98 protein-coding genes, 1 pseudogene and 1 riboswitch (1 of these 100 cut by a window edge) are annotated in these 112,615 nt (G+C 67.2%); of the genes and pseudogenes, 58 read left to right on the top strand and 41 right to left on the bottom strand.

Going from position 1 to position 112,615, the window contains the following annotated elements; translation table 11 throughout:
- The 4 genes from ACYZGB_RS01990 to ACYZGB_RS01975 all read left to right on the top strand — a co-directional run.
- Positions 1–578, top strand: the 3' portion of a protein-coding gene (locus ACYZGB_RS01990; protein WP_462386533.1) for an AMP-dependent synthetase/ligase. It extends 1,222 nt beyond the left edge of the window; only the last 578 of its 1,800 coding nucleotides appear in the window; its start codon lies off the left edge, out of view; the stop codon is at positions 576–578.
- A gap of 108 nt (positions 579–686) precedes the next feature.
- On the top strand, positions 687–1,487 hold the full coding sequence (locus tag ACYZGB_RS01985; protein WP_462386532.1) for an enoyl-CoA hydratase/isomerase family protein: 801 nt from the start codon (positions 687–689) through the stop codon (positions 1,485–1,487).
- 166 nt (positions 1,488–1,653) lie between these two features.
- The gene (locus ACYZGB_RS01980; protein ID WP_462386531.1) at positions 1,654–2,403 is read left to right on the top strand and encodes a pirin family protein; all 750 of its coding nucleotides are present in this window, start codon (positions 1,654–1,656) and stop codon (positions 2,401–2,403) included.
- Positions 2,404–2,419: 16 nt separating this feature from the next.
- Positions 2,420–3,169 (top strand): gamma-glutamylcyclotransferase, encoded by a 750-nt coding sequence (locus ACYZGB_RS01975; protein WP_462386530.1) that lies wholly within the window; start codon positions 2,420–2,422, stop codon positions 3,167–3,169.
- Positions 3,170–3,220: 51 nt separating this feature from the next.
- On the opposite strand, the gene ACYZGB_RS01970 is transcribed toward ACYZGB_RS01975, so the two are convergent.
- A complete protein-coding gene (locus ACYZGB_RS01970; protein WP_462386529.1) occupies positions 3,221–4,282 on the bottom strand; it encodes a recombination-associated protein RdgC in 1,062 nt (353 codons plus the stop codon).
- Positions 4,283–4,630: 348 nt separating this feature from the next.
- On the opposite strand from ACYZGB_RS01970, the gene ACYZGB_RS01965 reads away from it, so the two are divergent.
- Positions 4,631–5,191: a Spy/CpxP family protein refolding chaperone gene (locus ACYZGB_RS01965; protein ID WP_462386528.1), complete on the top strand. Its 561-nt coding sequence runs from the start codon at positions 4,631–4,633 to the stop codon at positions 5,189–5,191.
- 1,049 nt (positions 5,192–6,240) lie between these two features.
- Here ACYZGB_RS01965 and ACYZGB_RS01960 read toward each other — a convergent pair.
- The 4 genes from ACYZGB_RS01960 to leuA form a co-directional block, all read right to left on the bottom strand.
- Entirely contained in the window at positions 6,241–11,136 is a 4,896-nt protein-coding gene (locus tag ACYZGB_RS01960) for an EAL domain-containing protein (RefSeq protein WP_462386527.1), read from the bottom strand.
- A 307-nt stretch (positions 11,137–11,443) separates the two neighbouring features.
- Positions 11,444–12,544, bottom strand: coding sequence for a 3-deoxy-7-phosphoheptulonate synthase (locus tag ACYZGB_RS01955; protein ID WP_462386526.1), 1,101 nt, complete (start codon positions 12,542–12,544; stop codon positions 11,444–11,446).
- Between the two features lie 167 nt (positions 12,545–12,711).
- Positions 12,712–13,215, bottom strand: a complete 504-nt coding sequence (locus ACYZGB_RS01950; protein WP_462386525.1) for a C40 family peptidase — start codon at positions 13,213–13,215, stop codon at positions 12,712–12,714.
- Positions 13,216–13,358: 143 nt separating this feature from the next.
- Complete coding sequence (gene leuA, locus ACYZGB_RS01945) at positions 13,359–15,059, bottom strand: 2-isopropylmalate synthase (RefSeq protein ID WP_462386524.1); 1,701 nt, start codon at positions 15,057–15,059, stop codon at positions 13,359–13,361.
- 416 nt (positions 15,060–15,475) lie between these two features.
- Between leuA and ACYZGB_RS01940 the strand changes: the two genes are divergently transcribed.
- Positions 15,476–15,841, top strand: coding sequence for a YciI family protein (locus ACYZGB_RS01940; protein WP_462386523.1), 366 nt, complete (start codon positions 15,476–15,478; stop codon positions 15,839–15,841).
- A gap of 20 nt (positions 15,842–15,861) precedes the next feature.
- On the opposite strand, the gene ACYZGB_RS01935 is transcribed toward ACYZGB_RS01940, so the two are convergent.
- From ACYZGB_RS01935 to ACYZGB_RS01920, 4 genes are all read right to left on the bottom strand, one after another.
- The gene (locus ACYZGB_RS01935) at positions 15,862–17,772 is read right to left on the bottom strand and encodes a putative bifunctional diguanylate cyclase/phosphodiesterase (protein ID WP_462386522.1); all 1,911 of its coding nucleotides are present in this window, start codon (positions 17,770–17,772) and stop codon (positions 15,862–15,864) included.
- Positions 17,769–18,320, bottom strand: coding sequence for a YfiR family protein (locus ACYZGB_RS01930; RefSeq protein ID WP_462386521.1), 552 nt, complete (start codon positions 18,318–18,320; stop codon positions 17,769–17,771). The genes ACYZGB_RS01935 and ACYZGB_RS01930 overlap by 4 nt, the downstream gene beginning before the upstream one ends.
- Positions 18,321–18,323: 3 nt before the next feature.
- Positions 18,324–20,372 carry a TonB-dependent receptor plug domain-containing protein gene (locus tag ACYZGB_RS01925; protein WP_462386520.1) on the bottom strand — a complete coding sequence of 683 codons (2,049 nt, stop codon included), beginning with the start codon at positions 20,370–20,372 and terminating at the stop codon, positions 18,324–18,326.
- A gap of 154 nt (positions 20,373–20,526) precedes the next feature.
- Positions 20,527–24,462, bottom strand: coding sequence for a WG repeat-containing protein (locus tag ACYZGB_RS01920; protein WP_462386519.1), 3,936 nt, complete (start codon positions 24,460–24,462; stop codon positions 20,527–20,529).
- 270 nt (positions 24,463–24,732) lie between these two features.
- Here ACYZGB_RS01920 and ACYZGB_RS01915 point away from each other — a divergent pair, with 270 nt between their 5' ends.
- The 4 genes and pseudogenes from ACYZGB_RS01915 (at position 24,733) to ACYZGB_RS01900 (ending at position 27,524) form a co-directional block, all read left to right on the top strand.
- Positions 24,733–25,149: a YciI family protein gene (locus ACYZGB_RS01915; RefSeq protein ID WP_462386518.1), complete on the top strand. Its 417-nt coding sequence runs from the start codon at positions 24,733–24,735 to the stop codon at positions 25,147–25,149.
- Between the two features lie 26 nt (positions 25,150–25,175).
- The gene (locus ACYZGB_RS01910) at positions 25,176–25,712 is read left to right on the top strand and encodes an SRPBCC family protein (protein WP_462386517.1); all 537 of its coding nucleotides are present in this window, start codon (positions 25,176–25,178) and stop codon (positions 25,710–25,712) included.
- Positions 25,713–25,775: 63 nt separating this feature from the next.
- On the top strand, positions 25,776–26,183 hold the full coding sequence (locus tag ACYZGB_RS01905) for a VOC family protein (RefSeq protein ID WP_462386516.1): 408 nt from the start codon (positions 25,776–25,778) through the stop codon (positions 26,181–26,183).
- A gap of 10 nt (positions 26,184–26,193) precedes the next feature.
- Positions 26,194–27,524, top strand: a pseudogene (locus tag ACYZGB_RS01900) (RNA polymerase sigma factor).
- Between the two features lie 10 nt (positions 27,525–27,534).
- Here the strand turns inward: ACYZGB_RS01900 and ACYZGB_RS01895 are convergent.
- The 4 genes from ACYZGB_RS01895 to ACYZGB_RS01880 all read right to left on the bottom strand — a co-directional run bounded on the left by ACYZGB_RS01895 (position 27,535) and on the right by ACYZGB_RS01880 (position 29,750).
- On the bottom strand, positions 27,535–28,032 hold the full coding sequence (locus tag ACYZGB_RS01895; RefSeq protein ID WP_462386515.1) for a ribonuclease HI family protein: 498 nt from the start codon (positions 28,030–28,032) through the stop codon (positions 27,535–27,537).
- Entirely contained in the window at positions 28,029–28,292 is a 264-nt protein-coding gene (locus tag ACYZGB_RS01890) for a DUF3297 family protein (RefSeq protein ID WP_462386514.1), read from the bottom strand. The genes ACYZGB_RS01895 and ACYZGB_RS01890 overlap by 4 nt, the downstream gene beginning before the upstream one ends.
- 87 nt (positions 28,293–28,379) lie before the next feature.
- Positions 28,380–28,961, bottom strand: a complete 582-nt coding sequence (locus tag ACYZGB_RS01885) for an NnrU family protein (RefSeq protein ID WP_462386513.1) — start codon at positions 28,959–28,961, stop codon at positions 28,380–28,382.
- A 177-nt stretch (positions 28,962–29,138) separates the two neighbouring features.
- Positions 29,139–29,750 (bottom strand): 3'-5' exonuclease, encoded by a 612-nt coding sequence (locus ACYZGB_RS01880; RefSeq protein ID WP_462386512.1) that lies wholly within the window; start codon positions 29,748–29,750, stop codon positions 29,139–29,141.
- 137 nt (positions 29,751–29,887) lie between these two features.
- On the opposite strand from ACYZGB_RS01880, the gene ACYZGB_RS01875 reads away from it, so the two are divergent.
- On the top strand, positions 29,888–31,309 hold the full coding sequence (locus tag ACYZGB_RS01875) for a serine hydrolase domain-containing protein (RefSeq protein ID WP_462386511.1): 1,422 nt from the start codon (positions 29,888–29,890) through the stop codon (positions 31,307–31,309).
- Positions 31,310–31,368: 59 nt separating this feature from the next.
- Positions 31,369–32,403 carry a M28 family peptidase gene (locus ACYZGB_RS01870; RefSeq protein WP_462386510.1) on the top strand — a complete coding sequence of 345 codons (1,035 nt, stop codon included), beginning with the start codon at positions 31,369–31,371 and terminating at the stop codon, positions 32,401–32,403.
- An 18-nt stretch (positions 32,404–32,421) separates the two neighbouring features.
- Here the strand turns inward: ACYZGB_RS01870 and ACYZGB_RS01865 are convergent, their stop codons facing one another.
- Together ACYZGB_RS01865 and dinG are read right to left on the bottom strand one after the other, a co-directional pair.
- Positions 32,422–32,778 (bottom strand): zinc ribbon domain-containing protein YjdM, encoded by a 357-nt coding sequence (locus tag ACYZGB_RS01865; protein WP_056743179.1) that lies wholly within the window; start codon positions 32,776–32,778, stop codon positions 32,422–32,424.
- A 62-nt stretch (positions 32,779–32,840) separates the two neighbouring features.
- Positions 32,841–35,003, bottom strand: coding sequence for an ATP-dependent DNA helicase DinG (gene dinG, locus ACYZGB_RS01860; protein WP_462386509.1), 2,163 nt, complete (start codon positions 35,001–35,003; stop codon positions 32,841–32,843).
- A 116-nt stretch (positions 35,004–35,119) separates the two neighbouring features.
- On the opposite strand from dinG, the gene ACYZGB_RS01855 reads away from it, so the two are divergent.
- Positions 35,120–36,547, top strand: coding sequence for a hypothetical protein (locus ACYZGB_RS01855; protein WP_462386508.1), 1,428 nt, complete (start codon positions 35,120–35,122; stop codon positions 36,545–36,547).
- Positions 36,548–36,652: 105 nt separating this feature from the next.
- Positions 36,653–36,967 (top strand): hypothetical protein, encoded by a 315-nt coding sequence (locus tag ACYZGB_RS01850; protein WP_462386507.1) that lies wholly within the window; start codon positions 36,653–36,655, stop codon positions 36,965–36,967.
- A gap of 128 nt (positions 36,968–37,095) precedes the next feature.
- Here ACYZGB_RS01850 and ACYZGB_RS01845 read toward each other — a convergent pair whose 3' ends face one another.
- The gene (locus ACYZGB_RS01845; RefSeq protein ID WP_462386506.1) at positions 37,096–38,964 is read right to left on the bottom strand and encodes a B12-binding domain-containing radical SAM protein; all 1,869 of its coding nucleotides are present in this window, start codon (positions 38,962–38,964) and stop codon (positions 37,096–37,098) included.
- A gap of 446 nt (positions 38,965–39,410) precedes the next feature.
- On the opposite strand from ACYZGB_RS01845, the gene ACYZGB_RS01840 reads away from it, so the two are divergent.
- Positions 39,411–39,812: a pilin gene (locus ACYZGB_RS01840; protein WP_462386505.1), complete on the top strand. Its 402-nt coding sequence runs from the start codon at positions 39,411–39,413 to the stop codon at positions 39,810–39,812.
- A 15-nt stretch (positions 39,813–39,827) separates the two neighbouring features.
- Here ACYZGB_RS01840 and ACYZGB_RS01835 read toward each other — a convergent pair whose 3' ends face one another.
- Together ACYZGB_RS01835 and ACYZGB_RS01830 are read right to left on the bottom strand one after the other, a co-directional pair.
- Entirely contained in the window at positions 39,828–40,376 is a 549-nt protein-coding gene (locus ACYZGB_RS01835) for a gamma carbonic anhydrase family protein (protein WP_462386504.1), read from the bottom strand.
- 97 nt (positions 40,377–40,473) lie between these two features.
- Positions 40,474–41,175: a TetR/AcrR family transcriptional regulator gene (locus ACYZGB_RS01830; RefSeq protein ID WP_462386503.1), complete on the bottom strand. Its 702-nt coding sequence runs from the start codon at positions 41,173–41,175 to the stop codon at positions 40,474–40,476.
- A 120-nt stretch (positions 41,176–41,295) separates the two neighbouring features.
- Between ACYZGB_RS01830 and ACYZGB_RS01825 the strand changes: the two genes are divergently transcribed.
- Positions 41,296–42,324, top strand: coding sequence for an MBL fold metallo-hydrolase (locus ACYZGB_RS01825; RefSeq protein WP_462386617.1), 1,029 nt, complete (start codon positions 41,296–41,298; stop codon positions 42,322–42,324).
- Between the two features lie 120 nt (positions 42,325–42,444).
- On the opposite strand, the gene pdxR is transcribed toward ACYZGB_RS01825, so the two are convergent.
- Positions 42,445–43,905: a MocR-like pyridoxine biosynthesis transcription factor PdxR gene (pdxR, locus tag ACYZGB_RS01820; RefSeq protein WP_462386502.1), complete on the bottom strand. Its 1,461-nt coding sequence runs from the start codon at positions 43,903–43,905 to the stop codon at positions 42,445–42,447.
- A gap of 67 nt (positions 43,906–43,972) precedes the next feature.
- Here pdxR and ACYZGB_RS01815 point away from each other — a divergent pair, with 67 nt between their 5' ends.
- Complete coding sequence (locus ACYZGB_RS01815) at positions 43,973–44,452, top strand: OsmC family protein (RefSeq protein ID WP_462386501.1); 480 nt, start codon at positions 43,973–43,975, stop codon at positions 44,450–44,452.
- A 2-nt stretch (positions 44,453–44,454) separates the two neighbouring features.
- The gene (locus tag ACYZGB_RS01810) at positions 44,455–45,090 is read left to right on the top strand and encodes an FMN-binding negative transcriptional regulator (protein WP_462386500.1); all 636 of its coding nucleotides are present in this window, start codon (positions 44,455–44,457) and stop codon (positions 45,088–45,090) included.
- 90 nt (positions 45,091–45,180) lie between these two features.
- Here ACYZGB_RS01810 and ACYZGB_RS01805 read toward each other — a convergent pair whose 3' ends face one another.
- Together ACYZGB_RS01805 and ACYZGB_RS01800 are read right to left on the bottom strand one after the other, a co-directional pair.
- The gene (locus ACYZGB_RS01805) at positions 45,181–46,572 is read right to left on the bottom strand and encodes a homoserine dehydrogenase (RefSeq protein ID WP_462386499.1); all 1,392 of its coding nucleotides are present in this window, start codon (positions 46,570–46,572) and stop codon (positions 45,181–45,183) included.
- Between the two features lie 301 nt (positions 46,573–46,873).
- The gene (locus ACYZGB_RS01800) at positions 46,874–47,626 is read right to left on the bottom strand and encodes a M48 family metallopeptidase (RefSeq protein WP_063461418.1); all 753 of its coding nucleotides are present in this window, start codon (positions 47,624–47,626) and stop codon (positions 46,874–46,876) included.
- Between the two features lie 384 nt (positions 47,627–48,010).
- On the opposite strand from ACYZGB_RS01800, the gene ACYZGB_RS01795 reads away from it, so the two are divergent.
- A complete protein-coding gene (locus ACYZGB_RS01795; protein ID WP_462386498.1) occupies positions 48,011–49,225 on the top strand; it encodes a M48 family metalloprotease in 1,215 nt (404 codons plus the stop codon).
- A 274-nt stretch (positions 49,226–49,499) separates the two neighbouring features.
- On the opposite strand, the gene ACYZGB_RS01790 is transcribed toward ACYZGB_RS01795, so the two are convergent.
- Positions 49,500–49,769, bottom strand: coding sequence for an ATP-binding protein (locus ACYZGB_RS01790; protein WP_462386497.1), 270 nt, complete (start codon positions 49,767–49,769; stop codon positions 49,500–49,502).
- A gap of 70 nt (positions 49,770–49,839) precedes the next feature.
- Between ACYZGB_RS01790 and ACYZGB_RS01785 the strand changes: the two genes are divergently transcribed.
- Positions 49,840–50,142, top strand: a complete 303-nt coding sequence (locus ACYZGB_RS01785; RefSeq protein WP_462386496.1) for an acylphosphatase — start codon at positions 49,840–49,842, stop codon at positions 50,140–50,142.
- A 20-nt stretch (positions 50,143–50,162) separates the two neighbouring features.
- Here the strand turns inward: ACYZGB_RS01785 and ACYZGB_RS01780 are convergent, their stop codons facing one another.
- From ACYZGB_RS01780 to ACYZGB_RS01770, 3 genes are read right to left on the bottom strand one after another with little or no spacing between them, the layout of a single operon-like run.
- Positions 50,163–50,957, bottom strand: coding sequence for a DUF72 domain-containing protein (locus ACYZGB_RS01780; protein ID WP_462386495.1), 795 nt, complete (start codon positions 50,955–50,957; stop codon positions 50,163–50,165).
- 30 nt (positions 50,958–50,987) lie between these two features.
- Positions 50,988–52,310, bottom strand: a complete 1,323-nt coding sequence (locus ACYZGB_RS01775; protein WP_462386494.1) for an ATP-binding protein — start codon at positions 52,308–52,310, stop codon at positions 50,988–50,990.
- The gene (locus ACYZGB_RS01770) at positions 52,307–53,065 is read right to left on the bottom strand and encodes a response regulator (protein ID WP_462386493.1); all 759 of its coding nucleotides are present in this window, start codon (positions 53,063–53,065) and stop codon (positions 52,307–52,309) included. Before ACYZGB_RS01770 ends, ACYZGB_RS01775 begins: the two co-directional genes overlap by 4 nt.
- A 178-nt stretch (positions 53,066–53,243) precedes the next feature.
- Between ACYZGB_RS01770 and ACYZGB_RS01765 the strand changes: the two genes are divergently transcribed.
- The 5 genes from ACYZGB_RS01765 to ACYZGB_RS01745 all read left to right on the top strand — a co-directional run bounded on the left by ACYZGB_RS01765 (position 53,244) and on the right by ACYZGB_RS01745 (position 58,250).
- Entirely contained in the window at positions 53,244–53,774 is a 531-nt protein-coding gene (locus tag ACYZGB_RS01765; RefSeq protein WP_462386492.1) for a DUF2147 domain-containing protein, read from the top strand.
- Positions 53,771–54,499 (top strand): cytochrome c biogenesis CcdA family protein, encoded by a 729-nt coding sequence (locus ACYZGB_RS01760; RefSeq protein WP_462386491.1) that lies wholly within the window; start codon positions 53,771–53,773, stop codon positions 54,497–54,499. Before ACYZGB_RS01765 ends, ACYZGB_RS01760 begins: the two co-directional genes overlap by 4 nt.
- A 46-nt stretch (positions 54,500–54,545) precedes the next feature.
- Entirely contained in the window at positions 54,546–55,118 is a 573-nt protein-coding gene (locus ACYZGB_RS01755; RefSeq protein WP_462386489.1) for a thioredoxin family protein, read from the top strand.
- A 73-nt stretch (positions 55,119–55,191) separates the two neighbouring features.
- Positions 55,192–56,514: a serine hydrolase domain-containing protein gene (locus ACYZGB_RS01750; RefSeq protein ID WP_462386488.1), complete on the top strand. Its 1,323-nt coding sequence runs from the start codon at positions 55,192–55,194 to the stop codon at positions 56,512–56,514.
- Positions 56,515–56,609: 95 nt separating this feature from the next.
- Positions 56,610–58,250, top strand: coding sequence for an AMP-binding protein (locus ACYZGB_RS01745; RefSeq protein ID WP_462386486.1), 1,641 nt, complete (start codon positions 56,610–56,612; stop codon positions 58,248–58,250).
- A 71-nt stretch (positions 58,251–58,321) separates the two neighbouring features.
- Here ACYZGB_RS01745 and ACYZGB_RS01740 read toward each other — a convergent pair whose 3' ends face one another.
- The 5 genes from ACYZGB_RS01740 to dnaA form a co-directional block, all read right to left on the bottom strand.
- The gene (locus ACYZGB_RS01740; protein ID WP_462386484.1) at positions 58,322–58,735 is read right to left on the bottom strand and encodes a YkgJ family cysteine cluster protein; all 414 of its coding nucleotides are present in this window, start codon (positions 58,733–58,735) and stop codon (positions 58,322–58,324) included.
- 36 nt (positions 58,736–58,771) lie between these two features.
- Complete coding sequence (locus tag ACYZGB_RS01735; protein WP_462386483.1) at positions 58,772–59,605, bottom strand: protein NO VEIN domain-containing protein; 834 nt, start codon at positions 59,603–59,605, stop codon at positions 58,772–58,774.
- A gap of 29 nt (positions 59,606–59,634) precedes the next feature.
- Entirely contained in the window at positions 59,635–62,241 is a 2,607-nt protein-coding gene (gene gyrB, locus ACYZGB_RS01730) for a DNA topoisomerase (ATP-hydrolyzing) subunit B (RefSeq protein WP_462386481.1), read from the bottom strand.
- A 178-nt stretch (positions 62,242–62,419) separates the two neighbouring features.
- Positions 62,420–63,538 (bottom strand): DNA polymerase III subunit beta, encoded by a 1,119-nt coding sequence (gene dnaN, locus ACYZGB_RS01725; RefSeq protein WP_063461436.1) that lies wholly within the window; start codon positions 63,536–63,538, stop codon positions 62,420–62,422.
- Between the two features lie 130 nt (positions 63,539–63,668).
- On the bottom strand, positions 63,669–65,093 hold the full coding sequence (gene dnaA, locus ACYZGB_RS01720; protein ID WP_462386479.1) for a chromosomal replication initiator protein DnaA: 1,425 nt from the start codon (positions 65,091–65,093) through the stop codon (positions 63,669–63,671).
- Between the two features lie 408 nt (positions 65,094–65,501).
- Here dnaA and rpmH point away from each other — a divergent pair, with 408 nt between their 5' ends.
- The 7 genes from rpmH (at position 65,502) to ACYZGB_RS01685 (ending at position 71,407) form a co-directional block, all read left to right on the top strand.
- On the top strand, positions 65,502–65,636 hold the full coding sequence (gene rpmH, locus ACYZGB_RS01715) for a 50S ribosomal protein L34 (RefSeq protein ID WP_005798102.1): 135 nt from the start codon (positions 65,502–65,504) through the stop codon (positions 65,634–65,636).
- 73 nt (positions 65,637–65,709) lie between these two features.
- The gene (locus ACYZGB_RS01710; protein ID WP_462386476.1) at positions 65,710–66,222 is read left to right on the top strand and encodes a ribonuclease P protein component; all 513 of its coding nucleotides are present in this window, start codon (positions 65,710–65,712) and stop codon (positions 66,220–66,222) included.
- Entirely contained in the window at positions 66,222–66,518 is a 297-nt protein-coding gene (yidD, locus tag ACYZGB_RS01705; protein WP_462386616.1) for a membrane protein insertion efficiency factor YidD, read from the top strand. Before ACYZGB_RS01710 ends, yidD begins: the two co-directional genes overlap by 1 nt.
- A complete protein-coding gene (yidC, locus tag ACYZGB_RS01700) occupies positions 66,515–68,227 on the top strand; it encodes a membrane protein insertase YidC (protein WP_462386474.1) in 1,713 nt (570 codons plus the stop codon). The genes yidD and yidC overlap by 4 nt, the downstream gene beginning before the upstream one ends.
- Positions 68,228–68,318: 91 nt before the next feature.
- Positions 68,319–69,758 carry a tRNA uridine-5-carboxymethylaminomethyl(34) synthesis GTPase MnmE gene (gene mnmE / locus ACYZGB_RS01695; protein WP_462386473.1) on the top strand — a complete coding sequence of 480 codons (1,440 nt, stop codon included), beginning with the start codon at positions 68,319–68,321 and terminating at the stop codon, positions 69,756–69,758.
- A gap of 107 nt (positions 69,759–69,865) precedes the next feature.
- Positions 69,866–70,357: a Crp/Fnr family transcriptional regulator gene (locus tag ACYZGB_RS01690; protein ID WP_108617371.1), complete on the top strand. Its 492-nt coding sequence runs from the start codon at positions 69,866–69,868 to the stop codon at positions 70,355–70,357.
- 111 nt (positions 70,358–70,468) lie between these two features.
- Complete coding sequence (locus ACYZGB_RS01685; protein ID WP_462386472.1) at positions 70,469–71,407, top strand: hypothetical protein; 939 nt, start codon at positions 70,469–70,471, stop codon at positions 71,405–71,407.
- Between the two features lie 100 nt (positions 71,408–71,507).
- Here ACYZGB_RS01685 and ACYZGB_RS01680 read toward each other — a convergent pair whose 3' ends face one another.
- The gene (locus ACYZGB_RS01680) at positions 71,508–72,062 is read right to left on the bottom strand and encodes an adenine phosphoribosyltransferase (protein ID WP_291467226.1); all 555 of its coding nucleotides are present in this window, start codon (positions 72,060–72,062) and stop codon (positions 71,508–71,510) included.
- Between the two features lie 226 nt (positions 72,063–72,288).
- On the opposite strand from ACYZGB_RS01680, the gene ACYZGB_RS01675 reads away from it, so the two are divergent.
- Positions 72,289–75,345, top strand: coding sequence for a bifunctional diguanylate cyclase/phosphodiesterase (locus tag ACYZGB_RS01675; protein ID WP_462386470.1), 3,057 nt, complete (start codon positions 72,289–72,291; stop codon positions 75,343–75,345).
- Positions 75,346–75,468: 123 nt separating this feature from the next.
- Here the strand turns inward: ACYZGB_RS01675 and ACYZGB_RS01670 are convergent, their stop codons facing one another.
- The gene (locus tag ACYZGB_RS01670) at positions 75,469–77,454 is read right to left on the bottom strand and encodes a monovalent cation:proton antiporter-2 (CPA2) family protein (protein WP_462386468.1); all 1,986 of its coding nucleotides are present in this window, start codon (positions 77,452–77,454) and stop codon (positions 75,469–75,471) included.
- 124 nt (positions 77,455–77,578) lie between these two features.
- Between ACYZGB_RS01670 and ACYZGB_RS01665 the strand changes: the two genes are divergently transcribed.
- The 4 genes from ACYZGB_RS01665 (at position 77,579) to ACYZGB_RS01650 (ending at position 80,811) form a co-directional block, all read left to right on the top strand.
- Positions 77,579–78,580 carry a KpsF/GutQ family sugar-phosphate isomerase gene (locus ACYZGB_RS01665; protein ID WP_462386467.1) on the top strand — a complete coding sequence of 334 codons (1,002 nt, stop codon included), beginning with the start codon at positions 77,579–77,581 and terminating at the stop codon, positions 78,578–78,580.
- A 111-nt stretch (positions 78,581–78,691) separates the two neighbouring features.
- A complete protein-coding gene (locus ACYZGB_RS01660) occupies positions 78,692–79,252 on the top strand; it encodes a KdsC family phosphatase (protein ID WP_462386465.1) in 561 nt (186 codons plus the stop codon).
- A complete protein-coding gene (gene lptC, locus ACYZGB_RS01655; RefSeq protein WP_462386464.1) occupies positions 79,249–79,866 on the top strand; it encodes an LPS export ABC transporter periplasmic protein LptC in 618 nt (205 codons plus the stop codon). Before ACYZGB_RS01660 ends, lptC begins: the two co-directional genes overlap by 4 nt.
- Positions 79,867–80,034: 168 nt before the next feature.
- The gene (locus tag ACYZGB_RS01650; RefSeq protein ID WP_462386462.1) at positions 80,035–80,811 is read left to right on the top strand and encodes an SDR family oxidoreductase; all 777 of its coding nucleotides are present in this window, start codon (positions 80,035–80,037) and stop codon (positions 80,809–80,811) included.
- 235 nt (positions 80,812–81,046) lie between these two features.
- On the opposite strand, the gene ACYZGB_RS01645 is transcribed toward ACYZGB_RS01650, so the two are convergent.
- Both ACYZGB_RS01645 and ACYZGB_RS01640 read right to left on the bottom strand, forming a co-directional pair.
- Positions 81,047–81,577: an RNA recognition motif domain-containing protein gene (locus ACYZGB_RS01645; protein ID WP_137745977.1), complete on the bottom strand. Its 531-nt coding sequence runs from the start codon at positions 81,575–81,577 to the stop codon at positions 81,047–81,049.
- Between the two features lie 351 nt (positions 81,578–81,928).
- The gene (locus ACYZGB_RS01640; protein ID WP_063461570.1) at positions 81,929–82,339 is read right to left on the bottom strand and encodes an RNA recognition motif domain-containing protein; all 411 of its coding nucleotides are present in this window, start codon (positions 82,337–82,339) and stop codon (positions 81,929–81,931) included.
- A 244-nt stretch (positions 82,340–82,583) separates the two neighbouring features.
- Positions 82,584–82,776: riboswitch (yybP-ykoY riboswitch) on the top strand.
- A 4-nt stretch (positions 82,777–82,780) separates the two neighbouring features.
- Between ACYZGB_RS01640 and ACYZGB_RS01635 the strand changes: the two genes are divergently transcribed.
- The 4 genes from ACYZGB_RS01635 to ACYZGB_RS01620 all read left to right on the top strand — a co-directional run bounded on the left by ACYZGB_RS01635 (position 82,781) and on the right by ACYZGB_RS01620 (position 86,553).
- Positions 82,781–83,350 (top strand): TMEM165/GDT1 family protein, encoded by a 570-nt coding sequence (locus ACYZGB_RS01635; RefSeq protein ID WP_462386460.1) that lies wholly within the window; start codon positions 82,781–82,783, stop codon positions 83,348–83,350.
- A gap of 137 nt (positions 83,351–83,487) precedes the next feature.
- Positions 83,488–84,618, top strand: coding sequence for a homoserine O-succinyltransferase MetX (gene metX / locus ACYZGB_RS01630; RefSeq protein ID WP_462386458.1), 1,131 nt, complete (start codon positions 83,488–83,490; stop codon positions 84,616–84,618).
- On the top strand, positions 84,615–85,199 hold the full coding sequence (metW, locus tag ACYZGB_RS01625; RefSeq protein WP_462386457.1) for a methionine biosynthesis protein MetW: 585 nt from the start codon (positions 84,615–84,617) through the stop codon (positions 85,197–85,199). Before metX ends, metW begins: the two co-directional genes overlap by 4 nt.
- 202 nt (positions 85,200–85,401) lie before the next feature.
- Entirely contained in the window at positions 85,402–86,553 is a 1,152-nt protein-coding gene (locus ACYZGB_RS01620) for a glycerophosphodiester phosphodiesterase (protein ID WP_462386455.1), read from the top strand.
- On the opposite strand, the gene ACYZGB_RS01615 is transcribed toward ACYZGB_RS01620, so the two are convergent.
- Complete coding sequence (locus tag ACYZGB_RS01615; RefSeq protein ID WP_462386454.1) at positions 86,513–87,181, bottom strand: NAD(P)H-dependent oxidoreductase; 669 nt, start codon at positions 87,179–87,181, stop codon at positions 86,513–86,515. The genes ACYZGB_RS01620 and ACYZGB_RS01615 overlap by 41 nt on opposite strands.
- Before the next feature lie 62 nt (positions 87,182–87,243).
- On the bottom strand, positions 87,244–87,687 hold the full coding sequence (locus tag ACYZGB_RS01610) for a MerR family transcriptional regulator (protein WP_462386452.1): 444 nt from the start codon (positions 87,685–87,687) through the stop codon (positions 87,244–87,246).
- Positions 87,688–87,879: 192 nt separating this feature from the next.
- On the opposite strand from ACYZGB_RS01610, the gene otnI reads away from it, so the two are divergent.
- From otnI to ACYZGB_RS01585, 5 genes are all read left to right on the top strand, one after another.
- Entirely contained in the window at positions 87,880–88,710 is an 831-nt protein-coding gene (otnI, locus tag ACYZGB_RS01605) for a 2-oxo-tetronate isomerase (RefSeq protein WP_462386450.1), read from the top strand.
- 142 nt (positions 88,711–88,852) lie between these two features.
- Complete coding sequence (locus ACYZGB_RS01600) at positions 88,853–90,916, top strand: methyl-accepting chemotaxis protein (protein WP_462386449.1); 2,064 nt, start codon at positions 88,853–88,855, stop codon at positions 90,914–90,916.
- A 153-nt stretch (positions 90,917–91,069) separates the two neighbouring features.
- A complete protein-coding gene (locus tag ACYZGB_RS01595; protein ID WP_462386448.1) occupies positions 91,070–92,326 on the top strand; it encodes a GGDEF domain-containing protein in 1,257 nt (418 codons plus the stop codon).
- A gap of 214 nt (positions 92,327–92,540) precedes the next feature.
- The gene (locus tag ACYZGB_RS01590) at positions 92,541–94,034 is read left to right on the top strand and encodes a M20 family metallopeptidase (protein WP_462386447.1); all 1,494 of its coding nucleotides are present in this window, start codon (positions 92,541–92,543) and stop codon (positions 94,032–94,034) included.
- 116 nt (positions 94,035–94,150) lie between these two features.
- Positions 94,151–95,020 (top strand): alpha/beta hydrolase, encoded by an 870-nt coding sequence (locus tag ACYZGB_RS01585; protein WP_462386445.1) that lies wholly within the window; start codon positions 94,151–94,153, stop codon positions 95,018–95,020.
- Positions 95,021–95,096: 76 nt separating this feature from the next.
- Here the strand turns inward: ACYZGB_RS01585 and ACYZGB_RS01580 are convergent, their stop codons facing one another.
- Complete coding sequence (locus tag ACYZGB_RS01580; RefSeq protein WP_462386444.1) at positions 95,097–95,576, bottom strand: YidB family protein; 480 nt, start codon at positions 95,574–95,576, stop codon at positions 95,097–95,099.
- A gap of 198 nt (positions 95,577–95,774) precedes the next feature.
- Positions 95,775–97,145, bottom strand: coding sequence for a M20/M25/M40 family metallo-hydrolase (locus ACYZGB_RS01575; protein WP_462386443.1), 1,371 nt, complete (start codon positions 97,143–97,145; stop codon positions 95,775–95,777).
- A gap of 163 nt (positions 97,146–97,308) precedes the next feature.
- Here ACYZGB_RS01575 and ACYZGB_RS01570 point away from each other — a divergent pair, with 163 nt between their 5' ends.
- The gene (locus ACYZGB_RS01570) at positions 97,309–98,223 is read left to right on the top strand and encodes a LysR substrate-binding domain-containing protein (protein WP_462386442.1); all 915 of its coding nucleotides are present in this window, start codon (positions 97,309–97,311) and stop codon (positions 98,221–98,223) included.
- Here the strand turns inward: ACYZGB_RS01570 and ACYZGB_RS01565 are convergent.
- On the bottom strand, positions 98,210–99,391 hold the full coding sequence (locus ACYZGB_RS01565; RefSeq protein WP_462386441.1) for an MFS transporter: 1,182 nt from the start codon (positions 99,389–99,391) through the stop codon (positions 98,210–98,212). The two genes, ACYZGB_RS01570 and ACYZGB_RS01565, sit on opposite strands and share 14 nt — an antisense overlap.
- A gap of 178 nt (positions 99,392–99,569) precedes the next feature.
- Between ACYZGB_RS01565 and ubiU the strand changes: the two genes are divergently transcribed.
- From ubiU to ACYZGB_RS01520, 9 genes are all read left to right on the top strand, one after another.
- Positions 99,570–100,631 (top strand): ubiquinone anaerobic biosynthesis protein UbiU, encoded by a 1,062-nt coding sequence (ubiU, locus tag ACYZGB_RS01560; protein WP_462386440.1) that lies wholly within the window; start codon positions 99,570–99,572, stop codon positions 100,629–100,631.
- A 52-nt stretch (positions 100,632–100,683) separates the two neighbouring features.
- On the top strand, positions 100,684–101,637 hold the full coding sequence (locus ACYZGB_RS01555; protein ID WP_462386615.1) for a U32 family peptidase: 954 nt from the start codon (positions 100,684–100,686) through the stop codon (positions 101,635–101,637).
- A gap of 8 nt (positions 101,638–101,645) precedes the next feature.
- Positions 101,646–102,266: a PAQR family membrane homeostasis protein TrhA gene (gene trhA / locus ACYZGB_RS01550; protein ID WP_462386438.1), complete on the top strand. Its 621-nt coding sequence runs from the start codon at positions 101,646–101,648 to the stop codon at positions 102,264–102,266.
- 40 nt (positions 102,267–102,306) lie between these two features.
- Positions 102,307–102,867 carry a ubiquinone anaerobic biosynthesis accessory factor UbiT gene (gene ubiT, locus ACYZGB_RS01545; RefSeq protein WP_462386437.1) on the top strand — a complete coding sequence of 187 codons (561 nt, stop codon included), beginning with the start codon at positions 102,307–102,309 and terminating at the stop codon, positions 102,865–102,867.
- A complete protein-coding gene (locus ACYZGB_RS01540) occupies positions 102,864–103,277 on the top strand; it encodes a putative zinc-binding protein (protein WP_462386436.1) in 414 nt (137 codons plus the stop codon). The genes ubiT and ACYZGB_RS01540 overlap by 4 nt, the downstream gene beginning before the upstream one ends.
- Complete coding sequence (locus ACYZGB_RS01535; protein WP_462386434.1) at positions 103,270–103,854, top strand: UbiX family flavin prenyltransferase; 585 nt, start codon at positions 103,270–103,272, stop codon at positions 103,852–103,854. The genes ACYZGB_RS01540 and ACYZGB_RS01535 overlap by 8 nt, the downstream gene beginning before the upstream one ends.
- Positions 103,855–103,933: 79 nt before the next feature.
- Positions 103,934–105,421, top strand: coding sequence for a 4-hydroxy-3-polyprenylbenzoate decarboxylase (ubiD, locus tag ACYZGB_RS01530; protein WP_462386433.1), 1,488 nt, complete (start codon positions 103,934–103,936; stop codon positions 105,419–105,421).
- 164 nt (positions 105,422–105,585) lie between these two features.
- Complete coding sequence (locus ACYZGB_RS01525; RefSeq protein ID WP_462386432.1) at positions 105,586–107,220, top strand: long-chain-fatty-acid--CoA ligase; 1,635 nt, start codon at positions 105,586–105,588, stop codon at positions 107,218–107,220.
- A 67-nt stretch (positions 107,221–107,287) separates the two neighbouring features.
- Positions 107,288–108,535: a branched-chain amino acid ABC transporter substrate-binding protein gene (locus ACYZGB_RS01520; protein ID WP_462386431.1), complete on the top strand. Its 1,248-nt coding sequence runs from the start codon at positions 107,288–107,290 to the stop codon at positions 108,533–108,535.
- Between the two features lie 31 nt (positions 108,536–108,566).
- Here ACYZGB_RS01520 and ACYZGB_RS01515 read toward each other — a convergent pair whose 3' ends face one another.
- On the bottom strand, positions 108,567–109,301 hold the full coding sequence (locus tag ACYZGB_RS01515) for an SOS response-associated peptidase (protein ID WP_462386429.1): 735 nt from the start codon (positions 109,299–109,301) through the stop codon (positions 108,567–108,569).
- A gap of 187 nt (positions 109,302–109,488) precedes the next feature.
- Here ACYZGB_RS01515 and ACYZGB_RS01510 point away from each other — a divergent pair, with 187 nt between their 5' ends.
- Together ACYZGB_RS01510 and ACYZGB_RS01505 are read left to right on the top strand one after the other, a co-directional pair.
- Positions 109,489–110,778: an acyl-CoA dehydrogenase family protein gene (locus tag ACYZGB_RS01510; protein ID WP_462386428.1), complete on the top strand. Its 1,290-nt coding sequence runs from the start codon at positions 109,489–109,491 to the stop codon at positions 110,776–110,778.
- A gap of 107 nt (positions 110,779–110,885) precedes the next feature.
- Positions 110,886–111,446 carry a DUF3617 domain-containing protein gene (locus ACYZGB_RS01505; RefSeq protein WP_462386426.1) on the top strand — a complete coding sequence of 187 codons (561 nt, stop codon included), beginning with the start codon at positions 110,886–110,888 and terminating at the stop codon, positions 111,444–111,446.
- On the opposite strand, the gene ACYZGB_RS01500 is transcribed toward ACYZGB_RS01505, so the two are convergent.
- Positions 111,430–112,527, bottom strand: a complete 1,098-nt coding sequence (locus ACYZGB_RS01500) for a diguanylate cyclase (protein ID WP_462386614.1) — start codon at positions 112,525–112,527, stop codon at positions 111,430–111,432. The two genes, ACYZGB_RS01505 and ACYZGB_RS01500, sit on opposite strands and share 17 nt — an antisense overlap.
- Positions 112,528–112,615 lie beyond the last annotated feature (88 nt).

Genomic DNA, 112,615 nt, shown 5'->3' with positions numbered 1-112,615 from the left:
AACACCGCATTGCCGACAACGGTGAGCTGCAATTGCGAGGCGACATGGTGTTTGCGGGTTACTACAAGAACCCCGAGGCCACGGCCAGCAGCATCATCGACGGCTGGCTGCACACGGGCGACGTGGTGCGTGAATCGCAAGGCCAGATCCAGATCGTGGACCGCCTCAAGGACATCATGATCACGGCGGGTGGCAAGAACCTCACGCCGTCCGAGATCGAGAACACCATGAAGGGCAGCCCCTTCATCAAGGAATGCATCATCGTTGCCGAGGCGCGCAAGTTTGTCGGCGCGCTGGTGATGATCGACTACGAGACCGTGGGCAAGTGGGCCGAGGCGCGGCGCATCCCGTTTACGCACTTTCGCTCGCTGGTGGAGCACCCCGAGGTGCGCAGCCTCATCGACAACGAGATCCAGCAGGGCAACAGCCGCCTCGCGCAGGTCTCGCAGATCCGCCAATTCCACCTGCTCACCAAGGAGCTGGACCACGACGACGGCGAAGTGACCGCCACCATGAAGGTACGCCGCTCCAGCATCTACAAGACCTACGCAGCCGAGATCGAGGCGCTGTACCACTAGGAAATCTTGCAACGATCTGAACGGCCTAGGCAACATTCACCGAAGCCATTCACTATCAAAATAAGAGCTACAAACGCTTTACTGTTGCGCGCAGAGGGCTGATTTGACATGAAAAACACCGCCACCAACCCCGCCACACCGCCGTTGCTGCTGGAGCGCAACGGCGCCGTTGCCACGCTGCGCTTCAACCGGCCCGAGGCACTCAATGCCATCGACGTGCCCATGGCCAACGCCTTCCTCGCCGCCGTGCAGGCCATCGCCGCCGACCCGGGTGTGCGTGCCGTGGTGCTGGCTGGCAACGGCCGGGGCTTCATGGCCGGGGGCGACCTGGCCACGCTGCGCGCGGCCCCCGTGCAAGGCGCCATCGACATCCTCACGCCGCTGAACCAGGCCCTGTTGCTGCTCACGCAGATGAACGCCCCGGTCATCGCGCAGGTGCACGGTGCGGCCGCCGGTGCAGGTCTGAGCCTGGTGCTGATGGCCGACTATGTGATCGCTGCGGAAGGCACGCGCTTCAACCTGGCCTACATCCACCTGGGCACCAGCTGCGATGTCGGCGCATCGTGGGCCCTGCCGCGCATCGTGGGCCTGCGCAAGGCGCTGGAGATTGCACTGCTGAGCGAAGCCTTCACCGCCGACGACGCGCTGCGCCTGGGCCTCATCAACCGCGTGGTGCCCGCCGCCGAACTGGAGAGCAGCACCACGGCCCTGGCCCAGCGGCTGGCTTCCGGGCCCACCCTGGCCTACGGCGCGATGAAGCGCCTGATGCGCGAATCGATGGAGCACACCCTGCCCGAACAGCTGACCGCCGAAAAAGACGCCTTTGTGCAGTGCGCGGGCACGGAGGACTTCCGCGCAGGAGTGGAGGCGTTTCACCAGCGCCAGAGTGCGTCGTTTGCGGGCCGGTAGTTCCAAGCCAACCCGCGCACGGTTCTCACGGGCCCTTTAATGACCCCGTTTCCAGAACACTCCGTTTGCGCCCGCCCCGTTTATCCGGACAGGCCCGCCGTCTACAGTTCGCTGATGCCATCGCTCGATGGACACAAGCTTCAGCCAACACCAGGACACCTTCACCGTGATCACCGTCCGCCAAGCCGCCGACCGGGGCCGCTCCTCCACCGGTTGGCTGCACAGCGCCCACAGTTTTTCGTTTGGCAGCTACTTTGACCTGCACCACCAGGGCCATGGCAACCTGCTGGTGCTCAACGACGACACGGTGGCCCCTGGCCAGGGCTTTGGCAGCCACGGCCACCGCGACATGGAGATCGTGAGCTACGTGCTCAGCGGCGCGCTCGCCCACCAGGACAACCTGCCGCAGCGCAGCCGTCCGGACGGCGCCCCCCCTGCGCCAACGCCCCCCACCGGCATCCTGTGCCCCGGCGATGTGCAGCGCATGAGCGCAGGCTGGGGTGTGCAGCACAGCGAATTCAACGCGCTGCAGGACCAGGACACCCACTTCCTGCAGATCTGGTTCAAACCCCTGTTCACCGGCATCCGCCCCAGCTACGAGCAAAAGCATTTTCCAGCCGCAGACCGCCGGGGCCGACTCGTGCGCACGGCCTCTCGCAAGTGCATCGACGGCTCGCTCAGCATGAACGCCGACGCCACCCTCTGGGCTGGCCTGTTCGACGGCGATGCCGAAACGGCCACACAGGCCCTCGACCCCCAGCGCCTGGCGTACGTGCACGTGGCACAGGGCACCGTGCAGGTCAACGGCGTGCCACTGGCCGCAGGCGACGGCGCGCTGCTGGAGGCTGAACACCAGCTGACCCTGCAGCATGGCATCGGCGCCGACGTGCTGGTGTTCGACCTGGCCCGCCGGTAAGCTGCACCCCGCCACCATGCCCCACCCCAACGCCTTCCTCCACCTGCCCGAGCTGCAAGGCCGGCTCACCCCGGCCCACGACTCGGGCCTGCGCCTGACCGACGAGACGCTGGCCGAATGGGATGCCCAAGCCCGCAGCCAGGGCCTGCCCGCCCACTGGCGCCTGCCCGACAGTGAGGTGGAACGCTCGCGCCGCGACGTGCTCGCCACCATCACCGCGCAATCACTCGACCTGTGGGTGTTTGCCTATGGTTCGCTGATGTGGAACCCGGGTTTTCATTTCGACGAGGTGCGCCGGGCCCACCTGCCCGGGTATGGGCGCCGTTTTGCCCTGGGCACCACCATCGGCCGGGGCACACCCGACTGCCCCGGGCTGGTGCTGACGCTGGAGCCGGACGCCAGCCAGACCTGCGAAGGCCTGGCGTTCCGGATTCCCGCCCCGCAGGTCGATGCCGAATCCCGCCTGCTCTGGCGCCGCGAGATGATCACCGGCGCCTACTGCCCGCAACTGCTTGCGCTGCCCACACCCCAAGGCGAGGTGCAGGCGCTGGTTCTGGTGGCCAACACCACCCACACCCATTACCGGGGTGACCTGTCGATGCAGGCCACCGCCGCCACCATTGCAACGGCCTGCGGGCGCATCGGCAGCAACCGGGACTATCTGGAGCAGCTGGTGCGGCAGTGTGAGGTGCTGGGGATTGGGGACGGGTATGTGCACGAGCTGGCAGCGTTGGTGCGAACCGTGGCTTTCAGCGACGCCCTCTGAACCGTGCACCTGAGCGCCTGCCAGGCATACCTTGCTTAGGGCTTGATCAACTCAAAACGGCGCCGCCCCCGGATCCGTATCCACCGGAGCCTCCCGGGGCCCGGTCACCACGCCTCCACCGGCTGATTTGCGTGCGGGTGCAGAGGCAGGCACCGAAGGCTGGGGCGCGGCAGCGCCTGCTGCGGCAGTTGCCGTAGCCACGGCATCGGCCGCGCTGGCCACGCCGCTCTCCGCCTCGCCCCCCAGCGCTTCAATCAGGTCGGGGATCAACTTGACCAGCTCGCCCGTGGCAATCGCCACGTCGGTGTCAAAACCGCCGTCGTCGGCCTTGGTGCCTTCGAACACGGTGTCCAGGAACGACACCTTCTTGATCTGCAGGCCTTCGGTGAGCATGAAGCTCACGCGGTCGTCCCAGGTGAGGGCGAGTTTGGTGGGCAGCTTGCCTGCGTCGATGTGGGCCTGCACCTCCTCAATGTCCAGCGGGTGGCGGGCGTAGCGCACCACGGCTTTTTCTTCGTTGGCACTTTTGAGTTCGCACTCGCGGTCCACCGTGAAACCCACGGGCGGCTCCTGCTCCTTGAGCCAGTGGGACATGGCCGCTTGTGGGCTGGTCTGGGTGTTGATGAGCGATACCGACAGGCCGGGCAGCGACTCGACCAGCAACGTGACCACCTCGTCAGCGCGGCCCTGGCTGGCCGTATCGAGCACCAGGAGGCGCGATGCGGTGTCGATCCACACCCACATCGAGCCCTGCTTGGTGAAGGCCATGGGCAGCAGGTCGAGCTTGGCCTCGTCTTTGAGCTCCTTGCTTTCCTTCTTGCCGGGCTTGCGGCCGGTTTCCTGTTCGATGCGTTCGGCCTTTTCCTTGACCTTGCGCGCCAGCACGCTGCCGGGCAGCACCTTGGATTCGACCATGAAGCGCAGGATCCACTGGCCCCCGACCGATTCGGCCAGCGGGCCGTGTGCATCGCCGCGTGGCGGCACCCAGCCCAGGGATTTTTCCTGCGTGGCGCCACATTCCATGAAGGGCGCCTTGGCCAGCGCCTCTTCGACCTGCGTCAATTCCACCTGCCATTGCGGAGCAATGCGGTACACGATCATGTTCTTGAACACGGAAAACCTCTTGTTGGGGGCGTTGGTGAATAAACAAGCAAACGGGGTAGCAACCCGCCATTGTCGGCTGTCGCCACCCGGGGCCCGGTGCAGGCCCGCCGGGGTTGCTGCTTGACATCCGTCAAAAGCTATTAATTTGATAGCTATAAAGATTTATCCATAGCGCGGAAGGCGGCATTTTTACCATGATTTTCTAGGGGAAGAAGCCGCCCACCGATGGAGCTTCTTGTCACAACTTTACACAGCCTCATCCAACACGCACGGCCGCGTTACATGCGGGGCAGACACTGGCCTCAATCGCTGAAACGGTCGTTGCAGCGAGCCAACCCCCGTGAAAGGACACCCACCATGGCATCCCCCTTCCAACGCCGCTTTGCTGCCACCGCCCTGCTGGCGGCCCTGGCCCTGCCCGTTCTGGCGCAGCAGCCGCCCGCCACGCCTCCTGCCGCCTCGGCCAAGGCCCCCGAGGGCCGGCACGAGCGCCGCCACGGCGACCACGCCCAGCGCCATGCCAAACACCTGGCCGAACTCAAGGCCCAGCTCAAGCTGACCGCCGCCCAGGAACCCGCCTGGACCACCTTCACCGCCGCCCTGCAGCCCGGCGAGCGCCCCGCCCGCCTGGACCGCCAGGACATGGACAAGCTCACCACCCCCGAGCGCATTGACCGCATGCGGGCCCTGCGCGCCCAGCATGCTGCCGAGGCCGACCGCCGGGGCGAGGCCACCAAGGCCTTCTATGCCGCGCTGACGCCCGAGCAGCAAAAGACCTTTGACACCCAGGCGCACCGAGCACACCGCATGGGTGGCATGAAGGGGGGCGAAGGCCGCCACCATGGTGGTCACGGTGGCCCTGGCGAACGCCACCACGGCGGCGCGGGTGGCAAGCCCGGCCCAGCACCCGCCCAGTAAGACACCAACCAGCGGCCAACGGCTGCATCCCCGCCCGCCCGGCGTCCTTCCACGGACGCCGGGCTTTTTTTCGTCCCAGCAAACGCCCTCCAGGCCCCGGCAGCCCCAAAAAACAGGGCCAGCGCCCCAGATTGTGGATAAGTCTGGGAAGAGTTCTGGCACAACCGGGCAGTTATCCACACGAACAACCGCTGCCGCAAAGTTGTTGTACCTGGGCCCCGCGCTTTGTGCAGCCCGCCGCACAGACTTTGCAGCGACGCAAACCCGCGCCAGCATTCAGGAAAAAGCGCTTGTCCACAGAAAGGGGGTCACTCTATTACTACTGCTATTTATATATAGAGCTATCAAAGAATAACCAGAACCCCAACTCCAGGGCCCCTCGAAGATCCTTGCACATGGGAAGTCAGCAGTGGCCCGGCGGGCTGGTGGCAAAAAAAGGGAGAACGGGTTCCGCGCGGCGATCCGATCGGTCGGGGCCGGTCAGGACGGGCGTGTGCCTGGCGCGGGGGAATGCAGAGTGTCTGGTTGCGCAGAAAGCCAGATTGCTATCAATTGAGTAGCTATAAGTGCTTATCCATTGAGCGGTGAAAGGCATTCTGACTGGATTTTTTGCCACCCCGGCGCCCGGTGCGTAAAACTGGGGATAGTTCTGGCACAAGCGCAGAGTTATCCACAGAAACCGGCGACGGCTGGCTTTTGTCCCCGTTGTCGCGACAGCGGGAGCAGGGATTGGTACACAGAGTTGGCAGGTGGCTAAGTGCGCGCCCAGGCTGCAGAAAAACCAGTTGTCCACAGCAAGGGCCACCCCTTACTACTACGACTTTGTATTTATAAAAGATATAAGAAGAAAGACAGGGAACAACTCCCGGGCTGCCGGGGCGGTGCTGTGCGGGTCCCAACCCAAGGGCCTTTGCAGCCTATGGATGGTCGGCCGTCGGCTTGGCGATGGCCCAGGCGCCCTCGGAAAGCAAAAAACCACAGCCTTGGCTGTGGTTTTATCCAGGTTCCGTAAAAGGAAAAGCGAGGAAACTGCCCCGGGGGCAGGCTGCTTACGCAGCCGGAGTGCGCAGGAAGGCGTCCAGGAGGTCCACAGACAGGGGGCGGCTGAACAGGTAGCCCTGGTAGAGCAGGCAGCCTGCGCGGGCCAGCAGCTCGCGCTGCTCGGTGCTTTCCACGCCTTCCGCGATCACTTCCAGGCCCAGGCTGCGCGACAGGCCGATGATGGTGTCCACAATCGCCGCGTCGTTGGGGTCGGTGAGCAGGTCGCGCACAAAACTCTGGTCGATCTTGAGCTGGTTCAGCGGCATGCGCTTCAGATAGCTCAGGCTGGAATAGCCGGTGCCGAAGTCGTCCAGCGAGAAACCCACGCCGTAGCTGCGCAGCGCCTCCATGGTGGCGATGGTGGTTTCCATGTCCTCCACCAGCACACTTTCGGTCAGCTCCAGCTTGAGCTGGCCCGACGGGGCCCCCGTGATGGCCAGTACCCGGGCCACGTCGTCCACAAAACTGGCGTGGCGGAACTGGCGCGAACTCACGTTCACGGCCATGGTCAGGTGGGCCAGGGCCGGGTCTTGCTGCCAGCTGGCCAGCAGCTGGCAGGCGTTGTGCAGCACCCAGCGGCCCAGGGGCAGGATGAGCCCGGTTTCCTCGGCCAGCGGGATGAACTGTGCGGGCGAGACCATGCCGCGCTGCGGATGGGCCCAGCGCACCAGCGCCTCCACCCCCACACACTGGCCGGTGTGGCGCATCTGCGGCTGAAAGTGCAGCAAAAATTCGTCCTGCGCCAGGGCCGAGCGCAGGTCGGCCTCCAGCGCGGCGCGGGCCGTGACCACGGCCTGCATGTCGGGGTCGAAAAAGCGCAGCGTGTTACGCCCTGCGGTCTTGGCCTGGTACATGGCCAGGTCGGCCTGCTTGAGCAGTTCGCCCACGCTGGCCAGCTCACCCGTGAACTCACCGGTGAAGGGCGCAATGCCGATGCTGGGTGTGCTGCGGTACTGGTAGCCTGCCAGCGCATAGGGCACGGCCAGCGTGGTCAAGATCTTTTCGCCCACGCTGCGGGCGTGCATGGCCAGTTCGTGCGGCTTGGGGCTGAGTTCTTCAAGCATCACCACAAACTCGTCGCCCCCCAGTCGCGCCACGGTGTCTACCGCACGCACGCAGGTGTTCAGGCGCTGCGCCACCTGCTGCAGCAGCAGGTCGCCCTGGTCGTGGCCTAGGGTGTCATTGAGCTGCTTGAAGTTGTCCAGGTCGATGAACAGCAGTGCACCTCCCTGCTGGCGCCGCTGCGCGGCGGCCAGGGCCTGGTGCATGCGATCCATGAGCAGCATGCGGTTGGGCAGGCCGGTGAGCGCGTCGTAGAACGCCAGGCGCTGAATCTCGCGCTCGTTGGCCTTGCGCTGGCTGATGTCGGTGTTGATGGCCAGGATGGACTGCGACTCCCCTTCCTCACCGCGCACCAGCGTCCAGCGGCCCTCGACCTCGATGGTGCTGCCATTGCGGTGGCGTTGCACCAGCTCGCCTGTCCACTCACCCTGCTCCAGCACCGTTTGCGTGGCGTGGCGGAAATGCGTGGGGTCTTCGTAGAGCAGGGTCTCGATGGACTGGCCCAGCGCCTGCAGCTGCGACCAGCCGTACAGCCGCTCGGCGCTTTTGTTCCAGAAGATGATGCGGTTTTCCAAATCTCGCACCAAGATGGCGTCCTGCGCCTTGTCCAGCAGCGAGGCCTGGTGGCGGATGCGGGCATCGGCCAGCTGGCGTTCGATTTCGGCAGAGGCGCGCGAGGCAAAGATCTGAAGCGTGGAGATGATGAAGTCGGTTTCGGCAATTGCCTGGCGGAACAGCACGAATACGATGCCTACCACCTCGCCGTTGGCATTGCACAGCTGCTGGCCCGCATAGCCCCGTGCGCCCACCATGGCCAGTACAGGCGCTTCGGGGTATAGCTGCTGCACCTTGTCGGCTACCACATGGGTGCGCTGCGACATCAGCAGCAGGCTGGGGGTGCCTGCCAGGGGGTATTCGCCGTTGGGCAGCATCTGCCCATCGAGCACAGCGGCCAGCGTCACCACGCGGGGCGGCTGGCCCTGGGCCGTGGCGGGCAGCAGCCGCACCACACAGCCCCCCTGGGCATCCAGGGCATCGGCCATGTTGCGCACCAGCTGCACAAAAAACTCGGTGCCCGTGCTGGCCGACACGGCCGCCGCCACCTTGAGCACCGAGGCCTGCAGCCGCTGCTGGGCCTTGTGCGCGCGCAGGCTGGTGATGCCAAAGGCCAGGTCGCTGGCCAGCTCTTGTAGCAGCGCGGCTTCCTCAGGGCTGATCTGCAGGATGTCGGGCGCGTACAGGTAGAGCAGGCCAAACGCCCGGTCCTGGTCGCGGCGCTGCAAAGGCAGGCAGATTACGCCATGGAAACCGTGGTCCAACATGCGCTCGGGCCAGTCGGAAAAGTTGCCGTCGGTGCGGATGTCCTGCACGATTACCGGCTGGCCTGAGCGGATGGCCATGCCCGCCGGGCCGCGCCCGTAGGGGTCGTCGGCCGACCAGGACAGGTGCAGGTTCTCCAGGTAGTTCTCGTTGTAGCCCGCGTGGGCCACAGGCTGGATGGACTTGCGTTCATCGTCCAGCGCGAACCCGACCCAGCCCATGCGGTAGCCGCCGATGTCCACCGCAATCTGGCAGATGGCTTGCAGCAAGGCTGTTTCGGAGGTGGCACGCACAAGGGTTTCGTTGCAGGCGCTCAAGAGGCGCTGCGCGCGGCCCATGCGCGCGAGCTCACGCTCGGTGCGCAGGCGCTCGGTCACGTCGGTGGCCAGCACCTGCCGGGCCGGGCGGCCGTTGAAGCTGATGCTGCCCGCTGTGATTTCCACGTCCATGAACGTGCCGCCCTTTTTGACATGGCGGCTGATGACCGGCTTGTTGCGCTGGTCCATGGGGATGGCATCAATGGACGTGCGGATGGCATCGCGCCGCTCGGTCGGCCACAGGTCGGTCATCTGCATGGTCAGCAGCTCGGCCTCGGTGTAGCCGTAGTGGGTTTCCATCGACCGGTTCACGGCCATCAGGTGCTGCGTTTCCTTGTCGTACACCCACATCGGGTGCGGGTGCTCGTCGAAGAGCATGCGGTACTGCAGTTCGGACGCGTGCAGCTGCCCCGCCACATGGCGCAGCTGCACCATGGCACCCAGCGACTCGGTGAGGATCTCCAGGTGCGCCACGTCGCGGCGCGAGAACGCGTTGGTCTTGTCCGAAGTCACCTTGAGTGAGCCCACGATGGCGTCGCCGCTGCGCAGCGGCACGGCCATCACCGACCGCACGCCGTGGCGGTGCGGCATCGAGGCCATGTCCCAGCCCTCAGCCTCGGTGTCGTTGCACACCACGGTCTGGCCCTGGCTGAGCGCGGGCCAGAGCAGGCTCTGGTCTACAGAAAGCAGGTTGCCTACGGGCCGTACATGGTCGCCCGCCGAGGCCTGTGCTACCAGCTGGCGGCCCTGCAGCAGCTCCACCATCGCTCCGCGCGCCCCGGTCTGGCGCAGCACTGTGCTAGCCACCAGCTGCAGTACTTCGGGCAAGGGCATGTCCAGCGACGAGATGCGCTGCTGCACCTGCAGCAGCTCGGCATGGTTCTGCGCATCGCGCTGGGCATCCAGGTCGGCCAGCTTCTGAGCGCTGATGTCGGTCATGCCGCCCACCATGCGCACCGCCTTGCCCTGCAGGTCGCGGATCAGAAAACCCCGGTCCAGCACCCAGGCGTAGCTGCCGTCGCTGCGGCGAAAACGGTATTCGTCCGACCAGTGGTGGGCCGTGCCTTCGATGGCTGCGTGGATTCCGTCCAGTACCGTGTCGCTGTCGTCGGGGTGCAGCCGCAGGGTCCACGAGGTGCTGTCGGGGGGCAACTGGTCCAGCGGCACGCCAAACAGGTTCTGCATGCCCTCGTTCCACCACATCGCATCGGTGTGCAGGTTCCAGTCCCACACGGCATCGGCCGTGGCGCGCGACACCAGGTGAAAACGCTCTTCGCTGAACTGCCGCACCTGGTGGGCCTGGTGCTGCGCCGAGATATCCTGGAACGCGCCCTGCACGCGCACGATGCGCCCCTCGGCGTCTTGCACCGCCTGGCCCGTGGTGCGAACCCAGAAATGCCGTGCCGCTGGCGTGACGAGTTCGGCCTCCAGGTCGAACGGCGTGCCGTGGCGGACGCAGTTCTCGAAGGCCATCGTCATGGCCCTCTTGTGGGGCGGGCGGTACAGCGCCAGGATCTGCTCCACCGAACCCACACGCTCGGTGATGCCGAAGGTGGCGGCGATTTCCTGGGACCAGTTCAGCTGCCGGCTGGGCAACTCCACAATCCAGCCGCCAATGCGTGCGATCCGCCCGGCCACCCGCAGCGTTTCGCTCTGGGCCAGCATCTCTGCGTGCATCTGGTCGCGCTGCTGCGCCAGCTCGCCCAGCAACTGCTTCTGGCGCCGCAGCTCCAGCTGCATCATGGTCTGCTCGGCCAGGATGCGCAGGCCCTCCAGCTGCTCGGGCGACAGGTTGCGCGGTACGGAATCCAGCACCGCCAGGGTGCCCAGCGCAAACCCCTCGTTCGTCACCAGGGGTACGCAGGCGTAGAACCGCACATGGGGCTCCTCCAGCACCAGCGGATTGTGGGAAAAGCTGGGGTCGAGCCGGGCATCGGGCACCACGCGGGGTTCGCGGCGGCCGCTCAGGGCATGGGCGCAGAACGCAATCGCGCGGTCGGTTTCGCGAAAAGGCACACCCACAGTGGCCTTGAACCACTGGCGCTCGTGGTCCACAAAGTTGACCACCGCCATGGAGCAGTGGCACACCTGTGCCGCCAGCTTGGCCAGCTGGTCAAAGCTTTCTTCGGCCGGGGTGTCGAGGATGGCGTAAGACTGCAGTGCCTGGAGCCTGGCGGCTTCTGCGGTGGCTTGCGCTGATGGCATGGTCGTCAGGCAACCACGGTGCCCAGGCGCGTGCACTGGCATCGCCGGGCCAGGGCGACCGGGGTGGGTAGGCAGGCGCAGGGCAGCGGGAACAACAAGGCAATCGGGCAGCAGATGGGCACTGGCTCAATGCCGGCACCGCAGTGAAAAATCCAGGGGCAGGAACCCCAAGGGTCGAAAGGGCAATGCTACACCGCACAGGCACCCCCCGCCAGGGCACTGCATGGGGGTTTGCCCCAAATGCAGTGGACCCCTGCATCCCTAGGCCCCGCAGGCCTCGCCCACCCTCGGTGTGTGCCCGTTGCTGTCAGGGCCGGGCGCGGCGGGCACGCACGGCGGCGGCCAGGCTTTCGAGCACCGGCACCGTCTGCGCCAGGCTGATGCAGGCGTCGGTCACCGACACGCCAGGCGTGAGCGGCTGGCCCGCCACGATGTCCTGGCGGCCTTCCTGCAGATGGCTTTCGATCATCAGGCCGGTGATGCGTGCATCGCCTGCGGCAATCTGCTGCGCCACATCGCCTGCCACCGTGATCTGGCGCTGGTGCTGCTTGCTGCTGTTGGCGTGGCTCACGTCAATCATCACCTGCTCGCGCAGGCCCGCGGCCTTGAGCACGGCGCAGGTCGCGTCCACATCGGCGGCGCTGTAGTTGGGCTGCTTGCCGCCGCGCAGGATCACGTGGCAGTCGTTGTTGCCACGCGTCTCGAAGATGGCCGCCTGGCCCATCTTGGTCATGCCCATGAAAGCGTGCGCGGCGCTGGCCGCCTGAATGGCATCGCTTGCCACCTTCACGCCCCCATCGGTGCCGTTCTTGAAACCCACGGGGCACGACAGGCCGCTGGCCAGCTGGCGGTGGCTCTGGCTCTCGGTGGTGCGCGCACCAATCGCGCCCCAGCTCACCAGGTCGCTGATGAACTGTGGCGACAGCAGGTCCAGGAATTCGGTGCCCACCGGCAGGCCCAGCGCCAGCACATCCAGCAGCAGCTGGCGCGCCAGCTCCAGGCCTTCGTTGATGGCAAAACTGCCATCCAGGTGCGGGTCGTTGATGTAGCCCTTCCAGCCCACCGTGGTGCGCGGCTTTTCAAAGTACACGCGCATCACGACGAGCAGGTCGTCCGCCAGCGCGTCGGCTTGCACCTTGAGTTGGCGCGCGTAGTCCATGGCCTGGCCATGGTCGTGGATGGAGCACGGCCCCACCACCACGATGAGCCGGTCGTCCTGCCCGTGCAGGATGCGCGAAATGGCGGCGCGGCTGGTCTCGACCAGGGTGAGCGCCGCATCGGGCGTGGGCAGCCATTCCTGCAGCAGTGCAGGCGTGATCAGCGGGCGCACGGCCTTGATGCGCGTGTCATCGATGCGTGTCGTGTCGTGGGTGGAAATGGGGGTGGCGGAGCGGTGTGCGTGGGTCATGGTGGCCCCGATTGTCGCGGAGCCGCCGTTGCCTACTGGCCAAGGATGTGGTCACACGGCCCGGAACCGGCGCGGCCCAGGCCAGTGACGCAGAGCAAGGGCCGCCCCGCAGCGAGTGCGTCGTCCCCCTCAGGGGGAAGGCGCCGAAGGCGACTCAGGGGGAGCCTCTACGGTCTGCGGAACGCCGCATTCTGCCGCGCCCAGTGGCGCGACTGCAGGTGATCCAGCCGCACCGTGCCGCCGGTGGAGGGTGCGTGCACAAACCGCCCCTCACCCACGTAGATGCCCGCATGGCTGGGCTGGCGGCCGGTACCGAACACCACCAGGTCGCCCGTGCGCAGCTCGCTGCTGTCGATGGGGGCGCCCCAGGTGTTGAGCTGGGCCACGGTGCGTGGCGGCGGCGTGCCCACCTGGTTGCGGTACACGTAGCCGATGAGGCCGCTGCAGTCAAAGCCCGAGTCGGGCGTGTTGCCGCCAAAGCGGTACGGCGTGCCCACCAGGCCCAGCGCGTGGATGGCGATGTCGTGCGCCTGCTCGGCCGTGAGCGGCGGTGTGGTGCGCAAGGGCGCGCTGGATGTGGGCGACGGCGGGGGCCGAGAGGTGCCACATCCGGCAAGGACCAACAGGGCGGCGGTGCAGGTGGCAAAAGCCAGGCGGTGAAAAACGCGCATGGGACGAAGGGTAACGGATGGGGCGCGGGGCATGCCCCTACCCCGTCCACAGGCTGGGGATATTGCACAAAAGTGCCGTCTGCGCCCTACCATCAAGCGCTGATAGCTATCTTTTTTGATAGTACCCCGTCACCACCCGCAGCTCAATCCACATGCGCCATGGTGGCCGCCGCGGCCCCTGCCGTGGCCTGCGGGCGCCGTGCCATCAGCCGGTTGGCCACACCCACAATGGCCAGCACCGAGGCGGTCACGATGTTGTGGCTGGCGCCTGCGCCAAAGGTGGCACCGGCCACACCCTCCATCGCAGCTTCCACGATCGCCAGCGCCTGCGCGTTGGCGCCCGTGCCGGTGGCGCGCTCTTCGTAGTGGTCCACCCGCAGCGGCAGGCCCAGCGCGTCCACAGTCGCGGCGATGGGGCCGTTGCCCTGGCCGCGCAGCGTCTGGCGTGTGCCGTCGATGGTGACGTCCAGCTCGATGCCCTGCCCGTCTTCATCCAGCCGGTGGCTATGGCAGATGATGGCGGCCTGCGTGGGGGCCTGCAGGTAGGTGGCCTGGAACAGGCTCCACAGCGCATCGCCCGTCATTTCGCCTTCGCTCGCGTCGGTCTGGCGCTGCACCACGGCGCTGAACTCCACCTGCATGCGGCGCGGCATCACCACGCCATGCTCACGCTCCAGCAAGAAGGCGATGCCGCCCTTGCCCGACTGGCTGTTCACGCGGATCACGCTGTCGTAGGTGCGGCCGAGGTCGGCCGGGTCAATGGGCAGATACGGCACTTCCCACAAGGCGTTGGGGTCCTGCGCGGCAAAGCCCTTCTTGATCGCGTCCTGGTGTGAGCCCGAGAACGCGGTGAACACCAAATCGCCCGCATAGGGGTGGCGCGGGTGCACGGGCAGCGAGGTGCATTCCTCGGCAATGCGGGCGACCGAGGTGATGTCCGAGAAGTCGAGGTTCGGGTGCACGCCCTGCGTGTACAGGTTGAGCGCCAGGGTCACGATGTCCACGTTGCCACAGCGCTCGCCGTTGCCGAAGAGGCAGCCTTCCACGCGGTCGGCGCCGGCCATCATCGCGAGTTCTGCCGCCGCCACGCCCGTGCCCCGGTCGTTGTGCGGGTGCACCGACAGCACGATGTGCTCGCGCGGCGCGAGGTGCCGGTCCATCCACTCGATCTGATCGGCAAATACGTTGGGCGTGGCGTTCTCCACCGTGGTCGGCAGGTTGATGATGATGGGGCGGCCGGGGCCTGCATTCCACGCTGCAATCGCGGTCTGGCAGGCCTTGAGGGACACGCTGAGCTCGGTGGCGCTGAAGGTCTCGGGCGAGTACTGCAAGGTCCACTGCGTTTCGGGCCGCGCGTCGGTGAGCTGCTTGAGGTAGCCCACATGGTGGGCGATGAGCTGCATCACCTGCGTCACGTTCATGCCGAACACGATGCGCCGCCAGGCGGGCGCGGTGGCGTTGTAGAGGTGCACGATGGCGCGGGGCGCGCCCTGCACGGCCTCGACGGTGCGTGCGATGAGGTCTTCGCGCGACTGGGTCATGACCATGATGGTCACGTCGTCGGGGATCAGGTTTTCATCAATGAGGCGGCGCACGAAGTCAAAGTCGGTCTGCGACGCGGCGGGAAAGCCGACCTCGATCTCCTTGAAGCCGATGCGCACCAGCTCGTGGAAGAGCTTCATCTTGCGCTCGCCGTTCATGGGCTCGAACAGCGCCTGGTTGCCGTCGCGCAGGTCGGTGGAGAGCCACCGGGGGGCGCGCGTGATGCTGCGGTTGGGCCATTGGCGGTCTGCGAGCGCAATGGGGGCGATGGGCTGGTACTTGGTGGCGGGCTTGGCAATCATGAGAGGCTCCACGAACGGTGTGCAGTGCGTGGGCGCACTGCAGGTCAACAACGAATGAAAAACAAAACGTGTGACATCCCCTGCAGCCCTTTGCATGTGCAAAGGCTGGTTCGCGGGCCGGGGTCAGGGGGAGATCAGGTGTTGCGCTGAACGGGTCAGGCAACGAGGGTGGCGAACGCAGGCAGACCCCGGCCAGGCACTAGGCCTAGCGATAGGGTGGATAGGAGCATGCTGCGTTGCATAGGGGGCCAAAGATAGCACAGGCCTGCTGCAGCGCGCAAGAATATGATAAAAAATGGCCGCTACCGCGCGACAGACAAGCACTTTAAGCTATCAATATTATAGCTATCGCCACTGTCAGGACAGCGGTCCACACGGGCCCCACCCCTTTTTTCCTTCTGTTCAGGAGACACCCCATGCCCTACATGCTGCTCATCATGGAACCCCACGGCCAGCGTGCCGAGCGGGGGCTGGCGGGGGGGCAGGAGGCCTATGCGCGCATGCTGCGGTTTGGCGAAGGGCTGCAGGCGCGGGGCCTGCTGCGTGCCTCCGAGTCGCTGGCCTCCACCGACCAGGCCGTGCGCCTGCAGGTGCGCGAGGGCCAGACCCGGTTGGTGGATGGCCCGTTTGCCGAGACCAAGGAAATGGTGGGCGGCTTCTATCTGCTGGACTGCGCCACCCGCGACGAGGCCGTGGCCATTGCACGTGCATGCCCGGCCGCCGAATGGGCCACCGTGGAAGTGCGCGAGGTCGCCCCCTGTTACCACGGCGCCGAGGCCTGAGCAGCCCTGCGCCCTGCGCGCTACGCCGTGGTGCCCGCCTGCAGTGCCAGAAACTGCGCCACCGGCATGGGCCGCGCAAACACATAACCCTGCAGCACATCGCAACCTTGCTGCACCAGGTAGTCGGCCTGCTGCGGGGTTTCCACACCCTCGGCAGTCACCTGCAGCCCCAGGCCATGCGCCAGCGCCACGATGGCGGTGACGATGGTGCGGCTGTGTTCCTGCTCGGGCAGGTCACGCACAAAGCTGCGGTCGATCTTCAGGCGCCGCATCGGCAGCTGGCGCAGGTAGGCCAGCGATGAGTAGCCCGTGCCGAAATCGTCGATGGCCAGGTGGATGCCCAGCTGGCTCAGGCGGTGCAGCGTGTGGGCGCCCGCCTCCATGTTTTCCATCAGCACGGTTTCGGTGAGTTCGATTTCGAGCAGGTGGGCGGGCAGGCCTTCTTCGCGCAGGATGTCCATCACGCGCTCCAGAAACTGCGGGTCGCCCAGCTGGCGCGCCGAGATGTTGACGGCCACCCGCAGCGGCCCGGGCGCGGTCCAGCGCGCAGCATCGCGGCAGGCGGTGCGCAGCACCCAGTAGCCCAGCGGCACGATGAGGCCGCAGTCCTCGGCCACCGACACGGCTTCGAGTGGCGGCACCGCGCCCAGCTCGGCGTGGGTCCAGCGCAGCAGCGCTTCGGCCCCCACCAGGGCCTGGCCGCGCGCGGCAAACAGCGGCTGGTAGTGGAGCGCCAGTCCGCCACCCTGCTGCTCCAGCTCGGCGCGCAGCGCATGTTCGATGGCCTGGCGCCGCACCACGGCCTGGTTCATCGACGGCTCGAAGCGCACGCAGCGGTTCTTGCCCATCTCCTTGGCGCGGTACATGGCGGTGTCGGCATTGCTGACCAGGGCATTGATGTCGGACGCATCGTCGGGAAAGGTGGCGATGCCCGCACTGCCGGTGATATTCATCTGGTGCCCCGCCTCTGCGTAGGCCGCCTGGAAGACGCCGATGATCCGCTGCGCATATTTCTCCAGCGCAGCATCGTCCATGTTCAGCCGGAGGATCAGCGCAAACTCGTCGCCCCCCAGGCGCGAGATGGTGTCGTCGCTGCGCACCACCGACTGCAGACGCTGCGCCACCTGGCGCAACAGGCCGTCGCCTGCGGCATGCCCGAAGGTGTCGTTGAGCGTCTTGAAGTTGTCCAGGTCGATGTAGACCAGCGCCACCCGGTGCCCCAGGCTGCGGGCCTGCTCCAGCTCGGCGGCCAGCCGCTCGTTGAACGCGTGGCGGTTGCCGGTGCCCGTGACGGCGTCGGTGTGGGCCAGCGTGTGCAGCCGGTGCTCGGCCTCGCGCACGGCGGCGCGGCTGCGCAGCACCATGGCCGTGGCCACCCCCATGGCACACACTGCCACCAGCAGCGCACTGCCAAAACGCAGGGCCAGTCGGGTGTGTACTTCTCGCATTGACTTGCGGATGTACAGCGTGCCCAGCGGGCTCGCTGCGCCCGGGATGGCGCGGGTGATCTCCAGAATCTCCCAACCAGAGCGCTCCAGCGCACCATGCATGCCTGCCGCGCGCAGCGTGGTCGGAAACGCCGGGTCGCGGCCACGCACATAGTGGGAAAACAGCACGCCGTCGTTGTCATACACGCCCGCCGCCAGCACCATCGACGACGAGCGCAGCGCGCCCAACATTTCGTTGGCCGTCCCCGTGTCGCGGAACATGACTGCCGCCGAGATGTTGTCGGCCACGATGGCGGCCTCCACGCGGCTGTCCTGCAGCATGGAGCTGCGGGTGCTCCAGTAGTCCATGGCCGTGAGCGCCAGCACCACGGTCAGCAGCGCCAGGCCTGCTGACAGGATGCCCGTGGCCACCAGCCGCGAGGACAGCAGGATGGGCGGCAACAGCGGGGCTGGTGCCTGGGGGGGGGGGTGCAGGGGCGTCATTTGCCCCCCCGGGCCAAGCGCAACAGCCTGGAGCTGATGGTGAGCCCCGCCTTCGCGGCCGCATCGGGGTTGATGCCGAACACGATGCGTCCATCGCGCTGTGCCAATGCGATGACGATCTCGGGGTTGACGAAGGTCAGCTCATCGGAGACCGTGAGCACGCCGTGCGCCGCAGGCAGGGCCCGCAGCGCGCGCAGCGCGGGCTCGACATCCGCATTGCTCAGCACCACCACCCGGCACTGGTGCAGGCTGGCGGGTTCCAGCAGCTTCACCCGCAGGGTGCGGCCCTTGCTGGCGGGTTTGCCCTCCAGCGCACTCAGGGGGCGCTTGAGCGGGCTGAAGGGCGACACGCACAGACCGATCTCCTGGGGCGGGTCCGCCTCGCTGTCGGGCCATTCAATGAACTGGATGAAGTTGAAGATGTAGGCGGCCTTCAGCTCCAGCTCGCCCACGGGTTCGTTGGCATGGCTGGCGCCCCCGCCCACTGCGCACAGCACCACCCACAGCCAGGCCACCAGCTTTGTGTGTAGGCGCAGGGGGGGGCACATGGCTCAGAACGCGTAGGTGAGCTTGATGCGGTAGGTCCGCCCGTCCTGGCGCACGGTGTTATCGCGGATCTCGAACGAGGCCGGATCGGCGTGCTGGCGGTTGAACAGGTTGTAGACCCCCACCGACACATCGACATCGGCCACGCGTGTGGTGTAGGTGGCATTGGCCAGCACATGCCCGGGCAGGCGGGTGCCGCGCACCGTGCTGCGCGGGCCGATGCCGATGGCTTCGATGGCGTAGCGCCCCGTACCGACGCCAGGCACCGTGCCCCAGCGCAGGGTGTCCGACCACTGCAGCTTGAGCAGGTGCCGGGGGGCATTGGTCAGCGGCCCGGCCTGCGAGGGGTCGCGCGCCCGCTGCCAGCCGTAGGCCACGCGCAGGCGCTGGCCGCCCTGCCAGCGCTGCTCGGCCTCGGCCTCCAGGCCGTGCACCTGCACGGCGCGGGTGTTGCCTACCGTCAGCCGATCGGCGTGACTGGACGTGTCGAACGCGACCAGATCGGTCACGGACGAGCGGAACGCCGTCAGCAGCCAGCGGCTGGCGGCGTTGGGTGCGTGCTCCAGCGCCAGCTCGGTAGTGCGCACGCGCTCCGAGCGCAAGCCTGACCCTTGCGCCAAGCCGCCCGGCAGGTCCACGCGGTAGTCGCGTTCATAAGCGTTGGGTGGCCGGTAGGCCGTGCCGTGCAGCAGCTTGACGGCGGTGGCGGGGTTCCACCAGTACACCAGTCCCAGGCGGGGGTGGACGGCGCTTGCACTGCCCGACTGCTTGCCCCAGCGCAGCCCGGCATGGAGCGTGAGGTCGGCACTGAGCGCGAACTCGTCCTGGAAGTACAGGCCCAGCACATCGCCCTTGCGGCTGGTATCCAGGTACTGGGCGGGTGGCGCAAGGTCGATGTTGGTCTGGTGGATGCGGGTGTCGCGCCGGTAGTCCAGGCCCCAGGACAGCTTGTGGCGCGCCAGCGCCGTGCTCACCCACTGCCATTCGGTGCCCCACCACTGGCCGGTGCCCACATCGCGGTTCATCGTGACGGGTGGGTAGTCGTACACGTAGTCGCCCACGTACTGGTAGCGGCCCGCGTAAAGACGCCCGGTGAAGGCCAGTGAAGGCTGCAACTGCGTGGTGTATTCGGCCGCCAGCAGCGTGCTTTGGTCGTTGAAACGCGAACGCGGGTCGTTGAAGACCTGCGAGAACGCCGCCGTGGGAACGCCCTTGGTGCGTTCGCCATGGGCCAGCGTGAGCGCCAGCCCCCCATGCGCCCGGCGCACGAACAGTTGGGTGCTGCGGTCATAGTCCAGCCGCTGCGCCAGGCCACCGGGGCTCTCGGGCGTGTCGAAGGCGGGGAAGTGCTGGTCAGCCCCGCGTGTGGTGGCCCGGGTGGCCGACACCAGCCAGTCGGCCCCCAGCGCATCCACCGTGCCCATCGAAAACCGCAGCTTGGCGCTGCCATGGCTGCCTGCCTCGGCGCTGACCTGTGGCCCGGCCAGCTGACGGCCATTGCGCGTGATCACATTGACCACGCCAAAAAAGGCGTTAGCCCCATACACCGCCGACCCGGGCCCGGGCACAAATTCCACCCGGTCCACCAGGTCCAGGTCCAGCGGAAAGTCGGTTCCGATGCTGGCCTGGTCGTAGAGGTTGTCGTTGAAACGCACCCCGTTGACCAGCAGCAGCACGCGCGTGTTGTAGTCGCCCGGGGTCGCAAAGCCCCGGGTGCCCAGGTAGTGGTAGGCACGGTCGTAGGAGATGTACAGCCCGCGCAGGCTGCCCAGCACCTCGGCGAGTGTGCGGTAGCCAAACAGCCGGATGTCGTCGGCCGTGACCACGCTCACGGCGGCGGGGGCTTCGAGTGCGGTCTGTGCATAGCGGCTGGCCGTGGTGACCTGCATCTGCATGAGCTGCTCCAGCGGCAGATCGGCCACAGCCACCTGGGTTTGTGCAGACACACTGGCCGCTGCGGCAGCGCACAGCCAGGCCAGCACCCGGGGGGCCCAAAGCGCCCCGGCCACCAGGGGCCGTGGCGGGTGCTGCGGGTTGCTCGATCCTTGTGCCATGGGCTGGGCTCCGTGTGTGGCTGGCTGGCGCTCTGTTGCTCGAGGCTGGCGTGCGGGAGGGCGCGTCAAGCGATGGATCAGGTCTTTACAAATTGTATCCAGCCCGTGCTGCGGATTACAGGGCCCGGGATCGGTGATCTCCCTAGGAAAGCCCTCAGTCCTCTCCCCGTTCCTTGGCCCGGGCAGCATAGACCAGGCCCACGCGCCGGTACAGCCAGCGCCAGCCAAAGGTGTAGAGCAGCACCACGGCACAGGCGGCCCCCAGCCAGGGGCTCAGCGGTGTGGAAAACAGGAAGCGCCAGGCCCAGTAAAGCTCCGAAAAGCCCATCAGCAGCGCCGTGCCCAGCCCGATCCAGGGGCCTTCGGCGCGCCAGGCGGCCACCGACACGAAGGCATGGGCCACAAGGGCGGCCAGCCCCAGCACCAGGTGAGTCACCATGGCCAGGAAGGGCCGCACCTCGAACCAGCCGGCCAGGCCGCGCAGGGTGGGCGTGTCTGCCGACTTGGCGCCCAGCATGGTCTTGAGTGCAAAGGCCGCGAAGAAGCCCTTTTGCCGCAGGCGCCCCGAGGCCGTCTCGTGGCTGCTCATCAGCGAATCCGCGAGCTTGCGCGTGAGCCAGTCGCTGCCGGATGCGGTGCTGCTGCTGGAATCGTCGTCATCCTCGGGCGGCAATTGGCGGATGGCGCCTGGCACTTGGCTGCGCAGGGCTTCGGGCACATGCTCGATGGCGCTGCCATTGCTTCGCACGGCCCAGGCGGACACGGTGAGCGTGCGCTGGGCCTGCGGCACCGATTCCAGCCGCCAGCCCCCGCTGCGCACATGCTCGATGCAGGCCTCTTCGCTCAGCATGGCGGGGGGAATCTGCCCGAACTCCTTCACGTTCTGGCGCAGGGCGGCTGCATAGCGTGCCGGGGTCATCAGGCGGCGCGGCACAAAACGCACCGTGTCTTCATCGGCAGCCAGGGCTGCGTCCACCATGGCGTGGGTGATGCGTTCGCGCGGAATGTCGGCCAGCGTGCGCGGGTGTGTGTGCAGCTGCGCCACCAGCGTGGCATCGTCGGCCGCTGCAGTCTGGCCCTGGGCCAGTGCCAGCAGCCAGCGGGTGTCTTCGGCATCGTCCCACTGCGCGCGGTAGGTCGAATCCAGCGACAGCACCGTGGAGGCCTCCAGCGCCGCAGCCTGGTGGTTGCCCAGCGCGCGGTGGGCGCTGGCCATCACGTAGTGCGCGTGTTGCTCGTAGCGCATCTCGGGGCGGCCCCGCTGCGCGTCGGCAAGTGCGCCTTCGTAGTCCCCAGCCCAAAGCTTCACCCAGGCGCGGGTGCCATGCCAGTGGCTGCCTTGGCGGGCATCGCCTTCTTTGCGGGCTTCAGCCAGGTCGTCCTCGATCAGCCAGGTGGTCACCTCCAGGCGCAGGGCCTCGGGCACGTGCAGGAACACGTCCGAGCGGTCCTGTAGCGCGGCCACGCACACCTCCAGGCTGCGCAGTGGCTCAGGGATTTTGGCTAGCGACAGGCCATTGGTGCGGGCCGATGCCAGGCACAGTGCGGGGGTGATGAGTTCGGGCGGGATCTCGGCAATCAGGCAGCCGTAGTCGTGCCGCACCGCCAGCGCGGCCAGTTCTGGCGTGATCCGGGTTTTGTCGATGTAGCTGATGTTGTAGATGTCGGCCTGCAGGGCGGCCTTCTCCAGCTCTTCGGTGCGCAGCCAGTGCGCCAGGGCGCGCAGCGGGGCCTCGGCCCGCACGGCCTGGAGCGCCAGCGCGGGGGTCAGCAGGCAGCCCCACAGATCGTAGAGGCTGTTGCGGTCCCACCGTGCGGGAAGGTGGCTGTTGCGTTCGTCGCGCCAGTCCCATTCGTGCTGGCCCGCATACAGTTCGCGCGCCAGCGCCAGACCCTCGGCGGTCATGCACTGGGGCGGGATGTTGGCGGCGGCCTCTGCGCCCCGGCGAATCAGGGCCGACAGCCGCTCGGGGGTCTGGAAGGCGGCGGGCACCCAGGCGAGTGCCTCCACGTCGCTGGCCAGTGCCGCGTCCACCATGGCATCGTCGCACCAGGGCGCGGGCACCTGGGCGATGGCATAGCGGTCGCTGACCACGGCCTGCAGCCATTCTTCGCGGGTCTGGGGCAGCGGGCGTTCGGCCTGCGGAGGGTCGCCCTCCTCGCTGTCCGTGGCAGCATCGTCTGTGCCTTCTGCGTTGGCGTGCTGGGCGATGACCTGGCGGCGGGCGCGCTGGGCGGTTTCCAGGGCATCCAGGCTGGGGGCGGCCATCAGCCACAGCTCCCACCAGGCGTCACCGTCGCCCGAGTCAGCGTGTTTGTACAGGCTCAGCCACTGCTCGCGCGTTTCGCGCAGCACGCCGCTGTCGCCCGGCAGGGCCTGGGCCAGGGGCACGGCCCAGGCCAGGGTGTGGCTGGTGCTGTACTGGGTGGGTGCGGCATGCTCCGGGTCGGGGTCGGGCGTGCCGTATTGCTCCGTGAGGGCCCGGACCATGGCCGTGCGCGCCTGTTCTACCGTGTCGCTGAGCTGGCCGCACAAGAACTCGTAAGGCCCGTTGTGCTCTTCGCTGATGTAGGTGCGCATCACGCGCCGCACCACCACCGCGCGGTGGGCCTGCATCGTGTCTTCGTCTTCCTCGTCGTCATCATCATCATCATCGTCGTCTTCGTCCGATGCGGTCTCGGGCTCCAGGGTCTCGCCCGCCGCCAGCCGGTGCAGGCGGGCTTCGGCCGCGGCCAGCAGGGTCTGGGCCAGGGGCGCGATGTCCTCCAGCGTGGCCATGCCCTCCAGGTGATCGGCCACCGGGCGTTCGAAGAAAGGCCGTGGCGGCTGGCAGGGGGCCCCGGCGCCACTGCGCCACAGGGCCGTGCCATCGGCGTCCAGCAGCGTGGCGTGCTGGCCGTCGTAGGTGGCGCGCCAGACCATGGCGCCGTCCTTGTCGATCCAGGCCACCTGGCCATCGCGGGTGAGAAAGGGCACCAGCGGGGTATCGGGTTGTTCATCCACCAGCCACCCGTCGCTGTTGGTCAGGGGCTCCAGCAGCGGGGTGCCCAGCGGGATGAACTGGCCATCGGTGTGCAGCAGCCCCCAGGTGGTGGGGTTTGTGTCGCCCCGGCGTGCTGCGGTGCGTGCCACGGCAAAGTGGCCTTCGGTGCGGAAGTGGCTGCCGAACGCCAGGGGCGGCGTGGGCAGGGTGGTGCCATTGGCGCGCAGAAAATCCGTGCCGTTGTAGGTGCTGGCGGCCAAGCCACAGGCCATGTAGCGCGACAGGTGGCGTTCGCCCTTGACCACCACGCGGCCCTGGGTGTCCAGGTAGCCATGGCCGTTGTCCCAGGCATCGGGTTCGTCAAAAAAAGCCAGGCCTTCGCTGTTGAAGGCATCGATGCGGGGGTAGCGGGGCTCCAGCACCCACTCGCCCCGGGTGTCGATCAGGCCCCAGGTCTCCGCGTCCAGCGATGCCGGGGTGACGGGCAGCTCGCCAAAGGGTTCGACGGCCTTGAAGCGGGGCTCGATCACCCATTGGCCGCTGCGGTCCACAAAACCCTGGCGGCGCTGGTTCTTGTCCTTCTTCCAGACCACGGCGCGGGCCAGGCCCTCGGCGCCGAACAGGCTCAGGTCGCGGAAGCTGTCCTCGCAGGTAAAACGCCCTTCGCTGTCGATGATGCGCCAGGCGTTGGGGCCCACCTTCACCGCACACAGGCCGTCATGAAACGGCCGCGTGTCCTCAAACCGGGGCGGGATCACCACCTCGCCCGTCCGGTTCACAAAGCCCCAGTGCCCGTCCTGCAGAAAACGCGCCATGCCATCGTCGGAATAGCTGCGGGCGCTGTCCAGTGTGGGGGCCACACGCCAGCGGGCCTCGCCGTCGATGTAGCCCCAGCGGCCATCGTCTGCCATGGCTGCCGCAATCCAGCCGCCCTGCCCGTCGGCGCTGAAGCGAAACACCATCTGCAGGCCCTCGGGCGGGCTGCTGGCGCGGCCGGGGCCGTGCACGATCACACAGGCATGGCGGGCGCCGTCGGGCGACAGCGGGATGTTGGCGATGCGCGGGGGCGCGGCCGGGCTCTGGGTGTGTTGTTGTGTGTTGTGCATGGGCTCCGTTTCCTCCGCCGCGGATCGTAGCCACGGACCACCACACACACGTAATAGGACGTAATCGCGAGGGGCATGCGCACAGGCGGTGGGTTTTGGGCTTGTGTGGGCGCAGCCTTTCCCCCGGTGCACCGATTTTTCTAAGTGAAAACCCTTGCTGGTCGAAAAACATGTCGAATCCGGCCACCCCCGTTCGTCGTGGTGGATGAGAGCGGCAAAACCTGCCGTCTCACACATCCACTTGTTCACCACCACCACAGGAGAAAAGCCATGCGATTCATGATTTTGGTCAAGGCCAGCCCCGAGAGCGAAGCCGGTGTCATGCCCGGGGAGGACCTGCTGGCCGCCATGGGCGCCTACCACGAAGAACTGGCCCACGCGGGCGTGCTGCTGGACGGCGTGGGCCTGAAGGCCAGCGCCCAGGGCTGGCGGGTGCGCTACGGCAAGGGCGGCGAGCGCACGGTGGTCGATGGCCCTTTCACCGAAACCAAAGAGCTGCTGGCGGGCTACACGCTGATCCAGGTGCGTTCCCGCGAAGAGGCCATGGAATGGGCGCGCCGCTTTCCCAACCCGCGCGGCGAGGGCCTGGAGGCCGAGATCGAGGTGCGCCCGGTTTTTGAACTGGACGATTTCGCACCCGGCGAGGCCGTGCAGCGTTTTCGCGACCTCGACGCCGCACGCGGCTGAGCCCCGGTGAAACAGGAGACACCACCATGATCAAGACCATCGCCCTCGTGCTGCTCGCCGCCCTGGCCCTGCTGCTGGCCTATGCCGCCACACGCCCCGACACCTTCCGCGTGGAACGCAGCCGCGTCATCCCCGCTCCGCCCGAACGGGTCTACGGCCTCATCCACGACCTGCGCCAGTTCAATACCTGGAACCCCTACGAACGCAAGGACCCCGCCATCAAGGGCGAATACAGCGCCACCACCACCGGCCCCGGCGCACGCTACGCCTGGCAGGGCGACAAGGTGGGCACCGGCAGCATGGAGATCGTGGACGCCACGGCCCCCCGCCGCGTGGGCATGAAGCTCGACTTCGTGAAGCCCTTCGAAGCCCACAACCAGGTCGAGTTCACGCTGTTGCCTGAAGGCACCGGCGCCACCCGCGTCACCTGGGCCATGCAGGGCCCCGTGCCCTACCTGGCCAAGATCGCCCACCTGTTCTTCAACATGGACCGCATGGTGGGACAGGACTTCGAGGACGGCCTGGCCAACCTGCAGGTCGTGGTGCAAAAGCCTGCGACCTGAGTCGCGCCCCCTTTGCCAAGCCCCCCATTTCCCTATACCTTTCCCACCCTTCAGGAGACCTCCATGCACCAGCAAATCTTCGTGAACCTGCCGATCGAGAACATGGCCCGCTCGCAGGCCTTCTTCCGCGCCCTGGGCTATGAATTCAACCCCCAGTTCACCAACGACCAGGGCGCCTGCCTGGTGGTGGGCGAGAACCTCTTCGTGATGCTGCTGGTGAAAGACTTCTACCAGACCTTCACCAGCAAAACGATTGCCGACGCACGCACCACCTCCGAAGTACTGGTGTGCTTCTCGTGCGGCAGCCGTGCAGAGGTCGATGCCCTGGTGGACAAGGCCGTGGCCGCAGGCGGCACCACACCCCGCCCCGCGCAGGACCTGGGCTTCATGTACTCGCGCAGCTTTGATGACCTCGATGGCCACACCTGGGAATTTGTGCACATGGTGGATGCCAGCAAGGCGCTGGGCTAAGAACGTGTGAATGAATACGCCGGATTCATTCACACCTTCTGATCGCGTGAAACCTTCTGCCCTGCCCGACCGCGATGCCCTGCACCGCAGCATCGACTCCGTGTGGCGCATTGAGGCCGCGCGCATCATCGCCAGCGTGGCGCGCATGACGCGCGACGTGGGCCGGGCCGAAGAGCTGGCGCAGGATGCGCTGCTGGCCGCGCTGGAGCACTGGCCCACCACCGGCCTGCCCGCCAACCCGGCGGCGTGGCTCATGACCACGGCCAAGCGCCGTGCCATTGACCACCTGCGCCAGCAGGCCCTGCACCAGCGCGAGCACGAGGCCCTGGGCCACGACCTCGAAGCGCTTGAAGCCCAGTACGCGCCCGATGTGGTGGACACCCTGATGCACGCCGAGCAGGACGACATCGGCGACGACCTGCTGCGCCTCATGTTCACCGCCTGCCACCCAGTGCTGCCTACCGAGGCGCGTGTGGCCCTCACGCTGCGGCTGCTGGGCGGCCTCACCACGGCCGAGATCGCGCGCGCCTTCCTGGTGCCCGAGCCCACCATCGCGCAGCGCATCGTGCGTGCCAAGCGCAGCCTCACGGCCGCCCATGTGCCGTTCGAAGTGCCCGGTGCGGCCGAGCGCGCGCCGCGCCTGGCCTCGGTGCTGGAGGTGATCTACCTCATCTTCAACGAAGGTTATGCCGCCACGGCGGGCGACGACTGGATGCGCCCCGCGCTGTGTGGCGAGGCGCAGCGCCTGGTGCGGGTGCTGGCCAGCCTGGCGCCCGAAGAACCTGAGGTGCAGGGCCTGGTGGCGCTGCTCGAAATCCAGGCCTCGCGCTTGCCCGCACGCACCGTGCACAGGGCCAGCCCGTGCTGCTGATGGACCAGGACCGCGCGCGCTGGGACCATCTGCTGGTGCGCCGGGGCCTGGCCGCCCTGGACAAGGCCGAGCAGCTCGCGCGCACCGGCAAGCCCTGGGGGCCGTACGCGCTGCAGGGCGCGATTGCCGCCTGCCACGCGCGCGCCAGGCAGGCACAGGACACCGACTGGCCCCACATCGTGGCGCTGTACGACGCTCTGCTGCAGGTGGCGCCCTCGCCTGTGGTGGCACTGAACCGCGCCGTGGCCGTTGGCATGGCCGAGGGGCCAGAGGCCGCGCTGGCGCTGGTCGATGCCCTGGCCAGCGACCCCCTGCTGCGCCACTACCATTGGCTACCCAGCGTGCGCGGCGATCTGCTGGCCAAGCTGGGCCGGGGGGCGGAAGCGGGGGCCGAGTTCGAGCGCGCGGCGGGCCTCACGCGCAACGCGCAGGAAAAGGCGCTGCTGCTGGCCCGTGCGGCGGGGGGTTGAGGAGGCGTTTTCAGCGCCGCTTGTTCTTCTTCCCGCAGTGCCCCGGCGGTAGGGCCGCCTTGGGCGCCAGCCCCAGCGCAGCGCGTGCCAGGGTATCGGCGGCGCCGTTGCGGTGGCGCGGAATCCACTGCAGGCGAACGTTGTGGAAGGCTTGCAAAGCGCTGCGCGCCTCATCAAACAACGCTGCCAGCCGCGCAATCGGCGCCGTGGGTTGGCCGCCCAACTGCTCCACCAGCACGCTGTTGTCGCTGAACACCTGCACAGGGGTTGACGTTGCGATGCCCTGCTGCGCCAGCCACCGCAGCGCCTGCATCAGCGCGCGCAACTCGGCCTCGTTGTTGCAGCCGGTGAAGGTGGTGGCTTCGGAAATCTGGTGCTGCACGGTCCCGTCGGGCCCCGTCAGCACGGCCCCCAGGCCCATGCGCCCGGGGTTGGGCCAGGCACTGCCGTCGCAGTGGATCACCCAGGCGCCGGGGGCGAGCGGTGCAACCGCCCGTGCGGCGGTCACTTGTAGAACGCTTCGACCGTGCCCTTGAGCTTGATGAGCAGCGGCTGGCCCTTGCGGTCCAGTGTCTTGCCCGCAGGCACCTTCACCCAGCCTTCGCTGATGCAGTATTCCTCCACATCGAAACGCTCCTTGCCGTTCAGGCGGATGCCGATGTCGTGCTCGAACACGGCGGCCACATGGTGCGGGCTGCGGGGGTTGACCGACAGGTGGTCGGGCAGGGAGGGCCGGTCGGCGGGGCTGGGGGTATTGGCTTCGGTCATACAGGTCTCAGGGAAAGGAGAAAACGCAAAGCGCGGATTCTCCGGCATTTGTGGCGCTGGCCGCCCCGGCATCCGATCAACGTCGGGCTACCGCCCCATCGGCGCCACGCCGATCAGCCACGCATGGCCCCAGAACGCAAAGCCTGCCCAGGCCACCAGGCCCACCACCACGGCAGCCCCCGTGCCCGCAGCACTGCCTGCCGCGTACACCGTGCCCTGCGCCCGGTCGCGCTGGCGCGCGGCGCGAAAGCTCAGCACCGCCCACAGCAAGAAGCTGCCAAACAGCAGCACGTCGGCCAGATTGCCGTTGGACAGCAGATGCGCCAGCGCCCACACCTTCACGCCCAACACCATGGGGTGGTGCAGCCGGGCCTTGATCGCATTGCGCGGCACATAGGCGGCGGCCAGCAGCACAAAGGCGATCAGCGTCAGCAGCGCTGCGGCGTGCCGCATGCCCACGGGCGGTGCCCACAGCACCATGGGCTGTTGCCGCGCCAGGCCATAGCCCCACACGATGAGCACCAGGCCCACGGCCGACACCAGCGAATACAGCCCCTTCCACGGCATTTCGCCCATGCGCGCCCGCGTCTGCGTGCGCCAGCCATCGGCCACGATGCGCACCGAGTGCACACCCAGAAACAGCACCAGTCCAAGAACCAGAATTTCCATGGCAAGACCTTTCATCGGGGGTTGTTGTGGGCGCAGCCACCTTGTGTGGGCTTGTCGCGGCTCCAGTATGCAAGAAATTTGAATAAAAATGGCCTTCTGCGCGCGTCCATCATGCCCTGATAGCTATCAAATTAATAGTATTTGGATGTTGCTTGGTGTGCCCTCAGCGGGCCCTGGCTAGGCCGCCGCGTGCCGCGCCAGCAGCGCCCCCACGGCGGGCTTGGCGCAGCGCTGCAGGGATTGCAGCAGCGCATGGTTGGGCTCAGCCACGCGCCAGCGGGTGCGCAGGTCGTGCTGCATGCGCGCCAGCAGCGCGGCCGCCATTTCGGCATCGGCCAGCGCCCGGTGGGCCTGGCCCATGCGCGGCAGGCCGTGGTAGTCCACCAGCGTGCCCAGCTTGTGGCTGGGCGCCTGCGGGTACAGCCGCCGCGACAGCAGCACCGTGCACGCAAACGGCTGCGGCGCAGGCAGCCCGGTCAGGGCCAGTTCGGCCTGCCAGAACTTGCTGTCGAACGCCGCGTTGTGCGCCACCATGGGCGCGTTGCCCACAAACCGCGCGGCGTCTTGCATCACCCCGGCCGCATCCGGCGCGGCCGCCACCATGGCGTTGGTGATGCCGGTGAGCTGGGTGATGAACGACGGAATCCACACACCCGTTTTCATCAGGCTCTGGAACCGGTCCACCACCTGGCCTTGCTCCAGCAGCACGATCGCCACCTCGGTGGCGCGCGCGCCTTGGCCGGGCGAGACGCCGGTGGTTTCAAAGTCGATGACGGCGATGGGGGGCATGGGGGCGGGTGTCAAAAGAAAGGATTGTGCCGCCGCACCCGACCGCAGTGCTGCCTGCCTTGTGTGTCCGCGGGCCCTTCGCGATGTGTGGCCTACACTGCCCACCCTGTTTCTGGACGCATGAAGCCGAGCAACCCATGAAGAAAAGCACCGCCGATTCGGCCTGGATCAACGCTGCCTTGGGCTACCTGCCGCAATGGCTCGACCTGCAGCTGGAGCGCTACCGCCAACCCGGTTGTTCCGTGGCCATCGCACGCGGCGGCAAAACGGTGGCAGAGCTGGCGCTGGGTGTGGCCGACCTGCGCACCCACCAACCCCTCACGCCCCGGCACCGCCTGCGCATTGCGTCGCACTCCAAGAGCTTCACTGCAGCGGGTGTCATGCTGCTGCGCGAGCAGGGGAAGGTCGGGCTGGACGACCCCATTGGCCGCTATGTCGATGGCCTGCACAAGGACCTGGCCCGGGCGCGCATTGGCGAGCTGCTCTCGCACAGTGCGGGCGTGACGCGTGACGGGCCCGATGCGGGCCAGTTCCTGGACCGGCGGCCGTATCTCTCCCGCGCCGAGCTGCTGGCGGACCTGCGCGCCAAGCCGCCGCTGGAGGCAGGGGTGCAGCTCAAGTATTCGAACCACGGCTATGGCCTGCTGGGGCTGATGATGGAGCAGGTCACCGGCACGGACTACGCCAGCTGGATGGTGCGCCATGTGATTGATGCTGCAGGCCTGCAGGAAACCGTGCCCGACATGCCGCGCCTGGCGCGCAGCGCGCCCATGGCCCAGGGCCACAGCAGCGAGTTTCCGTTTGGCCAGCGCCTTATCGTGCCGGGCGATAACGTGTGTGGTGCGATGGCCCCCGCTGCCGGGTTTGTGTCCACCGCGTCGGATGTGGCCCGCTTCTTTTCGCAGCTGGCGCCGGACAGCCCGCACAGCATCCTCTCGCCCGCCAGCCGCCGCGAGATGGCGCAGCGCCGCTGGCGCGACCCTTGCAACCTGTTCGAGTCCCACTACGGCCTGGGCACCATGCTCAGCGCGCCGGGCCCGCGCGAATGGATGGGCCACACCGGCGGCCTGCAGGGGTTTCTGTCGCGCACCGCGCGCTACCCCGCTCTCGATCTGACGGTGACCGTGCTCACCAACGCGCAGGACGGCCTGTCCACCGAGTGGGTGGAGGGCATTGCCAGCATCTTGTTTGCGTTTCAGCAGCACGGTGCGCCGGGCAAAAAGGAAGCCGCCTGGGCGGGGCGCTGGTGGAGCCTGTGGGGCGCGAGCGACCTGGTGCCCATGGGCAAGGTGGTGTGCCAGGTGGTGCCCGCCATGTTTGTGCCCTTCAACGCCGCCACAACGGAGCTGGCCATCACCGGGCGCGACACCGGCGTGGTACAGAAAGCCTCGGCCTACGCCAGCCCCGGCCAGCCGGTGCGCCGCGTGCGCGATGCCAGCGGCACACCGGCCGAACTGTGGGTGGGCGGCGCCCAGTTGCTGCCCCAGGATGCCATGCTGGTCGAGGCCACCCGTCGCTATCGCAAGGCGCGCCCGCGCCGCAGTGATCCATCAAAGTGACGGATGCGCCCGGGGCATGTGCCTGGTAATGCGCATGCAGTGCCGATGAAACCAACGCCATGAGAATTTCACAGATCGCCCTGCGTCTGGGGCAAAGCCTGCTGCGCATCACCGGCGCCGTTGCCACCGTGTTGGGCCTGCTGCTGGTGGCCATCCTGGCAGTCACCACCATGCCCGGCAGCTCGCACCGTGGCGCGCTCCCGCCCTCCACTGCCGAGCAGCAGGCGCTGGCGCAGCAGTTGCACCGCCATGTGGCCGTGATTGCAGCGCAGGAGCACAATGCCCAGCACCCTGCGGCGCTGGAGGCCGTGGCGACTTACCTGGAATCAGAGCTGGTCTCGTATGGTTACCGGGTGCGGCGCGACGAGTTCAAGGCGCGCGGCGTGGTGGTGCGCAACCTGGAGGTCACGGTGCCCAGCCAGAGCGCGCCGGGGCAGCGCCTGGTGGTGATCGGCGCGCACTACGATTCGGCGCACGAAACACCCGGCGCCAACGACAACGCCACGGGCACCGCCGCCGTGCTGGCCCTGGCCAAAAGTCTCAAGCACCTGGGCGCCACCGCGCAGGCGGATGTGATGTTTGTGCTCTACACCAACGAAGAGCCGCCCTTTTTCAAGACCCCGCAGATGGGCAGCCAGGTGCACGCCCAGGCCTTGCGGGCCCGTGGGGCGCCGGTGGTGGCGATGCTGTCGCTGGAGACCATGGGGTATTTCTCGAACGCCGAAGGGTCGCAGAAGTACCCCTGGCCGCTGAACCAGTTCTACCCCAAGCAGGGAGATTTCATCGCCTTCGTCGCAACCACGCCCGACCTGGGGCTCGCGCGCCGGGTGGTCCGGTCGTTCCGTTCGCATGCGGCGTTCCCGTCCGAGGGCATCGCGGCGCCGCGTTTCATCCCTGGCGTGGACTATTCGGACCATGCGGCCTACATCGACGCGGGCTACCCCGCGCTGATGGTGACCGACACCGCCCCCTACCGCTACCCGCACTACCACACGCGCGAGGACACGCCCGACAAGGTGGACTACGACCGGCTGGCCCGTGTGGTGCAGGGCCTGGAGGGGGTGGTGCGAGATCTCGCGCAGTCGCCCCGCTGAGCGGGCTCCGCCGCTCGGTCAGGCCTTCTTCAAGAACTCCGACTTGAGCAGCATGCTGCCCAGGTCCGTCTTGCAGTCCACGTTGTGGCCATCGGCACCATCGACCAGGCGGATGCTCTTGATCTTGGTGCCCTTCTTGAGGGTGGACGAGGAGCCCTTGACCTTGAGGTCTTTCACGAGGATCACCGCGTCGCCATCGGCCAGCGGGTTGCCGTTCGCATCCCGGACGATGCCGTCGCCTGCATCGGCATCGGCGTCCGCTGCATCGGCCACCTGCGGCCATTCAAAGGCGCAGTCGGGGCACACATAGTTGCTGCCATCCGGGTAGGTGTTCTCCTGGCCGCACTGGGGGCAGGCGGGAACGGTGTGGGGCATGGTGGGGTCCTCTCTGTCGTTGTTGTAGTGGTTGTGAAATGGGTGCGCACAGTGTCGCCGCTTCACAGCGGCGCGCGTTGCTCCAGCGCAAACGGCGGCAAGCCCTTGAGCAGGCGCTGCCCGTAGCTGGTGCGCACCAGGCGTTTGTCGTAGCAGTACACGTGGGCCTGGTCTTCTTCGGTGCGGATGGCGCGGCCCACCCATTGCGCCAGGCGGATGGCGGTGGCGGGCACCACCAGCTCGCTGAAGGGGTCGCGCCCCACGGCGCGCAGCCATTCGGCGCGGGCCTCGCCTACCGGGTCGTCGGGCGGGGCAAAGGGCAGCTTGGTGATGAAGACCGACTCGCACAACCGCCCGGGTAAATCCAGCCCCTCGCCAAACGACTGCATGCCAAAGATGACCGATGGCTCGCCGTTGTCCACCCGCTCGCGGTGGCGTTTGAGCAACTGCGTGCGCGGCAGTGCGTTCTGCACCAGCACCACGCTGCGCATGGCGGTGGGCAGCGCGTCCACCGCCTGGCGCATCTGCTCGCGTGAGGTGAACAGCACCAGCGCGCCGTACTCCACGCGGGCAATGTCGTGCAGCAGCGCATCGACCATCTCGGTGGTGAACTGCGCGGCGTTCTTGGGGTCGGCGCGCGTCTCGGCCGCAATCAGCGTGCCCTGCGCGGCGTAGTTGAAGGGGCTGGGCACCTCCAGCGTGGTGGTGGCCTCGTCACCATGCAGGCCTGCCTCGCGCAAGAAGAAGTCGAAGTGCCCGCAGCTGGTGAGCGTGGCTGAGGTGAGCACCGCACCGCGCACCGCGCTCCACAGGTGGTTACGCAGCGTGGTGCCGGGCAGGATGGGGCTGGCGTGGGCCTTGACCACGATGAAGTCGCCATCCACTTCCAGCGTGAACCACTTGGCGGCGGGCACCGCCCCTTCGGGCGCGTCCTGCAGCAGCAGTTGCGCGGTGGCGTGCAGCTCTTCCAGGCGCGGGGCCAGCATGCCAATTTGTGCATACAGCGTGGACAGGCGCTTGGCCTCGTCGGGCTTGTCGCGCATCTCGGCGCGCAGGGCTTTGCTGATGGCGCGCAGGGCGTCGAGGAAGCCTTCGGCACTGGCGGCCAGCAGGCCCAGCGGGGCAATGAGCTGTTCGGGCAATTCGCCGCGCGGTACGCGCACGCGCGCCGGGCCCCAGGCGCTGGGCTGGCTCTTGAGCTGGGCGCCATACACATCCATCACGATGCGCGCCAGGTCTTGCAGCGTCTGCCGCAGCTGGGCAGAGTGCTTAGGGATGTCGGCAATCTCTTCGACCTCCAGCAGCGCACCAATGCGCAGGCCCCGGCTGGACAGCCGCTCGATCCAGGTGATGCGCGACAGGTCCATGCTGCACGCGAATTGATCCAGTGCGGTCGAGGGCAGGTGGTGGGCTTCGTCCAGCACCAGGAGGCAGTTGTCCAGCTCGGGCAGCACGCGTGCGCCCAGCGACGACAGCAGCAGGTCGTGGTTGGCCACAATCACCTGCGCGCCCACCAGCTCCTTGCGCTTGTCGTAGTAGGTGCACTGGCTGAAGGCCGGGCAGTGTTTGCCGGTGCACGAGGCGCCCTCGGCCGCCACGGGGCTCCACACCTCGGGCTCGGGCGGCGTGTCCAGGCTGTCGCGGTCGCCATCCCACGCGCCTTTCGACAAGGTCTGCGCCATCGTCGAATAGAACTGGATGCGCGCCTCGGTCTCATGCCGGGGGCGCTTGGCGCGGGCGGCGGCTTCCTCCTCGGCAAACAGGTCGTCTTCGCCCTCTTCCTCGGCCTCGCCCGTGCCCGCCAGGCGGTCGAGCTTGAGCTTGCACACATAGCGCCCGCGCCCCTTGGCCAGCGCAAACTTGAAGGGCTGCGGCAGCAGTGCGGCCAGTGCGGGCAGGTCCTTGTTGACCAGTTGCTCTTGCAATGCCACGGTGGCGGTGGAGATCAACACCCGCGTGCCGCGCGACAGCGCCAGCGCAATGGCAGGTGCGCAGTAGGCCAGCGACTTGCCCACACCCGTGCCCGCCTGGATGACCGCAATGGAGCGCGTGGGCGCGGCCTCGCCACTTTCTTCATCCACCTTGCCCAAGGTGGCGCTGCTGAACGTGCGCGCCACCTGCTCGGCCATCAGCCGCTGGCCAGCGCGGCTGCGAAAACCCTCGGTGGCCGACACCACCGCATCGAAAGATTCAAGGGCCTGCGCGGCCCACACCTGTTGAGACATACAGTAGTGTCGCATGCTCCAGACGGCTTGGTCGCCAACAGTCTGGTGGGGCCGAATTCTGGCCTCGCGGCAACCCCTGGCCCCACAATCCGCGCACGACGACAGAAAAAAAGGGGATGCGATGCGAGGGAGAACGGCGCAGGCTGCAGGCCTTGGCCTGCACGGGGCGGTGGCGTGGCACTGCGCCCTGGCGCAATGGCTGGGCTGGGCGGCTGGTGATCTGCTTGGCGGCCAGCGGGGGGGCTGCGGCCCAACCCAAGGCTTCGCCCGCGGTGGCGCAGGCAGACAAATCCCAGGGGCGCCAGCGCTTGCTTGCGCAGCAGCTGGTCCCTGCCGACCCGGCGCGGTTTGCCTGGGTGCGCGCGGCCGAGGCCGTGGGCCAGGGTGCGGATGCGATTTATCTGCGGCTGGCCTTGGTGGACGATTGGCTGCGGGCGCTGGAAGGCGGGCCGGCGCCAGCGGGGAGCAGCATCGAAGCCGCCATCGCCCACGGCCGGGAGCTGGACCCGTCCTTTCTGGAGCGCCGCGCCCGGGCCGTGCGGCCCGCCATCCTGAAGGCGCAGCAGTTGCGGGCCGAGTGGGATCGCGATGGCCCCGAGGTGCCCCGCCCGCCCGAGCTGGATGCGCTGGGGGCCGAGCTGGTGCAGGAGGGGCCGGGCTTGTGGGTGCGGCGGGCCCAGGATGGGCGGCCCCGGGGGCTGTACCTGTGGCTGGGCGTGCGCAACGGGCTGGCCGAACCCCTGCCCCTGCCGGAGTTCGCGCTGCAACTGGGCCGCCCCGGCCTGCAACCGGCGGCGCCGCTGATGCAATGCGCGCTGCCCCGCTACAGCACGCGCCAGCTGGTGCCGCCGCAAAGCACCCAGCACTACCTGTGCAGTGCGGTTGAGGGGGGCTACGGACTGGCGCCTGCAGGCGTCAGCTGGTTGGCGCAGATGGGGCAGTGGTTCAGCCAGGGGGCGGCGCTGCAGACCGTCATTCCCCAGCACGACCAGGCCCTGTCGCGCACCGCGCGCATCCTCGTGCAGGTGGACAACCCGGCGGTGGACAACTTCCTGCGCGGCGCGCGTGAATCCACCGAGAAGCAGCAACAACTACAACAAGAACGGGCCCAGGCGGCAGCCGCAGCGGCCAAGAAGGCCCGTGAAGCCACGCCAGCGCGCCGCTCTGGCGAGTCGCTGCCGCTCTGGCTCAAGCGTCTGGCTTTTTTGGGCGGGGTGGTGGGCGCATTAGTGCTTTATGGCCTGCTCGCGCACCATTTCAGCGTGGCGGTGGCGTCCGGGGTGCTGTGGTTCGGCCTGGCCATTCCGAGCGCGATGTACTTGTATGCCATCTGGACCATGGGCGGGACCGACGGCTGGGGCAAGCTCGTGGCCATCGTCCTGTCCGGGGCCGCCATCGCGGCGCCTTTTGTGGGCACGCTCGCCGCGTACACGGTCTACAAGCTGGTGGTGAGCGCACGGGCGCGCCGCAAGGCGATCCTTTTCTTGATCGGCGTGATCGTGGTCATCGTGCTCAACGCGCTGGAGCGGTGGTTGTTCTGGTGACAGCAGGCTCCGCACGCCCGCAGCCGTGCAGGGCCTGGGCCTACAAAGCGGTGAGGCCGGCGGAGCTAGGGTGGAGGGACCTCATGTTGGATATCAAGGCCCCGTATGAAAACGACTCCCACCGTCCCCCGAAAGGAAGAGGAAATCATCCCCTCTGCCCCTGTCCCCGACCGCACCGAACGGCGCGTGAACACCACACGGCCCGCTGTGCAGCCCGGTAGCGGCCCCGAGGACTTGAGCGCCCCGGAAGGCCGCCTGCCGCATGAGCGCGACCAGTCAGTCGATATGACCGACGGCGTGCGCCACCCCGAGATGGAGCAGGCCCATGAAGACCTGCAACGCGGCCTGCAGGACACGGACCGTGGGGTGCCCGCGCACCACGCATACCAAAAGCAGAAAGAGGCGCCCAAGAAGTCCTGAAAAGGGCGTGCAGAACGAGCGCTGAATGCTCCTGAATTTATAGCTTCTAGCGCTTGTCCATCAGGCGCAGAGGCCACTTTTTGCATGAAATTTGCCGACACAAATGCCGACGGGATGTGAGCCGGTGCTTATCCCCGCTCGCGCAGCGCCCGCTCAATCCGGTCGCGCCGCACCGTGGTCTTGGGCACCTTGAACGGGAACCAGCTGCGCACGTCTTCCTCCAGGCCGATGCCGTGCATGTAGTTGTAGATGGCCTTCTTGAGCGCGCCGCCCAGCGCGTCGTGGTCCACGCCCGTGGGGTCGATGAAGGCCACGTCGTTCTTGGCGAAGTCACCGGGCGGCAGCGGCGCCAGGGTCACACCGTATTCCTCGGGGTTCTTGCCCACGGGCGAGTGCACGGTGCACGCAAAGCGGTGGAAGAACCCGCTCTGGATGCAGCCGTTGGCGAACAGCTGGCGCACGTACTCGAGCGCGTCCACGGTGTCCTGCACGGTCTGCGTGGGAAAGCCGTACATCAGGTACGCATGCACCAGGATGCCCGCGTCGGTGAACGCCCGGGTCACGCGCGCCACCTGGTCCACCGACACGCCTTTTTTCATGAGCTGCAGCAGCCGGTCGGAGGCCACTTCGAGCCCGCCTGAGATGGCGATGCAGCCGCTGTCGGCCATCAGCTCGGCCAGCTCGGGGGTGAAGGTCTTTTCAAAGCGCACGTTGCCCCACCAGCTGATGCCGGCGTTGCGCGCGATGAGTTCGGTGGAGAGCGCCTTGAGCGCCTTGGGCGGTGCGGCCTCGTCCACGAAATGAAAGCCGGTCTGCCCCGTCTCGCGCACGATCTGCTCGATGCGGTCGGCCAGCACGGCGGCGCTGGCGCCCTCGTAGCGGCTGATGTAGTCCAGGCTCACGTCGCAAAAGCTGCACTTCTTCCAGTAGCAGCCATGCGCCACGGTGAGCTTGTTCCAGCGTCCATCGCTCCACAGGCGGTGCATGGGGTTGAGCATGTCCAGTAGCGACAGATAGCGGTCCAGCGGCAGGCCGTCCCAGGTGGGTGTGCCCACCTCGGCAAAGGCGATGTCGGCCTCCATCATGTTGATGTACTGCACGGAGCCTGCATCGTCGCGCACAAAGGTGCGCACCAGCCGCTGGCGGCCACGCTCGCCCTGCACATGCTCCAGCAGCGCCAGCAGCGGGCGCTCGCCCGCGTCCAGCGTCACGTAGTCGAAGTGGTCGAACACACGCGGGTCGGCCAACTCGCGCAGCTCGGTGTTAACAAAACCGCCGCCCAGCACGGTGGCGATGTGCGGGTGGCGTGCCTTGATGGCCTGGGCAATGCGGAACGCCGCATACACGGACCCCGGGAACGGCACGGACAGCAGCACCACGCTGGGCTGGTGCTTGGCAATGGCCTCGTGCGTGAGCTGCTCCAGCAGCGTGTCCACCAGCGTGGGTGTTGCCGCCAGCGCGTTGGCCAGCGGGTCAAACGTGGGCTGGCTGCCCGCCAGCGATTCGGCATAGCGCACAAACTCAAAGCGCTCGTCCACCGCGTCGCGCAGCACATCGGCCAGGTCGTTCAGGTACAGCGTGGCCAGGTGCTTGGCCTTGTCAGTCAGGCCGAGCGCGCCAAAGGCCCAGCCCAGCGGGTCGCCGCCTTCGTCATCCACATACACATCCAGCGTGGCAAAACGCGGGCCCTCGGGCAGGTAGTTACGGCCCACGATGCGGTGCGCCAGCGTGCTGTCGCGGCCTTGCAAGAAGGCAATGGCGGGGCCGATGGTGGCGAGGTAGCGGTCCTTTTGCGCCGCAAAGCTCTGCACGGCGGCGCTTTGTTTTTTGGCGGGCAGTGCGTCCACCTTGGCAGTCACGGCCTTCAGACCCTCGGGCGAGAGCAGTTGCAGCACCAGCGCCAGCGCCAGGTCTTCCTGGAACGCGGTGACGCCGCGCGAGCGCAGAAAGCCCGTGAGGTAGGCGGTGGACGGATAGGGCGTGTTCAGCTGCGTCATTGGGGGGATGACGGCGAGCACGCGGAGCGAGGGGGCGGTGGCTAGAGCGGCGGCAGACATGGTAAGAGCCGCCGGGAGTTAGGGGCGGAGGGTAATTATCGGCGTAGGTCTGAGGCTGTGCTTGTATCGCGCAGTCTTGGTCGACCGACAGGCATCGTCTTTGTGAGGGGCGCGGCTGCCTAGAATCGCCGATCAATTTCTCCATGGCTCAGTACACGATGGCGTTCCGGTACAACTTTCGCTGGCGATTTTTGCGCCCGCTCCCGTCATTGCATTGGGCGGTTCCCTGCGTGTTCGTGGTGTCTCTTGTACTTGGGACTGCGGGTAACCAATGCCGAATTGGCCCTAACTACGAGGGGGCCATCTGGTTGACGGCAATGGCGGTGACCGCATTTTGGGTCGCTGTGTACTCAACGGCTGCGGCCTACCAAGGCTGGCGAAGGTGGATGAAAGTCGGAACCAGCGTCGTTTTTGATGTGTTGTGTGTTTCGTTGTTGGCGCTTCCGTTCACTCTCTTCCAGCCCACCTATCAGTGCTACACGGAACGAGCAAAAGTGGCGGAGATGATGGTTGTTGCATCGCCATATCGTGATGCCATCACAGAGCGAGCCACCCAGCGCAAATCGCTTTCCGGTGTGGGCGAAGGGCTGAGGGTTGAACCGACGGGGCGGGTGCATGGCGGTGCCATCTCTACCAACGGAGTCATCACCTTGTTCTCTAACGAGCCTAGGGCTTTGGTCGTACTGCGCCCCTACTTCGAGAACTCCGAAGTGAAATGGGCATGCGAAGGATTTCCTCTGAAGGCAATGACCGCCTCATGTCGGCAGCTTCCATACCAAACGCCTTGAATCAAGGCTTGAACGCTATACAAGATTTGCTTTGGCGCCCGCCAGATAGTTGTTCTTCACCCGCACGTAGTGCTCGGCCGAGTACTTCAGGTAGGCGATCTCGGCCTCGGTGAGCGCACGCTGGCGCACGGCCGGGCGGCCGATGTAGAGATAGCCACTCTCCAGCACCTTGCCGGGCGAGACCAGGCTGCCTGCGCCCAGCATCACGCGGTCTTCGATGATGGCGTCGTCCATCACGATGGAGCCCATGCCGATCAGGCATTCGTTGCCGATGCGGCAGCCGTGCAGGATCACCGAATGGCCGATGGTGACGTAGTCGCCGATGACCAGCGGCGAGCCCTCGGGCTTGCTCGCATTGCGGTGTGAGACATGGCCCATGGTCAGGTCCTGCACGTTGCTGCAAACGCCGACCACGATGCGGTTCACATCGCCGCGTAGCACGGCGTTGCACCACACCGAGCTGTCGCGGCCCAGGGTCACGTCGCCGATGACCTGGGCGGAGTCGTGGATAAAAACGCCGGTGTCCAGAACCGGGGCGGTGTCGAGGTAGGGGGCGAGGGGCATGGGTGGGGCTCTGAAAGAGGAAACGGTAAGCGGCGAGCGTAGTGCAATCGCCCGAGGGCCAGGCGCCACGGGGCCGTGGCGGGCGATGGCGGTTCTGTCAGCGCCGTCGGGCCGGGCGTTTGGTGGGTGCTGCAGCGGGTGATGGTGTGGCGGCGGCTGCGCTGCTGGCGGGCTGCACTGCGTAGAACCCCAAAAACATGTCCACCGCATCGCCCAGCACCTGCTGCTGCTCGGCGGCGGTGAGTGGCGCCCTCCCCATGGCCAGCTGGGGCCAGAAGGCAAACGACTTGACCATGCCGTGCAGCTGGTGGGCGGCGTACTGCGGGTCCACGCCTGCGCGCAGGGCGCCGTGCTGCTGGGCAGCGCGGATCCAGCGCGGCAGGCCCTCTTCCTTCTCGGACAGGCGCGCCACCATGGCCTGGGCGCGCGCGGGCGTGTGCATCATCTCGGCCATCGCCACGCGCGAGAGGTCGATGAAACTCGCGTCGTTCAGCAATTCCATCTTCTGCTCCAGCACGGCCAGCAGCTGTGCCCGCAGCGGGCGCTGGGCATCGTAGCCAATGTCGGCCTCGGCATGGCTGCGGTCCCACAGGCGCCACAGGATGGCCTCGAACAGCTCCTCCTTGCTGGGGAAGTGGTTGTACACCGTGCGCTTGGAGACATCGGCCGCTGCGGCCACGCGGTCCATGCTGGTGCCGCTGAAGCCATGTTCGCGGAACTCGGCAATGGCGGCCTGCACGATGGCGTCGCGCTTGCGGTCGGTCAGGCGGGTGGGGGGAACGGTGGGGGCCTCGGTCATAGACAAAATTTTACACCGGGTAGTTTACTTTTATAAAAAGTGAACTACACTGTGCAGTGTAATTTTTGGAAGGGCACCCCCATGCTCCGAGCCCTCGTCTTCCTCACAGTCCTGATCGCCATGGCCTACAGCATTCTTTCCTGCACCACCCTGCCGGCAACTTCGTACGAACAGTCGCCCCAGTACACCGAAGGCAAGTTCCGCAACGCCGCGCCGCGCCAGGTGCCGGGTCTGGCCAAAACCATGGCCATCATGTGGCGCTTCATGACGGAAAAACCCGCCGACGCTGTGCCCGCCCAGCCACCCCAGGTGCTGCCGCTCATGCAGGCGGACCTGCTCAATGCCCCCGACATGAGTCTGTGGCGCCTGGGCCACTCGACCATGCTGCTCAAGCTGCAAGGCCAGTTCTGGCTGACCGACCCGGTGTTCTCCGAGCGCGCTTCGCCGTTTTCCTTCATGGGTCCCAAGCGCTTCCATGCGCCGCCGCTCACCATCGATGAGCTGCCCCCCATCACTGGCGTGGTGCTGTCGCACGACCATTACGACCACCTGGACTACGACGCCATCCAGAAGCTCGCCCCCAAGGTGGCGCACTTCGTGACGCCGCTGGGCGTGGGCGACCGCCTCGTTGGCTGGGGCGTGCCCGCTGCCAAGGTGCAGCAGTTCGACTGGTGGCAGGGCACCACCATCGCTGGTGTGAAGCTGGTGGCCACGCCTGCGCAGCATTTCTCGGGCCGCAGCCTGTCGGACGGCAATCGCACGCTGTGGGCATCGTGGGTGATCCAGTCCGATGACACCCGCATCTTCTTCAGCGGCGACACGGGCTATTTCGACGGCTTCAAGGCCATTGGCGAACGTTTTGGCCCGTTCGACCTGACCCTGATCGAAACCGGCGCCTACGACGCCCAGTGGCCCGACGTGCACATGCAGCCCGAGGAAAGCCTGCAGGCCCACCTGGATGTGAAGGGCCGCCACCTGATGCCCATCCACAACGGCACCTTCGACCTGGCGCTGCACGCCTGGACCGACCCGTTCGACCGCATCACCGCCCTGGCTGATAAAGCCGGTGTGCTCCTGGTAGCGCCGGTGATGGGCGAGCGCCTGGGCATCCGCCAGCCTGCGTTGTCGAAGCAGTGGTGGAAAAAGTAGGTGGCATCCCCCTGAGTCGCCTTCGGCGCCTTCCCCCTTCTCTCGAATTGCTTTGCAATTCGGGAAGGGGGACACCGCCAGCGCGGCGGGGCGGCCCTTGCGCGGCGGTCGCTGGCCTGGTCAGCGCCCCTTGCGGTGGTCTGTGGAGGCCAAATGCGCAATCACACGCGCGGCTCCCACGATCTCGGCCTCGCTGTAGCCCGCGTAGCCAAACAGCCACCCGCGCCGCTGTGATTGCATGGCGTAACGCGACAGCGGCGCCAGCATCACCCCGGCCGTGAGTGCCTTGCGGCTCAGAGTCTCGTCGTCACTGCCCGGCGCGGCCTCGTGCAGCAGGTGCATGCCCCGGTCGCTGGGGGTGAGTTGCAGGGCACCATCGCTCGCGTCGGCCAGGGCATGGATCAGCACCTGCTGGCGCACCTGGTACAGCTCGCGCATCTGCCGCAGGTGGCGCAGCAGGTGGCCGTCGGTAATGAAGCGCGCGAGCACGGCCTGCGCATCGCCCGGCGCATGCCGGTCGGTGATGGCGCGGGCCATGGCAAAGGCCTCCACCAGCGCGGGCGGCACCACCACAAAACCCAGGCGCAGGCCGGGGTGCAGCGTCTTGCTGAAGGTGCCCACATACAGCACCCGTTCCGAGCCCGGCAGGCTGCACAGCGCGGGTACGCGCTGGGCTGCGCTGCCGTATTGGAATTCGCCGTCGTAGTCGTCCTCCACCACCCAGGCATCGTGGGCGCGCGCCCATTGCAGCAGCGCCTGGCGCCGTGCCAGGCCCATGCCTACGCCGGTGGGGAACTGGTGCGTGGGCGTGACCACGGCCATGCGTGCACCGGGCCACAACGCGGCGCCATCGGCGATGCACAGGCCCTGCGCATCCAGCGCCACGGGCCGCGCCTGGGCGCCATGGGCCAGCAGGCTGGCGCGGATGCCGGGGTAGCCCGGGTCTTCCACCAGCACCTCGTCGCCCGCGTCCAGCAGCAGCCGCGCGATCAGGTCGATGCCCTGCTGCGAACCCGAGCACACCACCACCTGCGCCGCATCGCAGCGGATGCCGCGCGAGGCCCACAGCCACAGCGCAATGGCTTGGCGCAGGTCGGGGTCGCCCGCAGGGTCCAGGTACTGCGCGCGGGCGCTGCGCTGGCCGGGGCTGGCCTGGCGCGCGAGGCGGTCCCACAGCGCAAACGGAAAGGTGTCCACCTCGGGCGCGCCAATGCGAAACGCGCGCGCCGCCACATGGGGCGGCCGCCAGCGCGCAGCCGTTTCTGCAATGAGCTGCCCGCGCCGCGACAGTCCGCGCGGCGGCGCCACCAGACCCTGCGTGGGCGGTGCGCCTGCAGCCTGCGAGACATAGGTGCCGTCGCCCACACGCGCCTCCACATAGCCTTCGGCCTGCAGGCGCTGCACCGCCCACAGCACCGTGTTGCGCGACACGCCCAGGTTGGCCGCATGTTCGCGTGAGGGGGGCAAGCGTGTGCCCGCCGGCAGGCGGCCTTGTTCGATGGTGCTGCGCAATTGCTCGTACACCTGTTGGCGCAGCAGGCCTGGCGGGCCGCCGGGGGCATTGGCTCTGGCAACGGGCATAAATTGGTTCCTTCGATGGGGTGGTGCCGCCATAAACTGAAGAACCATTGTAGAAAGACCTCCCACCATGGCCGAGCACCTCGCCACCATCACCTGGACCCGTGGCACCGACGATTTTCTGGACAAGCGCTACCACCGTGCCCACCGCTGGCAGTTCGATGGCGGGGCTACCGTGGCCGCGTCGTCGTCGCCCCATGTGGTGCCGTTGCCGTATTCCGATGCGGCGGCGGTGGACCCCGAAGAAGCCTATGTCGCCGCGCTGTCGAGCTGCCACATGCTGTGGTTCATGGACTTCGCCAGCCGCGCGGGCTATCGGCTCAACCGCTACACCGACGCGGCCGTGGGCACCATGGCCAAGAACGCAGAGGGCCAGCTGGTCGTCACCCACGTGCAGTTGCGCCCCGTCACATGCTTTGACGCGGCCCACGCGCCCAGCGCTGCCCAGCTGGACGACCTGCACCACCGCGCCCATGCATCGTGTTTCCTGGCCAACTCGGTCAAGACGCAGATCGACTGCGCGCCGGTGCTCGAAGTGGAAGGTGCCTGACCATGGCCAACCCCAACCGGCAATTTCAAGTCACCGAACCGGCCACCTTGCACGCGCTGGTGCACGCGCAGCCCCTGGCCACGCTGGTGGTGGCGCATGAAGGTGCGCAACACGTCAACCACATCCCGCTGTACCTGGACCCCGCGCGCGGCCCCCACGGCACGCTGGTCGGCCATGTGGCCCGCGCCAACGGTGTGTGGCCGCTGCTGCCGCAGACGGCGGTGGCGGTGTTCCACGGGCCGCAGGCCTACGTGTCGCCCAGCTGGTACCCGTCCAAGGCGCTCGACGGCAAGCAGGTGCCCACCTGGAACTACGCCACCGTGCACGCCCACGGCCACCTGAGCGCGGTGGACGACCCGGTGCGCCTGCGCGCCATCCTGCACACCCTGAGCGAGCGGCACGAAGCCCATCGCCCTGACCCCTGGCGCATCGACGACGCGCCGCCCGACTACATCGACAAGCTGCTGCGCGCCATCGTGGGCATTGAGCTGGCGGTGGAGCGCTGGGAGGGCGTCTGGAAAGTGAGCCAGAACCGCACCGACACCGACCGCGCAGGCGTGGTGCAGGGCCTGATGGCCGAAGGCACGCCTGCGGCCGAGGACATGGCGGCGCTGGTGCTGGGTGGGCTGATGGCCTAGAGGGTCAAATTACTATCAAAACAATAGCTGTTTGCGCATGGTGGACGCGCGCAGACGGCTATTTTTTCATATTTTTCCCGCCACAGCCACTCATCCTTCCAGCATCTCCACCCGCAGCGCCGCCACGTGCCCGGCCACGGCAGGGTGCGCGGCCAGCGCGTGTACGGCCAAGTCCACGGTGCTTTGCGCCACCGCGTCCGTCAGCACCAGCACCTGGGGGCCCGCACCAGCGGGCGCGGTCTTTTCGCAGGCCAGCTCCACACGCGCCACCGGCACCTGCTGCGCCGCCAGCCAGGCGCCCACGGCCTCGATCTGCTGGGCCTGGTGCACGGGCACACGCAGGTAGTGGCGCGTGTGCACGGCGGCGCGGGGCAGCACGGCCAGGTCTTCATTGACCGCGTCTGCGTGAAACCCCAGGTGCGGCACCCGCTGCGCGGCGTGTGTGCCCTGCAGCCGTGCCACATCCACCAGGTCGGCAATCACGGCCGACGCGGTCTGCTCCGACCCCGCACCCGCGCCGTAGTACATCGTCACGCCCGACGCATCGCCCTTCACCATCACGGCGTTCATCGACCCGTTCACATGCGCCAGCAAATGCGTGGCGGGCACCAGCGCCGGCTGCACGCGCAGCTCCACCCCTTCGGCGGCACCGTCCTTGCGCCGCTTGGCCACGCCCAGCAGCTTGATGCGAAAGCCCAGTTGCTCGGCGCAGGCCACGTCCTGGCCCTGCAGCGCAGTGATGCCTTCCACCTGCGCATCGGCAAACCGCACCGGCATGCCAAACGCATTGGCCGCCAGCAGCGAGATCTTGTGCGCCGCGTCGATGCCTTCGATGTCAAACGTCGGGTCGACCTCGGCGTAGCCCAGCGCCTGGGCTTGCGAAAGCGCCTCGGCAAAACCCACACCTTCATCGCGCATCTTGCTCAGGATGAAATTGGTGGTGCCGTTGATGATGCCGGCCACCCATTCGATGCGGTTGGCGGTGAGGCCCTCGCGCAGCGCCTTCACGATGGGGATGCTCACTGCCACCGCACCTTCATAGGCCACGGCCACGCCGTGCTGGCGCGCGGCGGCAAAGATCTCGTTGCCGTGCTCGGCCAGCAGCGCCTTGTTGGCCGTGACCACATGCTTGCCCGCACGGATGGCGGCCAGCACCCAGTCGCGCGCGGGGCCTGTGCCGCCGGCGGCCTCCACCAGCACATCCACGTCGGGGTGCGTGGCGACCTGCATCGGGTCATTGGTCAGGGCCACGTCCTTGCCCACCACACTCATGGCGCGGGCCAGGCTGCGGGCGCAGACCACCACCAGCTTGATGCCCCGGCCCGCACGGCCTGCAATCAGCGCCCGGTTGCGCGCCAGCACGCGGAAGGTGCCTGCGCCCACGGTGCCAATGCCAATCATGCCCACGCGCAGGGGGCGCATGGCCGTGGCGGACGACGGCAACGACGGGGCTTCGAGGGACTGGACAGGATCGCGGTACATGGACTTCTCCGGCTAACGAACAAACAAAAAAACCCAGCTGCCAGAGCTGGGTTTCGTGCATTCGTCTTGGGGGAGAAGAGAGCGATCACCAGGTGGCTGCCGAAACGGCCACCTGCGCGTGCTCAGGTGGCCGCGGCGGTAATGGTGGTAATCATTCGTGCACCCAGTGCCCGCTGTTCACCATGGGCCCGCGTGGACGCGGACGGCATCATGCCCATGCCTTGGAAGGCAGCGGCGTGAGCGGTGTTGATCGGGAGGGATGTGTACGACATGAAGGGCGCAGTGTAACCCAGGCGGTCTGTCAGGCCAATTGTTCCCGCAGGCGGCTGGCGCGGTCCTTTGGCGCCGGGTGGGTGGACAGGAAGCTGCTGGAGCTATCGCCTGACAAAGAGGCCAGCTTTTCCAGTGCGGTCACGCAGGCCTGCGGGTTGTATTTTTTTGCTTTCATGAACTTCAGCGCATAGTCATCTGCCTCGCGCTCGTTGGATTGGGAGTGCTGCGCGTTGACCACTTTCTCGAACAGATTGCCCAGCTCTGTGCTGGCCAGCGCGCCTGCGCGCGTGTTGCTCGATTCCACGCCTTTGCGCAGTGCGCTGGTGCGCAGCGCTGCTTGCATGCGCGATTTGGAGTGGCCGCTCTTGACGTGGCCGATTTCGTGACCGATGACATAGCGGACTTCATCGTCGGTGAACGCGTCCATCAGCCCCGAGTACACACGGATGGTGCCGTTGGCCATGGCAAACGCATTGATCTGCGGTGTGACATAGACCTTGAAGTTCAACCGCATTCCATCGTAAGTTTGCAGACCCGTCACCATCTTTGTCAGGCGCTTTGCATAGGCGTTGCTGCCGGGGGCCACGGAGCTTTGGCTGTCCATCTGCACTGTCACTTGGTCAAAGTACTTGTTCAGTTCTTCGTCGGTGATGGACTCGGCTTTCACCAAGTCCTGCCCGGCCTCCAGTGCCTTTCCAAAGTTGAATTGAGCCCACACGGGAGAAACGGCACTGATGCCGGAGGCGAGTGTTGCAAGAGTGATCAGGTCGCGGCGATTCATGGGTAAAAGTCTTTTTTGAAGTGGGTCGTACAAGCTGTCCCGTACAGCAGACGAGCGAAATGTACATAAGGCCACTGCTGGCGCTGATACCTTGAATGCAACTGAAGTAACCATGTGTGAACTTTGTCATGCCCAGCCACGGTTTTTCTCGCGGCCCCTTCGCGCCGCAGTGAATAGTCACCTCCTTCGGCGTCCGTGGTTTGCCCGGCCTGCGGAAATCCGTAACAATGCGCGCCGCAGAAAGTTGTGAGCGGACATCGCATCCGTGTGAAGCAATCAAGGGAGGGAGAAAAAATGGTGGGCTTACGCAGCAGCAGCCGTGCATTCACGGGCTGCCTTGTGCTTCTGGGGTTTTTGGGCATGGCCCAGGCTCAGGAAGAGGCAATGATCAAGCGTGCGACGCAGCTACGCTCCGCACCGGGGGACACCAGTAGCGCGTTGGCAGACCTGGCTGCAAGCGCCAAGGTCACGCGCACCGCACAGCGCCAGGGGGCATGGGTACAGGTCCGTGCCGAGTCCGGAGCCGAGGGTTGGATCCACATGTTCGACATCGGCTCGCCAGCGCGTGACAACGCTGCAGCTGGGGCGTTGCGCGCTGTGAGCAACCCGTTGGGTGGAGTTGGCTCTACCGCTGTGTCCACGTCCACCGTGGGGATCCGCGGTCTGGGCGAAGGCAATGTGTCGCAGTCTGTGGGTGCAAGCGGACGTGGTGCGACGCACAGTCAGGGCATGGGCCAGGCGGACCGCCTGCGCGTGACTGCCAATGAGGCGCGTGCCTTTGCTACTGCGGCGGCATTGCAGCCACGCCGGGTAGATGCGCTGCCTGTGTCGCATTTCGCCGCCGCAGCAGCAGAAGCCTCCAACGCGGCATCGGCGGCCGCCCCTGCCGCAGCAGACACCCACAGCGCGCTGGGTGCCTTGCTGCAGTCTGCGGACGGCGTGACCGAGGCGCAAGAGATCGAACTGGGTCGCCAGATGGCTGCGCTGTTGCTGCAAGGCAAGCCGTTGGATCCGGCGCCGGAGATGCAGCGCTACGTCAATCTGCTGGGCCGCTGGGTCAGTCTGCAGTCGAGCCGCCCACAACTTCCATGGACCTTCGTGGTGGTGGATGAATCGGACTTCAACGCCTACAGTACCCCTGGAGGCCACGTATTCCTGACCCGTGGTCTGGTGGACCGTTGCGCAGACGAGGCCGAGCTGGCCGGCATCCTGGCGCATGAGATTGCCCACGTCGCATCCAGGCACCACCTGCGCGCCATGCACAGCGCGGCACGCAGCGGCAAGGTGTCTCCCAGCCTCACGGCACTGGCCCGCCATACCCACACGCTGGGTCTGGGCGCTGAGGCCGAGCACGCTGCCGACCGCGAGGCCGTGGTGCTGGCTGCGCGTGCCGGGCTGGACCCGTTCGGCCTGGTGTCTGCGCTGGTGCAGCTGAACGCATTGGGTGACAGCGATCTGCAGTTTGCGGACGCGCATCCGCAAAGTCGCCTGCGGCTGGACCAGCTGGAGCGCGCCATGGCGCAACCGTTCCATCCTGCGGCAGGTGCTCCAGCGCCCGTCACCATCGACGAGCGGCTGGCATCGCATGCTGTGAAGTAAGAAGATCTTGAACAGGTTCTTAGCGCTTGGCTGGCGCGCGTCGCGCTCGCCATTGTGCGCACCATGCCGCTGCGCCATTCCTTTCTTGAATGGGTCGGGGCGTGGCCATCATTCACCCACCCATTGCTCACTTTTCATCCTCTGCCCGCGTGAGTGCGTACAGCATCATGCCCATGCCCATGCCCATGCCCTGGAAGGCAGCGGCGAGTGTGCACTAGGCGCTGCAGCTGTACGACCTGAAGAAGGGAGTACCCTGGATTCGAGCCCGTACCCATCAACCCGTCTCAGTCGGGCCGTTGTGTATGGCTTTGCCAGCCGCCACACGCACCATGCGAATCGCATCGAACGGGCAGCGCACCGCACACAGCGCGCACCCGGTGCAGCCCGGCGCATCGTGCAGGGTGGAGCACTTGGAGCCCCAGGGCTCCGGGCCCAGCACCTGCAGCGACAGTACATGGGGCGGGCACACCGCCACGCACCAGCCGCAGCCGGTGCAGCGCTGGGGGTCGATGGTGGGCAGGGCCTTGGGGGTGGTGGTGGTCATGTGGTGCGGTGGTGTTGGCAGTGTGCCCCTGGAGCGGGCTCCCCACAAGGAGCGCGCTACAGTGCCCCCCATGAACGCAGAACAGAAATCGGCCGTCACCCGCCACTTGTTGATCACCGGCCATGTGCAGGGCGTGGGCTACCGCTGGTCCATGGTGCAGGCCGCCGAGCGCCTGGGCGTGTCGGGCTGGGTGCGCAACCGCAAGGACGGCCGCGTGGAGGCGTGCGCCTGGGGCTCGGAGCAGGCCTTGTTGGCGCTGATCGATTGGGCACACCAGGGGCCCGAGCATGCGCGTGTGGACCGCGTGGTGGTGGGCAATGTGCCTGATGGCGGTGAGGCCCCGCAGGGCTTCTTGCAGCGCGAGACGGTTTAGGCCTGCCCCTGCGCTCAGCGTTAAGAGCGCAGGCTGAGCTGCCGCAGCAACTCCATCGCCCCCGCAGGCGCCCGCTCCTTGGCGCCGTTGATGAAGTACACGAACACATCGCGCGGCCGCTCGCCGCCGGTCCAGGTGCGAACGCCATCGGCCCACTGTGTAATCGCCTCGGGCGTGTAGCCCGTTAGTACATCGCTCTGGCTGCGCATCAGCCGCAGGTAGGCAAAGTCTGCCTCTGCATCCGCGATGGCCGGAAACTTGTCAGAGTCGGTGTACACAGGCACGCAGCCATACCGGCGCGCCAGCGCCACAAACTCTGGCGTCGCAAAACTCGGGTGGCGCACATCCAGCGCGTGGCGCAGCCTCAGGCCCTCCACCTGTTGTGGCAGCAGGGCCAGAAAGGCCTCGAAATCCCCCGGCTCAAACACCTTGTTGGGCATGAACTGCCACACGATGGGCCCGAGCTTGTCCTTCAGTTCCGAGATGCCGCTCTCCACAAACCGTCCGATCGAATCGCCCGCTTCCGCCAGCACGCGCCGGTGCGTAGCAAAGCGATTGGCCTTGAGCGAGAACATGAAGCCTTCGGGCGTTTCGTCACGCCACTTGGCAAAAGTGGGCGGTTTGAAGGTGCTGTAGTAGGTGCCGTTGACCTCGATCGCCGTGAGCTGTCGGCTGGCGTACTGCAGCTCCTTGCTGTGCGCCAGCCCTGCGGGGTAGAAGTTGTTGCGCCAGGACTCAAAGGTCCAGCCGCCAATGCCGACGCGGATGCGTGGGTTGCTGCTGGGGGGCTCACGGTGGGTGGCATGGGTGTCCAAGGTGCTGTCCTTCAGGAGTCCACGGAGCGGTCACTGTAGCAGCGGTGTGCCTGGCAGCTCGACGCGCGCCTCCAGCCCCTGCGCGCCGTCCGCTCGGGGCCCCAGCACCAGGCGGCCGCCCAGGGCCTGGGCCAGTTCGTTCGCAATGGCCAGGCCCAGGCCGGTGCCGCCCGTGCCCCGGTTGCGCGAATCCTCCAGCCGCGCATAGGGTTGCAGCACGGCCGACAGCTCTGCGGGCGGTATGCCGGGGCCGTGGTCCAGCACACGCACCAGCCACTGGCCCTGCGCGCCCGCCTCCAGCGTCAGCTCCGCGGCCCCCGCAAACTTGAGCGCGTTGTCCACCAGGTTGCACAGCAGGCGGCGCAGGGCCTGGGGGCGGGTGTCACAGGTCCCATCCACCGCCTGAAGCACCTGCACCGGCAGGTCCGTATCGGCGTAGTCGCGCGCAAGGCTTTCCACCAGCGCGCGCAGGTCCACGCGCTGCGGGGGCTCGCGCACGGCCTGCGATGAGCGCGCGTAGGCAATGCCCTCCTCCACCAGCGACTGCATCTCGGCCAGGTCGGCATGCAGCTTGCGCTGCAGCACGGGGTCGTCCAGCAGGTCGGCGCGCAGGCGCAGGCGGGTGATGGGCGTCTGCAGGTCATGCGAGACGGCGGCCAGGATCTGCATGCGCTCCTGCAGGTGCGCCTGGATGCGCTGCTGCATGCGGTTGAATGCGGCGGCGGCGCGCACCACTTCGCGCGGGCCGTCTTCGGCCAGGGGCACGGTGGGGCGATCGGCGCCCAGTGCGTCGGCCGCATCGGCCAGCGTACTCAGGGGCCGCGTGGCCGCGCGCACGGCCCAGGCGCACAGGCCCACCAGCAACGCCAGCTGCAAGGCCAGCGCGCCCAGTACCCAGGGCGAAATCTGCAGCCGGGGCTCGTCCATGTCCACGGCCAGCGGCGTGCCGTCGGCCAGGCGCAGCTGCAGCCGCAGCTCGGTGCCCGGTACATGGGGGTCGATCACCTGCACGGCCCGGTCGGCAGGCAAGGTGACCGTCACGGCGCTGGCGACGAGGCGCGCAAGCTGCGATGGGTCTTCGGGGGTGGTGAGCGGTTCCACCAGTGCAAAACGGTAGTTGCGGCGCGCCAGCCGGTCTACCCACTGCGTGCGTTCTGCAGCGGGCAGGCGTTCCAGCATGGCCACCGAGCTGGCCACGTCGCTTGCGAAATACGACACCATGGCCCGCCGCATGGTCATGCTGCGCTCGGTGAACGCGAGCACAAAGGTCAGCGCATGCGCCAGCGCCAGGCCCAGCGCCAGCACCAGCAGGATGCGCCCGAACAGCGAGCGCGGCCACCCGCGCAGCGTCATGGCGCAGTCTCCTGGGGCGCTGGTGCAGCGTGCACGTCGGCGCAAAACACATAGCCCTCGTTGCGCACCGTCTTGATGTAGCGTGAGCCGCGTGCTCCATCGCCCAGTCGCTGGCGCACGCGGCTCACCAGCAGGTCGATGGAGCGGTCGAACACATCGGCATCGCGCCCCTGCGTGAGCTGCAGCAGCTGGTCGCGCGTAAGGATGCGCTGCGGGTGGTCCAGCAGCACGCGCAGCAGGCGGTATTCGGCGCCCGACAGCGCCACCACCGCGCCCGTGGCATCGAGCAAGTGGCGCGCCGTGGTGTCCAGCCGCCAGTCGCCAAACGCCAGCTGGCGCGCGGGCTCGGCCACTGCCAGGTTGGGCGGCAGCATGCGCGTGCGCCGCAGCACGGCGTGGATGCGCGCCAGCAGCTCGCGTGCGGCGAAGGGTTTGGTCAGGTAGTCGTCTGCGCCCAGCTCCAGGCCCAGGATGCGGTCCGCCTCATCGCTGCGTGCGGTGAGCATGATGATGGGCAGTGGCGGCGCACCGGGGCTGCGCAGCTCACGGCACAGCGCGATGCCGTCGGTGCCCGGCAGCATCAGGTCCAGCACCAGCAGGTCGATGCGCTGCGTGGCCAGCACCTCACGCATTTGCCGCCCGTCGGCTGCCACGCTCACCTGCAGGCCCTGGCGCTGCAGGTACTCGGCGGCCAGCTCGCGGATGCCGGCATCGTCATCGACGATCAGGATGTGGTCGGGCGGGGGCGTCGTCATGGCGGCCATTGTCCGGGCTTTGGCAGTGCTGCGGTGGGGCAACGCAGACCCGTATGTATCTGAACTTGTCTGCCGGGTGCCCCGACAAGCGCACATACCAAAAGCCCCGGGCCAGACAAACCACCGATACCTGCGCTGGCTTCAATGTGGTCTTCCTGAACATCACGAGGACCTTGCCATGAAACCATCCATCGCCGCGACCGTCTTGCTGGCCCTGGGCCTGGCGCACTCCGCCAGCGCGCAAGAGGCCACCAAGGCGCGGCCCGCCGCTGCCGCACAACCCACATCCCAACCCACCTCTGAGCCTGTATCCCCGCCTAAGGCTCCGCTGGGCCGCTGGATCACCGAAAGCGGCAACCTGGAGGTGAACATCGCCCCGTGCAACGCTGGCGGGGGCAACACCCTGTGTGGCAAGGTGGCGCGTGTGTTGGCCAACCGCTCCATGAGCGCGCCGGGCACCGACATGGCGGCGGCCGACGCGCGGCCTGCACTGGGCATGACGCTGCTGTCGGGCCTGCGCGCGACTGAAGGCGGCAACAGCGAGTACCAGGGCGAGATCTACAACCGCGAGAACGCCAAGACCTACCGCGCCCACCTCACCCCGGCCGAGCCCGACCAGTTGCTGGTGCGTGCTTATGTGGGCATCCCGCTGTTTGGCAAGACACAGGTGTGGCGCCGCCCCGCCGCCGAGCACGGGGGCGCGCAATGACGATGGCCATCTCCACCACCTCACCCTGGCTGGCCGTGGCCGCCGGCATGCTCACCGTGGGCGCGCCCTGCGTGTTGCCCATGCTGCCGGTGGTGCTGGGTGCGTCGGTGGGCGGCGGTGGTGCTGCGCAGCGCACACGCCCGCTGTTCATCGCGCTGGGTTTTGCGCTGTCGTTCGCTGCGGTGGCGCTGCTGTTCAGCAGCTTCACGCAGGTGCTCGGTGTGTCGCAAGAAGGCCTGCGCCGGTTGGCCGCTGTGATGCTGCTGGTGTTTGGCGTGCTCACGGTGTGGCCCCGGCCGTTCCAGTGGCTCAGCCAATATGCGGGCGGCGTGCTCAGCTGCCTGGCCAGCCTGGGCATGGGCAGCGGGGGCGGCAACTGGGGCGGACTGCTGCTGGGCCTGAGCCTGGGCGCGGTCTGGACACCCTGCGCCGGGCCCGTGCTCGCCTCCATCCTCACCCTCATCGCTACCGAGCCACCGGGGGTGGGCACCGCCGTACTGCTGCTCGCGTATTCCACCGGCGCAGCACTGCCCATGCTGGCCATTGCCTATGGCGGCCAGGCTGCTGCCACCCATGTGCGCCGCATTGCGCGCCACGCGCACCGCGTGCAGCAGGTGTTTGGCGTGGTGGTCATCGCCATTGCGCTGGCCATGTTGTGGGAGGTGGACGGGCAGATCACCGCCTGGCTCACGCAGTTCTACCCCTCAGGCTGGGGCGGCCTGTAGCCCTTCACCCCATCACTCCCATCACCGATTTCAAGGAGTTTTCACCATGGCATCGCACCCCTCTTCACTCCTCTTCGCTGAGCGCCGCGTTTTTCTGGCCTCGCTGGCCGCTGCGGTGGTGGCGCCTGGGTGGGCCCAGGCCGCAGGCCCCACCAGCCCCGCCGCAGCGCTGCCCGACTATGGCGCTGCGCCCGAGTTCACCGGCATCGAGCGCTGGCTCAACTCCGAACCGCTAAGCCTGGCCCAGCTGCGCGGCCGCGTGGTGCTGGTGGATTTCTGGACGTACGCCTGCATCAACTGCATCCGCACCCTGCCCCATGTGAACCGCTGGGCCGAACGGTACACGCCCCAGGGCCTCACGGTGGTGGGCGTGCACACGCCCGAGTTTCCGTTCGAGCGCTCGGCCAGCAACGTCGAAGCGGCCATGCGCCGCTATGGCGTGAAACACCCCGTGGCGCAAGACAACCGCTACGGCACCTGGAAGGCCTACAGCAACCAGTACTGGCCTGCCACCTACCTCATCGATGCGCAGGGCCGCATTCGCTACAAGCACTTTGGCGAAGGCGAGTACGAGCGCACCGAGAGCGTGATCCGCACGCTGCTGGCGGCCAGGGGCTGAGCTGCCCGATGGATTCCGTCTCCTTGTTTGTTCTTCCGTTTCCCACAATTTTTTTGACAGAGGTCTTTTCACCATGCGCCCCTTTCCTCGCCACCTGACCCACTCGTTTTCTGCCGTCGCCCTGGCCTGCACTCTGCTGGGTGTGGCCCCGGCCAGCCAGGCCCAGGCGCCGCAGCTGCCGCCGCCGGACGCCACCCACCCCGTGGCCCTGCAGCTGATGCAGGGCTTCCCCCCGGCGCCCGACAAGATCGTGCGGCTGGCCAACATCCTCAAGTACCCCAACGTGCGCTGGGCAGCGCAGCACCTGCGCGAACTGGGGCCCACAGCCACCATCTGGCGCGGTGCCGCTGCGCCCGGCGCGCTGCCCGCTGCGCCGCGTGCCTTGCCCGACACCCTGGCGTTTGCCGACGACAAGGGCGCGCCCACCACGTTGGCCGACTGGCAGAAGGCCACCTACACCGATGCGCTGTTGGTGCTGCACCGGGGCCGTGTGGTGTACGAGCGTTATCACATCGGGATGCAGCCCCAGCAGCCGCATGTGCTGTGGTCCATGAGCAAGTCGCTGGTGGGCCTGCTGGTGACCGAACTCATCCAGGAAGGCGCGATTGACGCCAATGCACTCATCCCGCGCTACTTGCCCGAGCTGGCCACCAGCGCCTGGGCCGATGCCACCGTGCAGCAGGCGCTGGACATGACCACGGGCGTGAAGTACGCCGAGAACTTTGCCGACCCCAGCTCGGGCGTGTTCCAGTACCTGGCCGCCGCCGGCCTGCAGCCCGCGCCCCCGGGCAGCACCGTGGCCAAGAGCATGGCCGAGCACCTGCCCACCGTGCAGAAGGAAGGCGAGCACGGCACCGCGTTTGCCTACAAATCGGTGGACACGGAAGTGCTGGGCTGGCTGCTGCAGCGCGTCACTGGCAAGAGCTACGCCACGCTGTTGTCCGAGCGCATCTGGTCCAAGCTGGGCGCGCAGGAGGACGCCTATGTGTTTGCCGATGCCAACGGCGGCCAGGCCACCAGCGTGGGCGTGAACGCCACCTTGCGTGACCTGGGCCGCCTGGGCGAAATGCTGCGCTCCAACGGCCGCTTCAACGGGCAGCAGATCGTCTCGCCCGCCACCATTGCCGAGCTGCGCAAGGGCGCCGACCCCGCCAAGTTCAGCAAAGCCTCCGGCACCGCCATGCGTGCGGGCTACTCGTACCACAACCAGTGGTGGGTGCCCCACGACGCCGACGGCAGCTTCGAAGCCAAGGGCCTGATGGGCCAGCACATACACATCAACCCGGCGGCAGAACTGGTGGTGGTGAAGCTCTCCACCCACCCCGTTCCCAACACGGCCTTCACCCACGCGCTGGACCGCCAGGCTTTTGCCGCACTCGCCAAGGCCGTGCGCTGAGCCTTGCACGCCATCCCCCGGGGCTGGGCCGTTGCGGCCCTGGTGGCCAGCCCAATGCCCAGCCCCTTCCTTTGTCCCCCGAGGATCTTTGCATCATGTCCCCCCAACCCTGGCTGGCCAGCTACGGCGCCATCCCCGCCCACATCGACCCCGACAGCCATCCCAGCATCGTGCACCTGCTGTGTGCCGCCATGCAGCGCTATGCGCACCTGCCTGCATTCACCTGCCTGGGGCAGACGCTGACCTATGCGCATGTGGACCAGCAATCCCGCGCCTTTGCGGCCTACCTGCAGAACGTGCTGCGTGTGCGCAAGGGCGACCGCATTGCCGTGATGTGCCCCAACCTGATGGCGTTTCCCATCGCCATGCTCGGCATTGCGCGCGCGGGCTGTGTGCAGGTGAACGTGAACCCCCTGTACACCCCGCGCGAGCTGGAGCACCAGCTCCAGGACGCAGGGGCCAGGGTGATGGTGATCTATGCCGGGTCCACCGGCACCCTGGCTGCCATCCAGGACCGGGTAGAGCTGCACAGCATCATCACCGTGGCGCCCGGCGACGGCACCGCAGCCGACTTGCCGGGCCCGCCGGTCGATGCCAGACTGCACACCACCACCCCGTTCGCACGCGCCCTGGCCGAAGGCGCCACGTTGCCGTTTGCGCCGCCCGTGCTGGAGGGGGGCGACCTGCTGTTCCTGCAATACACCGGGGGCACCACGGGCCTGTCCAAAGGGGCCATGCTCACGCACCGCAACCTGGTGGCCAATGTGGAGCAGTTCAAGGCCTTCGTGCCCGATGCCCTTCGCCCCGCGCAAGAGGTCATCGTTACGGCCATTCCGCTGTATCACATCTTCGCGCTCATGGTGAACCTGATCAGCTACTTCGCCGTGGGCGCGCGCAACTGGCTGGTGCCCAACCCGCGCGACCTGGATGCTTTGATTGACGTGTTGAAGGCTGCGCGCCCCAGCGTGTTCATGGGTGTCAACACGTTGTACGCCGGGCTGGCGGCACACCCCGGCACGCAGGGCGTGGACTTCTCTAACCTGCGGCTGGCGGGCGGCGGTGGCGCCGCCATCCTGCCCTCGGTCTCCGCCCGCTGGCAGGCCATCACCGGCCAGTTCATCCGCGAAGGCTACGGCCTGAGCGAGACCAGCCCCGTGGTGGCCTTCAACCCTGCATCGGTCACAGCATTCAGCGGCAGCACCGGCCTGCCCCTGCCCTCCACCGACGTGCTGCTGCTGGACGACCAGGGCCACCCCGCGCCCCTGGGCCAGCCCGGCGAGGTCTGCGTGAAAGGCCCCCAGGTCATGGGCGGCTACTGGCAGCAGCCCGAGGCCAACGCAGCCGCCTTCACGCCCGACGGCTACTTCCGCACCGGCGACATCGGCCAGCTGGACGAGCGCGGTTTTCTCAAGATCGTGGACCGCAAGAAGGACATGGTCATCGTGTCAGGCTTCAACGTCTTTCCCAACGAAGTCGAAGCCGTGGCCACCGCCTGCCCCGGCGTGCTGGAATGCGCGTGCATCGGCGTGCCGGATGAGAAAACGGGCGAGGCACTGCGGCTGTATGTGGTGCGCGTGGCGGGCACTGCGCCACCGGTGGATGCAGACCACATCGCAGCCCATTGCCGCGCAGCGCTCACCGCCTACAAGGTGCCCCGGCAGATCGTGTTTGTAGAGGCCCTGCCCAAGTCCAGCGTCGGCAAGATCCTGCGCCGCGAGCTGCGCGACATGGCGTGAGCGAGCGGGGGCGGCGGTTTCAATAGGCAGCGGGCTTGCGCAGGCGTGGCGCGCAGTCGCCTCTGCGCTTGTCAGCCCCGCCGCTGCAGATCCCGCGCCCCATAAGCGCAGTAACCCGGCTTGGGGCTCTTCTTCTGCGGGTGCAGGCGGCAGGTCTCGGGCCGCTTGTCATACACCGTGCACAGCCGCGTCTTGGGGTCCAGAAAGTTGCAGTCCCCACTGGCCCGCCGCGCCATCGTGAAGACCGCGTTCTTGTGGTTGAAGTGGTCGATCAGTCGCGCCTTTTGCAGCCGCTTGGCGATGTGGCGGATTTCCTCATGCTCGGCCTCGAACGGGTCCACCAGTTCGAGCCGCACCAGGTCCGAAAGCTGCACCTCCAGCGGCATCGTGCAGCAGTTGGCCGCGCAGGTTTCGCACAGGCCCGCGCGGTAGCGGGTCCAGGTGTCCAGGCGGTCTACGTCAACGATGGCGATGGGGGAGCGCATGGGGTGAGGGCAGATGGGGTGCGGCGTGCGGTAGGACTAAGAAAAGCTAGCGCGATATGTGACAGGGTCCAGGTCACAGTGCTGATCCAGTGCGCCCTTCAAAGAGAACAACTTTGGAGTCTGCCGAAATTCAAATAGGCGACACAGTGTGAAGTCAGTACCCGCGTCTCGGGAGAAATGCAATTCGTTCTTGGATATGAAAAACGGTGTGTCCTTGCCAAACGCAGTGGTTTTCACTTCAATGAATCGCTCGCGACCGTTCGCATCGAAAGACAGGATGTCGTAGCCAAGGCCATCCCCCTTTGTTTGCGAGACATGCTCCACCCGTTCAGCCAAATCGCGCTTGCCGATATGAGCCAGTCTCCATTGCTCGTACCGAAGAACGAACTCTTCGCCAGCCTGACCTAACGAGCGATTGCGGGACTCGATTGCAAGGTAGTCCCGTTTGACGGGTGGGTTGCCGTAGTGTGGACTTGTCTCGCCGACACGATGTTGCTTTAGCGGCGCTTCGGTTTCAACTCTGGAGAAATCGACAATTTCCGGGGGGACTGCTGGCAGGTGCGCAGCCGCAAGCGCCAGTGAATCCAGGGCAGTGGACTGGTCAACTTGTAGCTCCACTACTTCACGCAGCAGACGTTGGTAGTTGGCTCGTGGTTGATATCCGCGCAGATACGGGCAACCCAGATGGATCAGCACTGCGCTGATATTGCAGTGCTTGAACTCAACAGAACCTGCGGAGCGGCCATTGAGCTTTTCAAGCAAGACGCGACGGTGCGCAGCTTTGCTGTAGGTCTGACCAGCCAGTTCAAGACTGAGCATCTTGAGGTAGTCGGCAACAACCACCTCAACCTCGGCCCGAGACCAGTCCATGGCTGGTTCAACCAAGTTGGCTAGCTACATCAAACGTCAATATTCCCCGCCCGCAGCGCATTCGTCTCAATGAAATCCCTGCGTGGCTCCACCTCATCCCCCATCAGCATCGTGAACACGCGGTCGGCTTCAATGGCATCGTCAATCTGCACACGCAGCAAACGGCGCACATTCGGGTCCATCGTTGTTTCCCACAGCTGCTCGGGGTTCATTTCGCCCAGGCCCTTGTAGCGCTGGCGGCTGGTGGTGCGTTCGGCTTCGCTGATGAGCCACTTCATGGCCTGGCGGAAGTCGCCGACCTTTTCTTCCTTCTGCTTGTCGCCTTCACCGCGCAGGGCCTTGGCGCCCTCGCCCAGCAGGCCACGGAAGGTGTCGGCGGCTTCGGCCAGGGCGGCGTAGTCGGCGCCGTGCACGAAGTCCTGCGTGATGACGCTGCTCTTGACGTTGCCGTGGTGGCGGCGGCTGATGCGCAGGATGGGTTTGTCGGTGCGGGCGTCGAACTCGCCCGCCACTTCGGCGGGGGTGCCGGTGGTGTTCAGCTCGCGCAGCTTGATCTGCAGGGCCACGGCGCTGGCTTCGGCCTCGGCCACGGTGTCGAGCTTCAGGCTCACGCCGTCGGCCACGGCGCGCAGGGCCTCCTGGTCCATGAAGTTGGACAGGCGGTTGATGACGCTTTCAGCGACCTGGTGCTTGCGCGCCAGTTCGGCCAGGGTGTCGCCCGCCAGCACCTGCGGGTTGGCGCCGCCGGTGCTCACGCTCGCGTGGTTCAGCGCAATGCGCAGCAGGAAGCCGTCGAGTGCGGGGCCGTCCTTCAGGTACAGCTCTTCCTTGCCCGCCTTCACCTTGTACAGCGGCGGCTGGGCGATGTAGATGTGGCCGCGCTCGACCAGCTCGGGCATCTGGCGGTAGAAGAAGGTGAGCAGCAGGGTGCGGATGTGGGCGCCGTCCACGTCGGCGTCGGTCATGATGATGATGCGGTGGTAGCGCAGCTTGGCCACGTCGAAGTCGTCGCCGCCGGTGGTGCCGCCCGCCTTGCCGATGCCGGTGCCCAGGGCCGTGATCAGCGTCAGGATTTCGTTGCTGGTCAGCAGCTTTTCGTAGCGGGCTTTTTCCACGTTCAGGATCTTGCCGCGCAGGGGCAGGATGGCCTGGAACTTGCGGTCGCGGCCCTGCTTGGCAGAGCCACCGGCGGAGTCACCCTCGACGATGTAGATCTCGCACATCGCCGGGTCTTTTTCCTGGCAGTCGGCCAGCTTGCCGGGCAGGCCCATGCCGTCGAGCACGCCCTTGCGGCGCGTCATTTCGCGGGCCTTGCGCGCGGCTTCGCGGGCGCGGGCGGCTTCCACGATCTTGCCGCAGATGATCTTGGCGTCGTTGGGCTTTTCCTGCAGGTAGTCGGTGAGCAGCTTGCCCACGATGTCTTCCACCGGCGCGCGCACTTCGCTCGACACCAGCTTGTCCTTGGTCTGGCTGCTGAACTTGGGCTCGGGCACCTTCACGCTCAGCACGCAGCACAGGCCTTCGCGCATGTCGTCACCTGTGACTTCGACCTTGGCCTTCTTGGCCAGCTCGTTTTCTTCGATGTACTTGTTGATGACGCGGGTCATCGCGGCGCGCAGGCCGGTCAGGTGGGTGCCGCCGTCACGCTGGGGGATGTTGTTGGTGAAGCAGAGGACTTGCTCGGTGTACGCGCTGTTCCACTGCATGGACACTTCCACGCCGATGTGGGTGCCGGGGATGCCGCCGTACGTCTCTGCCGGGCGCTCGCCCGCCGCGTAGAACGACGTGGGGTGCAGAACGGTCTTGCCCTTGTTGATGAACTCGACAAAGCCGCGCACGCCGCCGGCGCCCGAGAAGTCGTCTTCCTTGCCGCTGCGCTCGTCCTTGAGGCGAATGCGCACGCCGTTGTTCAAAAACGAGAGCTCGCGCAGGCGCTTGGCCAGGATCTCGTAGTGGAAGTCGTAGTTCTCTTTGAAGATCTCGGTGTCGGGCAAAAAGTGCACTTCGGTGCCGCGCTTTTCGGTCTCGCCGGTCACCTTCATGGGGCTGACTTCAAAGCCATCCACGGTGGACAGCAGACGGTCTTGCACAAAGCCGCGTGCAAACTCGATCTGGTGCACCTTGCCTTCGCGGCGCACGGTCAGGCGCAGCCATTTGCTGAGCGCGTTCACGCAGCTCACGCCCACGCCGTGCAGGCCGCCTGAGACCTTGTAGCTGTTCTGGTTGAACTTGCCGCCAGCGTGCAATTCGGTCAGCGCAATCTCGGCAGCCGAGCGCTTGGGCTCGTGCTTGTCGTCCATCTTCACGCCGGTGGGGATGCCGCGGCCGTTGTCTGTCACGCTGATGGAGTTGTCGGTGTGGATGGTGACGACGATGTCATCGCAGTGGCCGGCCAGGGCTTCGTCGATGGAGTTGTCCACCACCTCGAACACCAGATGGTGCAGGCCGGTGCCGTCGCTCGTGTCGCCGATGTACATGCCGGGGCGCTTGCGCACGGCTTCCAGGCCTTCGAGGATGGTGATGGAGCCTTCGCCGTAGCTTTCGCTGGCGCCGGCCTGATTGGTGTCGATCTTGTGCGGAACAGGCTCACCCGTGCCGGTAGGTTTTTGCTCGGGCAGGTTGTTGTCAGCGGTCATGGTGGGCCTTGGGGTCCGTGGAAACCGGGGTTTCCAGTAAGTTCAATGGTCAAATTGGGCTCTACCGCCTATCTAGTAAGCGCTAGTAGCTATCAATACGATAGTAAATGTGGTGCAGCCGTGCGATGGTGCAGGGGTGCGGCCGGTGAGAGGGGCCGCCTCACCCACTCGCTCAGATTCAGATGCGCATCGGCATCACCACATATTTGAAGCTGTCGTTGTCGGGGATGGTCATCAGCGCGGAGCTGTTGCCGTCCGACAGCTCCACCTTCACCATGTCCTGGCCCATGTTGGCCAGGGCGTCGATGAGGTAGGTCACGTTGAAGCCGATCTCGATGGTGTCGCCACCGTAGTCGATGTCGAGTTCGTCCACGGCCTCTTCCTGCTCGGCGTTGTTGGACGCCACGCGCAGGGTGCCGGGCTCCAGGTTCAGGCGCACGCCCTTGAACTTGTCGCTGGTCATGATGGCGGTGCGCTGCAGGCTGGCCAGCAGCGGCGCGCGGCCCAGGGTGATGCTGTTCTTGTGGTTCTTGGGGATCACGCGGTTGTAGTCGGGGAACTTGCCCTCGACTAATTTTGTGACGAACTCCATGCCGCCAAAGGTGAACTTCGCCTGGTTGTTGGCGAACTGCATCTCGATGTGGGGCTGGTTCTCGCCGCCCGCATCGCTCAGCAGGCGCTGCAGCTCGATCACGGTCTTGCGCGGCAGGATGACTTCCTGCTTGGGCACTTCCACATCCAGCGTGGCGCTGGCAAACGCCAGGCGGTGGCCGTCGGTGGCGACCAGGCTGAGCTGCTTGCCTTCGGCCACGAAGAGGATGCCATTGAGGTAATAGCGGATGTCCTGCACCGCCATCGCAAACGACACCTGGCCCAGCAGGTCCTTCAGCGTCTTTTGCGGCACGGCGAACACAGGGCCGAAGGCTGCGGATTCCTGCACCAGCGGGAAGTCTTCGGCGGGCAGGCTCTGCAGAGTGAAACGGCTCTTGCCGCCCTTGAGCACCAGTTTGGACTGCTGCGACTCCAGGCTCACGGTCTGGTCGCCGGGCATGGTGCGCAGGATGTCGATGAGCTTGCGCGCACCCACGGTGGTGGTGAAGTCGCCGGTGTCGCCGCCCAGCTCGGCCGTGGTGCGGATCTGGATTTCGAGGTCGCTGGTCGTCAGCTGCAGGGCATTGCCCGTCTTGCGGATCAGCACATTGGCCAGGATGGGCAGCGTGTGCCGGCGCTCGACGATGCCAGCCACGGACTGCAGTACCGCGAGAACCTTGTCTTGTGTTGCCTTCAGGACGATCATGTCTTCAACCTCTTGTGGTTTTTGGAACGGAGCTTGGACAGCGGCACGGGTTGTGCCTCCCCCTGCTGCACAACCCGTCATTTTGCCCCTTAAAGGGGCGTTTTCTCTGGGGCGCCTCGATCACGCCGGTTCAGCCCTTGAGCGTTTGCTCCAGCACATGCAACTGCTGGTTCAACTCGGTCAGCTGCTGGCGCTCGCCCGAAATCTTGCGCACCGCGTGCAAAACCGTGGTGTGGTCGCGCCCGCCGAACAATTCTCCGATCTCCGGAAGGCTCTTTTGCGTCAGCTCCTTGGCCAGGTACATCGCAATCTGGCGCGGGCGGGCAATGCTGGCCGGGCGCTTCTTGCTGTACATGTCGGCGACCTTGATCTTGTAGTAGTCGGCCACCGTCTTCTGGATGTTTTCCACAGAAATCTGCCGGTTCTGAATGGACAGCAGGTCGCGCAGCGCCTCGCGGGCGAGCTGGATCGAGATTTCCTTCTGATTGAAGCGCGAATACGCCAGGATCTTGCGCAGTGCACCTTCGAGTTCGCGCACGTTGGAGCGCACGTTCTTGGCGACGAAGAAAGCGACCTCTTCGGGCATCTCGGTGCCTTCGACGCGGGCTTTGTTGATCAGAATCGCCACGCGCATTTCCAGCTCGGGCGGTTCCAGCGCCACTGTCAGGCCCGAATCGAAGCGCGACACCAGGCGGTCGTGGATGTTGGTCAGGCCCTTGGGGTAGGTGTCCGACGTCATCACGATGTGGCTCTTCTTGGTCAGCAAGGCCTCGAACGCGTTGAAGAATTCTTCCTGCGTGCGGTCCTTGTTGGCAAAGAACTGTACATCGTCGATGAGCAGCAGGTCCAGCGAGTGGTAGCGTTCCTTGAACTCGTCGAAGGTGCGGCGCTGGTAGGCCTTAACCACATCCGACACGAACTGCTCGGCATGGATGTAGAGAACTTTGGCGTCGGGCTTGTCCTGCAGCAGGCGGTTACCCACAGCGTGCATCAGGTGGGTCTTGCCCAGGCCGACACCGCCGTAGATGAACAACGGGTTGTACAGGTGGCCGGGCATGCCCGCCACGTGCATGGCGGCCGAGCGCGCCATGCGGTTGGCCGTGCCCTCCACCAGGGTCTCGAATGTGAGCGCGGCATTCAGCCGGTTGCGGAAGGCACCGGCCGGGGCCTCGTCGATGCTGGCGGTCGGGGATTCTGCCGGTGCCGGGGCGCTGGAGGGTTCGGGCGATGCGGGGCGCACATAAGTGCGGGTCACGGATTCCCGCTGAGCGAGCGCTAACTCCAGCGAGACCGGCTGGCCGTACAGGCCTTCCAGCAGGGAGGCGATGCGGCCTGCGTACTGGGCACGGATCCAGTCCAGCTTGAAGCGGTTGGCCACCAGCAGGGTGACCTTGGAGAAATCCTCGGCCACCTGGGCGACCAAGGGCTTGATCCAGGTGTTGAATTGTTGTTCCGGCAGGTCTTGCGCCAGTTGTTCTACGCAGGCTTGCCACAGGCCTTGTCCGGCATCGGCTCCGGGGGATGGCTGGGCGCTGCGGGTGGGTTCCTCGGTCATTTATCGGGGATTCTTGTTGTGGATAGGAGGAACGGTGCTGGGCGGCGGATTGTAGCTTGTCAAGGAGTTATCCACATTTTTGCGGCAGCTGTCATCGGGGGATTCCGGGGTTGATAGGCTGGCATCCCCGGGGTGTCAAAACGGGCGCCTGGTGATCGTTGAAGGCCCGCCTGGGGTGGCGGCGAAGGGGCTGTGGTGGCCCCGCCGGGCGGCTTGCGGATAGGCCTGCCTGCCGAAAGGCATTGCCAGAGGGCGACAAGCCTGCGATAATTTTGGGTTTCCCTGAATGTGTTCAGGGTGATTTGACCCGGCGCGCCGTTATTTCTGCTTCTGTTTGGCTGGTTTTCAGTTGAGCAAGGCAGGGGTTCAAGAGCAGCAGTCCGGAACTGAACCTCAAGGAATAGCACCATGAAACGTACTTACCAGCCCTCCAAGACGCGCCGCGCGCGCACCCACGGTTTCCTCGTCCGCATGAAGACCCGCGGCGGCCGTGCCGTTATCAACGCACGCCGCGCCAAGGGCCGCAAGCGCCTGGCCGTCTAAGGCCGTCCCGGTCTACGGTCTGCTCCCCGCCTGCCCCCGGTTTGTACCGTCAGGTTCCAAACGGGGTGCCTGCATGCAACGGCTGAAAACCCGTCCGCAGTTCCAGGCCGCCATGGCGGGGGGTACCGTCTCCCGCACAGCGCACTTTGCGCTGCACCGTCTGGTGCTGGATGCTGCTGGCAGCCCTGCTGCCAATCCCGCCAGTGCTGCACCCACAGGGCCCGGTTCCTTGCCGTCAACGCAAGGGCCGCAGGCCCTGTTTGCCGTGCCGGATGTCTGGCTGGGTGCCATGGTGCCCAAGCGCTGGGCGCGCCGTGCCGTGACGCGCAACACCATCAAGCGGCAGATCTACACCGTGGGCGCGGCGTTTGAAGCGCGCCTGCCCCAGGCAGCCCATGTGGTGCGCCTGCGCACGGCGTTTGACCGCAAGCAGTTTGTGAGCGCCACATCCGACCAGCTCAAGCAGGCCGTGCGTGCGGAGCTGCTGCAGCTGTTTGGCCACGCCGCCCGGCGTGCGGGTGGCGGGGCTGCTGCGCCCGCTCCGGCCCCTGCTCCGCAGGGGCTTTCCCACGAGGTGGCGCCGTGATCGTGCAGCGCCTGCTGATGGGCGTTGTCAAAGGCTACCGGCTTTTCCTCAGCCCCTGGCTGGGCTCGGCCTGCCGGTTTGAGCCCACCTGCTCGGTCTATTCGCTGCAGGCGCTGGAATTGCACGGCGCGGCGGCAGGCAGCTATCTCACGGTGCGCAGGCTGGTACGCTGCCACCCCTGGTGTGATGGGGGCCACGATCCGGTCCCCCGAGAACTGCCGCGCGGCATGAGGCTGTTTTCGCGGCTGCAACAATCCTCCACCACCCAACCACCCTCACCAAAGAAGTCTTCATGAACGACATTCGCCGCACCATTCTGTGGGTGATTTTTGGCTTTTCCATGGTTCTGCTGTGGGACAAGTGGCAACTGCACAACGGCAACAAGGCCACGTTTTTCCCAACCACCCCGGCCGTGACCGCGCCTGCCGCTGCAAGTGCAGCGTCCGGTGCCACAGGTGCAGCCAGCGTCCCGGTGTCCACAGCGCCTGTGGCGGCGGCTGCTGCCCAGGGGGCTTCGGCCGTTCCGGGCCAGCCCGCCCCGGCCGCAGCACCCGCTGCCGCGCGTGAGCGCATCGAGGTCAAGACCGACCTGTACCGCCTCACCTTCGACAGCGAAGGCGGCACGCTCACCCATGCCGAGCTGCTGCAGCACGCCGACATGACCGACAAGAACCGCAATTTCCTGTTGCTGGACGAGAGCGCTCAACGCGTCTACGTGGCGCAGACAGGGCTGATCGGTGGTGGCTTCCCCACGCACAAGACAGTGATGACCGCCGTGCCCGGCCCGCGCGAACTCAAGGACGGACAGGACGAGCTGAGCATCCGCTTCGAGTCGCCCAGCCAGAGTGGCGTGAAACTGGTCAAGACCTGGACCATCAAGCGTGGCGCTTACGACATCGCCGTCAAGCACGAAGTCGTCAACACCGGCGCCGCCGCCGTGTCGCCCCAGCTGTACCTGCAGCTGGTGCGTGATGGCAACAAGCCACCGGGCGAGTCGTCGTTCTATTCCACCTTCACCGGCCCGGCCGTTTACACCGACGCCAAGAAGTACCAGAAGATCGAGTTCAAGGATATCGAGAACGGCAAGGTCGATATCCCGCGCGATTCGCCCAATGGCTATGTGGCCATGGTGCAGCATTACTTCGCCACCGCCTGGCTGCTGGCCGACGGCACCCAGCGCGAGCTGTTCACCCGCAAGGTGGATACCAACCTGTACTCCGTGGGCATGCTGACCTCGCTGGGCGCCATCGAGCCCGGCACAAGCAAGACCGTGGATGCGCGCCTGTTTGCCGGCCCGCAGGTCGAGACCATGATGGAGAAGCTCTACCCCGGCCTGGAACTGGTCAAGGACTACGGCTGGCTCACCATCCTGTCCAAGCCGCTGTACTGGCTGCTGGACCAGCTGCACAAGATTCTGGGCAACTGGGGCTGGGCGATTGTGGGCTTGGTGCTGCTGCTCAAGATCGCGTTCTACTGGCTCAACGCCAAGGCCTACGCCAGCATGGCCAAGATGAAGGCCATCAACCCCAAGATCATGGAGATGCGCGAGCGCCTGAAGGACAAGCCGCAGCAGATGCAGCAGGAGATGATGCGCATCTACCGCGAGGAAAAGGTCAACCCCATGGGCGGCTGCTTCCCCATCATGATCCAGATCCCTGTGTTCATTGCGCTGTACTGGGTGCTGCTGTCCAGCGTCGAGATGCGCAACGCGCCCTGGATCGGCTGGATCCATGACCTGTCCACGCCCGACCCGTTCTTCATCCTGCCCCTGCTGATGACGCTCAGCTCGCTGCTGCAGACGGCCCTGAACCCCGCACCGCCCGACCCGATGCAGGCCAAGATGATGTGGTTCATGCCGCTGATCTTCAGCGTGATGTTCTTCTTCTTCCCGGCCGGCCTGGTGCTGTACTGGCTGACGAACAACATCCTGTCGATTGCGCAGCAGTGGATCATCAACACCCGCATGGGCGTGCCACCGCAGTTCAATCTGCCCAGTTTCAAGTGATGGTGCAGCGGCAACGCTGACACCACCGAACTGACCCGAAAGGCCGCGCAAGCGGCCTTTTTCTTGCCCACACACCCTGTACAGTTGCCCCATGCTTGCCCGCCACCACGACCCCATTGTTGCCATCGCCACTGCCCCCGGGCGCGGGGCCGTCGGTATCGTGCGGGTGTCGGGCAAAGGGCTGGCGGCGCTGGTACTGGCACTGTGCGGCCGGGCGCTCAAGCCCCGCGAGGCCACCTACCTGCCCTTTCGGGATGCACAGGGCCAGGCCATCGACCAGGGGCTGGCGCTGTATTTCCCCGGCCCGCACAGCTACACCGGCGAGGACGTGCTGGAACTGCAGGCCCATGGCGGCCCCGTGGTGCTCCAGCTGCTGCTGGCGCGCTGCCTGGAGGCGGGCGCCGCCACCGACCCGGCCACGGGCCAGCCCTGCCTGCCGGGCCTGCGTGTGGCACAACCCGGTGAGTTCACCGAACGGGCTTTCCTGAACGACAAGATCGACCTGGCCCAGGCCGAGGCGATTGCCGACCTGGTTGACGCCAGCACCGAGGCCGCCGCGCGCAGCGCCAGCCGCTCGCTCACGGGCGCGTTCTCGGCCGAGATCCACACACTGCGCGACGCGCTCATCCACCTGCGCATGCTGGTGGAGGCCACGCTGGACTTTCCTGAAGAAGAAATTGACTTCCTGCACAAGGCCGATGCGCACGGGCAGCTATCGAACTTGCAGCAAACACTGGCCTCGGTCATGCAGCGGGCGCGCCAGGGCGCGTTGCTGCGCGAGGGCATCAAGGTGGTGATTGCCGGGCAGCCCAATGCGGGCAAAAGCTCGCTGCTCAATGCGCTGGCGGGCGCCGAGCTGGCCATCGTCACGCCGATTGCAGGCACCACCCGCGACAAGGTGCAGCAGACCATCCAGATCGAGGGGGTGCCCCTGCACATCATCGACACTGCAGGCCTGCGCGACAGCGAGGACGAGGTGGAGCGCATTGGCATCGCCCGCGCCTGGGACGAAATTGCGGGCGCTGATGCGGTGTTGTTCCTGCACGACCTGTCGCGCCAGAATGCTATGGAATACATAGCTGCTGAGGAAGACATAGCGCGCGCACTGGCCCAAAAACTGCCTCAAACCATTCCGGTGATCGATGTCTGGAACAAGCTGGATCGCGCCCCGGCGGCGGCTGCCATCGCCGCAGACGGGGCCGGGCACGCCGAAGCCCGGCCGGGCGTGTGGTTGTCTGCGCGCACGGGCGAGGGGCTGGACGGCCTGCGGCGCATCTTGCTGGAGGTGGCGGGCTGGCAGTCGGCGCCCGAGGGCCTCTACATCGCGCGCGCGCGCCACATCGAGGCGCTGCGCGCCGTGTCGGTCCACCTGCAGGAGGCCGCTGACCAGCTGCAGGCCCAGGGCCCGGCGCTCGATTTGCTGGCCGAGGAGCTGCGCCTGGCCCAGAACGCCCTGAGCGCCATCACCGGCGAGTTCAGCTCCGACGACCTGCTGGGCGTGATCTTTTCCAGCTTCTGCATCGGCAAGTAGGCGGGGCGCCCGGCCAGGGCGTCCGTGCCACCGCCTGTCGCTTATGTTGTAAACGGACGTAAACAGCGCTTGTGTCCGATCTGTAACAACGGTACTTTCGACGCATCATGAATGCCCCAACCCCCGCTGCCATCAAGGTTGACCTCAAAGGTTTGCTGGACGCCATTGCGCAAGCCACCGCTGACGACAGCATGACCAACCCCCTCTCCCCCGCGCAGTGGGAGGTGCTCTCGTCCTACCTGCTGCCCGTGGTGCTGCCCGCCGGGCAGGTGCTTTTCAGCCAGGGGGCCACCGACCGAACCCTGTACCTGGTGGAGAGCGGCAGCCTGAGCGTGCACTACCAGGACGAAAAAGAGCGCCTGCGCCTGGCCATCGTGGGCGCGGGCTCCGTGGTGGGCGAGGGCGCGTTCTTCTCGCACCGCGCGCGCAGTGCTACTGTGCAGGCCAGCGCGCCCTGCAAGCTCTGGAGCCTCACGGCCATCCGCTTCACCGAACTCACCAACCGCCAGCCCGCCATTGCCCTGGGTTTGGCGATGGCGGCAGGGGCTGTGCTGGCCAAGCGCCTGGGCAACCGCCGCCGCCGCGTTGCGGCGACCTGACAGGCGCCCCGCAGACGCTGGGTTTGCGGGCTTGTTCGGGGCTGTGCAAGGGGTACAGCAAGTTACACTCGATTTGGATTTTGTCCAGGCACCGTCCGAAGAAAGCAAGCCATGTCCCTGTTCAGCTGGTTTAGCCGCAAACCCGCCCCCCCCAAGCCCCGGCCAGCCGCAGAACCGTCGGGTCTGTTGAATGCCGACGCCACCGTGCCGCTGCACCCCGGCCGCATGGGCAAACCCCTGGTCGAACCCCAACCCCCCGAACACGCCGCCAACCGCAAGAACGAGCGCATGGAGCGCCGCGAACTGCTCTACACCGTGGTGCGCGATGCCATGGTGCGCGCCGGGGTGCTGTCGGCCAGCTACAAATTCAAGGTGCTGTCGCTGGACCAGCGCGGCCGCCAGTTCCTGGTGATGATGGACCTGGCGCGCGAGTACGGCGGCGAGACGGTGCGCCTGTCCGAGATCGAGGCGCTGATCGCCCAGACCGCCAAGACCCGCTACGACATCCTGGTGACGGCCGTGTACTGGCGCATCAACGACCATGTGGCCGTGGGTATTCCCCAAAAGGGCGTGGCGCCCCAGGGGGCGGCGCTGCCTGTGCCCGCAGCGCCCGTGGCTGTGCCCCCGGTGCGCAGGCCACCCGTGGCGGCGCCAGCACCGGTGGTGGCGCCTGCCAACCCCATCTTCCCCACAGCGCCAGCTCCAGCACCCATAGCGGCACCCGTAGCCGCTGCACCCCAGCGCCCGGTGGTCCCCCCGGTCGCTGCGGCTCCCGCCCGGCCCCCCGTGGCGGCGCCGGTGGGCGAGCAGCGCCCTGCCCCCCGGTTCGAACCGATCGAAGCCGACGAAGTGGCCGCCTTCAAGCGGGCCCTGGCCAACGCAGCAGGCTCCACGGCGGCCCCGGCAGCGGCTGCCAAGCCGGGCGTGCCCGTGCGCTCCGGCCCCCTGCTGCCCCCGGCGCAGCCCACCGGGTTTGAAGACACCGAAATGCCCGGGGCAGACAGCCCCTCGCCCGACCTCAGCAGCACCCAGTACGGCGAGCTGCGCTGAGCGCCGGGTCACCCCCCAAAAAAAAAGAAGCCCTCCATGCGGAGGGCTTCTTTGCTTGTGGCGGGCTTTGAGGGCCGAAGGCCCGCCGTTTCAGTTCCCATCAGTGCCCCGCAAAATCCACCAGCGTGTACAGCGGCAGGCCCGATGCGCGCAGGCGCTCCGAGCCGCCCAGCTCGGGCAGGTCCACGATGGCCGCGCCTTCGGTCACCGTGGCGCCCAGCTTCTCCAGCAGGCGCCGGCCGGCCATCATGGTGCCGCCGGTGGCAATGAGGTCGTCGATCAGCAGCACGCGGTCGCCCGCCTTCACGGCGTCGGTGTGCAGCTCCACGGTGGCGCTGCCGTACTCCAGCTCGTAGGTCTCCTCGACCGTGGTGAAGGGCAGCTTGCCCTTCTTGCGGATGGGCACGAAGCCCACGTTGAGTTCATAGGCCACCACGGCGCCCAGGATGAAGCCACGCGCATCCAGCCCAGCCACCACGTCGGGGCGCAGGGCCTTGTCCATGTAGCGGTGCACAAAGGCGTCGATGAGCACGCGGAACACCTTAGGGTCTTGCAGCAGCGGCGTGATGTCGCGGAACTGCACGCCCGTTGCGGGCCAGTCGGGCACGGTGCGGATGTGCTGGCGGAGGTAGTCGTTGACGCTGAGTGGCTGCATGGGCAAAGAGAGAGGGGGATCAAGGGGCGCGGGTGTGGGGGAGCCGGACAACGGCTTTCCCGCGCGAAGGGCTGAAGTGTAATCAGCCGCCTGCGTGCGCTTTTCTGCGCTCGCGGGGCCACCGCCAGCCCCCATAATGTTTCACTGCAGTTAGATCGTAAACACGTTCTTACACCCTCCGGCGCGGCTGCCTTGCAGGCCAAGCCCTTCCACAGAAGATTGGCCCATGCCCATCTCCATCCTGCTGATCGAAGGCGACCACGACCATGCCCAGTCGGTGGCGGGCGCATTGGCAGATCCCTGGTCGGGCTGGCAGGTGGAGGTCTGTGCGTCGCTGGCGCAGGCGCGTGAACACCTGCAGCAGCAGCGGCGGCCCGATATCGTGCTGGCCGCCCAGAACACCCTGGGCGGCACGGCTTTTGATCTGCTGCCGCTGCTGGGTGGCGTGCCCGCCATCATCATCGTGCGCATGGGGGCCGAAACCCACGCTGCGCAGGCCATGCGGCATGGGTTTGACGACTTTGCCGTGCAGGACCCGGCCCTGGACTACCTGCTCACCCTGCCCGCGCAGATCGATGCGGTGCTCGAACGCAGCTCCAGCGCCCGCGCCCGCCAGGCGGCCGAGGCCATGCTGGCGCGCCAGCACCGGCTGCTACAGGCCATCTCGCGCGCCCAGGGCATGTTCATCGCCAGCTCCGGGCCCCGGGCGGCGTTCGAAGCCTTGCTCGAAGAACTGATGTCGCTCAGCCAGAGCGCGTTCGGCCTGGTGGGCCAGGTGCAGCGCGCGCCGGACGGGCACCCCTTCCTGCGGGTGCATGCGATGACCGACATCAGCTGGGACGCCGCCTCCCGCGCGCTGTATGCGCAGCACGCCGAGGAGGGCATGGTGTTCGACAGCCTCCACTCGCTGGTGGGCGCGGCCCTGGTGTCCGGCGAGCCGGTGATCAGCAACGACGCGTGCCACGATCCGCGTGCCGCAGGCACCCCGCCCGGCCACCCCACGCTGCACACCTACCTGGGCCTGCCCATCCGCGCTGCGGGCGAGCTGGTGGCCATGGTCGGCCTGGCCAACCGCGCCGAGGGTTATTCGCAGGCGGACGTGGCGTTCCTGCAGCCGCTGCTCAACACCGTGGGCCAGCTGGAGACCGCGCGCCGCGCCGAGCTGGCCCGCAGCGCGATCGATGCCGAACTGCTGCGCACCGGCGCCCTGCTGGGCGAAAAAACCCGTGCGCTGGAAGCCACGCTGGCCAACATCTCCCAGGGCATCACCAGCGTGGACGCCGAAGGACGCATCCGGGTCTACAACCGGCGCTACCTGGAGCTGCTTGACCTGCCCGAGGACCTGCTGTCCAGCCAGCCCAAGGTGGAAGACGTGGTGCGTTTCCAGACCGAGCGCGGCGACTTCGGCCCCCAGTTCCAGCTCATAGAGCCCATGGCGCGCAACTACGTGGCCTCGGAGTACGCGGCGCACGGCGGGCAGCTGACCATGCCCGACTCCTATGTGCGGCGCACGCACAGCGGCCGCTATATCGAGGTGCGCACCCGTGCGCTGGAGCCTGGCGGGCGGGTGCGCACCTTCACCGACGTCACCGACTACCTCAGCACCCTCGAGGCCCTGCGCCAGAGTGAGGCGCGCTGGCGCAGCCTCACGCAGCTCTCGTCGGACTGGTACTGGGAGCAGGACGCCCAGTTCCGCTTTGTGCGGCTGGACGGCAACGCACAGCAAAAAACCGGCGTACCCGACGAAATGCATTACGGCCTCACGCGCTGGGAGCTGCCCGAAACTTTTGTGGGTGAAGGCCAGTGGCGCGACCACCGTGCGCAGTTGGAGGCGCACCAGGTGTTTCACGACTTCGAGATGCAGCGACGGACCCACGACGGCCAGCCTATCTGGGTGTCGATCAGCGGCGAGCCCATCTTCGATGCCGAGGGCCAGTTCACCGGCTACCGGGGCGTGGCGCGCGACATCACCGAGCGCAAGCTGGCCGAGGCCCAGATCCAGCGTCTGGCTTTTTATGACGAACTCACCGGCCTGCCCAACAGGCGCCTGCTGATGGACCGGCTGGAGCGGGCGGTGGTCAACTGCACCCGCGAGGGCCGCCATGGTGCGTTGCTGTTCCTTGATCTGGACAACTTCAAGGGCATCAACGACACCTTGGGCCACGAATGGGGTGATCGGCTGCTGGTGCAGGTGGGCGCCCGTGTGAGCGCCTGTGTGCGCGCCACCGACACTGTGGCGCGCCTGGGGGGCGACGAATTTGTGGTGGTGATCGAAGCCCTGAACGCAGAAGAGGTCGAAGCTGCCGCCGAATCCGAGACGGTTGCGCAGAAGGTGCTGGCCGCGCTCAATCAGCCCTACCGGGTCGAGGGCTGCGAGATGCACAGCACGCCCAGCATCGGCATCGCGCTGTTCAAGGACAGGCAGCAGCCCGTGCAGGAGCTCCTCAAGCGCGCTGACCTGGCCATGTACCAGGCCAAGGCCCAGGGGCGCAACATGCTGTGCTTCTTCGACCCCGACATGCAGGCTGCCGCGTCGGCGCGTTCGGCGCTGGAGGGCGACATCCGCCTGGGGCTGGCGCGCGCCGAATTCCTGCTGCACTACCAGCCGGTGGTGGACGCCACCGGCCAGCTGCTGGGCGCCGAGGCCCTGGTGCGCTGGAACCACCCGCAGCGCGGCATGGTGCCACCCGCCGACTTCATCCCGCTGGCCGAGCAGACCGGCCTCATCCTGCCCCTGGGCCGGCAGGTGCTGGCCATGGCCTGCCACCAGCTCGCACTGTGGGCGGCCGACCCCGCCAGGGCCAACTGGACCCTGTCCGTGAACGTGAGCGCGCAGGAGTTCCGCCAGAGCGAGTTTGTGCAGGATGTGCTGGCCGTGCTGCGCGACTCGGGCGCGGATGCGCGGCGGCTCAAGCTGGAGCTCACCGAAAGCCTGCTGCTGCACGACGTGGAGGACAGCATCCTCAAGATGCAGGCCCTGCGCACGCTGGGCGTGGGGTTTGCGCTGGATGACTTTGGCACGGGCTACTCGTCGCTGAGCTACCTCAAGCGCCTGCCGCTGGACCAGCTCAAGATCGACCAGAGTTTTGTGCGCGACGTGCTCACCGACCCCAACGACGCCGCCATCGCCTGCACCATCATCACCCTGGCCCACAGCCTGGCCCTGGACGTGGTGGCCGAGGGCGTGGAAACCGAAGGCCAGCGCGCGTTCTTGCTGCGCAACGGCTGCCAACGCTTCCAGGGCTACCTGTTCGGGCGGCCCGGGCCTGCTGTCCTGTTTTGATTGCTATTAAATATATAGCTATAAAGATATGATGGGCGCGCGGTAAGGCCGATTTTTAATCATAATTCGGCACCCTCTTTGCAACTGGCGCAGTCCTCGCTGCTCCGCAGCCGCCCAGGGGGATCACCCTCTGAGCAGTTTGTCTTCTGCCAGCGCCAGCGCCGCCGGGTGCCCCGACAGCACCAGCGTGTCGCCCTCGGCCAGCAGGGCCTCGTCCACGGCGGCACTCATGTGGCCGTTGCCGCGCCGCAGGTTGACCACGCGCACGCCCATCGCGGGCAGGGCCAGCTGGCCCAGGCTGTGGCCCAGGGCGGTGGCGCCGGGTGGCAGGTTCAGGGTGGACAGGCGTTCCTGGTCGCGCTCGTTCACCGTGTCATCGTCCGCGCCGTGGAAGTAGCCGCGCAGCAGGTTGTAGCGCGCATCGCGCTGGTCCTGCACGAGCCGCAGCACGCGGCGCATGGGCACGCCCACCAGGGCCAGGGCGTGGCTGGCCAGCATCAGCGATCCTTCGATGGCCTCGGGCACCACCTCGGTGGCACCGGCCTCCTGCAGTTTGTCGAGGTGGGCATCGTCCTGCGTGCGCACCACCACCGGCACCTGCGGCGCGTGCGAGCGCGCATTGGCCAGCACCTTCAGCGCGGCGGGCACGTCGATGTAGGTCACGGCCACGGCGCTGGCGCGCACCAGGCCGGCGGCCATCAGGGCCTGCAGGCGGGTGGCATCGCCATACACCACCGAGTCACCGGCCGCAGCGGCCTGGCGCACGCGGTCCGGGTCCAGGTCCAGCGCCATGTAGGGGATGCCTTCGTGCTCCAGCATGCGCGCCAGGTTCTGGCCGCAACGGCCATAGCCGCAGATGATCACGTGTTTGCTGGTGTTGATGGACTTGCGCGCAATCGACGTCATCTGCAGCGACTGCTGCAGCCAGTCGCTGGCCACCAGCTTCATCACGATGCGGTTGCTGTACATGATGAGGAAGGGCGTGGCCAGCATCGACAGCACCATGGCCGCGAGGATGGGGTTCATCAGCGCAGGCTGCACCAGCCCGTTGCCCTGCGTGAGCGACAGCAGCACAAACCCGAACTCGCCCGCCTGCGCCAGGTACAGCCCCGTGCGCAGCGCCACGCCCGTGGTGGCGCCCATGCCGCTCGCCAGCACCAGGATGATCAAGAGCTTGAGCAGCAGCGGCACCACCAGCAGCGCCAGCACCAGCGCCCACCGGTCCACCAGGATGTGCCAGTCCAGCATCATGCCGATGGTGATGAAAAACAGGCCCAGCAGCACGTCGTGGAAGGGCCGGATGTCCGTGCCCACCTGATGCTTGTACTCCGTCTCGGACACCAGCACACCGGCGATGAAGGCGCCCAGCGCCAGACTCAGGCCCGCCACCTCGGTCAGCCAGGCCAGCCCCAGCGTGATCAGCAGCAGGTTGAGCATGAACAGCTCGTCGCTCTTGCGCCGCGCCACCAGCGTGAGCCACCAGCGCATCAGCCGCTGCCCGCCCGTGAGCAGCAGGCCCACCAGCACCGTGGCCTTGATCAGCGCCCAGCCCAGTGAGGTGAGCAACTGGTCGGGCGAGGAACCGAGCGCCGGAATCAGCACCAGCAGCGGCACCACGGCCAGGTCCTGGAACAGCAGGATGCCCATCACGCGGCGGCCATGTTCGCTCTCCAGCTCGGCGCGTTCAGCCATGAGCTTCACCACAATCGCCGTGCTGCTCATGGCCATCACCCCCGACAGCGCCAGCGCCGTCTGCCAGCCCATGTCCCACACCCCGCCTGCCCAGCGCGACAGGACCAGGGCCAGCACCGTCAGCACCACCATGGTCAGCACCACCTGCATCAGCCCCAGGCCAAACACCTGTTTGCGCATGGCGCGCAGTTTGGGCAGGCTGAATTCAAGCCCGATGGCGAACATCAGGAACACCACGCCAAACTCGCCCAGGTGGCGCACGCCCTCGGAGTTTTGTGCCAGCGCCAGCGCGTGGGGCCCGATGAGCACCCCGGCCGCCAGGTAGCCCAGCATGGGCGGCAGCTTGAGGCTGCGGCAAGTCACCACGCCCAGCACTGCGGCCAGCAGGTAAAGCAGGGTGAGGGCAAGAGAAGACATGGGTTCGATGCTATCCGAGGCTTGTGCGCCAGCAAGGGTGTTTTCTGCAGGCGATGCACGGTCCGTGCCAGAGGGCATCCGTTGGCAGGGCCCGCCCGGCATGCCCGGTCGATAGAATCCCCGGATGACTCCCGCCCCCGCCGCGCTGCCCCCTTTTGATGCCGACCAGGCCCTGCGCCTGGCCCGCGAAACCTTCGACATCGAGGCTGCGGCCTTAACGGCTCTGTCAAACCGCGTGGACAAGCTCTTTGCCCAGGCGGTGCAGATGGTGCTGCAGACCCGGGGCCGCGTGGTGGTGATGGGCATGGGAAAAAGTGGCCATGTAGGCCGCAAGATTGCGGCCACGCTCGCTTCGACTGGTACCCCCGCGTTTTTCGTACACCCCGGTGAGGCCAGCCATGGTGATCTGGGCATGGTCACGCCTGGCGACGTGGTGCTGGCACTGTCCAACAGCGGCGAAGTGGGCGAAGTGACCGCCATCCTGCCTGTGATCAAGCGGCTGGGCGTGCCCTTGATTGCGATGACCGGTGGGCTGCAGTCCACATTGGCGCGCCATGCGGACATCGTGCTCGATTGCGGCGTGGAGCGCGAAGCCTGCCCGCACAATCTCGCACCGACGACGAGCACCACGGCCCAGCTGGCCATGGGCGACGCGCTGGCCGTGGCCCTGCTCGACGCCCGGGGCTTCCGCCCCGAAGACTTTGCCCGTTCCCACCCCGGCGGTGCGCTGGGCCGCAAGCTGCTTACCCATGTGAGCGACGTGATGCGCTCTGGCAGCGAAGTGCCGCGCGTGGCCCCCGAGGCCTCGTTCAGCGACCTCATGCGCGAGATGAGCGCCAAGGGCCTGGGCGCTTCGGCCGTCGTGGACGCCGCCGGGCAGGTGCTGGGCATCTTCACCGACGGCGACCTGCGCCGCCGGATCGAGGCCGGAGCCGACTTGCGCGCCGCCACCGCCCGCGAGGTTATGCACCCCAACCCGCGCCGGATTGCCCCCGACGCGCTGGCCGTGGACGCCGCCGAAATGATGGAGGCCCACGCCATCACCAGCGTGCTGGTGCTGGATGCGGCGGGTGTGCTGGTGGGGGTCGTGCACATCGGTGACTTGATGCGGGCAAAAGTCATATGACCCCCCTGAGTCGCTTTGCGCCTTCCCCCCAAGGGGGACGCACCCCCTGGCCCGGCGAAGCCGGTTCCACGGGTGCACTGGCTTTGGCCGTGCCTGTTCAAACGCTGTGCAATGACTTCTGACACAACCTTCCCCGTGCTGCAATTCCCCCCCGAGCTGCTGCTGCGCGCCCAGGGCGTGCGGGTGGCCTTCTTTGACGTGGACGGTGTGCTTACCGACGGCGGGCTGTACTTCAGCGAAGCGGGCGAGACGATCAAACGCTTCAACACCCTCGACGGCCACGGTCTCAAGCTGCTGCAAAAGGCAGGCATCACCCCCGCCGTGATTACGGGGCGCGACTCTGCCCCACTGCGCGTGCGGCTCAAGGCCTTGGGTGTGGAGCACGCCGTGTTCGGTACTGAAGACAAGCGCCCTGCGGCTGAGGACATCCTGGCCCGGCTGGGCCTGACCTGGGCCCAGGCCGCGGCCATGGGTGACGACTGGCCCGACCTGCCTGTGATGCGGCGCAGCGCCTTTGCCTGCGCGCCCGCCAATGCCCAGACCGAGGTGCGCCATGCGGCGCATTTCGTCACCCAGGCGCGTGGCGGCGACGGCGCGGCGCGCGAGCTGTGCGACCTGCTGCTGGTGGCCACGGGCCGCTATGCCGCGCTGCTGGCGGACTACTCGGCATGATCCGTGTGATCCGCCAGGGCTGGGACCAGCTCTCGATCTACTTGCCGGTGCTGTTGATGGGTCTGCTGGCCCTGGGCACCTGGTGGCTGGTGCGCAATGCGCCCATGGCGCAATTGCCCGCCATCGACCGCCCCGTCAAGCACCAGCCCGACTACTTCATGAAGAATTTTTCGGTGAAGAGCTTTGATGCCGCGGGCCGCCTGCAGAGCGAGGTGCAGGGCATAGAAGCGCGGCACTACCCTGACACGGACACGCTGGAGATCGACCAGGTCCGCATGCGCTCGATCGGCATCGACGGCCGCCTCACGGTGGCCACGGCCGATCGGGCCCTGAGCAATGCCGATGGCTCGGAGGTGCAGCTGTTTGGCAATGCCACCGTCACCCGCGAGCCCCTGCCCGCCAAACCGGGTGCGCAAGCGCAGCCGCGCATGGAGTTCCGGGGCGAGTTCCTGCATGCCTTCACCAACACCGAGCGCGTGCGGTCCGACCAGCCCGTCACCCTCACGCGGGGCAACGACCGCTTCACGGCCGATGGCATGGAGTACGACAACCTCGACCAGGTGCTGCAACTGCGCGGGCGCGTGCGCGGCATGATCCTGCCGGGCAAGAAATGAGACAACCCCCTGAGTCGCTTCGCGCCTTCCCCCTTCTCTCTACGCGCTTCGCGCTAGGGGAAGGGGAACGCAGCCAGCGTGGCGGGGCGGCCCTTGCGCGGCTGCCCGCGCATGGTGCGCGCCAGTTTCACGCGCTGCGGGTGATTCACAGCACAACGGATAACTGAGATGACCACCCCCCTTGTTTTCATCACCGGCGCGTCCAGTGGCATTGGCCAGGCACTGGCGCTGCGCTTTCACCAGGCGGGCTACCGGCTGGCCCTGGCCGCGCGCCGGACAGAAGAGGTCAAAACATGGGCTACCGCGCAAGGGATAAGCGCTGATAGCTATGAAATTTATAGTGCTGACGTGGCGGTGACCGACAGCATCGTGGCCGCAGGCCAGGCCTGTCTGGCACGCCAGGGCGTGCCCGACGTGGTGATTGCCAACGCCGGCATCAGCGTAGGCATGGACACCGCCGTGCGCGGCGACATCGAGGTGATGGCGCGTACCTTTGCCACCAACAACATCGGCATGGCCGCCACCTTCCAGCCCTTTGTGGACGGCATGGTGCAGCGCTGCAGCGGCACGCTGGTGGGCATCGGCAGCGTGGCGGGCATCCGGGGCCTGCCGGGGCACGGCGCCTATTGCGCCAGCAAGGCGGCCGTCATCAGCTACTGCGAAAGCCTGCGTGGCGAAATGCGTCCGCATGGCGTACGGGTGGTCACCATCTCGCCCGGCTACATCGACACACCACTCACGCAGAAAAACCGCTACGGCATGCCCTTCCTGATGCAACCCGGGGATTTTGCCGACCGCGCCTTCCGGGCCATCACGGCGGGTGTGAGCTACCGGGTGATCCCCTGGCAGATGGGCGTGGTGGCCAAGCTGCTGCGCCTGCTGCCCAATGCCGTGTTCGACAAGGTGCTGGCGGGACGCCCGCGCAAACGCCGGGAGGGCGAGTAGCGCCCAGAGGCGCTTCGCGCTTTCTCCGGAAGGGCGTTCCCGGCGCCCGCAAGCCAAACGCCGCACGTGTCGCTTTGCCGTCCTTGCGCGGGAGCGCTGGCCGGTGCAGCGCCAGTTTGCAGGCGGTGGGCTATTTCAGCCTTGCCAAGGTTTGGCGGGACGCCATGCCCTTCCTGTCGGAGCATGAAAAAAAAGCCCCCGAAGGGGCTTCTTTCAAGAAAACCGGACGGAGGGCTCAGTAGCCGCCGTTGCCACCACCACCGTAGCCGCCGCCACCACCATTGCGACCGCCGCCACCGCCGTTGCGCGAACCGGAGCCGTAGGGGCTGCGGAAACCGCCTTCGCCACGGCCGCCACCACCACCGTAACCGCCGCCGCCATCGCGGCCACCGCCACCGTAGCCACCACCGCCGCCTTCACGGCCGCCGCCGTAACCACCGCCGCCACCACTGCGGCCACCGCCGCCGTAGCCGCCACCACCACCGCCGCCAAAACCGCCACTTCGAGGGGGGCGGGGTTCCATGGGCCGGGCTTCATTGACCACGATGCTGCGGCCGCCCAGGGGCTGGCCGTTCATGCCATTGATGGCCGCCTGGGCTTCTGCGTCGCTGCCCATTTCCACAAAGCCAAAGCCCTTGGAACGGCCCGTGTCGCGCTCCATCATGACCTTGGCACTGGTGACCGCGCCGAATTGACCAAAAGCCTGTTCCAGATCGCTGTCGCGCACGGAATAAGGCAGGTTGCCGACGTACAGTTTGTTGCCCATCGAGGGACTCCTCAAAAACACATGGATAAAGCGATGGAGTCCCGAAAACGCAGCCAGCTAATCTCAATGACGCTCTCAGCGCGAAACTGACGGATCACCGCAAACTTGGAAAGCGGGAGAACCCCGCCAACCCATTATGCGCCACACTTTTGGGGAAAAAGCAAGCGGCAATGCGCGCTGTGGCGCTCATGCTGCGCAGGCACCAGAAATGGCCTCGGACTCCGCCGCCACGCAGGCCACCGCTTCAGGGGGCTGCACCTGTTGTGCAGGGCGGCCCGGCAATAAAAAAAGGAGCCCAAAGGCTCCTTTTTTTGCCATCTGCAGACGCGAGCGCCTGCAGAAAAGGTCTTTTTAGTAACCGCCGCGGCCACCGCCGTAGCCGCCACCGCCGCCTTCACGGCCACCGCCGTAACCGCCGCCGCCGTAGCCACCACCGCCGCCGCTACGGCCACCGCCGTAACCGCCGCCGCCGCCATTGCCGCCACCGAAGCCACCGCTACGGGGAGCGCGGGGCTCCATAGGACGGGCTTCGTTGACCACGAGGTCACGGCCGCCAAAGTTTTGGCCATGCACGCCTTGGATGGCGGCTTGTGCTTCGGCATCGCTGCCCATTTCGACAAAGCCGAAACCCTTGGAACGGCCGGTGTCGCGCTCCATCATGACCTTGGCGCTGCCCACGGAGCCGAACTGGCTGAAGGTTTGTTCCAGATCTTGGTCGCGGAAGGAATAGGGCAGGTTGCCCACGTAGAGTTTGTTGCCCATGAAGGACTCCTGAAAAAACATGAAAACGCGATGGAGCCCGACGCAATCAACAAACCTGTGACGACTTCAAAGACGCGAAACTGACCATTCACCGCTAAGCTAACTGCTCTCCTGCAAGCAGAAAAGCGAACCCATTATTAATCACTTTATGGGCGGTGTGGGGGATTATTTCTGGGCCAGACGCCCCAAAACAGGCGAATGGCGTGGTTTTGAGGCCAATCTCCGGACAAACCATAGGGTAAAATTGGGGGTCTTTGGGGAGTAGCCCGCCCGGCTGTGCAATGCGCCGGGGGCATGCGTCAACAAACTTGGGCCCGGTGGGCCTATGGCGTATGCGGTTTTCTAGCTGGGCGAGACCATTGACTGCATGCCGATCCACATGGCCGGAGTCGGGGTGCAGTCAATGCGTTTTCCACCCATCCGGCCGGATAGGACCCCCACATGGAACCGTTTTTCATCTCCACCGCCATCGTCGCGCTTGCCGAAATGGGCGACAAGACGCAGCTTCTGGCGCTGGTGCTCGCCGCCCGCTTTCGCAAACCCTGGCCCATCGTGCTGGGCATCCTGGTCGCCACCCTGGTCAACCATGGCCTGGCCGGTGCCGTGGGTGCCTGGGTGACCACCTTCGTCGGGCCGCAGGTGCTGCGCTGGATCCTGGGGGCCTCGTTCATTGCGATGGCCGTGTGGATGCTGATCCCCGACAAGCTCGACGAAGGTGAGGCCGATGGCTCGCCGCGCTGGGGCGTGTTCGGCACCACGGTGGTGGCGTTTTTCCTGGCCGAGATGGGCGACAAGACGCAAATCGCCACCGTCATGCTGGCAGCGCAGTACAACGCCTACCTGTGGGTGGTGGCGGGCACCACGCTCGGGATGATGATCGCCAACGCGCCTGTGGTCTGGCTGGGCGAACGCATCACGCGCCGCGTGCCGATCCGTGCGGTACACATTGTGTCGGCGGTGATCTTCATGGGGCTCGGGTTGCTGGCCATCTTTGCGCCCACGGGGGGGTGATGCCGCAACGGCGGGCGCTTTTGGTATATTTGCCGGACGCGCCGATTTGCCACAGCTTGCGGGCGCTTTATAAATCCTGCTAAAGACCCGTCCGACATCCATGCCCGGCCTCGTTTTTAGCGACGCCGGGTTTTTTTATGTCGTTTTTAGCCACGCCCCAGTCCATGCACTTTCCGGAGGTCCTGCCGCTGCAAAGCGGCGCGTCCCTCCGCGACTACCACCTGGCCTACGAAACCTACGGCACGCTCAATGCCGACCGCTCCAATGCGGTGCTTGTGTGCCACGCCCTCAATGCCTCGCACCATGTGGCGGGCGTCTACGCCGGGCAGGACAAGAGCGAGGGATGGTGGGACAACATGATCGGCCCCGGCAAGCCCGTGGACACCGACCGATTCTTCGTGATCGGCGTGAACAACCTGGGCTCCTGCTTTGGCTCCACCGGCCCCATGCACAACCATCCCGATACGGGCGAGGTTTATGGCGCGGACTTCCCCGTGGTCACGGTGGAGGACTGGGTCAACGCCCAGGCCCGCCTGCTCGACCGCCTGGGCATCCAGCAACTGGCCGCCGTGCTGGGCGGCAGCCTGGGCGGCATGCAGGCGCTGAGCTGGACGCTGCAGTACCCCGAGCGCATGCGCCACGCGGTGGTGGTGGCCAGTGCGCCCAACCTCACGGCCGAGAACATTGCCTTCAATGAGGTGGCGCGCCGCGCCATCGTGACCGACCCGGACTTCCACGGCGGCCACTTCTACCGCCATGGTGTGATCCCCAAGCGCGGCCTGCGCATCGCGCGCATGATCGGCCACATCACGTACCTGAGCGACGATGTGATGAACGAAAAATTCGGCCGCCAGCTGCGCGAAGGCATTGACCTGAAGTACAGCACGCAGGACATCGAATTTCAGATTGAAAGCTACCTGCGCTACCAGGGCGACAAGTTCAGCGACTACTTCGACGCCAACACCTATTTGCTCATCACCCGTGCGCTCGACTACTTCGACCCCGCGCGCAGCCACGGCGGCAACCTCACCCGGGCGCTGGCGCGCGCTACCGCACGCTTCCTGCTGGTGAGCTTCACCACCGACTGGCGCTTTTCGCCCAAGCGCAGCCGCGAGATCGTCAAAGCGCTGCTCGACAACCGCCGCAGCGTGAGCTACGCCGAGATCGATGCGCCCCATGGGCACGATGCCTTTTTGCTCGATGACGCCCGCTACATGGGCGTGATGCGCTCTTATTTCGACAGCATTGCCAAGGAGTTGCAAGCATGACGGACAAAGCGGCAATGCAAGCCCTGGCGCGCCTGGTGCCCCCCGGCTCGCGCGTGCTCGACCTCGGTTGCGGCAACGGCGCCATGCTCGACTACCTGCAGCGCGAGCGCGGCTGCAGCGGCTATGGCGTGGAGATCGACGACGCCAACGTGCTGGCCTGCGTGCAGCGCGGCGTGGATGTGATCCAGCTCAACCTGGATGAAGGCCTTGCCATGTTCGACGACAACAGCTTTGACGTGGTGCTGCAGATCGACACGTTGCAGCACTTGCGCAATGCCGAAACCATGCTGCGCGAGACGGCGCGCGTGGGCCGCACGGGTGTGGTGGCCTTCCCCAACTTCGCGCACTGGCCCAACCGCCTGTCCATCCTGCGCGGGCGCATGCCCGTGACGCGCCGCCTGCCTTACCAGTGGTACGACACGCCCAACATCCGCGTGGGCACGTACAAGGACTTTGAGGTGCTGGCGACCAAGAACGACCTGCGCATCCTCGACTCTTTCGGTTTGCAGGAAGGACAGGCAGTGCGCTGGCTGCCCAACGCACGCGCGGGCACGGCCGTTTTCCACTTCGAACACGCGTAGGCAGGGTACAACCCCCTGAGTCGCTTCGCGCCTTCCCCCTTCTCTCGAACGGCGATGCCGTTTGGGAAGGGAGACACCGCCAGCGCGGCGGGGCGGCCCCTGCGCGGCGGTCGCTGGCTGGAGCCATGCGCTTGCGTACGCCATGCGCGCGTCACGCAGCCGGGTTATGGTGAGTGGGTAGTAACCCGCTCCCGGAGAACACATGCGCTTTGCCCCTCTGAAGATACTTGTCGCAACCGTTTTGGCCACCTCGGCGCTGGGCGCCGTGGCCCAGGCCTGGCCGCCCACCCCCACCGTCATTGCCCACCGAGGCGCCTCGGCGCTGCGGCCCGAGCACACGCTGGCCGCGTACCAGAAGGCCATTGACGACGGCGCCGACATCATCGAGCCCGACCTGGTGATCACCAAGGACGGCGTGCTGGTGGCCCGGCACGAGAACGCGATTGCCATCCTGGGCGCCGACGGCTCGGTGAAGGAAGCCACCACCGACGTGGTGGACCGCCCCGAGTTCGCAGGCCGCAAAACCACAAAAACCATCGACGGCCAGGCCATCACCGGCTGGTTCACCGAAGACTTCACCCTGGCCGAACTCAAGACCCTGCGCGCCCGCGAGCGCATCCCCGCGCAGCGCCCGGCCAACGTGGCCTACAACGGCCAGTTCGAGGTGCCCACGCTGCAGGAAGTCATCGACCTGGCCAAGGCCCAGAGCGCGAAGACGGGCCGCACCATCGGCATCTACCCCGAGACCAAACATCCCACCTACTTCCAGTCCATCGGTCTGCCGCTGGAGGCGCCGCTGCTGGCCGTGCTGGAGAAGAACGGCTGGAACCACAAGGACGCGCCCGTGTTCGTGCAGTCGTTCGAGGTCAGCAATCTGCAGGCGATCCGCAAGCTCAGCAGCGTGCGCCTGGTGCAACTGGTGGCGCCCTCGGGCCGGCCGTATGACTTTGTGGCCCAGGGTGCGGCCAACACGCGCGCTTATGCCGACCTGATCACCCCCGAAGGCCTGAAGCAGGTGGCCACCTATGCCAATGCCATCGGCCCGTTCAAGACGCTGGTGGTGCCGGTCAAGGATGGCGTGCCGGGCGAACCCACCCCGCTGGTGGCGCGCGCCCGCGCCGAAGGCCTGGGCGTGCACATCTGGACGCTGCGGCCCGAAAACGCCTTTCTGCCCGCCGGGCTGAAAAAGGCGCCCGCCACCGACGGCACGGTGCGCGGCGACAGCGTGGCCGAGATCACGGCCTACCTGCGTGCAGGCATCGACGGCTTCTTCACCGACGACCCGGCCGTGGGCCGCGCGGCGGTGTCGGCCTTCACGTCGGCGTCGAAGGTGTCGTTGTCGCCGAAGCAGTAGCCGGGGGCGGCACCACAGGCCGCGCGCTGCGGTCTGGTGGCGCGCGGCGGGCCTGCCGGTTGCCCAGCTGGCGCGCGGCGTTCACCCACTGCGCCAGCCGCTCGGTGCTGGCGCTGCGCACCGGGCCAAAGCTGTGCACCCGCACGGGCCGGATGCCGCAGAACTCCAGGATGGCCTTCTTCATCTGGTGGTGGCCCGGCATGCGCGTGACCCAGCGGAAGTACCAGGGCGGCGAGTCCATGGTCACCAGCAGCTCGGCCGATCGGCCGGCCAGCAGCTTGTCCCACAGCGACGACCCCTGGCGGTACTTGAACGCGTAGCCCGGCAGGAGCACGCGGTCGATAAAACCCTTGAGCAGCGCGGGCATGGCGCCCCACCAGATGGGGTAGACCCACACCAGGTGGTCGGCCCAGCTGATGTCGGCCTGCGCGGCCAGCAGGTCGGGCTCCAGCGGCTGTGCCGCGCCGTAGCCCTGGAACAGCGGGTTGAATGCGAGCTGCCCCAGGTCCAGAAAGCGCACGTCGGCGCCCGCCTGGCGCGCGCCCTCGGCGTAGGCGTGCGCCATGCCCGCGCACAGGCTGTCGGCGGCGGGGTGGCCCAGGATGACCAGGATGTGTTGTTTTGCCACGGAATCTCCATCACACAGAAGTTGTTGATGGAGGCATGCTCACCTTGCCCCGTGGGGCAGAGTCAAGCGGTCCGGTCAATAGAAAGTGATGGGGTGCGCGGCCGGGCCGGGGCCGCCAGTGCGGCGGGCGCCACGCAGGCCTGGGGCGTGGCGGGCACGGCCAGCGTGTCGCAGGTGTGCAGCTCGGCCTCCAGCACGGCCAGCTGGGCGTCCAGCGCGGCCAGGCGGGCCAGCTCCTGCGCCACGGCGGTGCGGCGCTGGGCCACCAGCTGGGCCATGCGCTCCCAGCCTGCAGTGGTGTCGATGTGGGGCAGGCCGTCCAGCTCCGCCAGCCGAAAACCCAGCGCCTGGGCCTGGCGGATCAGCAGCACACGCGCCACATCGGCCTCGCCATAGTGGCGGTAGCTGCCCGCACGCGCCACGGCGCCCATCAGGCCGCGTGCCTCGTACAGGCGGATGGCCTTGGGCGTGGTGCCGGTGCGGCGGGCGAGTTCTCCGATGCGCATGGTGGGCGGGGGTTTTGTGGGTTGAGTATGATGCTATTAAATATATAGCTATAAAGGCATATCCATCGCGCGTAGAAGGCCTTTTTTGCTTGTATTCTGGTGCGGGTTGCGAGGGCGTGCGCGCCGTGCAGGATAAGCTGCCGCGTTCTCCTTGCGTTCCTTGTTGTCTTGGGCCCCCCGCCCCCGCCTGCCATGCCCCAGTTCGCCGCCAACCTGAGCCTGATGTACCCCGAGCTGCCCTTCCTGGACCGTTTTGCCGCCGCCGCGCGCGACCGGTTCACGGCGGTGGAATGCCAGTTCCCCTACGCCTTCGCACCCGCCGAGCTGGCCGCGCGGCTGGCGGACCACGGCCTGCAGCTGGTGCTGATGAACGCCCCGGCCGGTGGCGCCGACCGCGCCGCCATGGCCACGGCCTGGGAGCAAGGTGCGCGGGGCACGGCCGCGCTGCCCGGGCGCGAGGCCGAGTTCCGCGTGGGCGTGCACGCGGCGCTGCGCTATGCCGAGGCGCTGGGCTGCCCCCGCATCCATGTGCTTTCGGGCATCGTGCCGCCGGGGGTGGAGCGCGAATCCCTCAAGGACCTGTGTGCGGGCAACCTACGCTGGGCGGCCGCCGAGGCCGCACGCGCCGGGCGCGAGGTCTTGATCGAACCCATCAACCTGCGCGATGTGCCGCGCTACTTTTTGAACCGCCAGGACCACGCCCACGAGCTGCTCGATGCCGTGTGCGCCGACAACCTCAAGGTGCTGATGGACCTGTACCACTGCCAGATCGTGGAGGGCGACGTGGCCACCAAGCTGCAGCGCTACCTGCCCACGGGCCGCGTGGCGCATGTCCAGATCGCGGGCGTGCCCGGCCGCCACGAGCCCGACCGGGGCGAGCTGCACTACCCGTTTTTGTTCGAGACGCTGGACGCGCTCGGCTACCGCGGCTGGGTGGGGTGTGAATACCGCCCGGCGGCCGGCACGTCCGAAGGCCTGGGCTGGCGGGATCGCGCGCTGGCGGGGTCTGCCGCGGATTCCTAGGCGCAATTGCCCTGCGCCTCCAGTCCGCGCAATTGCGTAAGGGAATGCGTGAATAAATGTAACAAGACTCTGGCCGTAGATTCAGAGCAGACCGGCCCAGTCGGCTTTGTGCATTTGTATTCACCCGCAGGAGACATCCCCCATGGCAGCATCCCTGGCCAACAACCGTTCCGTTGCACGGCAGGTCACGCTGGCCGCCATTGCGCTGGTGGCCCTGGTGCTGGTGCTGGTGGGGCTGGCGATTGCCGTGCTGACCGAGCGCAGCACCCGCGCGCAGGTGGTAGCCAGCGTGGGCGACACGGCGCAGAGCGTGGCCCAGTCGCTGGACGCGGCCGACAACACCAACCGCGAGCTGGTGCAGCTCACCATGAAGGGCTTCCAGCGCTACTTTGAGGCCACCATGCAGCTCGACGAAGCCACGGGCGAGCTGCGCAGCTACGGTGCGCTGGTCAACGAGGACTACGGCTCGGTCGATAAATTCGCCAGCGAAACCGGCGGCATCGCCACGGTGTTCGCCAAGAAGGGCGACGACTTCATCCGCATCACCACCTCGGTCAAGAACGACAAGGGCGAGCGCCAGCAGGGCACGCCGCTGGGCAAGGACGACCCGGCCTATGCCACCGTCACCAAAGGCGAGCCCTACACCGGCGTCACCGTGGCGGGCGGCAAGCCCTACATGGGCCATTACCTGCCCGCCAAGGATGCCGCAGGCAAAGTGATTGCGCTGCTGTTCATCGGCAACGACATCAGCGTGTTCCACGCCATGCTGCAAAAGCAGGTCACGCAGACCAAATTCTTCGAGCACGGCGGCACCTACGTGATCAACCCCGGCACCTCGCTCGACAAGGCCGTGTTTGTGTACCACCCCACGGCACGCGGCAAGCGCGTGCTGGAGGCCTACCCGCAGGCCCGCCCCTTCTTTGAAGCCCTGGCCGCGTCGCAGGACGGCTTTGTGCGCGAAGCCGCCCCCGTGCTGGGCGCTGGCGCCACCGACCCCTGGGCCCTGGTGCGCAAAACCGGCGGCGGCTGGTGGGTGGTGGCCGAGGTGGCGGATGGCGAAGCCATGGCCAGCCAGCGCCGCGTGACGCTGGCCGTGTGGGGCCTGATGGCCGTGGCCGTGGTGCTGCTGGCCATTGGCCTGTTCCTGATGCTGCGCCGGGGCGTGAGCCGCCCGCTGCAGGACCTGACCCAGGCCATCACGCTGGTGGCGCAGGGCGATCTGACCGAGGCCTTCCGCACCACGCGGCGCGACGAGATCGGTGCGCTGGTGCAGGAGGTCGAAGGCATGCGCCAGCGCTACACGCAGATGCTGCAGCAGGTGCGCACGGCGGTGGACAGCATCACCACCGCCAGCGCCGAGATCGCCAGCGGCAACCAGGACCTGTCGGCCCGCACCGAAGCCACGGCCAGCAGCCTGGCGCAGACGGCGCAGAGCATGGACCAGCTCACGGCCACGGTGCGCCAGTCGGCCGACGCCGCGCGCCAGGCCAACCAGCTGGCCAGCACCGCCGCCGAGGTGGCCGCACGCGGCGGCCAGGTGGTGGGCGAGGTGGTCACCACCATGGGCGACATCAACCAGAGCTCGCGCAAGATTGCCGACATCATCGGTGTTATCGATTCGATTGCCTTCCAGACCAACATCCTCGCGCTCAACGCGGCGGTGGAAGCCGCCCGCGCGGGCGAGCAGGGCCGGGGCTTTGCCGTGGTGGCCAGCGAGGTTCGCAACCTCGCCGGGCGCAGCGCCGAGGCGGCGCGCGAGATCAAGGCGCTCATCGGCGCCTCGGTGGAGCGGGTGGAATCCGGTGCGCGCCTGGTGCAGAACGCGGGCAGCACCATGGACGAGATCGTGGGCTCGGTCAAACGCGTGGGCGACATCATTGGCGAGATCACGGCGGCCTCGGGCGAGCAGTCGGACGGCATCGGCCAGGTCAACACCGCCGTGAACCAGCTCGATCAGATGACCCAGCAAAACGCCGCGCTGGTGGAGCAGTCGGCCGCCGCCGCGCAAAGCCTGCGCGAGCAGGCCACGCGCCTGGCGGGTGCAGTGCAGGTGTTCAAGCTGCGGCCCGGCGCGGGCGACGGGCATGAGGACCTGCCGACCCTGGCCGCGCCGCAGGCCGGCAGCGGCCCCGGCCCGGCCCTGCGGGCGCCGGGCAGTGCCCTCACTGGGGGCCGCCGCCGGGGTGAACCCGCGCAGCTGCACTGAACCGTGCCCTCAACCCCCGGGGGGCGAAAAGGGAGACCGGCGCCAGCTCGCCGCCGGGGCGCCGGGGGGGGGGCACATTGGTGTTTCGCGCGCCGCGCCGCTTGGTTTATGCTGGGTTGACCCACCACCCGTCCCACAGGCCCCCCGCGCTCCATGGCTGCCCACGTTCCCACCATGCTGGCAATGATCATTGTCAGCTCGCTGATGATGGCGGCCTCCATGGCGGTGGTGGGCTGGGGGCGCCGGCGCGATGGCCTGGGGCGCTGGGCGGCGGCCCTGCTGGTCAACGCCATCGGGCACGGCCTCGTCATGCTGCGGGGCCTGGTGCCCGACCTGCTGTCGGTGGTGCTGGGCAATCTGCTGCTGTCCTGCGTGTTTGCCGGCATGATCGCGGCGATACGGCAGTTCCAGGGCCGCCCGGCCGGGTGGGTGTTGCTGCTGGTGCCCCCGGCACTGGTCACCTGCCTTGTGATCGCCTTCATCGACAACTTTGCGGCCCGTGTGAGTTTTGTGGGCCTGGTGATCAGCCTGCAGGCCGTGTGGGCCCTGGCCACGGCGCTGGAGCGCCGCGATGCCACGGTGGGGCGCGGGCAGTGGCTGCTGGTGGCGGGGCTGGGGCTGGAGGCGGTGGTGCTCAGCGGCCGCGCCCTGCTGGCCTTGAGCAGCACGGCCGTGGCGTCCGGCATCCTGCAGGCCAGCGCGCTGCAGACGCTCACCTTTCTGGCCACCTTCTCGGTGGTGCTCATCAGCTCCATGGGTTTTGTGTTCATGGCGCGCGACCGTGCCGACGAGAACAACCGCATCATGGCCGCCATCGACCCGCTCACCGGCGTGGCCAACCGCCGCTCGCTGATCTCGGCGCTGGACCGCGATGTCTCGCGCGCTGTGCGCACGCGCGAGCCCATCGCACTCATGATGGTGGACATCGACCACTTCAAGCACGTCAACGACCGCTATGGCCATCCGGTCGGCGACCAGGTGCTGTGCCATGTGGTTCAGGTGCTGCGTGGCCGCGTGCGCGCGCAGGATCTGGTGGGGCGCTATGGCGGTGAGGAGTTCATGGTGGTGCTGCCCGACACCACGCTGCTGGGCGCCGAACAGCTGGCGCGCGAACTGTGCCGCGCGGTGGCCGAGTCGCGTTGCCGCATTGGCGGGCCCGAAGGGGGCAGCGAAACCCGTACGGAGCCCGACGGCACCCAGATTGCCGTCACCGTGAGCATTGGCGTGTTCGGCGGCCGCCTGGAGTCGGGCGACAGCTGGGACATGCTGATCGCCGCTGCCGACCGCGCGCTCTACCAGGCCAAGGAGAACGGCCGCAACCGCGTGGAGGTGGCCACGGGCCTGCGGCGCCCGTCCGCGCAGCGCGCCGCCCTGGACAACCCCGACACCCACCCTGTCTCCCGGTATTGAGCGGACCCAAACACCAGCCTGTCTCCTCTTGATGCAGGGTTCATGCTGCGGCGCAGCAGAGTCCTTTGCAGGTGTTTAGCGACCCTCGGTGGCGTGTGCGCAGGGCTTGTGTTGGAATGCTGGTTTTGGTCCACAAGAACCTGCTGGCTGTCTCGGCGCGACCCGCACGAAACCGCCCCCAGGCTCCCATCCCCCCCATCCAGGAGAGCTGTCCATGAACGCCCGAGTCCCCCCCCACGCCCTGCAACCCGCCTTGGCCCTCGAACGGGTCAGCCAGGCCTGGGACAACGACATCCTGGGCCAGCTCACTGACTACATCGCCATCCCCGCCAAGTCCCCCATGTTCTCGCCCGACTGGGCAGCGCAGGGCCTGCTCGACACCGTGGTGCGCAACGCCGCCGCGTGGGTCGAGTCGCAAAAGGTCGAAGGCCTGAAGCTCGAAGTGGTGCGCCTCGAAGGCCGCACCCCCGTGCTGTTCTTTGAAATCGACGCCACCCAGGCCGGCGCCACCGACACCGTGCTCATGTACGGACACCTCGACAAGCAGCCCGAGTTCAGCGGCTGGCGCAACGACCTGGGCCCCTGGACGCCCAAGTACGAGGACGGCAAGCTCTATGGCCGCGGCGGTGCCGACGACGGCTACGCGGTCTACGCCAGCATCGCGGCCGTGCAGGAGCTCAAGCGCCAGAACGTGCCCCACCCCCGCATCGTCGGTCTCATCGAAACCTGCGAGGAAAGCGGCTCGCGCGACCTGCTGCCCTACATCGAAGCCCTTAAGCCCCGCATGGGCAACGTGGCGCTGGTGGTGTGCCTGGATTCGGGCGCAGGCAACTACGACCAGTTGTGGCTCACCACCAGCCTGCGCGGCATGGCCACCGGCACGCTCAAGGTCGAGATCCTGACCGAAGGCATCCACTCGGGCGATGCCTCGGGCCTGGTGCCCTCTTCGTTCCGAATCATGCGCCAGGTGCTGGACCGCCTCGAAGACAGCAAGACCGGCCGCCTGTTGCCCGCCAGTTTCCACTGCGAGGTGCCCGCCGACCGCCTGGGCCAGGCCCGCGCCACGGCCGCCATCCTGGGCGAAGAGGTGTACAAGCGTTTCCCCTGGGCGCACTACGACTGCGGCGGCTCCACCACGTTTGCACTGCCCACCACCACCGACCCGCTGCAGGCCCTGCTCAAGCGCACCTGGGAGCCCACGCTCAGCGTGACCGGCGCCGAGGGCTTCCCGGCGCTGCAGGACGCAGGCAATGTGCTGCGCCCCTACACCGCCTTCAAGCTCAGCCTGCGCCTGCCGCCCTTGGTGGACGCTGGTCAGGCCGTGCAGGAGCTGAAAGCCCTGCTCGAAGACAACGCGCCCTACCAGGCCAAGGTCACCTTCCAGGGCACCAGCGGCGCCACGGGCTGGAACGCGCCCAGCACCACGCCCTGGTTCGAGCAGGCGCTGAACGACGCATCGCAGGCGCACTTTGGCGCACCCTGCGGCTACATCGGCCAGGGCGGCACCATCCCGCTCATGAACATGCTCAGCGAAGGCTTCCCCACCGCGCAGATGATGGTCTGCGGCGTGCTGGGCCCCAAGAGCAACGCACACGGTCCCAACGAGTTTTTGCATGTGCCCTATGCCAAGAAGCTCACCGCTGCCGTGGCGCAAGTGATTGCGGGCATGGCGCAGCACCAGGCTGCGGCCGCCACCCCGGTCGCCTGACCCGGGTCTCGCGCTGTCGCTGAGGGGCTGCAGTCTATGCAGCCCCTTTTTTTGCGTTGGGCTTTTGAAGCCTGCCGGGTATGCTGCGTGCCATCCCCCTGACAGCCCCGCTGCCCATGAACGCTGACGAACTGACCCCCTCGACCCTGACCTCCTTCACCGCCAGCGACGGCGAGAACCTGGCCGTGCAGGACTGGCCCCTGCCCGAGGGCGAACCCTGCCGGGGCACCGTGCTGCTGGTGCACGGCCTGGGCGAGCATGTGGGCCGCTACGACCATGTGGCGCGCAGGCTGAACGACTGGGGGTTTGCCGTGCGTGGCTACGACCATTACGGCCATGGCGAATCCGCCGGGCTACGTGGCGGCCTGACCAGCGACCTGCGTCTGCTCGACGACCTGGCCGACCTGGTGGACGCCACCCGAGCGCGCATGCCGCAAGGCCAGCCCCTGGTGCTGCTGGGCCACAGCATGGGTGGCCTGGTCGCCGCGCGGTTTGTGGCCATGCACCTGCGGCCTGTCGATGCGCTGGTGCTGTCATCCCCCGCACTGGACCCGGGCCTCAACGCCGTACAAAAACTGCTGCTGGCCACGCTGCCGCGCGTGGCGCCCAACCTGCGCGTGGGCAACGGGCTTGATGCGCAGTACCTCTCGCACGACCCGGCGGTGCCCGCCGCTTACCTGGCCGACCCGCTCTGCCACGACCGCATCAGCGCACGCCTGGCCCGCTTCATCGCCGATGGCGGCCCCGCCACCGTGGCGCGCGCTGCGCACTGGAGCGTGCCCACGCTGCTGATCTGGGCAGGCGGTGACAAACTGGTGAACCCCGCAGGCAGCCGCGCCTTTGCCGCCGCTGCGCCCCCGGCCCTGGTGCAGTCGCACTGCTTCGAGCCGCTGTACCACGAACTGTTCAACGAAAGCCCCGAGCTGGCCGGGCCCGTGTTCGACCTGCTGCGCCAGTGGCTGGTGCGGCGCTGCCCGGGGGGCTAGCGGTCTAGTGGTCTGGTAGCCAAAAAATACAAGAGAAAAAGGCCTTCTGCGCGCGTCCAGAAAGCGCTGGAAGCTATTATTTTTGAAGCAACCCGCCCAGCATCCCGAACAGGTCATTGGCATTGCCAAACCCGCCCTGCGGCGCATGGCCTTGCGGGCTGAGCTGGTCCACCAGGCCCGGCAGCACCTGGGCCAGCTGGCCTGCTGCGGCGCCGCTGCCCACACCCAGCTGCGCGGCGATCTGTGACAGCGGCCCGCTGCCCAGCACCTGCGACAGCTGCTCGCCCGAGATCGCCTGGTTGGGCCCGGCGCTCAGCCACGAGGCAATCACATTGCCCAGCCCCGCCTGCTGGAACTTGGCCATCAGGCCCGGCAGCCCGCCCACCGGGCCGTCGTTGCTGATCAGGGACATCACGGCCTGGATGAGTTGCGGGTTCTGCGCCGCCAGGCCCAGCAGGCCGCCCAGCCCGCCGGCCGCGCCGCCCGCCGAGGCCTGTGCGCCGCCCTGCGACGCGTTGTTGATGACGGCACCCAAGACGGAATCGAGCAAGCCCATGGTGATCTCCTGCGGAAGGGATAAAACAAGATGGGCCCCATGCCAATGCACACCGCGCACTGCATCCGGCCCCCAAACCACCGATGGTATGCAGCCGGGCCTTGGCCCCACTGTTAACAATGGTGAATTCATGGGGCGTCAGCACGGTCTCGCGCACGGCCGCCCGGTGGTATCCGCTGGGGCCCGATGCCGCGACGGCTACTTGCTGCGCGTGGGCTGCTTCTCCAGCAGCGGCTCGCTCACCCCCTGCACACCCACCAGGCCCAGCACGGTGATCAGCGAGGTCTGCGCGCCCTGCCAGGCGTCGGTCAGGTCGATCCACTCCGACAGCGCATGGAAGCCGCCCGTCTTGCCGCCGCCGCCCATCACGATGGCCGGGATGCCCAGCGACATGGGCACGTTGGCGTCGGTGCTGGCCCCGCCCAGGGTCGCCTTGCGGCCATGGGCGCGGTTGGCGCGCACGGCGGCCTGCACGATGAGGGCGTCCGAAGCGGTCTGACCGCCCGGGCGGTCGCCGATCAGCTTGTGCGACACGCTGAGCGACTGCACGCCCCAGCGCTGGTTTTCTTCGGCCACGGCCTCGTCGATGGCGGCAAGGATCTTCTTTTCGGTCTCCAGCAGCGGCGCCATCGCGTCCGAGCGGATGTCCACCGCCATGCGCGCATCGGGCGCAATGGTGTTCACCGAGGTGCCGCCGCCCACCGTGCCCACGGTGAAGGTGGTCTTGGGGTAGCTGGGCGTCTTGATGTCGGCGATCTTGGCAATGGCGCGGCCCATGCCATGGATGGCGCTGGGCACGCGGCCAAACGCGGCGTAGCTATGGCCGCCCGGGCCTTTGAAGGTGACCTCGTAGCGGTGGCTGCCCGTGCCCAGCACCAAGATGTTGCCGTCGGCCGCAGGCTCCAGCGCCACCATGCCGTCGATGTCGCGGTGTTCGGCAAACAGGTGCTTCATGCCGCGCAGGTTGCCCAGCTCTTCCTCGCCCACATTGCCCACAAACAGCAGGTCACCCACGGTCTCGATCTTCTGCTCGTTGAGCACCTTGAGCCACGACAGCAGCACGGCCAGGCTGCGGGTGTTGTCCGAAATGCCGGGTGCCATGAGCTTGCCGTCCTGCTCCTTCACCTTCACGTCGGTGCCCGCAGGGAACACGGTGTCCAGGTGGGCCGAGATCACCAGCTTGGGCCCCTTGCCCGTGCCCTTGCGCAGGCCCACCACATTGCCTTCGGCGTCGATGCGGGCCTGGGTCAGGCCCAGTGCCTGCAGACGCGCCAGGAAGGCTTCGGCCCGCTTTTGTTCCTTGAAAGGTGGCGCCTCGATCTCGGTGAGCATCTTCAGGTCGTCGATGGAGCGGGTGTGGTCGGCGCGCACCGCGTCCACCAGCTGCGTGATGCGGGGCGAAGCCAGCAGGCGCGTGAACGCGGTTTCAACGGCAGGGCTGAGCTGCTCGGGCGCCGAGGCCACGGCGCTTTGTGCGGCGGCGGGCGCCGCCCAGGTGGCAGCGGCCAGCGCGATGGCGCACAGCGCGTGGGTGGCGTGGGGACGGCGGCGGGAGGATGGGGTAGTCATGAAACAAGAGGGAAGAAAGCAAAGGAAAGGGGCAGTGCCCCGCTGTGTGTGGGCGCGGAGCTTGCATGTCCCCGCATCGTCGCGCGAGCGCGCCGCGCCCGCTTTGCTTTAATTTGGCGGGCTGACAGTTTTTCTTACACCCCTCGCTTTGCCTGCCCATTCCATGCACCGCCACATCCCCAGCACCCGCGCCCTCCTGGCCTTCGAGGCCGTGGCCCGCCACCACAGCGTGAGCCAGGCGGCCGAAGAGCTGTGCATCACGCACAGCGCCGTCAGCCAGCAGATCCGCCACCTGGAGGCCCAGCTGGGCGTGCTGCTGTTCGAGCGCAGCGCGCGCGGCTCGCGCCTCACGCCCGCCGGGCGGCGTTACCACAGCCAGGTGGTGGGGGACCTGCTGCGGCTGCAGAACCACACGCTCGAAGCCATGGCCCAGCGGCCCGACGGCACACGCCTGCTGGTGGGCTGCGTGCCCGTGTTCGCCGAGCGCTGGCTGCTGCCGCGCCTGCCTGCCTTTGTAGCCGAGCAGACAGGCTGCAGCCTGCACCTGCAGGTCTACCCCACGCAGATCTACATGGCAGAAATTCCGTTTGATGTGGCCGTGCAATACGACGACGCCCCCTGGCCAGGCGTGCAGCCCACGCCGCTGATGCGCGAGGTCTGCGTGGCCGTGTGTGCGCCGCAGTCCCGCCACCGGCGCGCCATGGCGCGCGGCGATTTCCGCGCCGTGCCGCTGCTGCAGCTCAGCTCGCGCCTGGGCGCGTGGGACGACTGGTTTGCGCGCGCAGGCATCACCCGCGTGCCCGATCACCGGCTGGGCGGCCACCGCTTCGACCTGTTCTCGATGCTGGTGGAGGCCGTGCGCGCCGACTTGGGGCTAGGCCTGGTGCCGCAGTATTTTGTGCAGCGCGAGCTGGACGCGGGCGCGCTGGCCCTGGCCCACCCGCATGCCGACACGGGCACCCGGGGCTACAGCCTTTTCATGCCGCCCGCGCGTGAGCCCGACCCCATGGTGGCCGCCTTCACGCAGTGGCTGCAGGCCGAGGTGGCGGCTGCACGTGGAGGCACTACACCGCCGTAGCGCGGCGGCGCTGCAGCGCCAACCATAGCAGTGCCAGCCCGGTGAGGGTGATGGGCACCAGCGACCCGGCGTTGAGCAGCGTCCAGCCCTGCGTGGTGACCAGCACGCCGGATGAAAACGCACTCAGCGCCAGCGTGGCGTACACGCAGAAGTTGATGGCTGCCTGGGCGCGGTCTTTCTCTTCCGGGCGGTAGGCCGTCATCGCCAGCGTGGTGGAGCCTGTGAACAGGAAGTTCCAGCCCACGCCGAGGAAGAACAGCGCAATGCCGAAGTGGTGCAGCTCCAGGCCCATCAGCGCCACGGCCACGCAGGCGAAGTTGAGCAACACCCCCGTGCCCATGATGGGCAACACGCCGAAACGCTTGATGAGGTGGCCGGTGACAAAGCCGGGCGCGAACATGCCGATCACATGCCACTCCAGCACCAGCGCCGAGGCGTCGAAGTCAAAGCCACACACCTGCATGGCCAGCGGCGTGGCCGCCATCAGCAGGTTCATCACGCCATAGCCCAGCGCGGCGCCCACAATGGCCACGACGAAGGCAGGCTGGCGCATCAGTACAGAGAGGGGGCGGCCTGGCTCGCGCTGGCCCGCCGCGTTGAGCACCACGGGTTGCGCCTCGAAGCGGATGGCCGACATGCACAGCATGGACAGCAGTGCCACGCCGATCAGCGCGATGTAGGCGCCCGCAAACGGCACCGGGAACAGCGTGCGCGTGGCGCTGGCCAGGTTGGGGCCCGCCACGGCGCCCAGCAGGCCACCGGCCAGCACCAGCGATACGGCCTTTTCACGGTAGTCCGGCTTGGCCAGTTCGGCTGCGGCAAAGCGGTACAGACCGCCGTTGGCGCTGTAGTAGCCCGCCACCACCGTGGCGGTGCACAGCAGCCAGAAGCTGGCGCTGAACGCCGCCCAGGCACACAGGGCAGCCGATACCGCTGCCACGGCCAGCCCGATCTGGAACGACACCTTGCGCCCCCACCGCGCCTGGCTGTGCGCTACCAGCGGAGTGGACAGTGCCCCGCCCACCACATATCCCATCACCGGCAGCGTGGCCATCCAGCCAAAAGGGGCCAGCTGCAGGCCCACCAGCCCGTTGATGGCGATGAAGACGACGTTGTTGGTGAGAAACAGGCCTTGGCACAGGGCCAGCAGCCAGAGGTTGCGGTTCATGGGTTGAGGTGCGTCAGGGCTTTGAACTGGCTCTTGCTTGAAGTGGGTCAAGCCGGGGAGCGGACATGGGTCAATTCCGACCAAAAAACTCCGCCATTGTGCGCCCGCTTTGATCGGGATCAGCGGCTGCGCTGCCGGGCCACCGTACCGTGCGGGCCTGTTTGGACGATGGACCGCGATGGATTCCGTGACCGTATCTTCTTTTGCCGAAGCCCCTGCCCCGCAGGCAGCACACAGCGCGCCCGAGCTGGTCTGCCCCGCCGGCAGCCTGCCCGCCCTCAAGGCCGCTGTGGACCATGGCGCCAGCTGCGTGTACCTGGGCCTGCGCGATGCCACCAATGCGCGCAACTTTGCCGGGCTCAACTTCGACGCCGCCGCCATCGCGCAGGGCATTGCCTATGCCCACGCGCGCGGCGCCAAAGTGTTCATGGCGCTCAACACCTACCCGCAGGCCGGGCGCGAGGCCCCCTGGCTCAGCGCGCTGGACCAGGCGGTGGACCTGGGCGTGGACGCCGTGATCCTGGCCGACCCTGGCCTCATGCAGCACGCGGTGCAGCACCACCCCCGGCTGCGGCTGCACCTGTCGGTGCAGGGCTCGGCCACCAACCACGACGCCATCAACTTCTACCGCGCGCAGTTCGGCATCGTGCGGGCTGTGTTGCCGCGCGTGCTGTCGCTGCCGCAGGTGCGCCAGGTGATCGAACGCACCGAGGTCGAGATCGAGGTCTTCGGCTTTGGCAGCCTGTGTGTGATGGTGGAAGGGCGCTGCGCGCTGTCGTCGTACGCCACGGGCGAATCGCCCAACACCCACGGCGTGTGCTCGCCCCCGAAGGCCGTGCGCTGGCAGGAGACAGAGGGTGGCATGGAGTCGCGCCTGGGCGGTGTGCTGATCGACCGCTTTGCGCCCGGCGAAAAGGCGGGCTACCCCACGCTGTGCAAGGGCCGCTTTGACGTGGAGGACGACCAGGGCTACTACGCGCTGGAGGAACCCACCAGCCTGAACACGCTGGAGCTGCTGCCCCAGCTGGTGCAGATGGGCGTGCGCGCCGTCAAGATCGAAGGGCGCCAGCGCAGCCCCGCCTATGTGGCCCAGGTCACGCAGGTGTGGCGCGCCGCCATCGATGAATGCATGGCCCAGCCGCAGCGCTTTCGCCCCCGCACGCACTGGATGGCCCAGCTCGACCAGGTGGCTGAAGGCCAGCAGCACACGCTGGGGGCGTACCACCGCCCCTGGAAGTAGCAGGGCGGCGCGCAACACGACAACACCACGACGAGCAACGGAGACCACCATGATGAAGCTGGCCCTGGGCCCCCTGCAGTACTACTGGCCGCGCAGCCAGGTGTTTGACTTCTACGACACCCTGGCGGGCACGCCGCTCGATGTGGTGTACCTGGGCGAGACGGTGTGCTCGCGCCGCCACGAACTGCGCCTGGCCGACTGGCTGGCGCTGGGCGAGATGCTGCGCGCGGCGGGCAAGCAGGTGGTGCTGTCCACCCAGGTGCTGCTCGAATCCACGGCCGACGTGGGCACCATGCACAAGCTCGTGGCCAACGGCGCGGGGTTTGTGGTGGAGGCCAACGACATGGGCGCTGTGCACTGCCTGCACCAGGCCGGGCAGCCCTTTGTGGCTGGGCCACACCTGAACCTTTACCACCCGCGTGCCGTGGACTGGGTCGCACGCCTGGGCGCCACACGCTGGGTGATGCCGGTGGAGATGCCCCAGGCCGACCTGGCGCGCATCCAGGCCGCGCGGCCCGCCGGGCTGCAGACAGAGGTGTTTGCACATGGGCGCCTGCCGCTAGCCTACTCGGCCCGCTGCTTCACAGCGCGCCACGCCAACCGGCCCAAGGACGACTGCGGCTTTGTCTGCCAGAGCCACCCGGATGGCCTGCCGCTGCGCACGCGCGACGGCGAAGGTTTTCTGGTGCTCAACGGCATCCAGACGCAATCGGCCCGTGTGTACCAACTGCTGCACGCGCTGCCACAGATGGCCGCGCTGGGCGTGGACCTGGTGCGCCTGTCGCCCCAGGCCCGGCACATGCCCGAGGTGGTGGCGCTGTTCGACGCCGCCCGCCACGACGCGGCCAATGCCGCCCTGGCTGCACGCTGCGCCCAGCAGGCCGAACCCCTGCTGCCCGACGCGCCCTGCAACGGCTTCTGGGACGGCCGCCCCGGGCTGGAGCAGGGGCGTGTGGCGCCCCCGCCCGTGCGCCAGCAGCCCGCGTCCGACCAGGCCGCAGCGTAGGCCCAGCCATGTACCCCGGCGAACGTCTCAACAGCCTCACCCATCTGGTGGGCGCCGCCCTGGCCGCCACCGGCACCGCTGTGCTGGTGGTGCTGGCCACGCGCCTGGGCGACCCGTGGAAGATCGTGAGCTTCAGCATCTACGGCGCCATGCTGGTGCTGCTGTATGCGGCCTCCACCGCGTACCACAGCGTGCGTGCGCGTAAACCCAAGGCGGTGCTGCAAAAACTCGACCACTGCAGCATCTACCTGCTGATTGCAGGCAGCTACACGCCGTTTGCGCTGGTGTCGCTGCGCGGCGCGTGGGGCTGGTCGCTACTGGGCGTGGTGTGGGGGCTCGCAGCGCTGGGCGTGGTGCAGGAGATCTGGCTCGCGCGCGGCGCGCGCATCTTGTCGCTGGTGCTGTACGTGGCCATGGGCTGGCTCGCGCTGGTGGCTGTGGTGCCGCTGTGGCGCGCACTCTCGCCCGCCGGTTTTGCTTGGCTGGCCGCCGGTGGCGCGGCCTACACACTGGGCGTGGTCTTCTACGCGGCCGACCACCGCATTCCCCACGGCCACGGGCTGTGGCATCTGTTTGTGCTGGCGGGCAGCGCCTGCCACTTCACCACCGTGCTGTGCTACGTCGCCTGAGGCCCCAGAGCACACGCACCACCCCAAAGAACCTCTCTCCATGCCTGCAGAAAGCCCCCCGTTCACCGTCCCAACGTCCGCTGCCACCGCGCAGCCCTTCACCCTGCCTGCCCCGGTGGGCGCCGTGTTGTCGCGCCTGCCTGCCTGGCCGGGTTCGGCAGCGCTGGCCACCGGGCTCAACCTGGTGCTGGCCCCACACCTGCCTGCCGATGTGCTGGCCCTGCTGCGTGGGCGGCGCCTGTGCATTGCCGTGCGTGATGCGCGCGTGGCATTCGACTTTGGCTGGGACGGGCAGCGGTTTGCGCCCCTGGGCCGCAGCGGTGTGTCCACACCGGACCTCACCATTCGCGCCAGCGCGCAGGATTTTTTGTGGCTGGCCCAGCGCAAGCAGGACCCCGACACCCTGTTCTTCTGCCGCCGCCTGGCCATGGAGGGCGACACCGAACTGGGCCTGGCCGTGAAGAACGCGCTGGATGCGCTGGATACCCCCGTGCTCGACCCGCGCCAGTGGCTGCAGCCCGGTGGCGCGCTGCGCAGGCTGGCCCCGCGCGCGGTTCTGGGCGCAATGGCTCGGCGCGTTGGCAAGGGGCCGCAGCCATGAGCGACCACCCCCACCACACCAACCATCCGCTGGTGTACTCCTGCTCCGGCTGCTCCAGCGCCGCGCAGCTGGCCAATCACGTGGCGCTGCAGCTCGACCGGCGCGGCGTGGCCGAGATGTCGTGCATCGCCGGGGTGGGCGGCGACGTGCCCCACCTGATGAAAACCCTGCGCTCGGGTCGCCCCATCATCGCCCTCGATGGCTGTCCGCTGGTGTGTGTGAAGAGCACGCTCGCGCGCCACGGCATTGCGGCCGACCGGCACTACCAGCTGCAACAGTACGGCGTGAAAAAGCGCGCGCACGAAGACTTCGACCCCGTGCAGGCCGCGCTGGTGCTGGAGCAGGTGGAGACCGATCAGCAGGCGCAGACCTTGCAGCGCCCCACTGTGGTGGAGGCCTCCCATGGCTGAGCCCACCACCTTGCGCCGCATCATCGTGGGCATCTCCGGCGCCAGCGGCGCCGTGTATGGCGCGCGCCTGCTGCAGGTGCTGCAGGGCCAAAGCGGCATCGAGACGCACCTGGTCGTCTCGGATGCGGGCTGGCGCAACCTGCAGCACGAGCTGGACATGGACCGCCCTGCGGTGGAAGCGCTGGCGCACCGTGTGCACGACGTGGCCAACGTGGGCGCAGCCATCGCCAGCGGTTCGTTCCAGTGCCATGCCATGGTGGTCGCGCCCTGCTCCATGCGCACGCTGGCTGCCATTGCGCACGGGCTGGCCGACAACCTGCTCACGCGCGCGGCCGACGTGGCGCTCAAGGAGCGCCGCCGCCTGGTGCTGATGGTGCGCGAGTCGCCCCTGCACCTCACCCACCTGCGCAACATGGTGGCCTTGACCGAGATGGGCGGCATCGTCTGCCCGCCGCTGCCCGCCTTCTACCTGCGCCCACAGACCGTGGGCGAGGTGGTGGACACCAGCGTGGCACGTGTGCTGGACCTCATCGGCGTGGAGCACAGCTTGGCGCCCCGCTGGCAGGGATTGGATTGATTGCTATTGTATTGATAGCTGTTTGCGCATGATGGACGCGCGCAAACGGCCTTTTTGATTCATATTTTTTGGTACTGATATGGCCTACCGCGACCTGCGCGACTTCATGGCCCAGCTCGAAGCCACGGGCGACCTGCGCCGCGTGGCGGAGCCGGTTTCGCCCCACCTGGAGATGACCGCGCTGAGCGACCGTGTACTGCGCGCCGGAGGGCCAGCGCTGCTGTTCGAGCAGCCCACGGGCCACCGCATGCCGGTGCTCACCAACCTGTTCGGCACCACCGCCCGCGTGGCCCGCGCCATGGGCGTGGCCGACCTGCGCGGCGTGCGCGCGCTGGGCGAATTGCTTGCCACCCTCAAGGAGCCCGAGGCCCCCAAAGGTTTCAAGGACATGCTGGGCATGGGCCAGCTGCTCAAGACCCTGTGGAACATGGCGCCGCACACCGTGGCGCGCGGCGCACCCTGCCAGCAGGAGGTGTGGGAGGGGCCGGATGTCGATCTGGCCCGCCTGCCCGTGCAGCACTGCTGGCCCGGCGACGTGGCACCGCTCATCACCTGGGGCCTGACCATCACGCGCGGCCCGCGCAAGGCGCGGCAGAACCTGGGCATCTACCGCCAGCAGGTGCTCTCGCGCAACCAGCTCATCGTGCGCTGGCTGGCCCACAGGGGCGGGGCGCTGGACTTTGCCGACCACTGCGCCGCCCACCCCGGCCAGCCCTACCCCGTGGCCGTGGCGCTGGGGGCCGACCCGGCCACGCTGCTGGGCGCCGTCACGCCCGTGCCCGATGCGTTGAGCGAGTACCAGTTCGCAGGCCTGCTGCGCGGCGCACGCACCGAAGTCACGCCCGCTTTGGGCGTGCCCCTCTCGGTGCCCGCCACCGCCGAGATCGTGCTCGAAGGCCATATCCAGCCCGACGCTCAGCATCCGAGCGGCTGGCAGCATGCGCTGGAAGGGCCGTATGGCGACCACACCGGCTACTACAACGAATGCGCCGAGTTCCCCGTCCTCACCGTGGACCGCATCACCCTGCGCAAGGACGCGATCTACCACAGCACCTACACCGGCAAGCCGCCCGACGAGCCCGCCGTGCTGGGCCTGGCGATGAACGAGCTGTTCATCCCCCTGCTGCAAAAGCAGTTCCCCGAGATCGTGGATTTCTACCTGCCGCCCGAAGGCTGCAGTTACCGCATGGCGGTGGTCAGCATCCGCAAGGCCTACGCCGGCCAAGCGCGCCGCGTGATGATGGGCGTGTGGAGTCATCTGCGCCAGTTCATGTACACCAAGTTCATCGTGGTGGTCGATGCCGATGTGGATGTGCGCGACTGGAAAGACGTGATCTGGGCCATCACCACCCGCATGGACCCGGCGCGCGACACCCTGCTGGTGGAGCACACACCCATCGACTACCTGGACTTCGCCTCGCCCGTGAGCGGCTTGGGCAGCAAGATGGGGATGGATGCCACGAACAAGTGGCCGGGGGAGACCCAGCGCGAATGGGGACGGCCCATGGCCATGGACGCCGCCGTACAGGCGCGCGTGGACGGTCTTTTCACAGCGCTGGGCCTGTGACCAGTCCGTGCACCACGGCGGTGCTGCGCTCTCCAGTCACGTAGAAGACAAGCACGCCCCGCGTTGTTTGCGACGATGCGCCAGCCCCGGCAAAGAGGGCTCTGCACCGGCATCCCACGGATGCCGCGATGCAGCACCGCGCACACCACAAGGAGACGACAGCAATGCAGCAGCCCGGCAGCATGATGGATCGGCCGTTACTAGTCTCGGCCATCCTCGAGCACGGTGAGAACCAGTACGGCGACCAGCAGATCGTCTCGCGCGACACCAATGGCAGCCTGCACCGCTACCGCTTTGCCGACATGGCCCGGCGCGCCCGGCAGCTGGCCAACGCACTGCAGGCGCTGGGCCTGCGCCCTGGCAGCGTGGTGGGGTCGCTGGCCTGGAACAACCACCGCCACCTGGAGGCGTACTACGCCGTGTCCGGCAGCGGCATGGTCATGCACACCTGCAACCCGCGCCTGCACCCCGAGCAGCTGGCCTACATCGTCAACCACGCCGACGACGAGGTGGTGCTGTTTGACACCAGCTTTGCGCCGCTGGTGCGCGCCATCGCGGCGTCGTGCCCCCGCGTACGGCACTGGGTGGCGCTGTGTGATGCCGACACGCTGGGCAGCATCGACCTGCAAGGGGTGCCCGGGGTCGAGGCCTACGAGACACTGGTGGCCGGCCAGCATGACCGCTTTGAGTGGCCCGAATGTGATGAAAAGACCGGCGCAGCGCTGTGCTACACCTCGGGCACCACCGGCAACCCCAAGGGCGTGCTGTATTCGCACCGGGCGCTGGCGCTCAGTGCCCTGTCGGCCTGCATGCCGGGTGTGCTCAGCATCAGCGCGCGTGAGACCATCCTGCCCGTGGTGCCCATGTTCCACATCAACGCCTGGTGTCTGCCCTATGCGGCCCTGATCGGCGGCGCCAAGCTGGTGCTGCCCGGCCCGCGCCTGGATGCCGCCAGTCTGTACGAGCTGATGGAAACCGAGCGTGTCACCGTCAGTGCGGGCGTGCCAACCATCTGGATGGGTCTGATCCAGCACGTGGAGCAGCACCAGCTGCGGTTTACCACCATGCGGCGCACGGGCGTGGGCGGCTCGGCCATGCCCAAGGCGCTGATCGCCAAGTTCAACGACGAGTACGACGTGGAGGTGCGCCACGGCTGGGGCATGACCGAGACCACGGCGATTGCCACCATGAGCGTGCTGGGCGCTGCCGATGCCGAACTGCCGCCCGAGGACCGCCACGCGCTGGTCGCCAAGCAGGGCAAGTCGGTGTTCGGCATCGAGCTCAAGCTGGTGGACGAAAACGGCACCCGCCTGCCCCGGGACGGCGTGGCGCAGGGCGAGCTGATGGTGCGCGGCCAGTGGATCGTGGACCGCTACCACAAGGCCGAACGTTCGGCGCTGGCCGATGGCTGGTTCCCCACCGGCGACATCGCCACCATCAACCCGCAGGGCGTGGTGCAGATCCGGGACCGCACCAAGGACGTGATCAAGTCGGGCGGCGAGTGGATCAGCTCCATCGACCTGGAGAACGCCGCCGTGGCGCATCCGGCGGTGGCCATGGCCGCTGTCATCGGCGTCAAGCACCCCAAGTGGGACGAACGCCCGCTGCTCTTCATCGTGCGCAAGCCCGGCCAGTCGCTCGACAAGACGCAGATCCTGGACTTCCTCGCAGAGCGTGTTGCCAAGTGGTGGCTGCCCGACGACGTGCTGTTTGTGGACAGCCTGCCGCTGGGCGGCACCGGCAAGGTCCAGAAAAACGAGCTGCGGCAGCGCCATGGCGCGGTGTTCGGCGGCGAGTGACGCAGCCACGCGTTGACGGCTTTCGGCTTTCCTTTCTTTCCCACTCACCCACCCCACGGAGACAGACATGAATTTGGTTCCCAGGAAATGGCTTCAGGTCGGCGCATGCGCCACAGCGCTGGTGATGGCCGCGCACGCCGGGGCGGCCGAGACGGTGAAGATCGGCTTCATCGACCTGCTGTCCGGCCCGTTCGCGCTCACCGGCCAAAGCTCGCTCAACCAGCTGCGCGAGGTGGTGGCGCAGGTCAATGCCAAGGCCGGGCCCAATGAGCCCAAGTTCGAGGTGATGGACTTCGACAACAAGGGCACGCCGCAAGAGAGCCTGAACGCGCTCAAGGCCGCTACCGACCGAGGCGTGCGCTACATCACCCAGGGGGGCGGATCGGGGGTGGCACTGGCGCTGGTGGACGGGCTCAACAAGCTCGCCGAGCGCGACCCGGAGCGCGCGACGGTGTACCTGAACTACGCCGCCATGGACCCGCAGCTCACCAACGAGCGCTGCAGCTTTTGGCATTTCCGTTTCTATCCGTCGAGCGAGATGAAGATGGAGGCGCTGACCACCTACCTGCAAGGCCGCAAGGACGTGAAGCGCGTGTACCTGCTCAACCAGGACTACACCCACGGCCGCCAGGTCTCCAAGGCCGCCAAGGAATACCTGGCGCGCAAGCGGCCCGACATCGAAATCGTGGGCGACGACTTCATCCCCATCGCGCAGACGCGCGACTTTGCCCCCTACGTTGCCAAGATGGCCGCCGCCAAGGCCGATACGGTCATCACTTCCAACTGGGGCAGCGACCTGACGCTGCTGTTCAAGTCGTCCCGCGACTATGGGCTCAACATTAACTACTTCACGCTCAACGCCAACAACCCCGGCACGCCCGCGCAGATCGGGCCCTGGGGCGAGGGCAAGGTCGGGGTGATCTGGAACTGGGTGCACAACGCCCCCACCCCCGATCTGGAAAAGATCTACGTGGACTACAAGAAGAAGACCGGCGACGACTTTGTGTTTGCCGCGCACTGGAACAGCATGCACATGCTGCGTGAAGCCATGCGCAAGGCCCAGTCCACCGACGCCAAGAAGGTGGCCCTGGCGCTGGAAGGCATGACCTACAAGAGCCCCATGGGCGAGGTGCGCATGCGCAAGACCGACCACCAGCTCGAAGCGCCGCTGTACCTGGGCATCTGGGCCAAACAGGGCAGCAAGGGCGTGAAATACGACGCCGAGAAAACCGGCTATGGCTTCCGCTCCGAAGTGGCCTGGGACAACTACATCAGCGCCCAGCCCACGTCTTGCCAGATGAAGCGGCCGTCCTGAGTGAACGCTGGCTGGGCTGCGAGCGCCGCCCTCACTCCAGCCACCCCTTGGGCACCTTGTCCGCCTTCTTCTCCACCGGGTTGGCCGTGAGCGCGGTGGCGGAATACTGGCGCATGAACTCCTTGGCCTTGTCGGGTCGGGCCGAGAGCCAGGCGTCGTAGGCGCCTTCGTTCAGGATGGCGGGCATGCTCTTTTCGCTGCCGGGCTGCTGGTAGCGGTGCAGCAGCGCGTGGTTGTTGGCGTTCACGGTGAGCAGGCAGTAGCTCACGATCACCTCGCCTTCCGCTCCCTGCCAGCGCGCCCACAGGCCGGCCACGCCCATGGGCTTGCCGTCCACGCGGGCGATGCGGGTGGGCACGGCCTTGCCGGTGCGGAAGTCGTCTTCATAAAACGCCTGCATGGGCACGATGCAGCGCTGGCCGTTCAGCCACGCGTCGCGGAACGCGGTGCCGGTGGAGGCCAGGTCCGACTTGGCGTGGGCCAGCTTGGGCGCGCGCAGCTTGGCGTCGGACGCGGACTTGACCCAGTGGGGCACCAGGCCCCATTGCGCGGGCACCAGCACGCGCTCGGCGCTGTCGTTGCTGGCCTCCTCGCCCGCCGCTGGGTGCGGTGCCACACCCACGGCAGCGGCGCTGGCGGCGGGCACGATGCAGGCCCCGGGCTTGCGCGGGCGCAGGTGGCGGTCCAGCGGGGTGGCGGGTGGCTCCACCGCAAAGGCCTCGCGGTAGCTGTCGGTGGGGTGCAGGGTTTCGTAGTGGGTGGCCATGGGGCGATGGTAGCGGGTTGTCGGCAGGTTTTTGAATAAAAACGGGGCTTTGCGCGCATCTGGCAAAGGTTTGTAGCTATGAAAAATGTAGTTATCGACGCCTCCGCGCCACTGCGGTCCTGATGTGCATCAAGCCCCTTGTCGCCTGTGTTGTGACGGGGGCGTGCGCGGTTTTCACAATGGCCGCATGGACTTCGCACCCTCGCCCCTGGCCTGTGCTTTGCTGGCACGCCTCACCGCTTTCATGGACCGCTACCTGCTGCCCTACAACGCTGCCTGGCACGCGGCTGTGGCAGCGGACAGCTACCCGCCGCCGTTTCTGGACGACCTCAAGGCCCTGGCGCGCGAGGAAGGCCTGTGGAACCTGTTTTTGCCCACGCTACACGATGACGAGCCGGGCACGCGCCTCACCAACCTCGACTATGCGCCGCTGGCCGAGGCCATGGGTCGCCTGCCCTGGGCGGCCGAGGTGTTCAACTGCCAGGCGCCGGACACCGGCAACATCGAGCTGCTGCACCGCTTTGCCACGCCGGCACAGCGCGCGCGCTGGCTGTTGCCGCTGCTGCACGGGCAGATGCGTTCGGCCTTTGCGATGAGCGAGCCCGATGTGGCCTCGTCCGACCCGACCAACCTGCAGACCACGGTGCGCAGGGATGGTGACGATCTGGTGCTCAGTGGCCGCAAGTGGTTCATCACCGGCGCGGCACACCCGCACTGCAGGCTGCTGATCGTGTTGTGCCGCAATGCAGACGCCGATGGCGCATCCAGCCATGCGCGCCACAGCATGGTGCTGGTGCCCGCAGATGCACCGGGTGTGTCGATCGTGCGCAACATCAGCGTGCTGCACCACCATGCGCCCGAGGGGCATTGCGAGATCCTGCTGCGCAGCGTGCGCGTGCCCGCCGACCACCTGCTGGGCGACTGGGGCGCGGGGTTTGTGATGGCGCAGGCGCGGCTGGGCCCCGGCCGGGTGCACCACTGCATGCGCAGCATCGGCCAGTGCGAGCTGGCCCTCTCCCTGGCCACCGGGCGCGCGCTGGAGCGCACGGCCTTTGGCAAGCCGCTGGCCGAGCAGGCGAATGTGCAGGAATGGCTGGCCGAGTCGCGCATCGAGATCGACCAGGCGCGCCTGCTGGTGCTGCATGCGGCCTGGCTGCTCGACCAGGGCGATGCGGCCTATGTGCGCCAGGTGCGTGCCCAGGTCGCCGCCATCAAGCTGGTGGCGGCGCGGCTGCAGCAGCGGGTGGTGGACCGCGCCATGCAGATTTTTGGTGCGATGGGCCTGTCGCCCGACACGCCGCTGGCCGCCTTCTGGACCTGGGGCCGCGCGCTGCGGCTGATGGACGGGCCCGACGAGGTGCACCTGCGCACCGTGGCGCGCCACGAACTGGCCCGCGCGCGCGCGGGGCTGGGGGAATCCGGCGCCTGGTTCACCACACCCGAGCAGATGCGTGCGCCGCCACATCTGAGTGCGTGACACGGCACGCTCGCCACGGGGTGCTTCGCTGTCGGTACTTGGCAGTGTGGCGCCGCTTGGAGATACTGGCCCCCGTTCCTGCATTCCTCCACCCTGGAAGACACACCATGCGCCACCCTGCCATCGCCTTGACTACGGCCCTGTTGTTGACCGGCGCGCTGGTGCCCGCCCAGGCCCAGGTGCAGAAGATGCGCCCCGGCCTGTGGGAACACAGTGTGGCCATGAAAAGCCAGAGCGGCGAGATGGAGGCGGCCATGGCGCAGATGCAGAAGTCCATGGCCAGCATGACGCCTGCGCAGCGCAAGCTGATGGAACAGATGCTGGCCCAGCAGGGGGTGGCCATGGGCCCGGGCGGCAGCATCACCATCGTGAAGGTGTGCATCAGCCCCGAGCAGGCCGACCTGGACCGCATCCCGCCGCAGGAGGGCTGCACGCAGACCGTGAACCGCACCGGGCCGAACGCCTTGGCCATGCGCTTCAGCTGCAAGGGCGCGCAGGGCCAGCCGCCCACCACGGGCGAGGGCTCCATGACCTTCAACGGCCCCACGGCCTACACGGGCCAGTTCAAGGTCAAGACCACCACCAACGGCAAGCCCGACCAGCTCGACATGGCGAAGACCGGCAAGTGGCTGGCCGCCGACTGCGGCGCGCTCAAACCCGTGCGTTGAGGGGAGACGGGCCTGCGGCGGGGCGCGGCGGGTGCTGCGGGCCGCTGGGCGCCACCACCCACCGGTTGCGCCCCAGGGCCTTGGCGGTGTAGAGCGCCTGGTCGGCGCGCTCCAGCGTGTGCACCACGGTGTCGCCCGGCAGCTGCTGGGCCAGGCCTGCCGACACGGTCAGGCGCAGCGTGCCCGTGGCGTGGGGGATTTCGAGCGCCTCCACCGCCTGGCGCACGCGTTCCAGCAGGTCGCGGGCGTCGTCTAGCTGGGTCTCGCAGAGCATCAGCACAAACTCCTCGCCACCCCAGCGGGCCAGCACATCGGTGTCGCGCACGTTGGCGCGCACGGTGCCCGCAAAGGCCTGCAGTGCGCGGTCGCCGGTGGCGTGGCCGTGCTGGTCGTTGATGGGCTTGAAGTGGTCGATGTCGAGCTGCGCCAGCAGCAGCGGGCGGCCGCTGCGCAGGCTGCGGCGGTGTTCCAGCTCCATCAGGTCGAGCATGGCGCGGCGGTTGATGAGCCCGGTCAGCTCGTCGCGTGTGGCCAGCTCACGGTTGATGTCCAGCGCCTGCGCCAGGGCCTCGCGCTGCTGCTGCAGCCGCGCGCGGATGCGGTGGATGCGCAGGTTCAGCGCCACACAGCCGCCGAGCACGATCACCACCATGAGGGCATAGGCCGTATCGAGGTAGCCCGAGGCGTTGGCACTGAGGCGCGAACTCACGGCAATCGCGCAGCCAAAGGCCACCAGCGCATAGATGCCGATGCCGATCACCTCGGCCACCGTGAGGCCGAAGGTGCCAAAGAACAGGATCATGGCCAGCAGGCTGGGCACCAGCCCGCGCGCCTCGCCCGCCAGCACATAGGCCACGGCGCCGCTGGTGATGGTCCAGGCCATCTGGGGCAGGGTGAGCGAGGGGTCGCGCAGCGCCAGCGTGGCGCCGGACCGGATGAAGGCCGTCATCACGGCCAGCCCGCCCACCGAGAGGGCGGCCCACCAGTGCACGGCGGTGGCGTTCAGCGCAGCGCTGGCATGCGCCACCAGCAGCATCACGCCCGCGCTGGCGGCCATCAGCAGCAGGGCCAGCAGTGCCATCCCCACCAGCGTGCGCCGCCGGGGATCGGTGGAGAGAATCACATCCCTGAGGCGCTGCCAGCGGGAAGGGTGGCGCAAGGTGGGGGCT

The sequence above is a fragment of the Acidovorax sp. Q11 genome (assembly GCF_054950075.1).
The sequence above is the reverse complement of the archived record's forward strand: the minus strand, read 5'-3'. Positions and strand labels throughout refer to the sequence as shown.

Excerpts from the sequence above, each read along its gene's own strand:
- ACYZGB_RS01985 (WP_462386532.1), top strand. The coding sequence starts at position 687 with ATGAAAAACACCGCCACCAACCCCGCCACACCGCCGTTGCTGCTGGAG.
- ACYZGB_RS01975 (WP_462386530.1), top strand. The coding sequence starts at position 2,420 with ATGCCCCACCCCAACGCCTTCCTCCACCTGCCCGAGCTGCAAGGCCGG.
- ACYZGB_RS01965 (WP_462386528.1), top strand. The coding sequence starts at position 4,631 with ATGGCATCCCCCTTCCAACGCCGCTTTGCTGCCACCGCCCTGCTGGCG.
- ACYZGB_RS01960 (WP_462386527.1), bottom strand. The coding sequence starts at position 11,136 with ATGCCATCAGCGCAAGCCACCGCAGAAGCCGCCAGGCTCCAGGCACTG.
- ACYZGB_RS01955 (WP_462386526.1), bottom strand. The coding sequence starts at position 12,544 with ATGACCCACGCACACCGCTCCGCCACCCCCATTTCCACCCACGACACG.
- ACYZGB_RS01950 (WP_462386525.1), bottom strand. The coding sequence starts at position 13,215 with ATGCGCGTTTTTCACCGCCTGGCTTTTGCCACCTGCACCGCCGCCCTG.
- leuA (WP_462386524.1), bottom strand. The coding sequence starts at position 15,059 with ATGATTGCCAAGCCCGCCACCAAGTACCAGCCCATCGCCCCCATTGCG.
- ACYZGB_RS01940 (WP_462386523.1), top strand. The coding sequence starts at position 15,476 with ATGCCCTACATGCTGCTCATCATGGAACCCCACGGCCAGCGTGCCGAG.
- ACYZGB_RS01935 (WP_462386522.1), bottom strand. The coding sequence starts at position 17,772 with ATGACGCCCCTGCACCCCCCCCCCCAGGCACCAGCCCCGCTGTTGCCG.
- ACYZGB_RS01930 (WP_462386521.1), bottom strand. The coding sequence starts at position 18,320 with ATGTGCCCCCCCCTGCGCCTACACACAAAGCTGGTGGCCTGGCTGTGG.
- ACYZGB_RS01925 (WP_462386520.1), bottom strand. The coding sequence starts at position 20,372 with ATGGCACAAGGATCGAGCAACCCGCAGCACCCGCCACGGCCCCTGGTG.
- ACYZGB_RS01920 (WP_462386519.1), bottom strand. The coding sequence starts at position 24,462 with ATGCACAACACACAACAACACACCCAGAGCCCGGCCGCGCCCCCGCGC.
- ACYZGB_RS01915 (WP_462386518.1), top strand. The coding sequence starts at position 24,733 with ATGCGATTCATGATTTTGGTCAAGGCCAGCCCCGAGAGCGAAGCCGGT.
- ACYZGB_RS01910 (WP_462386517.1), top strand. The coding sequence starts at position 25,176 with ATGATCAAGACCATCGCCCTCGTGCTGCTCGCCGCCCTGGCCCTGCTG.
- ACYZGB_RS01905 (WP_462386516.1), top strand. The coding sequence starts at position 25,776 with ATGCACCAGCAAATCTTCGTGAACCTGCCGATCGAGAACATGGCCCGC.
- ACYZGB_RS01890 (WP_462386514.1), bottom strand. The coding sequence starts at position 28,292 with ATGACCGAAGCCAATACCCCCAGCCCCGCCGACCGGCCCTCCCTGCCC.
- ACYZGB_RS01885 (WP_462386513.1), bottom strand. The coding sequence starts at position 28,961 with ATGGAAATTCTGGTTCTTGGACTGGTGCTGTTTCTGGGTGTGCACTCG.
- ACYZGB_RS01880 (WP_462386512.1), bottom strand. The coding sequence starts at position 29,750 with ATGCCCCCCATCGCCGTCATCGACTTTGAAACCACCGGCGTCTCGCCC.
- ACYZGB_RS01875 (WP_462386511.1), top strand. The coding sequence starts at position 29,888 with ATGAAGAAAAGCACCGCCGATTCGGCCTGGATCAACGCTGCCTTGGGC.
- ACYZGB_RS01870 (WP_462386510.1), top strand. The coding sequence starts at position 31,369 with ATGAGAATTTCACAGATCGCCCTGCGTCTGGGGCAAAGCCTGCTGCGC.
- ACYZGB_RS01865 (WP_056743179.1), bottom strand. The coding sequence starts at position 32,778 with ATGCCCCACACCGTTCCCGCCTGCCCCCAGTGCGGCCAGGAGAACACC.
- dinG (WP_462386509.1), bottom strand. The coding sequence starts at position 35,003 with ATGTCTCAACAGGTGTGGGCCGCGCAGGCCCTTGAATCTTTCGATGCG.
- ACYZGB_RS01855 (WP_462386508.1), top strand. The coding sequence starts at position 35,120 with ATGCGATGCGAGGGAGAACGGCGCAGGCTGCAGGCCTTGGCCTGCACG.
- ACYZGB_RS01850 (WP_462386507.1), top strand. The coding sequence starts at position 36,653 with ATGAAAACGACTCCCACCGTCCCCCGAAAGGAAGAGGAAATCATCCCC.
- ACYZGB_RS01845 (WP_462386506.1), bottom strand. The coding sequence starts at position 38,964 with ATGACGCAGCTGAACACGCCCTATCCGTCCACCGCCTACCTCACGGGC.
- ACYZGB_RS01840 (WP_462386505.1), top strand. The coding sequence starts at position 39,411 with ATGAAAGTCGGAACCAGCGTCGTTTTTGATGTGTTGTGTGTTTCGTTG.
- ACYZGB_RS01835 (WP_462386504.1), bottom strand. The coding sequence starts at position 40,376 with ATGCCCCTCGCCCCCTACCTCGACACCGCCCCGGTTCTGGACACCGGC.
- ACYZGB_RS01830 (WP_462386503.1), bottom strand. The coding sequence starts at position 41,175 with ATGACCGAGGCCCCCACCGTTCCCCCCACCCGCCTGACCGACCGCAAG.
- ACYZGB_RS01825 (WP_462386617.1), top strand. The coding sequence starts at position 41,296 with ATGGCCTACAGCATTCTTTCCTGCACCACCCTGCCGGCAACTTCGTAC.
- pdxR (WP_462386502.1), bottom strand. The coding sequence starts at position 43,905 with ATGCCCGTTGCCAGAGCCAATGCCCCCGGCGGCCCGCCAGGCCTGCTG.
- ACYZGB_RS01815 (WP_462386501.1), top strand. The coding sequence starts at position 43,973 with ATGGCCGAGCACCTCGCCACCATCACCTGGACCCGTGGCACCGACGAT.
- ACYZGB_RS01810 (WP_462386500.1), top strand. The coding sequence starts at position 44,455 with ATGGCCAACCCCAACCGGCAATTTCAAGTCACCGAACCGGCCACCTTG.
- ACYZGB_RS01805 (WP_462386499.1), bottom strand. The coding sequence starts at position 46,572 with ATGTACCGCGATCCTGTCCAGTCCCTCGAAGCCCCGTCGTTGCCGTCG.
- ACYZGB_RS01800 (WP_063461418.1), bottom strand. The coding sequence starts at position 47,626 with ATGAATCGCCGCGACCTGATCACTCTTGCAACACTCGCCTCCGGCATC.
- ACYZGB_RS01795 (WP_462386498.1), top strand. The coding sequence starts at position 48,011 with ATGATCAAGCGTGCGACGCAGCTACGCTCCGCACCGGGGGACACCAGT.
- ACYZGB_RS01790 (WP_462386497.1), bottom strand. The coding sequence starts at position 49,769 with ATGACCACCACCACCCCCAAGGCCCTGCCCACCATCGACCCCCAGCGC.
- ACYZGB_RS01785 (WP_462386496.1), top strand. The coding sequence starts at position 49,840 with ATGAACGCAGAACAGAAATCGGCCGTCACCCGCCACTTGTTGATCACC.
- ACYZGB_RS01775 (WP_462386494.1), bottom strand. The coding sequence starts at position 52,310 with ATGACGCTGCGCGGGTGGCCGCGCTCGCTGTTCGGGCGCATCCTGCTG.
- ACYZGB_RS01770 (WP_462386493.1), bottom strand. The coding sequence starts at position 53,065 with ATGACGACGCCCCCGCCCGACCACATCCTGATCGTCGATGACGATGCC.
- ACYZGB_RS01765 (WP_462386492.1), top strand. The coding sequence starts at position 53,244 with ATGAAACCATCCATCGCCGCGACCGTCTTGCTGGCCCTGGGCCTGGCG.
- ACYZGB_RS01760 (WP_462386491.1), top strand. The coding sequence starts at position 53,771 with ATGACGATGGCCATCTCCACCACCTCACCCTGGCTGGCCGTGGCCGCC.
- ACYZGB_RS01755 (WP_462386489.1), top strand. The coding sequence starts at position 54,546 with ATGGCATCGCACCCCTCTTCACTCCTCTTCGCTGAGCGCCGCGTTTTT.
- ACYZGB_RS01750 (WP_462386488.1), top strand. The coding sequence starts at position 55,192 with ATGCGCCCCTTTCCTCGCCACCTGACCCACTCGTTTTCTGCCGTCGCC.
- ACYZGB_RS01745 (WP_462386486.1), top strand. The coding sequence starts at position 56,610 with ATGTCCCCCCAACCCTGGCTGGCCAGCTACGGCGCCATCCCCGCCCAC.
- ACYZGB_RS01740 (WP_462386484.1), bottom strand. The coding sequence starts at position 58,735 with ATGCGCTCCCCCATCGCCATCGTTGACGTAGACCGCCTGGACACCTGG.
- ACYZGB_RS01735 (WP_462386483.1), bottom strand. The coding sequence starts at position 59,605 with ATGGACTGGTCTCGGGCCGAGGTTGAGGTGGTTGTTGCCGACTACCTC.
- gyrB (WP_462386481.1), bottom strand. The coding sequence starts at position 62,241 with ATGACCGCTGACAACAACCTGCCCGAGCAAAAACCTACCGGCACGGGT.
- dnaN (WP_063461436.1), bottom strand. The coding sequence starts at position 63,538 with ATGATCGTCCTGAAGGCAACACAAGACAAGGTTCTCGCGGTACTGCAG.
- dnaA (WP_462386479.1), bottom strand. The coding sequence starts at position 65,093 with ATGACCGAGGAACCCACCCGCAGCGCCCAGCCATCCCCCGGAGCCGAT.
- rpmH (WP_005798102.1), top strand. The coding sequence starts at position 65,502 with ATGAAACGTACTTACCAGCCCTCCAAGACGCGCCGCGCGCGCACCCAC.
- ACYZGB_RS01710 (WP_462386476.1), top strand. The coding sequence starts at position 65,710 with ATGCAACGGCTGAAAACCCGTCCGCAGTTCCAGGCCGCCATGGCGGGG.
- yidC (WP_462386474.1), top strand. The coding sequence starts at position 66,515 with ATGAACGACATTCGCCGCACCATTCTGTGGGTGATTTTTGGCTTTTCC.
- mnmE (WP_462386473.1), top strand. The coding sequence starts at position 68,319 with ATGCTTGCCCGCCACCACGACCCCATTGTTGCCATCGCCACTGCCCCC.
- ACYZGB_RS01690 (WP_108617371.1), top strand. The coding sequence starts at position 69,866 with ATGAATGCCCCAACCCCCGCTGCCATCAAGGTTGACCTCAAAGGTTTG.
- ACYZGB_RS01685 (WP_462386472.1), top strand. The coding sequence starts at position 70,469 with ATGTCCCTGTTCAGCTGGTTTAGCCGCAAACCCGCCCCCCCCAAGCCC.
- ACYZGB_RS01680 (WP_291467226.1), bottom strand. The coding sequence starts at position 72,062 with ATGCAGCCACTCAGCGTCAACGACTACCTCCGCCAGCACATCCGCACC.
- ACYZGB_RS01675 (WP_462386470.1), top strand. The coding sequence starts at position 72,289 with ATGCCCATCTCCATCCTGCTGATCGAAGGCGACCACGACCATGCCCAG.
- ACYZGB_RS01670 (WP_462386468.1), bottom strand. The coding sequence starts at position 77,454 with ATGTCTTCTCTTGCCCTCACCCTGCTTTACCTGCTGGCCGCAGTGCTG.
- ACYZGB_RS01665 (WP_462386467.1), top strand. The coding sequence starts at position 77,579 with ATGACTCCCGCCCCCGCCGCGCTGCCCCCTTTTGATGCCGACCAGGCC.
- ACYZGB_RS01660 (WP_462386465.1), top strand. The coding sequence starts at position 78,692 with ATGACTTCTGACACAACCTTCCCCGTGCTGCAATTCCCCCCCGAGCTG.
- lptC (WP_462386464.1), top strand. The coding sequence starts at position 79,249 with ATGATCCGTGTGATCCGCCAGGGCTGGGACCAGCTCTCGATCTACTTG.
- ACYZGB_RS01650 (WP_462386462.1), top strand. The coding sequence starts at position 80,035 with ATGACCACCCCCCTTGTTTTCATCACCGGCGCGTCCAGTGGCATTGGC.
- ACYZGB_RS01645 (WP_137745977.1), bottom strand. The coding sequence starts at position 81,577 with ATGGGCAACAAACTGTACGTCGGCAACCTGCCTTATTCCGTGCGCGAC.
- ACYZGB_RS01640 (WP_063461570.1), bottom strand. The coding sequence starts at position 82,339 with ATGGGCAACAAACTCTACGTGGGCAACCTGCCCTATTCCTTCCGCGAC.
- ACYZGB_RS01635 (WP_462386460.1), top strand. The coding sequence starts at position 82,781 with ATGGAACCGTTTTTCATCTCCACCGCCATCGTCGCGCTTGCCGAAATG.
- metX (WP_462386458.1), top strand. The coding sequence starts at position 83,488 with ATGTCGTTTTTAGCCACGCCCCAGTCCATGCACTTTCCGGAGGTCCTG.
- metW (WP_462386457.1), top strand. The coding sequence starts at position 84,615 with ATGACGGACAAAGCGGCAATGCAAGCCCTGGCGCGCCTGGTGCCCCCC.
- ACYZGB_RS01620 (WP_462386455.1), top strand. The coding sequence starts at position 85,402 with ATGCGCTTTGCCCCTCTGAAGATACTTGTCGCAACCGTTTTGGCCACC.
- ACYZGB_RS01610 (WP_462386452.1), bottom strand. The coding sequence starts at position 87,687 with ATGCGCATCGGAGAACTCGCCCGCCGCACCGGCACCACGCCCAAGGCC.
- otnI (WP_462386450.1), top strand. The coding sequence starts at position 87,880 with ATGCCCCAGTTCGCCGCCAACCTGAGCCTGATGTACCCCGAGCTGCCC.
- ACYZGB_RS01600 (WP_462386449.1), top strand. The coding sequence starts at position 88,853 with ATGGCAGCATCCCTGGCCAACAACCGTTCCGTTGCACGGCAGGTCACG.
- ACYZGB_RS01595 (WP_462386448.1), top strand. The coding sequence starts at position 91,070 with ATGGCTGCCCACGTTCCCACCATGCTGGCAATGATCATTGTCAGCTCG.
- ACYZGB_RS01590 (WP_462386447.1), top strand. The coding sequence starts at position 92,541 with ATGAACGCCCGAGTCCCCCCCCACGCCCTGCAACCCGCCTTGGCCCTC.
- ACYZGB_RS01585 (WP_462386445.1), top strand. The coding sequence starts at position 94,151 with ATGAACGCTGACGAACTGACCCCCTCGACCCTGACCTCCTTCACCGCC.
- ACYZGB_RS01580 (WP_462386444.1), bottom strand. The coding sequence starts at position 95,576 with ATGGGCTTGCTCGATTCCGTCTTGGGTGCCGTCATCAACAACGCGTCG.
- ACYZGB_RS01575 (WP_462386443.1), bottom strand. The coding sequence starts at position 97,145 with ATGACTACCCCATCCTCCCGCCGCCGTCCCCACGCCACCCACGCGCTG.
- ACYZGB_RS01570 (WP_462386442.1), top strand. The coding sequence starts at position 97,309 with ATGCACCGCCACATCCCCAGCACCCGCGCCCTCCTGGCCTTCGAGGCC.
- ACYZGB_RS01565 (WP_462386441.1), bottom strand. The coding sequence starts at position 99,391 with ATGAACCGCAACCTCTGGCTGCTGGCCCTGTGCCAAGGCCTGTTTCTC.
- ubiU (WP_462386440.1), top strand. The coding sequence starts at position 99,570 with ATGGATTCCGTGACCGTATCTTCTTTTGCCGAAGCCCCTGCCCCGCAG.
- ACYZGB_RS01555 (WP_462386615.1), top strand. The coding sequence starts at position 100,684 with ATGAAGCTGGCCCTGGGCCCCCTGCAGTACTACTGGCCGCGCAGCCAG.
- trhA (WP_462386438.1), top strand. The coding sequence starts at position 101,646 with ATGTACCCCGGCGAACGTCTCAACAGCCTCACCCATCTGGTGGGCGCC.
- ubiT (WP_462386437.1), top strand. The coding sequence starts at position 102,307 with ATGCCTGCAGAAAGCCCCCCGTTCACCGTCCCAACGTCCGCTGCCACC.
- ACYZGB_RS01540 (WP_462386436.1), top strand. The coding sequence starts at position 102,864 with ATGAGCGACCACCCCCACCACACCAACCATCCGCTGGTGTACTCCTGC.
- ACYZGB_RS01535 (WP_462386434.1), top strand. The coding sequence starts at position 103,270 with ATGGCTGAGCCCACCACCTTGCGCCGCATCATCGTGGGCATCTCCGGC.
- ubiD (WP_462386433.1), top strand. The coding sequence starts at position 103,934 with ATGGCCTACCGCGACCTGCGCGACTTCATGGCCCAGCTCGAAGCCACG.
- ACYZGB_RS01525 (WP_462386432.1), top strand. The coding sequence starts at position 105,586 with ATGCAGCAGCCCGGCAGCATGATGGATCGGCCGTTACTAGTCTCGGCC.
- ACYZGB_RS01520 (WP_462386431.1), top strand. The coding sequence starts at position 107,288 with ATGAATTTGGTTCCCAGGAAATGGCTTCAGGTCGGCGCATGCGCCACA.
- ACYZGB_RS01515 (WP_462386429.1), bottom strand. The coding sequence starts at position 109,301 with ATGGCCACCCACTACGAAACCCTGCACCCCACCGACAGCTACCGCGAG.
- ACYZGB_RS01510 (WP_462386428.1), top strand. The coding sequence starts at position 109,489 with ATGGACTTCGCACCCTCGCCCCTGGCCTGTGCTTTGCTGGCACGCCTC.
- ACYZGB_RS01505 (WP_462386426.1), top strand. The coding sequence starts at position 110,886 with ATGCGCCACCCTGCCATCGCCTTGACTACGGCCCTGTTGTTGACCGGC.
- ACYZGB_RS01500 (WP_462386614.1), bottom strand. The coding sequence starts at position 112,527 with ATGGCACTGCTGGCCCTGCTGCTGATGGCCGCCAGCGCGGGCGTGATG.